Genomic DNA, 115343 nt, shown 5'->3' with positions numbered 1-115343 from the left:
GGCATAAGACCTTCTTCATGTGGCGCATGCCGAAGTCGTTCACGGGGTAGACCCGGCCCTTCACATGCTCGCTTTCCAACTTTTTCCCGGTCACGGGTGCATGAATTCGGTGATAATCAGTAGGACTAAGATAAAGGACAAGGGCATAACCGTGTTTGTACGTTTCTACGCGGGGGGAGCGCGACAGCAGCTCGTCAAGTGTGTAATCCTGTCCTTTGACGTTCAGAATCGTGCCGGTTTGGACCTCGCCCATAAAGGTAATTAAGGCGTCCACCGGACTGATCATCGTCCCTGGCTCCGCGTGCAGCGGGCGCATGCCTGGTTTTAATTTTCGGGTAAAGAACTCATTCAGTGTCCGGTATTCCCGAAGCTCCTTCTCCGCTTCATGGAGCGGAATGCCGTAGGATTTGGCGAAAAAAGGAATCATCGCCCGGCTCAAGCCCGAATGGGAGAACTTGCCCATCCATCGGGATAGCCATTTTCGGGAGGAGAGTTCCGTCATCCATTTCATCCATTTCGCGGCCAAATAGCATCCTCCTAGTCTGTCCGTTAGTGCTGCGTTGGTTTGATGAATTCGTTGCCACTTCCGCTAATCTTGACACAGAACAGGGCCGAAATCAATACAGCGGCCTGTAACCCCGGATGACAAATTTGTACAAATTGATGCTTGATGCCGAGGCTAGGTTGGTGTATGTTAATAACAATCGCATAGGGATACGGGGGCTTGAGCAAATCAGGCTGAGATAGCGGCATATGGCGCCGCGGACCGTTAATCTGATCTGGATAATGCCAGCGTAGAGAATCGATCGTCCGGGATGTCTTGCGTTTTTTACGCGCCCTCGTGACCTGACCACCGTCTGAGCTTATTCAGGCGGTTTTTTTACGTATGCGATGGGAATTTAAATTGAAGAATCAAGAGGAGAGATGGAGATGTCGGAAGTTATTCAAAAAAAAATGGGCCGCGGTTTGAAGCTAAGCGACCTGTTGGTAACGGTGCTGGTCTCGCTTGTGCTTGGCGTGGTGTACCACTTCTGGAGTTCGGTGTACAATTTGTTCTCGCCCCTGTTCTTCCAGGCGGATGAACTGGTGTACGGGATGTGGTTCCTGGCCGCAACACTGGTATTCCTGCTGATTCGTAAACCGGGGGTAGCGTTGATTGCCGAGATTGCGGCGGCCCATGTGGAGATTCTGTTCGGCAGCGAATGGGGCATTCAGCTCGTTCTATACAGCGTGCTGCAAGGCTTGGGAGCGGAACTGGTATTCGCCGCGTTCCGATACCGGAAGTTCTCCGGCTCCGTCGCAGCGCTGGCCGGAATTGGGGCCGCTGTTGGATCGGTGATTCCGGATTTCTTCTATGGCTACGTGCAGGATTATGAGCCTTGGCTCTTGACTGCCAAATATGCCATGCGCGCGGTCAGCTCTGCGCTGATCTGCGGTTACTTCGCTTACGCCGTGGTAAAAGCCGTAGAAGCGACAGGAGTCACCACCCTGCTGCGGCCGGTTGATCCGAAGGACTACGCGGCGCTGAACGACTGATGCGGAAGGACATGGCGGCCGCAGAGGTGCAGGGGCTGCGGTTGAAGTTCCCCGGTGAGGCCGATTTCGTGTTCAAGGATTTGGATTTCTCGGTTGTACGCGGAGAACATGTGCTGCTATTGGGCCCCAGCGGATGCGGGAAATCGACGCTGCTTCAGGTCTTGTCCGGCATCATCCCGGACTTGGTGGAAATCCCGATGCGGACGTCCGCGCAGCAGCTCCCGACATCGTGGCGCTTCCTGTTTCAGGACCCCGAGACCCAATTCTGTATGCCTTATGTTGACGAGGAGCTAGCCTTTGCCCTGGAAAACCTCGGCATACCGCAGCCCGAGATGTCCGCGCGGATGGAAGCCGCCTTGGCTGAGGTGGGCCTCGATTTGCCCGAGCTCCACGTGTCGATCGATTCGCTGTCTCAGGGGATGAAACAGCGATTAGCGCTCGCTTCGATCCTGTTGGGCGATCCGGAGGTGCTGCTGCTCGACGAGCCTTCCGCCCTGCTGGACCCGCTGGGGCGCGAGCAAATCTGGCAAGCGATCGCCAAGGTAGCCGAGGGGCGGACCTTAATGATCGTGGAGCATCGGATCGAAGAATTGACGGCGCTAGGACTTGTTGACCGGGTCGTGTTATTCGGACCGGACGGACGGGTACTCGGCGAAGGCGCACCGGAGGTGGTGTTTGACACGTATCGTTCCGCTCTTGTGGAGTTTGGGATTTGGTATCCTGGCGTGTGGGAGGAATACTTGGCCTCGGAAGGCGGCCGTCGCTTGCTTGAGCCGACGGAGAATGTCCGGGAGGCGAATGGGCCCGTCACGGTGGAGTTGAAGGATTTTCGCGGATTTCGGCAAGGACGTCCGGTCATTGAAGTCGGGCAAGCTGCCGTGTATCCCGGCGATTGGATCGCGGTCACGGGACCCAATGGTGCAGGGAAGAGCTCGTTGCTGCTTAGCCTGATCGGTCTGCTTCCGGCAGAGGGCACGTACGTGCTCCAGGGGAAGCGGATGGAGACGGGGAAGCTGCGCCGCCGTTCCCGTAAACGGCAGCTGGAGCGGTCTGCTCGCGAGATCGGATTCGTTTTCCAAAATCCCGAATTCCAGTTCGTCGCGGATCGGGTGGCGGATGAAGTGGCCTTTTCCCTACGGGAAGACGGACTTGGTGTTGAAGCCATCCGCGAACGGGTGGCGGAGTGCTTGAATCGATTTGGCCTAACCGGCTTGAAGGGTCGTCATCCTTATCAGTTGTCGCTGGGCCAGAAACGGCGCCTCAGCGTGGCCGCGGCGGCGGTGCGCGAGCAGCGGCTGCTGTTGCTCGATGAGCCGACCTTCGGCCAGGACGCAGCAAACACGTTCGCCATCCTGCAGTTATGCGAAGAGCTGCGCCGCCGTGGAATAGCCATCCTCATGGTCACGCACGAGGAACGGATCGCCGAACGAGTCGCAACCCAACATTGGGAGGTGCGGGAGGGGCGGATCCTATCGCAGCGGATCACCCCGCGGGCCGCGAACCGTCTGGCGAACGCGGGTACACCGACCGGACCGATTGGACCATCCGAGACTGAGGCGGTGATGGCGAAATGAGGCGGTTCCTAACGCCGAAGCGGCAGACGTGGCTGCACCGGGCGAACCCGGCTGCCAAGCTGGCTTTGATGATCTTGTTGTTTCTGCTAACGTTATTCACCCATCGGCTGGACTTCATCTTTTATCAGGCGATCTTGTTTACGGTGCTGTTATTCCTGTTTAGCGGGTATGAGCTTTGGAAAATCGCCCTGCTTATTCTCCCCTTCGCGTTGATCTTCGCTTCCTCGGCGGCAACGATGATCCTGTTCGGCAAAGGCGAACAGGTTTGGTGGGCATGGGGATTGTTCCGGATCTCCGAGGAAAGCTTCTTCCGAGGGATCCATATCGGGTTCAAAGCGGTGGCATTTGCCGCCGAAGGGCTGCTGTTTGTGTTGACTACGCCGTCGGTTTCCTTGTTTTACGCGCTGATGCAACAGGCGAAACTGCCGCCGAAATATGCGTACAGCTTTATGGCCTCGGTCCGGTTACTCCCCATGGTATGGGAGGAGCTGCTTGTCCGTCGCAATGCGTTGCTGATCCGCGGCGTTCGCAGGCCGCACGGGCTGCCCGGACTCGTCGTCCAAGCCAAGCTTTACGCCGTGCCGCTGTTATCTCAGAGCATTCGCCGGGCGCATCGTGTCGCCGTTGCGATGGAAGCCAAGGCATTCAGCGGAAATCGGCCTCGCACCTATTATTACCGCACTGCTTACTCGCGGTACGATGTGCTGGTGCTCTTGCTCTTGGCCATCGTTGCCGTTGCGGCATATACGCTTGCGGTCGTTTACCCGCCGTTTGGCATCGCGGATGTACGTTACCGTTAATCATCATGCAATGAATCGAAGGGGCTTATTCCCGAGAACCACTTATGACCGGTTCCGAGGTATAAGCCCCTTTGGTATGCTCCAACACCTACTTATTCGGATGAACGTTGCGGTGTAACGTTCCGCTGCTCGGGCTGCCCGAGCAAATAACGAGCGTAGGCCATGGGTTGGCGATAGGAATCTTTCCAAATCTCGGGCAGTCCGGCTTTGCGAAAGCCGTAACGCTGATCACGCCCGTTGCATTCGATAAAGTAAGGACGCCCGCTTTCGGTTAGACCGATGTCTAGCCCCAGGTCGGCGAGGAGCGGCAGTCGGCCGCCCAGGTGGTGCGAGATCGCCAAGGCCAGGTTCTCAACGTGAGCCAATGCCGAAGGAACGCTCCCCTCCGGGAGAGCCTTGGCTAGCAGTTCTTCGGCGGGCAGGGCCTCTCCGCCTTTGGCGATGTTGCAAACGAAGCTCCCTGCGGCGGCGACTTTGGCGAAACGTCCCGTGACACCCCAGTCGCCTCCGCTCCCTCGCTGTACGGTGATCCGCAGATCGATGGGGCGCCCTTCGTACTCCGCCAGCGGAATACGCTCCTGCACCAGATAAGGCGTGCGCCGGAGCATACGCCGAGTCCATGCCGGTAGTTCCCTTCGGTGGAGCCGTACCGTGTTCCATCTCCGCATGCTTATAGGCGAAGCGTAAGTAAGTTCCCAACCGGTCGACCGTGCGTACTGCAATCGCATGACGCCGTGACCGACGGAGCCGCGGATCGGCTTTAAGATGAGATCGGGATGCCGAGACATCATCCTCCGCAAGTTTTCGGAGGTCAGCGGCATCGCCGCCGGAAGGTACGCCCGCAGATGGGGAGCATTCCAGAGCAGGCGGTGGATGAAGTCTTTTCCGTAACGATTGTTCACGTTAAAGACCGTGATCCCCCGGTCCTTTAGGGATTGGAGTTTTTTGTGGGCCGCGAGTCTGGGATAGAGCGCTCGATTATGGATCACCGACGGCAAAGGCAGCTCTTGTTCTACATATTCGATACCGTTGTATACATACGCGACACAGCGATCCCCTGCCGAATCGATGCCCCCAAGACGCAAGAAAATGGGGATTAATCCGTATTCCCGCGCGGTTTCTTCATACCCTGCGATCCACTCTTGGCCGGTTCTGTGCGTTGGGATCCCTCGGTACATGCTGGAGTTCAGCAAGATTCCGACAGTGTCCTGACTCAAGTGGGTGTCCTCCTTCCCGTGCTTCTTCCTCCAATGTATGTTGTCCCGGGTAAAAAGAGTGGACGACTGTGCTGCGACAGCCGCCTGTTTTCGGGCGATCACCGGGAGAGGCGCGTCTGTGGCAAATTGGGCTCTTCTTCCGTAAAGGTGTCACATTTGCCGGATCGGTTTCGTATATTTAGGGTAATGAAATTAGCGTAACGGGAAGAAGGGAGACTTCACATGGATCGGGAAAAAGTCGCGGTCATCGCACCCGGCGCCCTTGCAGCAACTTCAGGAAAACACCGGCCGGTGGAGAGGGTGCTTGAGCGGATGATTCCTCATGCGGCGGAGCAGTTGCACATTCGCATCTTCGGTATCGCGGACGGACATTTGCCGTCCCAAGGCTGGATCGGCAGCGTCCCCTTTTACCGTCTGCCGGGGGGACGGAACTACCTGGAGTCGCTGCTGCGGCATCTGCGCAAGTGGCGTCCGGACACGGTGGACGTACACGGCCGGCCGATGCTAGCCTGCCAGTTGAAGGGGCGGCTTCCGCTTTCTCGCGTATTGTTGACCATGCCCTCCGCTCCGGTCTTTTCCCCCTCCTGTCACCCCAAAGCGTGCACCCCACATGTCCTGGAAAGCGTGGACGGCCTGATCGTCAACAGCGAACGAGCCAAGGTGGAGCTACTAACGCATTTCCCCTCTCTGCTCACCCCGGTTTGGGTAAATCTGCCGGGGGCCAACTTGGAGGATCACGTACCGCGCTGGACGCCGGACGGGGAACGGCAACGCCGGCATCGGCTGGCGGAGCTGGGGTGGTCGGACCGGAAGATCATCCTGTTGGCCGGTTGCTTGCCATCGATTGGCGAAGAGAACCGAATTGTCTCGGCGCTCTCCGACGTTTTGAATCGTATGCCGGAGGCCATGCTGATGTTTCTTGCTTCCGACGTCCCCAATTCGCCGCGAGCCATTCATGAGCTTACCGCATATTTCCCGGAACGGATCGTTCGTCTACCGGCCGCCCCAACCTGCACGCTAGCGGATGGATATCTCTTGGGGGATTGTCTGGTTCTGTTGCCTGGCGATGAAACGACGTCGATGTTAACCCGTCTTGAGGCGATGGCCGCAGGCGTTCCGACGCTGGATGCCAGCGACTCCCCGGTGGTCGAGTTTGCGGCTGACGGCCTCCTTGCAGGAGGGCCAGATGCGAGTTTAATGGACCGGATCGTTCTGCTGCTGCAAGATGAGGAGGTTAGCCAAGTTTTGGGCCGCGCCGGCCGAGAGATCGTTCGCCGCCATTACCGCTGGGAGCACGTTGCGGACCGTTGGGTGAACATCGTTCGCGCCGGGAATGCTGAGGCTAAGACTCCAACCGCAAGCCGTCGCAGCATAAAGAACTGAACCGGGTCGGTTCACCGACTACGTATCTTCCCCATCGTAGAAACCGGAGGGTAACATAGGATCCGTCCGCAAGGCGGTATTGTATATGAAGAACCGAATACAATCGGGCCATTTCGGTAATTTCATCCGAATGGATCTGAATTTTCATATCTATTCGCCGCTCAGGGGGCATAACGGGAGAAGGTGTAGGATTAACCGAATAGAATTCGGATTTTTGGCCGTAGGCACCGTTCTGTATGCGAAAAATCGAATACCATGGGCGAATGCCCGGTTTTTGCGATGCAGATAAGATGGTGCAAATTGGTGTTACAACTCGTACTGTACGAATAGCCAACTAACTAAAGACCCGGTAAAGCGGGTCTTTTTTGTTATTTTGCAGACGAATCGGGCGACGGGGCCCTTGCCGCATTCGTGTGGACAGCTGTACGTTTGCCGTTACCACCCCCCCGGCTTCACATACACTGTGGTATATGCTCCGGTATTATCACGTTTTGGGAGGAAATCGATGTGGTCAAAAAACGCAAGCCGCGCATCCGACTGAACCGTAAACCGATTCAGCGTAAGCCGACGTTACCGCGTTTGGTCAATCATCAGGCCCCCCTGGTATCCATCATCATCCCGGCGATGAATGAAAGGGCGACGCTGGCCGGCGTGTTGCGTGAGGCGGGCCGGGTTCATCCGTACAGTGAGACGATCGTCGTCGTCAACGGATCGACCGACGGGACCGCTGAGCTGGCGAAAGCCTGCGGTGCCCGTGTGCTCGGAACACCGGAGCCGCTGGGGCATGATGTCGGCCGGCGCGTTGGGGCGGAGGCCGCACGCGGCCAAGCGCTGCTGTTCGTTGACGCTGACATGATTATTCCCGCTCGGGAGCTACGCCCTTATGTTAAGGCGGTGTTAGCCGGCGTTGACGTTGCGCTAAATGGCTACTCAGGTCCGGCGAGTCGGAAGGAAGCCCATCCGGTCGTTCTGGCTAAACACGTCCTAAACGGTTTGTTGCAGCGGTCCGACCTGCGGGGGGCTTCCTTGACGGCGGTGCCTCATGCGATGAGCCGGAAGGCGGTGGAAACCGTCGGACCGGACGCCCTGGAGGTTCCGCCGCTGGCCTTGGCTAGAGCGGTGCGACTCGGGTTAAACGTACAAGCGGTCCATACCGTTCCTGTCGGGAAGTTGAATCCTGCCCGGGGATGGGTGCGGAACAAGGGGAGACGCGTTGATCCGCTGACGGCACTAGTGGCAGGCGATCATTTGGAGGCGATTCATTGGCTACTCCGTCAGCAGGGTCCACGCGGTGGGTACGGCGATTTAGGTCGGCAGCGCGGCAAGGTGAGGTGAAACTTTGATGGAAGCGAAGCAATCAATTAAGCAACGCCGGAAACGAAAAGGCGGATCCCTGGCCCGCCCGCAAGGAAGAGCTGGCCGGATGAAGAGCAGCTTGGCCCGCAGAGGCAGCCGTATGGCTCGGCCGTCCGCAAGGAAGGGGCTGGCCGGCGGCTTGATTCAACGCTTGAAAGCGAGGGCTCTGGCCGCAGGTGCCAGAGCAGCTGCGTCACGAGGAAAAGCAGCGGCCGATTCGCCTCACATGCAGGCTTGCTTTCAAGAATGGGCACGGGCGGAACGGTTGGACAATAGTCCCTTTGCGACTATTTTAGCAGCCTCCTTGGCGTATCGCCGCGGTTATGCCGATACGGCCAGGCTGAGTACGCCGTGGCTCCCTTTGCCGCTGAACGGGAGCGCCTCGGCTATCGTGACGGCGAGCAATGAGGAGAAGACGCTGCCTGCGGTTGTGGCAGAGCTTCGCAAGCTGCCGTTGCAGGAAATTATCGTGGTTCTAAACGGCTGCAATGACGGCAGCTTTACCGCTGTGGACCGGGATCCGCGGATCACGCGGCTTAGCTTCCCTGAACGATTGGGCCATGACGTAGGCCGAGCGATCGGGGCGGCGGCGGCCACCGGAGACATTCTCCTCTTCACGGATGGGGATCTGTGCGTCGGCGCAGAGGATTTAGCCGCCTTCCTGATCGCGATCGACCAGGGAGTGGACTTGGCGTTAAACGATTTGTCGCCGTATCTGCCGCCCTTTTCCCAACAGGATGAGGTGACGCGCTGCAAGGCCTTCCTTAACTTGGCGTTAGGGCGTCCGGATTTGAAGGCGAACTCGCTGACGGCGGTGCCGAACGCCTTGTCCCGCCGTGCGTTGCAAACGGTGGGGACCGCTGCCCTGATCGTTCCTCCGAAAGCCCAGGCGCTGGCTTTAGCCCGCGGTCTTAAAGCGGGTGCGCCCATTTCCGTGGACGTGATCCGCAAAAACCGGATTCGCACCAGTAACAGCGGAACGGGCAACGCAGTCGCGCAAATGATCATCGGCGATCATATGGAAGCGCTCGGCGAGGTTATGAAGACGGAGGGCGTCCGTCTGCGGTTCGCGACTATCGGGCGCAGTGAATTGGCGAAAATGAGGAATGCCCGATGAGCGGAACCGGTGTCACGAGCATTATCATTCCTACTTATAACGGACTGCACTTGCTCGCCCCTTGTGTGGAGGCGATCCGCCAATATACGGAGACGCCCTACGAAATTATCGTCGTGGATAACGGCTCCGAGGACGACACCGCGTCGTTTTGCCTGAAGGAGCGCTTGATCCTCGCGGCGCTCCCGCGAAATGAAGGATTTCCGGTCGCCGTAAATCGGGGGTTGTCCGTCGCTTCAGGCGATCAGTTGCTTATCCTGAACAACGATGTCGCCGTCTCCCCGCGATGGCTCTCCAATTTGTTGCTGGCGCTGCACAGCGCCCCCGATGTAGGCCTTGTTGGTCCGGTGACCAATTACGCCAGCGGACGGCAACAGGTTGCGATTGACTGGGTGGAAGGCGAGGATTTCGCCCAAGCGGCGGAGAAACATAACCGTTCTGATTCTTCCAAATGGCAGGAGGTCCAGCGGCTTGTCGGGATGTGTCTGCTGTTTAAGCGAGAGGTACTGGAGCGGGCGGGGCTCTTCGACGAAGGATATTCGCCCGGACATTATGAAGATGACGATTACTGCTACCGCGCGCGGCAGCTGGGCTACCGTCTGCTCATTTGCGGGGATACGCTGGTGTACCATGAAGGCAGCTCCAGCTTTAAAGCCCAGCATCCGGAAGGGTGGAATGAACTCCTGGAACGGAACCGTATGCGGTTTATCGAGAAATGGGGAGTGGATCCCTGGCAATTTATCTCATGAGAAAATCAAATCTTTGGCATAAAGGAGGAGCGTTCATGAAAGGCGTGATTTTGGCGGGGGGCAGCGGCACGCGTCTATACCCGCTGACCCGATTGATCAACAAGCATCTGCTTCCGGTCGGGAATTATCCGATGGTCTGTTACGGCATAGAACGGCTGCGTCAAGCTGGAATCACCGATATTCTCATCGTGATCAGCAAGCAATCGGCTGGTCTGTACGCCGATTTCCTCGGCAGTGGGGAGAACTTCGGTGTGAACCTGACGTATCGCGTCCAGGAGTCAGCCGGGGGGATCGCCGAAGCCCTGGAGTTGGCTGACGGGTTTATTCCGCCCGGCGGCAAGTTCCTTGTACTGTTAGGCGACAACCTGTTTTTGGACGATTTAACGCCCTATGTGGAGAAATTCAAGCAGCAGCCACCAGGCAGTGCCCGGGTGATGCTGAAGCCGGTGGATGACCCACGTCGTTACGGTGTGCCGGTGTTTGCCGAGGACACACCGGAACTTATCGCCTATATCGAAGAAAAACCGAAAAAACCGAAATCCAAATTTTCGGTCACCGGCATTTACATGTACGATGACTCGGTATTCGGCATTATCCGCAGCATCGATCGTTCCGCCCGCGGTGAATTGGAGATTACGGACGTGAACAATCGCTATGCGCAGAACGGCATGCTGGAATTCGATGTTCTCCAGCTATGGTGGGGCGACGCGGGTACGCTTGAATCGCTGCAGGAAGCCGGAATTCATATGAAAGGCGTACTTCCCTAAGCGATTAGGGAGGCCGGAAAGGAGGCACGGGATGGCTTCACGCGAAAACTCAGCCGGACGGAGTCGCAAGGCCCACCGCCGGCAAGGTATGGGTAAAGCGGCCGCAACGGTCCGCCGCTCCGCCGGCCGTCGGAAGGCCAGCCGCGTAGTCCGTAACGCGCCCGCCAAGGGCGCGCTTCACCGGCGGCGCGGAAGCCGCCGGCGCTTGAACGGGCGCCGTGTGGCCCGCCCGGTGGTGTGGCGGCGAGCCCTGTCGGCAGCGAGCCGAACGGGCATCGCGGGCAGTCCTGGCGGCAATCCGGTAGAGGCTGCGGCGGCCGCTGCGCCTGACCCGAGCGCTTCAGCGCCGCCGCCATTGCCCACGCCCGAGCCGACGATACTAAACCCGGTCCCGGAGGGCGGCTTCGAGGCGGCATGGTTCGCAGCCGAGGCGGAGCGAGTCCGTGCTGCAGCTTATGAGGAAGGCTACCGCGAAGGCTTCTTTGAAGGCGGGGAAGCGAAGCTGGGCCGCTTGATACCGCGCCATACGCTACTGCCTGAGGTGCGGGTCGACGACGTCATCGCCGCGGGTTTCCCTGCTGTTGCCGGACGGTTGTACCCGCTGCTCACGCCGGTTGGCGTATTCGCCGCTGCCGACGAGGCGCTGCGGGCCGGCCGTCCGCTGTCCGTCGTCCGCCTCGGGGACGGGGAGCTGATCACTTTGGCGCACGGGACGGTGATCGGGGCCGAGGAAGCACTCCGCTGGGGGGCTTTTTTGCCCTATGCAGGAGTGCAGCTGCCGGATCCGGCCGCGCGCGAGGCTTTGGCCGCCGCCGTGCGGGCCGCTGATATCATCGGGGTGCCGGAATCCCGGCATCCGTCCTATCAAGGGTTATTGTTTCCCGTGCTGCACCATTATGGGATCGATTACCGTACTTTGCAGTTGACCACATCGACCATAAATTACGAATTAAATACCGGCGGTTATTTGACGAGACTGTTGCATGGCCGGCGCGTCCTGCTGATCGGGAATCAGGCGGAGGCGCTGGCAGGGTTTCTCGGGCAACGCAGCGTGAACGTTGTGGGGTGGCTCGCTCCGGTTCAGGGCGTGGCCGATGTGCCGACGGTCGCCATGCGCGTCCGGGAATTTCCGGATTTTGACCTGGCTCTGGTTGCCGCCGGTGTGGCTGCTGTGATGATTTGCCCGCAGCTGTCCAGAGAATTGGGCAAGGTGGCGCTGGATATGGGTCATCTGGCCGACAAACTGATAAAAGGCGAGGCGGCCCTGCCGCAACTCGGGGAGGTGCACACCGGTGCAAACGGAAATTGACGGAAACACCAACGACCAGGCGAAACGTCCTTTAGGGACCTACGAACAAGGGCATGCTGCCGGCTATGCATACGGGGTCCGCGAAGGCATCCGGACGTTTGGTACGGGCCAGGAATTCACGAGTATCATTATTCCGACCTATGATCGCATAGATTTGTTGCTTCAGTGCTTGGATCACATTGATCAGCACACGTCTTCTCCGTATGAGGTTATCGTTGTCGACAATGGATCGGCCGATGGTACGGCCGAGGCCGTTCGCAGGCGGCGCGGGCGGGTAAGGCTTGCGGTGCATTCGCAGAACCTGGGGTTTGCCCGTGCGGTGAATACCGGCTTAATGATGGCTAAAGGAAATACGATCGTGCTGCTGAATAACGACGTGCTGGTCACGGAGCGCTGGTTGGATCAGTTGTTGGCATGCCTCCGGCAATTTCCGGAGGCCGCTGCGGCGGGACCCGTCACGAATTACATCAGCGGGGAGCAGTTAATCGACGTTCCTTATAAAGAGGTTACGGATATGCCGGCTTTCGCCGCTATGCACAACCACTCCGATCCGCGGAAGTGGCGCGTGACCGATCGGCTGGTGGGCTTTTGCGTTGCGTTTCCGCGTACGACATTGGATCAAATCGGTTATTTTGACGAGGGATACGAAATCGGCAATTTTGAGGACGACGATTGGGTCGCGCGTTTGCGTTTGCAGGGGAAGAAGATGGTGATCGCCGGGGACACCTTTGTCCATCATTATGGAAGCATGACGATGAAAGGACTGGGTTCCCAAGGCTTTCAGGAAGTTAACACCCGTAATCACCATTTCTTCCGTGAGAAATGGGGGGATCTTCACGCACTGTATGCGCGGATGCCGGCATGGCGCGGAGAGCGGACGCTGCAGGCGGCGGATTTCTTCCCAACCCATGTACGGGTTCGGGACGCGAACGGGGGCGTGCACTGGTTGGAGCAGGGGGTTCGCCATCGGCTGCACCAGGTTGGCGCCCTGGTCACAGAGCCGACGCGGCTGTCCGTGCTGGATTTGCTCCAGCTGCCGGCCGGGCCAGACCGATCGCAGGAACAGCTAGCTGGTTTCAGCGGGAGCGCACCGCCCGAGGCAGGCTTAACGGACGGCACCGTTGCCGTCTGCGGTGGGCGGTGGTATCAAATTGATCGAGGGCAGCGGCGGGAGATTATCTCCGAATACACATTGCACGCGTGGGGGCTTGCACCTTCAGGTATCGCACTTTCCGAAGACGTGGTGGGCGCTTATTCCGAGGGGCTGCCCATCCTGCCGCCTCCGCATCTCGTTAGTGAGGATTTATAGGCTGGCAAGGGCCGGTTCCCCAGGAACGCGCTTATTCGTACCGGCATATGTTATTGCAGGCAGGGCATCTGAGAGGACGGTGTCCGCTTCCTGAAGCGAAAGGCGGTTCTTAGGCGAGGAGGAGTCAGGGTGGAGCAAAAAATTTCGGAGATCATCGTGCACATGGCCCACTCTCATCAGCAGATGGCGCGGGTGATCGATGCCGAGCGGCAGGTTGCCGTGCGCATGGCGCAGATCGTGCATGCGATTCCCGATGCCGAGCCGGCGTTTGAAGGAACGTCCGGCATTTTGGAGAATTCGAGCCGGATTAACAAAAGCGTGATCTCCTACTTAAATGCCATTGCTGATTTGCAGGAGGCGATGGCAGAGAATTTGGGGATAGTTATGAAACAAATGAAAGGTCATGAAGAAGAGTGAGGTTAAAGAAGCGGGGTATGATGCCATGAGCAGGGAACTGGCCTATCTGAACATGCTGGATGCGGCCGCCAAGATCCAGTGGAACGTCGCGATGATTCTCGAGGCCAAGGCGGTTGAATCCGAGAAGGTGCGCAACTGGGTATTGAATCATGTGCTGGAGAGCAGTTTTGAGGATCACGAAAAGCAGCTGTCCGATCCGCTGGATGTTCACGATCAGCTCGTGGAGGTGATCGAGGGCCTGACCAAGCTCCAGAACGGGCTGTGCAGCAACTTGAAAACGATACTGCCGCCCGAGGACGAGGAAAGTGGCGGCGACAGTAGCCTAGACGGTAATTTTAGCGGAATGTTCGGTGGTGATTTTGATCTGGGGGATTCAAACAAATGACCCTCTTTCCTCTTCAGGCCGGGGAGGAGGCCAAATTACGGTTGATCGACGCAATCAGCCAGAGCCAGCTGGCGATGGCACGAATTCTCGGCAGCCTCGCCGATGTGACCGAATTGTCTCCGGACGCCGCCAGACATATTGCCGGCAATATCGATAGATTAACGAAATATCAGGAAGCGATGGCCCGCACGGTCTGCGGGTTGACTTTTCATCGCGTCAAATACGGAACTCCTTCGCCGCCGTGGATGATGGACGCTTGTTATGCAGCATACAACGTTACCCGAGGAGAACAGGAGGAAGAAGGATGGCAAAAACCAAACTCCGGCGCACCCGCCGTGTGAAACCGCGCGCGCTGAGAAAAATCAAGCCCCGTAAGAAACGGAAGCTGTCCCTGCGCCGGGGAAGCAAGCTGACCACTGCCCGTCGCAAACGGCGCAAGGTGATGCATAAGCTGCGTTCACGCCGCAGCAGAAGAAGATGGAGAGGTCGTCGCGCCGCTCTTCCGGTACCCGCAGCCGTGATCCCCGCTCCTGAGCCGGCTGCCGTACCGGAACCCGTTGCCGTCCCGCCGGCAACACCTGAGGACGCCGTGGTTTACGATCAAGCTTATAATGAGTCGTATCAGGAAGGGTTTAATAATGGCTTCGCCCAAGGTTACGAGGACGGGCACAAAATAGCCTATAAAAATCAAATCTAGCAGAAACGCTGTCGGTGATCCGGCAGCGTTTTTTTTTGCTTTTTGGCGGCGGGCGGCGGCATTCGCCAATTTATCAGGCGGGCGGGTAGTCGTCCATGATGCACGTGTCCCCTCAGCATATATTTATTAAGACCCAGGAAACGCAAGATAGAATTCCACGAAGATAGGATGAAGAACCTTGGAGAACGTCAAGGAAAATCGGTACGGCGAGGCATATCAAGTCGGATACGAAGAAGGGATCCGGTATGGCGGGTGCCAGGCCGTACTCGAACGAATTCCGCCGGTTACCCGGCCAAAGGTGGATCTGCGGGTGCTATATGTACCCCAGGGGTTCGACGCGATCGACGAAGGGGTTCAAGCGGCACTCAAGGAGCTCACGCGCGAGTGCGTCGTCGCTTCACCGGAAATGATGCTGCAGGAGACGCTGCGCGTCCATCCCGATCTGGTGCTGGTCATGAATTCGCTGCACGTCTTTCCGCCCGACCATGCCTCGCAAATGGCACAGATTCGGAGTATGGGCATTCGGACAGCGGTTTGGTTCGTCGATGACCCTTATTTTACCGACGATTCGATCGAGCTGGCTTTAAGCTACGACGTGGTGTTTACGCACGAAATCGAATGCGTGCCGCTTTATCGGTCCATCGGAGTTCGAAGCGTTTACCATCTTCCGTTGGCCGCCAATCCGCACCAATTCCGGCCCATTCCGGCCAAACCGGAATATCGCTATGACGTGTGCTTTATCGGTAATGCTTTTTGGAATCGAGTCGGCCTGTTCGACCGTTTAAGTTCGTTCCTGCAGGACAAACGGGTCCTGATCGCCGGGTTTCATTGGGACCGACTGCCCCGTTACGAACAGTTATCGCGATTTATCCGCCCGGGATGGGTTCCCGTCGAGGAGACGGTTCGTTATTACAACGCCTCCAAAATCGTGCTCAACATCCACCGGCCTACACAAGCCGGCCAAGATAACCGGAACGGACGCGATACCCCGGGGGGATCAATTAATCCACGCACCTATGAGATTGCAGGCTGCGGCGCTTTCCAGATCACGGACATCCGCAGCGATTTGGTCTCCTATTACCAACCGGGTTACGACATCGAGACATTCAGAGATGAAGTGGAGCTGGAGGCAAAGATACGTTATTACCTCGAACACGAGGAAGAACGACGGCAGATTGCCTGGCGTTCGCTGTGGACGACGACGGCCGCCCATACCTATTCGGATCGGGTCAGTCGTCTGCTGGACGCAATCGCTGGAAGCTAGTTCAAGAACCAACCCCAAAAGGAGTGACATTATGTTTATTGAGGAAGCGGATGGTCAAATGACTCAAACCGTTTTGGACCCGGCCGAGAGCGGAAGAAAGAACGGGCTCCGCGACGGCTATGCCGAAGGGTACCTTAGGGGGAGAGCCAGCTATATCGTGAGTCAACCGAAGCCGGCTTTTCCGGTTCGCAAAGTGAAAGTGTTATACGTCAGTTCGGGGAAAGGCTTTCCGTATTCTCCGCTCGACGAGGCGGTATCGTCTACGCTCCGCACCTTAACCACCGAACTGATCGCCACAGTACCGGGCGACCCGATTCCGGATTTGGCTGCGCAGCACAAACCCGATCTGCTGCTCGCTCTCGACGGGCTGGAGCTCCCCGCGGAGCAATTGAACGCCGTACGGGCGATGGGGATTCCGACCGCCGTTTGGTTTACGGATGATCCTTATTACACCGATCTGACCATTCCGTTAAGTTCTCACTACGATTATGTATTTACGCTTGAACGTAATTGCGTCGATCCCTATCGCGCCGCCGGGTGCAGCCAGGTCCATTATCTGCCGTTTGCAGCGTTTCCGGAACACTACCGGCCAACGTTGATCCCCTCCCCACACCGTCGCAATTTGAGCTTTATCGGCTCGGCTTACTGGAACCGGGTGATCTATCTTCAACCGGTGCTTCCCGCGCTGATGGAGCAAGGCTTATTGATCAACGGAATCTGGTGGGATCGTCTGCCCGAGTTCCCGGCGTATTCGGACCGGATCGAGTTGGGCAAGTGGATGGGGCCCGTAGAGACCTCCGAAGTATACAGCGGGTCGAAAATCGTCCTGAACCTTCACCGTTCTCCGTTCGAGGAGTACATCAATAACAACCAAGCTGGGATTCCGGCGGCATCGCCGAATCCGCGGACATTCGAAATCTCGGCCTGTGCCACGCTCCAATTAGTTGATGCGCGCGACGACTTAACCTCGTTTTACCGTCCGGACGAGGAAATCGTAACCTTCTCCTCGCCGGAGGAATTGGTTGATAAAGTGCGCTATTACCTGACCCACGAGGAAGAAAGAAGAGAAATCGCGTTGCGTGCATTGGATCGGACCTTGCGGGATCACACGTATGCCAATCGGTTGGATCAGTTGCTGTCTGTGATTTTCGGGTGATCCCTGCAATTGAGAGACCTGTTCCGGAACGCCTGGACATCGTGCAAAAAAAGGAGGGGCAATCGTGCCGGATAAGAAGAAGCTGCTGCTGTTTTCGCATGTATGCAATTCAAGAAACGTAACCGGTGCCGAGAAATTGTTGTTGTTCAACGCGAGGAAGCTATCGGCTTATTACGACTGTACGATTGTAGTTCCTCGGCAGGGCAGTTTGTCCGTTCTGGCCAAACGTTACGGGATCCGTTCCCTCCTGTGCGAAAACGCGCTGCTTTACAGCATGTGTGCCCCGCACGCCAACTTGGCCGATGAACTCCAGTCCATCGCCTGGAGCGAACAGGTGCAGCGCACGACAGAGCTGCTGAATAAGGAGCGGCCAGATGCCGTGCTTGTGAATACCAGCGTGAATGTTTCGTCGGCGATCGCCGCTAAACAGCTGGGAATTCCCGTCATTTGGCAGATCACGGAGGTGATTGCGTCCAACGAATTCACCGCGGAGGCGGTGAATTTGATCGACAAGTACAGCGATTTGATCATCGGGATTTCCGATTCGGTGCTGCTTCCTTTCCTCGGAACGCAGGCTGCGGACAAAACCGTACTGCTGTACCCTTCGTGGAATCCCGAGGATGTCCACCCCGACATCTGGCCGGCACAGCGCTGGCATAAGCGAGCTTGGTGGAAAGTCAAATCGACGGAAGTGCTGGTAGGCTATATTTCTTCTTACTTGATTCCGGAGAAAGGAGCCGATCACTTCATCGACGCGGCGTTAAGTCTGGCCGGCCGATTCCCGGAGGCGAAGTTCGTTATCATAGGTGCGGAGATTCATCCAGAGTATTACCGGAACTTAAAGCGAGCGGTTCAGGGCTCGCCGTATCCGAATCGGTTTAAATTCGTGAGCTTTGAAGATCATGTGGAATCCGCCTTTAGCGCGATGGATATCGTTGTCGTCCCGGGGATTCTTCCGGAAGGGTTTGGGCTAACCGCGCTGGAGGCAATGGTCTTTGGCAAACCGGTTGTCGCTTATGCTTCGGGCGGTTTGCGCGAGATTTTGGAAGCGGTGGGCAGCGGGGCTTACCTGGTGCCAACGCGGGACAGCGCTGGACTCGCGGAAAAATGTGCGGAGCTGCTGTCTTCCATGGAATTGACTCGTAGTGTGGGGGAAAGGAATCGGGGTCAAGTAGAAGCGGTGTTCGGCCCGGCAGCCTATGATTTGCGGCTTCAAGGGTTGGTTCAGCGCATACAGGGGCTTTCGGGTCTTGTGGTCCCACTGCCCGAACCGGCACCGATCATGCCCTCTCCGGATGCGGCGGACCTCCGTGTCTCGGACTCGGAGGGATTACCTATCGGGCAAACCACGCCTCCGATGTCCGTCAAGCCCACCGGGCGCCGCAGAAGGATCAAGCTGAAGCGAGCTAAGCGATCACGCAGAAGAAGATTCGGTGCCGGTAGAAGCTTGACCGCCCGGCGCGGCGGAACCGGTCGCGTTCACAAGCCGGCCCATCGCCGCCGCAAGCCCGGCCAGCGCACAGCAAGGGCTCGTACGAAACGCGTGCGCGGTCGTCATAAGTCTGCAAGGAGATGAGACCGTGAAGATCATGACCATTTTGGGAACCCGGCCGGAGATCATCCGGCTTAGCCGGATCATCCCGCTGCTGGACCGGTGGGCCGACAACCATGTGCTGGTGCACACGGGGCAGAATTTTACGGCCAGTCTCAGCGATGTTTTTTTCCAAGAGCTTGGTTTGAGACAACCGGACTATATCTTTCAAGATCATCAAACGACGCTTGGCAGCCAGCTATCGGCTATGTTTACCCAGATGGAGCGAATCTTAGATGCTGAACGACCGGATTGCGTGCTGCTGCTGGGAGATACGAACAGTGCACTATGTGCGGTTCTGGCCGAGCGGATGGGTTACCCGGCGATCCACATGGAAGCGGGTAACCGCTGCTTTGACCTGGAGGTCCCCGAGGAGAAGAATCGGAAAGTCATCGATGCGGTGTCGACCATCAACATGCCATATACCCCGCAAAGTAAAGCTCATCTGATCGCTGAGGGCGTTCCGAGCAATCGCATCGTACTGACCGGCAATCCGATTTATGAGGTGATGAAGCATTACGAGCCGCAGATCGAAGCGAGTGACATCCTGCAACGCTTGGGGCTTCAGGAAGGAGAGTATTATCTCGTCACAGCCCACCGCGCCGAGAATGTCGATCGCCCGGCTTCCCTGCACGCCATTATGGAGGGGTTGAACCGGGTGGCAGCCGCCTCGTCCAAACGGTTGGTATGCAGCATTCATCCCCGCACGAGATCACGGATCGAACGCGATTTGAAGCTGGAAATGCATCCTTTGGTGGAATTTTATGAGCCGTTTGGGTTTTTCGATTTCGTGAAGCTGGAAAAGCATGCGTTATGCGCGTTAACCGACAGCGGTACCGTACAGGAGGAATGCTGTATCATGCAGGTGCCTACGGTAACGATTCGCCGAACCACGGAGCGGCCGGAAACGGTAGATTGCGGCAGTAACGTCGTTTCCGGCGTGGACGCCCGCAGCATCGCTGAAGCGGCGGAGATGATGGCGGGGATGGAGCGTTCGTGGCCTTGTCCCGAGGGCTATCTGGAGGAGAAGGTTTCGCAAAAAGTGGTCAAATTCGTGCTTGGAGGGAAATTGAATGTTTAAAGATCAAGTAATTCTGGTCACCGGGGGGACAGGGTCCTGGGGATATGAGTTGATCCGCCAGATCCTCCCTCAGGAGCCGAAGGAGATCATCGTATATTCCAGGGGGGAGGCAGCTCAGGTCGCTATGAGCCGCGCTTTTGACGATGAGCGGCTTACGTTTCGCATTGGAGATATCCGCGATAAGGAGGCGCTGACGGCGGCTTGCCGAAACGTGGACATCATCTACCATCTGGCTGCCTTGAAGCATGTGCCCATTTGCGAAGAGCAACCGGGCGAAGCGCTGAAAACGAATGTGGTCGGCACGCAAAACGTCATCGAAGCCGCCATCGAAAACAAAGTCAAGAAAGTCCTCTACATCTCCACCGACAAAGCCTCCAATCCGTCCAACTTTTACGGTATGACCAAAGCCATCGGCGAAAAGCTGATCGTTTATGCCAATCTGCTTCAGGAGGAGACCCGGTTTGTGTGCATCCGGGGCGGCAATGTGCTGGGCACGAACGGCAGCGTGATCCATCTGTTTAAGCAGCAAATCCGCGAGAAGAAGGTTCGGATCACCGATATGGAAATGACTCGGTTTTTCCTGACGATGCCGGAGGCGATCCAGCTTCTGTTTAAGGCTTCTCAGGAAAGCGAAGGCGGTGAAATCTTCGTCATGCTGATGCCGACCTGTCGGATCGTGGAGCTGGCGGAGGTGCTGATCGAGGATTCGGGAGAAGCGGACATATCGATCGTTGAGTCGGGGATTCGGCCCGGAGAGCGGATTCATGAGCTGCTGCTCAGCGAATACGAGAGCCGGACGACCGTGGTGTACGACAAGGAGTATCTAGTGATTTTACCGGCGTTGGACATCGCGGGCTTGAAGGAACGGTACGGTCATTTGCCGCTTGTCCCTTTCGGCGAGCTGAGCTCGGAGCATGGGCTGATGAGTAAGGAAGAGATCCGCAGCATGCTGAGTAAAGGAGGATTCCTTTCATGAAAATGCTGATCCTCGGGGGCCACGGAATGGCGGGTCATGTCCTGGTACGGCATTTCCGAGAACAGGGGGGTCACCAGGTGTTCTATACCTCGCGTGATCCCGGGGACCCAGGCTCCTTGATCTTGGATGCCGGTGATATCGTTGCCGTTGATCAGGCGGTTCAGTTGGTTCGTCCAGACGTCATTATTAACGCGGTCGGGGTGCTGAACCAGTTTGCCGACCAAGACAAAATCATGGCCTACCATATTAATGGATTCCTTCCCCACCGATTGCGGCATTTGGCGGATAAAACAGGCGCGCGTCTGATTCATATCAGTACGGACTGCGTCTTTCGCGGTGACCGCGGCGGATATCGGGAGGAGGATCAACCCGATGGCGTTACGACGTATGCCGTGACCAAAGCGCTCGGGGAGGTGCAAGACGAAGGACACTTGACGATCCGCACCTCGATTATTGGACCTGAAATTCGCCGTCAGGGCATCGGATTGTTTCAGTGGTTTATGAGTCAGGAAGGCAAGGTATCCGGATATCGCCGGGTCAAATGGAACGGCGTGACCACGGTACAGTTGGCTAAGACGATCGAGTGGCTGCTGGATCGTCCGGTGTCCGGCTTGATCCATCTGGCACATCCGGAGGTTGTCAGCAAATACGAGATGCTTCATCTGTTTCAAGAGATCTGGGGAAAAACCGATCTTGAGATCGAACCGGACGACGGTCCCGCCCTCGATCGAACGCTGGTGAACACCCGTCCGGAGGCGGCGGCCCCTCTCCCTCCATTCCGGCAGATGTTGGAGGAAATGGCCGACTGGATGAGACGGCATGGGTGACGGGGCGGCGGTTCTGGTCACGGGGGCTGGCGGGTTTACCGGCCGCCACGCCAGCTGCCGTCTTGCCGCCAAGGGATACAACGTCTTCGCTTTAGTGAGAAGCGAAGCCGGACTGCCTGCAATCGAAGGTGTCGAGTACGTCATCTGCGATTTGACGGACAAAGCGGGAGTCAAACGCGTCATCGATCGGACCCGGCCGCAGTTCGTGCTGCACCTGGGCGGCAAGAACTCGGTCCCAGACTCCTGGTCCGAACCGCTTCTTTATATAGAAACTAATGTCATGACAACCCTGTACCTGCTCGATGGCCTGCTGGCTTTCGGACTGGAGGATACCCGCATTCTCGTTGTCGGATCACGCCTCAAATTCGGACTAGAGAGACCGCTTCACCCAACACACCCTTACGGATTGAGCAAATCGTTACAAGAAGCCGCAGCTCTGGCCTGGGGAAAGCTGTACCGTCTCAGCGTCATGATCGCCGAACCGGGCAACTTGATCGGAGCCGGACCGTCCACGGGCGTCTGCTCTCTGCTTGCCCGGCATATCGTCGGGTTAGAGCGAGGGGAAGCCCCTCCCCCTTTCCTCTTGTCGTCGGCGGAGGCTCGGCGTGACTTCCTTGATGTGCGCGACGCGGTGGATGCCTACGAGATCCTGCTTCGCAAAGGTGAGGTTGGCGAGGTATACCCGGTTTGCTCGGGGCAAGAGAGGAGTTTGGCTGAGCTGGCGGAGGATTTCTCGCAGCTGACGGAAGTTGCGGATTTGAAATTAATGATGGGTCGCCCGTCAGGAGGAGAACCCCTCGTTAGCACTGGGCCGCTCCTTCCCGAAGCGCTTCAGGCTTTAGGGTGGCGCTCAAGTTTGGCCTGGGAACAATCCCTGCAGGATGTACTGGACTATTTTCGCAAGGAGGGAACCGCTTCGTCATGAATCCACGTGTAAGTATCATTATTCCGTTCTATAACTGTCCGTATATTGAACAGGCCGTGCAAAGCGCGCTGAACCAAACGTACCCGCATACGGAGATTATCGTCGTTGATGACGGTTCGACTGTGCATGCCGAGCGGCTCGCTCCGTACCGGGGGCATATTTATTATCTGGGAAAAGCCAACGGGGGGACCGCCTCCGCCTTAAACCACGGAATCCGCCATGCTTCCGGAGAGTATATCGCTTGGCTCAGCTCGGACGATCTGTTCTCGCCAGAGAAAGTTGCGGTACAGTTGAATTTCATGCGGGAGCAAGGCGCTGAAATTTCCCACACCAACTTCCATTATATCGACGAATACGGCCGAATCACCCAATACAATGCCGGCATGCAGCCTCTGGGGATGCGGGAGCTGGCGAACACGTTATACAGCGGCAATCCCGTGAACGGCTGTACCGTGATGATTCGCCGCAGCCTGATCGAGCGCGTCGGTTTGTTTGATGAGGCCCTGCCGTATACTCATGATTACGATTTGTGGCACCGGGTGTTGCTGTCCCGCGCCGCTTTTCCTTATTTAAACGTACCGTTAGTGAATTACCGGCGCCATTCGGGGATGGGAACGCTGCGCCATCAAGCGGCGATCACGGCGGAAATTGCCTTCCTACAGAACCGCTACCGCGGTGCCCTGACTCATCTCATCGCTACTTCTTGACGAATGAGGTGAACCCCTGATTGGGAAGAGAGACAAAATAAGCGGTTATCTTGATCAAGTTGTCTATACCAAAACGGAGCTCCGATCATAACCTGTACTAGATTACAAGAAGGTGGTGATTAAGAGATGGGTGTCTTTCTTGATGCCAGAAGCTCCGTAAACTCCAACCAACCTGGGTTCCCTGGGACTCCGCTCACAGATACTCCCGCTTTGTTCGGGGTTATCGGCCTGCAGACGCAAAACGTACCGAATCCGATCGTCATTCTGTCCGGATCCGTTGGGATTTTGGGAGGAGTCGGCGATACGTTTACGATCGAAATCGTCCGCGGCTTGACGTTTGCTCCGGCCAATGTCATTTTTACCCTCGACGGTGTCGTCAATAGTGCTACGTCGACGGAGGTTACGTCCTTCGTAGCTGCCGATTTGCAAGCTCCTGCTGCTCCCGAAACGATCTATACGTCCTATATTTCCGGGGCTACAACAGCTATCCGTAACGGCCCAGAATCATTTACTGGCATTGCCGAACAGGGCTAGGTTATGCCCAGAAAACCTGCCTCGGGGTGTCCCGGGCAGGTTTTCTGCTAAATGAAATCGTCGACCTCTGACAGAAAAGGACTTGAAGGGATGAAGCGTCTAAAAATCTTGTTTGTAACGAAGGATTTCAGTCATTATCTGGAGCGGAATATTCATTACATGCAATTGGAACTAAGAAAACATACCGATTTGGCATTGGATTATAGAGGCGGGGAGGTACGTTCGATTCTCCGGCGGACTCCCTTTCAACCCGATTTTATTCTGTTTAACGACATGTTCCATGCATCCTACTGCCCGCCCGTAAATGGGCTTGCCCAGTTGAAGGTGCCCTGGGGCATGATCATGCATGATCTGCACGCTAGGCCTGAGCAACGTCGGGAGTTCTTACATCGGTTTCCGTCCGCGAATATCTTTGCGATGTATAGGCAAGCGTTCCGGCAGCGGTTTCCCGAGTTCAAGGGTCGTCTGTTTTGGCTCCCCCACTTTGTGGAGCCGACCGTGTTCAGGGATTACCAACGTCGAAAAAACATCAATGTTTTGCTCATGGGGGCAACCAACCCTAAGGTGTACCCGCTTCGCCATAAGATGAAGATGGCCTTGTCCGGGCATCCCGGCTTTGTATCCCACAATCACCCCGGGTACACGGATTTCGGCTCCGACGCTCAGGCGCACGTAGCGCGCGGCTTTGCGCTTGAAGTGAACCGAACCAAGATCTTCCTGACCTGTGATTCGATTTACCATTATCCGCTGCGCAAGTATTTTGAGGTCCCCGCTTGCAACACGCTGCTGCTAGCTTCCGACAACGCCGATTTGCAGGCCCTTGGCTTCAGATCTGGCGTTCATTATGCGGCTGTGACGGAAAGGGATTTCCTGGCTAAGCTTCACTTCTATCTGCATCCGAACAACGAATCGCTGCGGGCCAAGATCAGCCGGCAAGGTTATGAGTTCGTCAGGGAGAAACATACGACCTCCGTCCGTACCCTGCAGCTTCTCGAAATGATAGGTTCGATCGTCGGCTGAATTTCCGGGATCGACCTATAACCCAACAACAAGCGAAAGGGGAGATGGATATTGTCACGTATCATCGCCATCGTAGGCATGGGCTATGTCGGCCTGCCCCTGGCAGAAACGTTCCTGGACCAGGGCTTTCGCGTCATCGGCCTTGACAAGGACGAAGAGAAATTACGGCTATTGCGAGCGGGACGCAGTTACATCGCGGACGTTCCCGATGTGAAGATCAAACGATATGCCGATGCTCAGCAATTGACGGTAACTTCGGACTTCGGCGGGATCGCAAGCGCAGAAGCCATCATTATTTGCGTGCCGACCCCATTGACGGATCAGCATGTCCCGGACATGACCTATCTGATCGATGCCGCGGAAAAAATCGGGGAGCATCTGCAGCCCGGGCAGTTGGTCGCGTTGGAAAGTTCTACTTACCCCGGAACTACCCGGGAAGTGATCTTACCTCTTCTGCAAAAAAACGGTTTAAACTCGGGAACGGATTTTTTTGTCGGGTTTTCACCGGAACGGGTTAATCCCGGAAGTCGCCGCTATTCGCTGCGGGATATCCCCAAAATCGTCAGCGGCATCACCGACGCTTGCACGGATCGGATGGAGGAACTCTATCGCGCGGCTTTTCAAACCATCGTACGGGTTTCCTCGACGGAAACGGCTGAAATGGCCAAACTGCTGGAAAACACCTTCCGCTTCGTCAATATTTCATTTATTAATGAGTTCGCTTTGCTCTGTGATCAGCTGGGAATCAACGTTTGGGAAGTGGTGGAGGCGGCCTCATCCAAGCCGTTTGGATTTAAGCCGTTTTATCCCGGTCCCGGCGTCGGTGGACATTGCATCCCGGTAGATCCGATTTACCTGCAATGGAAAGCGCGGCAGATGGGGGCGACCAGCTCGTTTATCGAGATCAGCGCGCGGATTAACCGCGACATGCCGGCGTACATCGTTTCCCGGCTACAGGAGGAATTGAACAGTATTACTCTTTTCGGAAAGCGGATTTTAGTGGTTGGCATTACGTTTAAAGAAGATGTCGCCGATATCCGCGAGTCGAGCGTGATCGAATTGATCCGACTGCTGATGGCCGCAGGGGCAAAGATCGATTATCACGACCCGCTGATATCGGAGGTAGAGATCGACGGCGTTAAGCTACATTCGGTGGAGTTGGAGGAGGAGCGTTTGGCTTCCTCAGATGGCGTGGTTCTGGCGGTTCATCACCATGGTTTACCGCTGAAGGAGGTTATGGAGCACGCGCCATTCGTGTTCGATACGCGAAACGCGGCCGCCGGCATTCAAGGTAAAGCGCGGGTTGTTACGCTGGGGGGCGGAAAGTCGGGTTTCAGAGAAAAAAAAGCCGATTCTTAAACGGAAATTCACGGGCGAATATAGTCACGAAAGGAAGGTAGAAGGATGTTTAGAGACAAGACGATTTTGATTACCGGGGGAACTGGATCTTGGGGGAAAACGTTGACGAGGAGGCTGCTGCAGGAGGGGCCGCGGGAGATCCGCATTTTCTCGAGAAACGAATATGCGCAGGTTTTGATGCAGCGGGAATTTGGCGGGCATGCCTCCGTGCGGTACCTCATCGGTGATGTACGCGACTACGCTGCGGTGGATGCGGCCTGCAAAGGGGTCGACTATGTCTTCCATCTTGCGGCGCTTAAACATGTGCCGGTTTGCGAATTTCAGCCGGAGGAAGCGCTCAAGACCAATGTGCTTGGATCTGAAAACATCATTCGAGCGAGTATCGCGCACAAAGTGGCCAAAGTAATAGACGTATCCACCGACAAAGCGGTTGATCCGACGAATACGTACGGGATGACGAAAGCGATCGGAGAAAAACTGATGATCCGCGCAAACGATTTAAGCGAACATACCCGGTTTACTTGTATTCGTGGGGGAAATGTACTTGGAACGAACGGCAGCGTCGTCCCGTTGTTCATCAACCAACTGCGGGAAGGGAAAGACTTGACCCTTACAGTTCGGGAGATGACTCGGTTCTTTCTGACCTTAGCCCAAGCGATCGACCTGCTACTCAAAGCGGCCACGACGGCGATCGGGGGCGAAACCTTCGTCATGAAAATGAAGGCATGCCGCATCATCGATATTGCGGAGGTGCTGGCTGAGCATTATCGTGGGCATCACGTTCCCGTTAAGGAAATAGGGATTCGGCCCGGGGAGAAGCTGCATGAGGTGCTGGTCTCCCGCTACGAGGCTCCTTATACGTTGAAATATAGCGGTCAATATTACGTCATCCTTCCTCCCGGCTCCAAGGAGCTGGCCACCCATTATTCGGCCTTCTCACCCGCTCAGTTCTCGGAATACCATTCCAATGATTCCTTACTCAATAAAGCTGATGTTGCCGAGTTACTGAAGGAGGGAGGGTTTCTCAACTGATTACCATCAGCTTATGCATGATTGTCAAAGATGAAGAGGCTCGTCTTCCCGTCTGCTTAACCTCCGTTGCCGATTTGGTGGATGAAATCGTCATTGTGGATACGGGATCCAGCGACCGTACCCAGGAGGTAGCCGCAGATTATGGAGCGAGAATTTTTGAGTTCGTCTGGCAGGATGACTTCGCGGCTGCGCGGAATTACGCCTTCTCGCTGGCGTCCTGCGATTATATTCTTTGGTTGGACGCCGACGACGTCATCACCGAGCCAAACCGCATCAAGTTCCTTCAATTGAAGCAAGAGTTGGCCTCCGATATCGATGCGGTTCTGATGAAATACGTGCTTCGCGAGCAGGAGAAGACCGGGGAGCCCTTGGCTTCAACGCGCCGCAACCGGTTGGTCAAGCGAAGCCGAAACTACCGTTGGATCGGTATCGTGCACGAATATCTTGAGGTCACCGAAGGGAAACAGCTGTTGACGGATATCGCCGTTACCCATCGCGGTGTCGAGAGCCATTCCGGACGGAATCTACAGATCATTGAACACTATTTGGCTTCCGGCGGCATGCTGGAAGGGCGCTTGCGCTTTCATTTGGCATGTGAGTTAGCCGATGCGGGACGTTATGAGGAGGCGGTGCCGCATTTTGCGGAGTTCCTCCTCGACCCGAAGGCGAATCGGGATGACCTCGTTCTGGCCTGCGCTCGTTTAAGCGATTGTTATGGCCATTTGGGCCACGAACGGGAGAAGCTGGAGATGCTGTTGCAAACCTTCCGATTTGAAATTCCGCAACCGGAAATTTGCTGTGCCATAGGCAAATGTATGGAAGACCGTCAGGAGTGGACCCTGGCCGTGTATTGGTATGTTCAGGCGCTGCAGAACGCAAATGGTAGCAACTGGACGGCCATCGTGCATGCGGCTTCCCGGACATGGCTGCCCCATAGCCGGCTATGCCTGTGTTATGCGCGGCTTGGCCATTTGGGCAAGGCTTATGAGCATAACCGGGAGGCGCTTCGCTATTTGCCGGACGACCCCGGGCTTCTCGATAACGAGAAGAAGCTGAAGTTGGCTATAGACACGGCATCTCCCCAATAGTATATGTCATTTTGCTAAAAAAATTTGCCAAGCAAAGAACCTCCAGATCGCTGGAGGTTCTTTGGCTTTTTCTTTATTGCACCCCTAAACGCTTCAGCATTTGACGGAACGAATCGGCATATTGCTGCGGCGACAACCACTGGTGAATATGCCGTTGTCCTGAGCTGCGGATCTTCTCCCGCACTGCGGAATTGTCCATCAGCTCCAAAGCGCCGGTTACCGCTTGGCCTACTTGCGGATAAGCGAAGAACTTGCCCGTTTGATTATGCTTAATAAAAAGACGAACCCCGTCGGAATCGGTGGTAAGAACGGGGCAGCGGCAGGCCAATGCCTCGGCGACGGCATAGCCAAAGCCCTCCAAGGTGGATGTGGAGATCAAGAGCCCCCCGGAATCCCCAACCCGCGATAAATAATAAGGCATCTCCCGGTTGGGTGTATTCGGGTATAGCTTTATGATGGATTGAAGTCCAAGCCGACTGACATGTTGCCAAAAGGCGTTTTTGGTGTCCTCGGTCGGTAGTTGATAATCGAGAAACATCCATATTTCCATCTTGGGACGCTGACGATGCAGCGCGGCGGCGATTTCTAAGAATAACCCCCAATTTTTGTTGGGCTCTAGCCTTCCAACCCACGCAATGATCGGCACCGGATATTTGGACTGGGCCTTGTAATGGAAGTGCTGCGTATCCAGCGGATTCGGGAACACGAACCTGGGCAGCGACGGGTAATAGGAGGAAGCGAGCTCCATCAGATGGGGCGTCGGCGGCATCAGTGAAGCCTGGCAATGGCGAAGAATTTCTTGCGTCCCTTCTCGCAGTGTCTTCTCTGCATCATCCCGGGTTCCCAAACCCTGAATTTCATAAACAATTGGTTTCTTAAATCCAAGTCGGCGCAGCCTTCCCGGCATCCAGAAATCCGAAGTAGCCACTACCGCATCATATTGGGGTAACCGTTGAATCAGTTCGACATCCCCTGGCTCCACCATAACGGGAATGTTCGCCAACTGCGTATTCACAAGACCGGATCCGGGGCGTAAATACATAATATGTCCTTCAATGTCCCGACTCTTCAGCGCGATACAGCGCAAGCGATTTAGGGTCTCAACCCCTCCGCTCGGAACATAGAACGTAAACAGCACTTTCATGGGCTAGCACCCCTTGAAGTTATTGAGCGTCTTACGATTAGTTTACGCGCTGTCCGAATCGGACGTGTGGGTTGATTTACCTGGATACCGCCCGCCTTCTGGCAGGCGTTAGGTGGGTCGCTCGGTTATGTTTACCTGTATGACGACTACGGGATTTGGCGCATGATAAGTCCTGTTTCATACATCAATTATTACGGATGGAGGATGACTACATGCGAGGAGCGAAAGTCGTTAACTTATCGTTGTCCGCAGCATTGCTGGCCGGGGTTGCTTTGGTGGCGGGTTGTGGAGACGGTAAAGACAACAATAATGTGCGCACGCAAAGCTTGCGGGGCAATAACCGTAACTATGACGTCAATTCCCTGAACCAGGGTAACCGCCTGTTCTCCCGCAGCGCCGGCAACGGCCAGGATCAGCGCATCCGTTCCCTGCGCTATAGCCCCGCGCTGAGCAATAAAGTCGCGCAGCTTCGCGATGTTCAAACGGCACATGTCGTTGTTACCGACCGTGATGCTTATGTCGGCGTCACGCTCCACGGCAATCATACGACAGGACGCACCACCGCTTACGGCATGCAGCGTCCGAACGGAATCGGTCTCGGGACGACCAATGTGGGCGGACCTTACGGCGCGGACTACGGAACTCGCGGTGCAGCGGATAACGGATTGGCACGCGGCACTGGCCGTACAGGTACCGGGGGCAGCCTCTTTGATCTTGGACGGGGCGGTTTGTTCGGGGCGGGGTATGACAACCGCAGCGATAACAGCTCCATGCTAGGCAACGGAACGACCGGTTACCGCAGTGGGAACGGCTCCATGCTGGGTACCGGAACGACAGGAAACCGCTTCGGATCGATGTATCCTGGGGGCAGCATGGGAATGTCCAGCGTAAACCGCGGGACGGGGACATCGGCTTATGGAACCAGTACAAATAGGGGGACGATGAACAACACCCCTACCGGGTTTACGACAGGAAATGGAGCCTTGGGTGCCGGTACGGATAACGTATCCCAAGATGTAAAGAATCGGATAACGGCTGCCATTAAGCAATCGGCACCGCACATCCGCAATGTCTATGTGTCCGGAGACGCCGACTTTGTCTCCCGCATTGGAGATTACGGGACGCAATCCCGAGGCGGCGGAACGCTGAACAATTTCATTAGCGATTTCGAAACGATGATCAATCGTGTCTTTCCCGGACGCACGGGAACGATGACCGGCCCGAACGGCTATGCGCCGACAGGTCCTAACGCCGGCATGGGCAACGGGGTAAATAACATGGGCACGACCGGTACTGGTGCACGAGGCACGAATGCCGGCTTTACTGGTGGAACGACCCGCTAAGGGCAGTTCATAAGAAGGATAAAAGCGCGAGAAGCGGGATGATGTTAAGTCCCTGCTGCTCGCGCTTTATCTTTTGATGAGAACGTCTCCTTATTCGTGTTCGCGGAAAGAATGCCCTTTGACCCAAACCCGCTGCAAATCCAAATCCCGGTCAACCAGCAGCAAGTCGGCTTGCTTGCCGGTTTCCACTGAACCGGTTAGGTGGTCGATGCGAATCAGCTTCGCTGGATTGCCGCTGGCGGCTTCCGACGCACGCTCCACCGATAATCCGACCTCACGTACGAGATGGCGGAAGCCTCGGATCATCGTCAGCGTACTGCCAGCCAACGTCCCCTCGCTGTCACGCAACGTGCAGACATTATCCTTGACGACAACCGGCAAATCGCCCAGCATGTAATCCCCATTGCCAAGCCCCGCTGCCGACATCGCGTCGGTGATGAGGATCAGGTTGCTGCCGGTTTTTACGCTGGCCAGTAGCCGGATCGCCGCATGATGAACGTGGATGCCGTCGGCGATAATTTCCGCGCTGATTCCAGGCGTGCTAAGGATCGCGCCCGCAGTGCCTGGTTTACGATGATGCAGCGGGGTCATGGCGTTAAACATATGAACGGAGTGGTTTAAGCCCACTTCGTAAGCGGCCATGATTTCCTCGTAGGTGGCATCGGTATGGCCTGCCGCGGCGACGATTCCCTGCTTCCGCAAAAAGCGGATCAGCTCATGAGCCCCTTCTCGTTCGGGCGCGAACGTCACTTGCTTGATCAATCCCGGATATTGCCGGTCCCAGGCCTCAACCCATTCCCGGTTAGGCGGGACAATGTGCTCGGGATTTTGCGCTCCCGGCCATTTCGGACTAATGAACGGTCCTTCCAAGTGGACGCCAACCAACTGGGCATAAGGCATCCCTCCGGTGATATATTGATGGACTTCCGCCAGCACGTTGTCGATCATCGCTTTGGGGAGAGTCATTGTGGTAGCCAGCATCGAGGTGGTACCCTGGCTGCAATGGAGCTTAGTGATGGCATCGAGACCTTGCTTGCTGGGTTTCGAGAAATCCTCCAGCATTCCGCCATGCACATGCACATCGATAAAGCCGGGCAGCACGTAGCTGCCTCCCGCATCGATGGTCTCGGCCTCGGCAGGGTTCGGTAATCCGGCGGTCGTGCCGACGTAAGTAATTACGCCATCTTTAACCGCAACGGCGCCGTCTCGGAACGTTCCGCGCGGGGTAACGACTTCGGCATGAACGAGGTTGAAAGTTCGATCGTTTCCGCTCATTACAGATATCTCCCTGCGGCTTGGTCGACGACCACAACGACGTTGGAGTGGGTTTGCAGCAGCGACGCCGGACATTGGGTCGTGATCGGACCTTTCAACGCTTTAGCGATAACCTCCGCCTTGTCTTCGCCTTTAGCCATCAATAGGATTTGTTTGGCCTGAAGGATCGAGCCGATCCCCATCGTCAACGCATGCGTCGGCACCTCATCGATGGATGAGAAAAAGCGTGCGTTCGCGAGGCGCGTGCGTTCTTCCAGCTTCACGACATGCGGCGGCCCTGTAAGTTCTTCGCCCGGCTCATTGAAGCCGATATGCCCATTATGGCCGAGTCCTAGCAACTGCAAATCGATTTGGCCAACTTCGTCCAGCAGCTTCGTATAATCTTTGGCAGCTTGCTCAGGGTCCGCTGCAGCACCGGATGGCACATGCGTATTTTCGGACAAAATATCGATATGGTTAAACAGCTTCTCGTCCATGAAGCGACGATAGCTCTCCGGATGGCCCGCCGGCAATCCGATATATTCATCCAAATTATAGCTGCTGGCTTGTTTGAAGCTCACGCTGCCTTCCTTATAAAGCTCTATCAGCTTCTCGTACACCCCGACCGGCGTACTGCCCGTAGCAAGGCCTAGGATCGCCCGTGGGTTGGATTGCAAGAGACTGGCGATGATGCCTGCCCCGGTTTCTTTGAACTGCTGTTCGCTGTTTGTTTTGATAATATTCAACATTAGTGTTGCCCTCCTTGGATTTTACGGTAAATTTGAACATTCTGGTACGAGGTTTCCAGCTTCGGAATGAAGTCTTGAAACTCGAGGCTGACCATGCCTGTAAACAAAATATCGATGACGTGCAGCTGTGCGATCCGGGAGGCCATATCCCCCCGGCGCATGCCTTCCTCCAGCGATGACGAGAATAAAGAGATATCCGCCAGCGAAGCGAGAGAGTTATTGCTGTACTGCGTGAGTGACAGCGTGGTCGCGCCGCTATCCTTGGCGCATCGAAGCGCGTCGATGGTTTCCGGCGTTTCCCCCGAATAAGAGACCGCCAGCGCCACGTCTCCTTCGCTTAGCGAGGAAGCCGAGGTGATCTGCATATGGGAATCGGCGAAGGCCGTGCAGTTCTTGCCGATTCGAACCAGCTTCTGATAGAAGTCCTGAGCGACGATGGAGGAGGTTGCGACGCCGTACAGATCGATGCGTTTCGCGTGGCATAACGCCTCTACGGCGCGGGAAAGCTGATTCATATCCAGCAGCCGAGTGGTGTCGGTAATGGAGGCCACATGATTGGCTTCCATCGCTTCGACGATTTTTTGCAGGTCGTTGCCGGCGATGATGTCTTGGTAGTGGTTCTCCGCGGGCTTATGGGCCAGCTCGGAGGCCAGCTTCATTTTGAAATCGGGGAATCCTTTAAAGTGAAAGGTTTTGCAGAACCTGGTCACCGTTGAAGGGCTGATTCCACACGCGTTCGCCAGCTCCGTGATCCCCTGATGAACGACGGAGGCAGGCGCTTCCAAAATGTATTCGCCGAGCTTGCGCTCCTGAGCCGGCAACGTCTCCAGATGGCTGGATACGGCATGCAATATGGGTGTCATAGATTGGATCCTCCCTTATGGAAGTGCGGCAATGGAATTCGTTCAAAGCGAAAATTATTTTTATAAACTCTGTGTAAACTGTGAAAATTATTTTGATTTACGGTTTCATCATAAAGGAATTCTAGAGCTTTTTCAAGTAGGGTAACCCGTCAAATGACGACAGATTCCTTGTATTTTCGGGGGTTGCATAATAAACTAAAAAATAGGGTTATTTTCCGGAGAGAGGAATGGTTTGGTTGTCCTTTGATCTCGACAATTACATAGATCGGATCGACTCGGTGTGGTCCAATTCGTTTCGCAAAATGAAAACCGAATTAATGCATCACCATGAGCTTGGCCTGACCGGCCCTCAATTTCATATGCTGACGCTGATTGCTCGGAAGAAAACGTGTAATGTCAGCTATTTGGCGGACAAGCTTGAGGTTAAGCCCAGCGCGATCACGGTGATGATCGACCGGCTTGTCCAAAGCGGTTACGTGGAGCGGCGACACGACGAGCAGGACCGGAGGGCTGTGCTGCTGTCGGTCACTGAGCGCGGGGCTGAGGTGCTTGGGGAAGCTCGGAAGAAATCGCGGGAAGTGTTGAAAACGCATTTATCCGTGCTAAGCCAGCAGGAATTGGAAATGATGATCACGATTCTGGAGAAGCTCTCCAAGAGTTACAAGCCGTAAGGTTGGCGGGCGGGAAAGAACCACGGGGTATCCCCGTGGTTCTTTGTTTCATTCCGTTCCTTTATTGAGAAGCCGATGCCGATAGCGCACCCGAGGCTTGCCGGGTTATGATAGGAGTAGAAATGCAAGCGTTACTTCACCAACTGAAACGGGGGAAATCGATGGAGAAGTATATCTTGGCTTTGGATCAAGGCACGACAAGTTCGCGGGCAATCCTGTTCAACCGGCAGGGGGACATCGTCTACTCGGCGCAGCGGGAGTTTCCGCAGTATTTTCCCGAACCTGGCTGGGTAGAGCAAAATCCGAACGAAATCTGGGGATCTATCCTATCGGTCATCGCCTCCTGCCTATCGGAATCCGGCATCAAGCCGAGGCAAATCGCCGGTATTGGCATTACGAACCAGCGAGAGACCACGGTCGTTTGGGAGAAAGAGAGCGGCAACCCGATTTATCCGGCGATCGTCTGGCAATCCCGGCAAACGGCCTCCATCTGTGAGGAGCTGCGCGAAGCGGGACATGACGCCCTGTTCCGGGCAAAGACCGGCCTGCTGCTGGATCCGTATTTTTCTGGCACCAAGGTCAAGTGGATCCTCGACCATGTCGAAGGCTCACGGGAACGGGCGGCAAACGGAGAATTGCTGTTCGGTACCATTGATACGTGGTTGATCTGGAAGCTGTCCGGCGGACGCCTGCATGTGACGGATTACTCCAACGCATCTCGGACGCTGATGTATAACATCCACGAGCTGACCTGGGATGACGAGTTGCTGGCGCTGCTCGATATACCGAAGGCGATGCTGCCTGAAGTCAAGTCCTCCTCCGAGGTGTACGGTACGACCATTCCCTATCATTTCTTCGGGGAAGAGGTACCGATCGCAGGAGCGGCGGGGGACCAGCAAGCCGCTTTGTTCGGGCAGGCTTGCTTCCAACCGGGAATGGTCAAGACGACCTACGGAACCGGCTGTTTCATGCTCATGAATACGGGGAGTACCCCAGTCGTATCCGAGCATGGGTTGATCACCTCGTTGGCTTGGGGATTAAACGGAAAAGTGGAATATGCGCTGGAGGGCAGCATTTTTGTGTCCGGTTCGGCGATCCAGTGGCTGCGCGACGGGCTGCGTCTATTCCGGGATGCGAAGGACAGTGAGGTATATGCCTCGCGCGTCGCCTCAACGGAAGGCGTCTATGTTGTTCCTGCATTCGTTGGCCTCGGAAGCCCTTACTGGGACAGCGATGTACGCGGGGCCGTATTTGGCCTGACGCGAGGAACAAAGAAGGAGCACTTCATTCGAGCGACGCTTGAGGCGTTGGCTTACCAGACGAAAGATGTCCTTAGCGCGATGGAGCAGGACTCCGGGTATGCCGTACGGTCCATGCAGGTGGACGGAGGGGCCGTCTCGAACGGATTCCTGATGCAGTTCCAGAGCGATATTCTCGGGGTGCCCGTAGAACGTCCAGCGATTGGCGAAACGACGGCGTTGGGGGCGGCCTTTTTGGCGGGGCTGGCGGTAGGCTACTGGAGTCATCTGGATGAAATTTCGCAGTGCAAACGGCTAGATCGCCGGTTTGAACCGGCCATGTCGCAGCCTACTCGGGAAGTCCTCTATCAAGGCTGGCTGAAAGCGGTTCATGCCGCGATGGCCTTTAAATAACAGACCGCCCAATTCTAAATGGTACCGCACCATTGCCCCTGTTCTTTCATAAGATGTGTTGACTGTATCCCTGAACCTTGTTAAAACCACAAAACCCGAGCAAGGAGGGGTGACGCATTTTGAAGAGCAGCGATCGTAACAGCAAATTTCTGTTAACTCATCGTGAACGGGAGGTCTTTGAACTTCTCGTGCAGGATAAAACGACGCGCGACATTGCCGGGCAACTATTCATCAGTGAGAAAACCGTCCGTAACCACATTTCTAACGTCATGCAAAAGTTGAATGTCAAAGGTCGCGCGCAGGCGGTTGTCGAGCTGATCAAGCTTGGGGAGCTGAAAATCTGACGGTAGACTACGCGTGCGTAGAAAGCCGCAAGCCTTCTTTTTCATCCCGTAAGGGGGAGAGAGGAGGTTTTTTTGTATTTTCAGGCGAATATCTACTTGTTATCCCGTTTTGATGAAAGAATCGGAATGAAGAACAGAGTAGTGGAAGAGCTGAATACGGAATACCATCGTCTTGGCTTATTGATTTTGAGAAAAAGGCATGAACGGCTTGCGTTAATTCGAATCCTCAGATTAATTCGTATCACCCAATGATGGCGAAAAAACGAAAACCTCCGAGCTCCCTTAGTAGGGTGTCGGAGGTTTTTGCTGTCCTATGCCTTACAGCGATTTCAAGTAATGAACGATCGTGAGCAACCCTTTGTCGAAGTTCTCCAAGTTGAAATGCTCGTTAGGCGCGTGCAGGTTCTCGTCTGGCAGCCCAAAGCCCATCATTACAGCCGGAGCCGAAAGGACGCGGGACAAGGTCTCGACGATCGGAATCGAACCGCCGTCCTTGGTGAACAACGCCCGCGTGCCGTAAACGGATTGGTAGGCATCGGCCGCTTTTTGCAGCATCGGATCTTCCGGATTGCACGTAAAGGCCCGGGCTTTCTCGGTTGCTCTGACCTTCAGCGTCGCCCCCGGCTGCAGGTGTTTGTTTAGATGACGCTCAATACGGTCGATCGTGGCCTGCGGGTCCTGGTCGTCGACGAGGCGGCAGGTGATTTTGGCGTGAGCTTCCTTCGGCAAGACCGTCTTGGTCCCTTCTCCTTGAAATCCGCCGTAGACCCCGTTGAGTTCCAGCGTCGGCCGGGCACCCGTCCGTTCGACGAAAGAGTAACCGGCTTCGCCGTAAAGCTCGTTCAAGCCGAGGTCATGCTTCAGCTTCTCCTCATCAAATTGCTGTTTGACGAATTCCTCGCGCTCCAACGTGGACAATTCGTGAACGCCTTCGTAGAAACCCTCGACCGTTACCCGTCCCTGATCATCGTGTAGGGAGGCGAGCAACGCCACGAGTGCGTGCAGTGCGTTAGGCACACCGCCGCCAAACGTTCCGGAGTGGAGATCGGTGTTCGCGGTGAACACCGAGACCTCCATCGCACATAAGCCGCGGAGACCAATGCAGATGGCCGGTTTGCCCGGTGCCATCAGGGCCGTATCGGAGATTAGGATTACGTCGGCGGCCAGCTTCTCCTGATTGTTTTCCAGGAAGGAGGGCAGGTTTGGACTCGTGACTTCCTCTTCCCCTTCGATACAGAATTTGATGTTGATTGGAAGCTCGTTCTCCTGTTTTAAAATTGCTTCTATCGCCTTGATATGCATAAACACTTGGCCTTTATCGTCTGTCGCCCCGCGAGCGTAGAGCTTGCCGTTCCGGATAGACGGCTCGAAAGGTGGCGTTTCCCACAGATTCAGCGGGTCCACCGGCTGTACGTCATAGTGTCCGTACACCAAAACGGTCGGCTTGCCCGGAGCGTGCAAATGCTCTGCATAAACGACGGGGTGTCCGGCGGTTGGATGGACCTCCACCGCTTCCATGCCGGCCTGGCGCAGTGCTTCTGCGATCCATTCAGCCGCCTTCAGCACATCGCCTTTGTGTTCGGACAAAGCGGAGATGCTGGGAATCCGAAGCAAGTCGCCAAGTTCCTTCAAATGTTGTTCGCGGTTCGTAGAAAAGTATGCTTGATAATCCATCGTCGATTCGTTCCTCCCGAACTAGTTTTACCCGTATATTCTACACCTTTTTTGCCGAGAACACGAATGACGGGGTTCACGCTGATCGTCTAGGTTTCTGGAGCTACCTTAAATTCATCTTAAAAACAGCCAAGCTTTTTTTAGGAATATTTAAGGTAAGGCCGGATAATTTCTGGTAAAGTCAAGAAAGTACGCTGAATAAAAAAGAATGCTTCAGAAGAAGGGAGTCGCAAAGACATATGGACGAAAAGGACAAAAAAGAGCTGGAGGTAACCGGGGGCGAAGCCGGAGCCGCTGAGGAGGAGACGCAGACACCGGGTGGACAAGCTGAACCGGCAGACGTCGCAGCGGACGAGCCGAAGGAAGCGGAATACGATCCGGCAGACGACGCGGATTTTATCGCCGAAGCCGACGAGGATTCGACGCCGGTGATGGTCTCCCAATACGGGGAGCCTGAGGCCGCAGCGGTCCAAACATCCAAATCCGGCAGCAAGGTATGGCCGATCGTGTCGCTGATCCTAGCCGTCTTGCTGATCGTTGTGTTGATAAAACCACCGTTTGCCTCAACCAAAGCGGAGGCCGTGGCTACGGTCAACGGGGTGGAAATTACGAAGGATCGACTTTATGACGAATTGGCTGCCAGCGGCGGGGAACAGGCCCTGACGAACCTCATTAACCAGGAGCTCGTGAACCAAGAGGCTGCCAAGAAGAATATTACGGTCACGGACGCCGACATCGACGCCGAAATCGAAAGCTACAAAACCCAGTTCGGCTCGGAGGATGCCTTGAATCAAGCTTTGGTGCAGTATGGCATGAGCTTGGATGACTTGCGCAAGCAGGTTGTGATGGAACTCAAGATGACCAAGCTGCTGGAACCGCAAATCAAGGTGACCGACGATCAAATCAAGGAAACGTTCGAAACCTACAAGGAGTCCTTCAATACGCCGGAGCAGGTTCGGGCCTCTGTTATTTTGGTAGCTACCGAGCAAGAAGCGAAGGATATCGTGAAGCAGTTGAATGAAGGCGCAGACTTCGCGGAGCTGGCCAAGAGCAAATCGCTTGACACCGCAACGAAAGAGCAAGGTGGCGACACCAATTTCTTTGCTCGCGGCGAGAAGGAAGAAGCGGTGGAAACGGCAGCCTTTAAGCTGGCGAAAGGGGAAGTCAGCGAGCCTGTGAAGACGACCGAAGGTTACCAAGTCATCAAAGTGACCGACAAGAAGGAAGCTAAGACGGCGACTCTAGAAGAGAAGAAGGAAGAGATTCGTAAAGGTCTCGTCTCCCAACAAGTATCCAGTTTGTCTGGTACGTGGCTGGAGGATGTGCGAGGCAAGGCGAAAATCACCAATACATTAACGGATGCGGCCGCTGCCGAGTAAGAGGGCGTCGGAGCACGCGTGGTACCGCCGGAGCACAATGCTTCGGCGGTTTTTTGTATTGCCGACACGATCCCCTAACGGCTTTGTGTTTCCCGGAGTCTGGCGGTACAATGAGGATAAAAGCGGTTCTTGACGTATCCGATCGGGATGGATGGTTTGGAGGCAGGGGTAAATGACGGATTGGTATGAGCGAAGTTTCGGTGATGACTATCTGCTGGTGTACAAACACCGCGATGCGCAGGGGGCCAAACAGGAAGTGGAGAGGATGGTCGGCTGGCTGCGCCTGGCGCCTGGAGCGAAGGTGCTGGATTTATGCTGCGGCATGGGACGCCATTCGTTAGCGTTGGCCGAAGCCGGATACAGGGTCACCGGCGTGGATCTGTCTGAGGTGCTGTTACGTGAGGCGAAACGCTTCGACCCCCGGGGCCAGGTGACTTGGCACAAGGCCGACATGCGCCGGTTGCCGCTGGAACACGGAGAGTTTGACGCGGTGGTGAACTTGTTTACTTCGTTCGGATACTTTAGGGAGGATGTAGAGCAGATCAAGGTGTTGCGAGAAGCAGCACGCGTGCTGAGGCCGGGCGGCCGTTTTCTCCTCGATTTCCTGAATCCTGCTTATACAACGACCCATCTTGTTCCGTATTCGGAACGGGAGGATGAGGGACAGCGGATCGTGGAACTTCGTCGGATTGAAGACGGGTATGTCATCAAGGATATCGTCATTACCTCCCCCGGCGGGGAACCGAGGCATTACATAGAGCGGATTAAGCTATACGGGTTGGATGATTTTCGGCGTATGCTGAGGGAGGCTGGATTGCACTTGCAAAACGTTCATGGAAATTATGACGAAGAGATCTACGATCCGGAAACGTCACGGCGCATGATCCTAGTGGGGGTGCGCCAATGACGTTGCTGCCGGAAATTCAGCTTTGGGAGCGGGAGGTCGTCGCCCGCGTTCCCATCTCCATGGCTCCTCCCCTTCGACGGGTAAACAGTTACGTGCTGCGGGGGGAGGAGGGGATTACGATCATCGACCCGGGGCCGCGGACGGACGAAACGATAGGCGAATGGCGGGCCGCCTGGCAGGAGCTCGGAATCACGCCCCGCGACATCACCCAGATCGTTCTAACCCATCATCATCCCGACCATTACGGTTTGGCGGGATATTTGCAGGAGGTTACCGGGGCGGTTATCCATATGTCCCCGCGGGCTTATGAGGAGACGCGACTGATGTGGGGACAGGACAGCCGAATGCACGAGGCGCTACCCGAATTGTTCCGCCGGCACGGGATGCCGGAAATGTGGTGTGATCAGCTGCCAGGGCATTTGAACGGCTTTATTGCCCAAGTGACCCCGGCTCCTGAGGTGACGTTCCTCCGAGAAGGAGAACCGATCTGGATGGGTGGACGAGCCTGGCTGCCGATTGAAACGGCCGGACATGCCCCGGGGCATCTGTCGTTTTACGATGCCGGGCATAAGCTGATGTTTTGCGGGGATGCGGTGCTGCCGCAAATCTCCCCTAACGTCAGCTTCCTGCCCGGCAGCGATCCACAGCCGCTGCAGTCGTTCCTGGATTCACTCGTGAAACTGAGCGCATATGAGGTCGTGACCGCTTATCCGGGACACCGCAATCCGTTCGATTATTTCGCGGAGCGCGTTCGGCTGTTGCTTCAGCATCATGAGGAACGGCTTCTGCGCATCGAAGGCTTGCTGCGGGAGCGGCCGCAGACGGCCTTCGATGTTTGTTCTACCTTGTTTGGCACAGAGCTCGGCATTCACCAAATGCGATTCGCGATGTCGGAGACGCTGGCGCATCTGGTGGAGCTGGTTCGGCAAGGGCGAGCTGAAGAGCAATCACTTGGAGATCGTGAAAACGAGGTCATCCGGTTTGCGCTGGTATAGTGAATCCCAAAGAAGGGCGGCATCGGATGCCGCCCTTCTTTATTCCCCGCGTGCGGATCACCGCTCTGAATCCAGTGACTCCTCGCCGCGTTCTTTTTCCCGCTCCGCTTGCTTGCGGTGGGCGATACGGCTACTGGCAGAGGCTGCGATCGCACCGACGATATCGTCCAGGAACGTGTTGCACGGTCCCAAAGACTTATCGTTAAGCTGTTCCAGGATGCCCGGCTTCAGCTTGTCGACATAGCCGTAGTTGGTAAAGCCGATGCTGCCGTATACGTTAACGATAGAGAAGGCTAAAATTTCGTCAACCCCGTACAAACCTTCATCATTGGCGATCATGTCCTGAAGCTCGGGGATCAACATCCCCTGCTCCGCCAAAATATCAAGCTGGATGCCGGTTAATACCGCATTTTGCACCTCGCGTTTGGTCAGCACTTGCTCCACGTTATGTATGCACTCTTCCATCGTCAGGTTCGGGTAGTATTTTTGCTGCAAAAACAGAACGAGTTCGGCGATTTGCTCCGTGGTAACGCCGCGCTTCTGCAACCACGCTTTGGTGGCGTCGGCGACCTTCTTACTGTTCAGGCTGTAAGGCGTTTTGGCTTTCGGTTGTTCCATCCCCATACACTCTACTCCTCGTGGTTGAATTGGATGACAAGATATGAAGCAGTTTGTCCAGATCCCGGAAAAATATAGTTATTTTTCGGGACAGGTCTCGTATATATAGTAATACAAACCTTAGCCAAATGAAAAACTCAGGGAGGCACGAGCAAAATGAAATGGAACCGCCGAATACGAAATACGGCTGCCGTCGGGGTAATCTCGCTTCCGTTGTTGCTGTCGGGTTGCGGGTTGTTTGGGGGGAGCTCCGCCCAAATTGATCCTCCGCCCACGGATATGGAAACCCAGATGCTGAAGGGACTTGACGCTGTTGAACAGACAAGCTTTAGCCAAGAGGAAGCACTCTCTACGGTTTATTTGGTGAACGAGCATGGCAAGCTGGCACCGGTTGCCTTGCACCTGCCCGAGGGCGAAGCTTCGCTGAAGTTAAATCGGATGCTGGAGATGCTCGTGAAGAACGGCAAGTATGCGGGCCTGCTACCGGCGGGATTTAGCGGGATCCTTCCGGCGGGCAGCGAGGTCAAGGCGGTCACCGTCAAAAAGGACGAAAAGCTGGCCGTCGTCGAATTCAACAAGGCGTTTGCCGGCTACGAAGCAGCGGACGAGCGCAAAATCCTTGAGGCATTGACTTGGACGTTAACCGGAACGCCGGACGTGGAGAAGGTTCAGCTATGGGTTGAAGGAGAAAAGCTGAATGAGATGCCGGTGAACGGCACGCCGCTGGATCGTCCGCTCAGCCGCAATTTCGGCATCAACCTCGAATTGAAAGGGGAATCCGGCCTGTCTCAACTGAGCCCGGTGATCGTGTACTTCTCGGCGGCCACGCCGGATGGGGTCCAATATTTCGTCCCGGTGACCCGATTTGTTCCGGCTGATGGCGATTCCGTCAAATCGGCGCTGGGCGAGCTGCTTAAGGGGCCGCAACAGGGCGACGGCCTGGAGCGGGTTGTGACGGACAATACGAAGCTCGACAGCGTCGAGGTTTCGAAAGACGGCGTCGTTACCGTCGCGCTGACGGACGACATGTTCGAAGCCGGGGAGAAGCTGCCGGCGCAAATGCTGCAATCGCTGGTGCTCACGGTGACCGAAAACAAGGATGACAGCAAGGTACGCATTTGGCTAAACGGGCAAAAGGAAGTTGTTGGCCTGGACAACCAGACCTACAGCGAACCGGTGATGCGGCCGGAGACGATTAACGAAATTCCGCTGTAAACCGTGCTCATTAACGGCATGCTAAACCGCCGATAAAAGGGAACCCTGCGAGGTGCAGGGTTCTTTTTTTGGCCGAATGGAAAGGTGCTTTTATGACCACACTTTGGTAGAATAGGGAAAGCAAACAGACAGCAAGAAACCGTAGGAGGCAGTAATGATGAGAAGCAACGGACGCCAGGCGAATGATCGCCGGCCGATGAATTTAACCGTGAATATTAATAAATACGCGGAGGGTTCCGTTTACATTGAGGTAGGCGATACCAAAGTGATGTGTACCGCAACCGTCGAGGAGAAGGTCCCGATGTTTATGAAAGGCCAAGGCAAGGGTTGGGTAACGGCCGAGTATTCGATGCTGCCCCGTGCGACCCAAACGCGTAACCAACGGGAATCCGCCCGCGGCAAGCTGAGCGGCCGGACGATGGAAATCCAGCGTCTGATCGGACGCTCGCTGCGTTCGGTCGTTGATCTGCAGGCGCTGGGCGAACGCTCAGTCACGATCGACTGCGACGTGCTACAGGCGGACGGGGGAACGCGGACCACGTCGATTACCGGAGCCTTCGTGGCGATGGCGCTGGCGATGCACAAGATTGCTCAGAAGCATGCGCTGCCGAAGTTTCCGATCACCGATTTTCTGGCATCCGTCAGTGTGGGTATCGTCGGAGAAGATACTTTGCTGGACCTCAACTATGAAGAGGATTCCAAAGCCAAGGTGGATATGAACGTTGTCATGACCGGGCGAGGCCAATTCGTTGAGATACAAGGAACCGGTGAGGAGAATCCGTTCTCCCGTTCGGAATTGGATGGCTTGCTGGCGATAGCTGAGAAAGGGATCCGGGAGATGATTGAGCAGCAGCGTGAAGCGCTCGGACCCATTGCGCTGCAGATCAGCAGCAGGCAGTCCGGATCGGCGGTGTAAGCATGATCGAAGGACCGGTGGTTATCGTTGCGACCCGCAATGCCGGGAAAGTGAAGGAGTTCGCCCATGCGTTGGCTCCGTTAGGCAAAGAGGTCCAGAGCTTGGCCGATTATCCGGAGGCACCGGAAGTTGAGGAAGATGGAACAACGTTCGCGGAGAATGCCCGAAAGAAGGCCAAAATGGTCGGCGACGCGCTGGGCCGGCCTGTGCTGGCCGACGATTCGGGGCTCTGCGTCGACCAGTTGGACGGCGCGCCGGGCGTTTACTCGGCAAGATATGCCGGGGAAGGCGCCAGCGACGAGGACAACAACGAGAAGTTGCTTGCCGAGCTGGAGAAGCGGCGGCTTGGCGAAGATACGGAACAGCCGCTGTTGAGCACGGCGCGTTTTGTCTGCCACCTGGCTTTGTATGATCCGGCTAATGGGCAGTTTATCGAAGCCTCCGGCGAAGCCCAAGGCTGGATCACTTCCGCCCCAGCGGGCGGCGGCGGGTTTGGTTATGACCCGCTGTTTTATCTGCCGGCCTACGACAAGACGTTCGCCGAGCTGACGCTGGAGGAGAAGCAGGCTGTCAGCCATCGGGGCTCTGCATTGCGGGCATTGTCGGAGAAGCTGAGCGGGATAGCCTCAGGAAAGTAGATCTACGGTTCATTTTGCCCCAAAGTCCCAAAAAGGCCTAGTCGCCCGAAATTAACGCCAGGAAATACCGTTAATTTACGTCGAGGCGCTAGAATCGGTAAAATGAACATTAGGTTTTCCAGTTAGCGGCAGATAAAAAGCAAGCCAGGTCCCCTGTGGGATCCCGGCTTGCTTTTTTGTGCTTTTTCTTAACGAATTTTCACGTTGTACTTGTTTAGCCAGAAGTTCACCTGCGACAAATAAGCGAACAATTGTGGGCCGCTCATCAACTGGCCGAACCACGGCAGGTTGGAGGACGATTCCTTGGATGCGGCGATAGCGCGGATTTTGTCCGCATCGATCAGCGGCAGGATCGGCGAGGTGGGATCGTCGAGAATTTTCAGCATCTGATCGCGCACCGCGGTAAGGTAATTCGGATTATGCGTTTTGGGATAAGGGCTTTTTTTGCGATACAACACGTCTTCAGGCAGGATGCCTTCGAGCGCTTTGCGCAGAATGCCTTTTTCCCGATTCCCCGTCGTTTTGATCTCCCACGGAATGTTCCAGACGTATTGCACCAGTCGATGGTCGCAATAAGGAACGCGAACCTCCAGTCCAGCAGCCATACTCATGCGGTCTTTGCGGTCAAGCAGTGTGGGCATGAACCGCGTGATGTTCAGGTATGACATCACTCGCATCCGGGCCCGTTCCCCCGTCTCCCCTTCCAGCTTCGGCGTCTCCCCTACCGCTTCGTTGTAACGATCGGCGATGTATTGTTCCGGTTTGATCCATTCGCGGATTTCCGGTGACAACAAATCGGCGCGCAGTCCCGTCGCCACCGACCACGGGAACGTTCCTGAATTCAGCAGCTCTTCACGGTGAAACCAGGGGTATCCGCCGAAAACTTCGTCCGCGGCTTCACCGGAGATGGCGACCGTCGCCCCTTTTTTGATTTCCCGGCAAAACAACAGCAGTGAAGCGTCAACGTCGGCCATCCCGGGAAGGTCGCGGGCGACTGTCGAATCGGGCAGGGCATCGACCAGCTCGGGGGTATCGAATTGGATCGCGTGATGGGCGGTCTGTAACTCCTCTACCATACGATTAATCCATGGACCATCCGCGCCGGGTTGATAGCTGTGAGCTTGAAAATGTTTGTCGTTGTCGACGTAATCGATCGAATACGTATGCACTTGACCTTGGCCGGTTCGCTTGTAGTAATCAACGGCCAGCGCGGTCAGCGCACTGGAGTCCAGACCTCCGGACAGCAAGGTGCACACCGGCACATCAGAGATGAGCTGGCGATCCATCGTATCCTGCAGCAGTTTGCGAATGGTGGCTGCGGTCTCTTCCACATTGTCCGTATGCGGCTCGGCTTCTAGCTTCCAATAGGCGTATTTGCGCAACCCGCTGCGGCTGAAGATCATGACGTGACCCGGACGCAGCTCCTTCAAATCCTTATATACGCCATGGCCAGGCGTCCGCGCCGGACCCATGACGAAAATTTCGGCAAGACCTTCGGGCCCAACGACAGGCTCCACCTTTGGATGGCGTAAAATCGCCTTCGGCTCGGAACCGAAGATCAGCGTACCGTCAATTTCGCTGTAGAATAGCGGTTTTACCCCAAGGCGGTCCCGGGCAAAAAAAACATGCTCCCGAACGCTGTCCCAAATCGCAAACGCATAGATCCCGTTCAGCCGGTACACGCAATCCGGCCCCCACTCGATATACGATTGCAGTAACACCTCCGTATCGCAGTTGGTACGAAACTTACGTCCTCTCCGCTGCAACTCAGCCTTCAGTTCAGGAGCATTATAAATCTCCCCATTATATACAATCGTAAACACCGCATCGTCTTCATGAATGATCATCGGCTGGGCCCCATTCTCGGGGTCCATGACGCTAAGGCGCCGATGTCCGAAAGCACACGGGCCGGAAATCCAAGTTCCCTGGGCATCGGGTCCCCGTTTTTCCAGACAGGACGTCATGGATAATACCAGATCCGATTCTTTGGTCAAGTCCCGGTTCCATTCGATAAAGCCGGTTATTCCGCACATTTTTGCTATCTCCTCTCCGCATTGCTTTACAGTCCCCGCTTGCCGACCGGGTGAAAAGTATTAACAAATTATGCCGAACAAGGGCATAAAATGTCTGTCCATTATGGAAAACTATGGCTTGAGGGCGGCAAAGCACGAGGTGAATACAAGCAATAGGAAGGAGGAATTCACTTGGAAAAGAGGCCTTTTTTCGTTTCTGTTCAAGGGCGCTCGCTGCTTGAGGATCCTGGAGCCGCGGCGTACGAATGGGAGGTCCAAGCAACCCGCCAGGAGGCGGACACCCTAAGCCATATGCTCGAGCAGTTGGGGGAGAAGGAGGAAAGCGGCTTTCTGGCTTTTACGTACCCTTGGCCGGATACGCCGGAGGGCGAGGTGAACCGCAGCTACGACAGCCTCCTGAACGCGTTGTACCGTGAGATTTATCGGCTGGGTACGGCAGAGACCCGGGCGCAAATGGAGCGTTCCGGTTTTGCGGCTCAGCTGTAGTTTCTTTGGATTCCACCCGAAAGGAGCAACACCTGTGACGTATTATATCAAGGACGCTGAGTTTCGGCGGATGGACGAGCATCAAGACCGGCCCTGTGCGGTGATTCAGGTGTACCCGGGGGCGGTGGGCGACCCCGATCTATTTGTTTACGTGGCTCGTGCTAAGGCGGAAAACGAGTATGAAATCATCCGAATGATTCGCAGCGATGCCGATTTGGAGATCGACTGGTACGATAATAGCCTGCATCAGGCGTTCGCCGACGTGGCGGAAGACCAGTTCGGAGACCGGGGGTGGCCGGAACCGGAAGCTCAACGTAAGGAGTTTCTGCAGAACCTGCTCGCCAATGAGCAGATTGCCGCCCGGCTGGAGCAGTTGCCTACTTGAGACCACGCCAAGATTTTGCCAAAAAGCGCTTTGAAAAAACAAAAGGGATGCGCTATAATTATTAACGCATCCTTTTTTCATACCTGTGTCCCAGTAGCTCAGCTGGATAGAGCAACGGCCTTCTAAGCCGTCGGTCGGGGGTTCGAATCCCTCCTGGGACGTAACAAGAGAGCACCCGTAAGGGTGCTTTTTTTTGTTGCGTCCCAGGTTGGTATGAGAACCCCAACAGGGGTTCGTCGAAGCGAAACCGCCCGCGCAAGCGGGGCGGAGGAGCGGAGTTTCGTGTTCCCGATTTGGGTTGAGCTAGATGGATTTTCTACATCTATTTTCGTTGTTTTCAGGCAAAAGGAATAATTGAGTTGGAAATCCTACAGTTAAATCTACCCGAAATAGCCTCCGAACGAGAAATCAAGAAAAATAGCTGTAGATTTTCCACTTTGTGCCGTCCCCAAGAGACAAAACCGAAAAATGAAGTGTAGGTTTTCCAGTTAATGATCCTTCCGGACAGAGGTATCATTCTACTTTATTACATCCTAAATTGGGGCGAGCTCTCCTTAGGGGATTCATCGAAGCTAGGCTGCCCAAACGAGCAGGGCGGACGTGTGAAGTCTCGAGCGATGCGTGAGAGTACCTCGATACAGGAACGTCGTCCAACTAATTAAAAAATCAAAAACCCCTTTGAGATCAAAGGGGCTGGAGGTTACTAGGTTATGGAGCGGGTGAAGGGAATCGAACCCTCGCCTCAAGCTTGGGAAGCTGGCGTTCTACCATTGAACTACACCCGCAAAAGCTAAGCAAGAAATATTATAACGCGAACCAAGAAGAGAATCAAGCCCCGCCAAATATTACCGGTCGGGGCTTTTGCTTGTTACTTGACGATGATTCTTCGGGCTGCTGCCATCCCTCTTAACTCGATGTTTAGTTTCTCCTTTTCTTCGGGGTTCAATTCCAGGCGTAATCCGTAATGTTGGCTTGAGGGCTCAAGCTCCTTCTGCCAGCGAATTTCCCCTGGAAAGGTGCGCATCTCGTCACTTAACCGTACATGCAGTAGGATGCGCAAGTCGTGAGAAGACGCGTGCAGATTCAATTCGGTGCGGACCCGGCAGCCCGATTTACTGATGTCGATTAGATCGATCTGAGCGGGCTTGCAGGGCAGCGGTTGCCCATCAATGGATAGGATTTCAAGCGAGGCCTCGATCGGCGGATACAGAGAGTAACGGAAAGGTTCAGTTCTTCTAGTTGTTGTCATAAATAAGATTATAGCGAAATTTGTCGAGAGATACATGGATTTTTCAAAGGAGGAGAGGGCGAAATTTTTTTTACATTTTTACATAACCTTACAATCTACGAGAATTGATTTAACAATTGTATACGACAATCAAATCGTAGTTACATATGCCAATATAAAAGGGTGAAATGAATGAAGACGAGTAAGGTATTGGGGATGATTTTGGCCTCCGCGGTCGTAGCGACGACGGCGATGGCATCAAGCGCAGCAGCTGAAGCCGGCCACAAGACGGCCGCAGCCAAATCTAGCGTAAGCCAGCTGAAAGTAGTGAATCAGAGCGTAGTCATCGACGGAACCAAAGTGTCGTTGAAATCCGTGTCGGTGAACAAAGCGGTCTTGTACTCGCTTCGCGACTTGGCCGGTGGACTCGGGGCAACCATTAAGCAATCCGGTGCCGAATTGACCGTTACCGACAGCCTGGGGCAACACGCAGTCACTTTGAAAGCCGGCGCGAAAGCATATCGGGTCGATGGAGTTAGCGCTCAGTTTACGGTTGCTCCGCAATCCGTACAAGGCTCGCTTTACGTAGAACCTGCCACGCTGATTCAAGCACTAGGAGGCGAAGTGCTCCCGGGTACAGGCGAGGTTCGCAGCACGGGACGCTTGAGCGGCCAATTCTCCGCCCCATGGTTCAACGCAGCTGGCAGTATCATTGTTAGCCAGGACGATGCAGAAACGGCACAGTTGTTCAAATTGGGCAATAACGGACAATTTGAACTCTTTTCCGATAACGGGAATCTCACTGGGGCTGCCTTGTCGCCTGACCTTACCACAGCGGCCTTTACGGATGAAAATGGCGCTTTGTTCTTGATCAATACAGGGAACGGTACCGTGAAGAAGCTTGGCTCCGACACCACGGTGAAGACGGATTTGACCTGGTCGGCGGACGGCAAGAAAATCTATTTCATCCAAGGCGACAAACAAGAGAAGATCGCATACATAAGCCTGGATACCGCTCAAGCGACGGAAGTGCTGGCGGATAAAGTGGAGAACAAAGCCGAGGTTCAAGTGTCTCCGGACGAGAAGAAGCTGGTGTATTTCGTTAACGTGACCGGCAAAGCCGAAACGGATAAAGAAGGCACAGAGGAATCGTTGACCATCGATTACTCTAAAGCGGGGACGCAAGTATACTCTCTGGAGCTTGGCAAGAAGGACGCTAAACCAGTGCAATTGACAAAAGAACTGGACAACAAATTGTATCTTTCCCTGCTTTCCGACGGCAGCGCGGCATATATCAGTGCCGATCCCGACGGGGCGACGGACGGCAGTGTGCTGAAGCTGATTTCGGCAGACGGTACCAAAATCAGTAACTTGGTCGCCGATGCAGACGTCTTATCGAGCCGCTTAGTTAACGGTAAGTTGGTCATTCTTGCTGAAGATGCCAACGGAAGCCATCTGTTTGAAGTGGCTCCAACCGGCGCGAAAACGGAATTGTATGGCACCAAAGCGTCCGTCTCCGAATGGTCCGTAGCGAAGAATGGAACGATCGTACTCATCGAGGACGGCAAGGTAATCTTGGTTCAAAGCGGCAAATCGACAGAGCTGACAAAATAATGGGATTCGGAAGGGGTTTATTTGAATGAACTGGTTGAAAAAATTATCATTGGTCGCGGTAGCCTCGGCAGTACTGCTGTCGACGACGATTTCGGGCTCTGCTTGGGCGAAGGATGACCTTAAGGGCAAAATTACGGTTAACGGCTCGACAGCGTTGCTACCTCTGACTTTGCAAGCCGCCAAGGAGTTTCAAAAGCTGCATCCGAAAGTGAAGATCGCTGCTTCCGGTAAAGGCTCCGTAACTGGACCTCAAGCGGTTAAGAAGGGGATCGCGCAAATCGGCGCTTGCGACTGGGATGCCAGCACAGACGTTCCCGGATTTAAGGCGTTCGACGGGCAAGTAGCCAACAAAGTCGCAGTGATTCCGTTTGCTACGATCGTGAATAAGAGCGTGAGCGTGGACAGTCTGACGACCGAGCAACTGAAGGGCATTTTCGCTGGTAAAATCACCAACTGGAAAGAGGTTGGCGGCGATGACGAAGATATCGTGGTCATTACTCGCTCGTTTGGCTCGGGCACACGCGTTAACTACCAAGCCAAAGCGCTCGGTGGCGGGGATATCGTGAAAAAAGAAAAGAACTACAAGGAAGTTGGCTCCAGCGGCGACATGAAAACAGCCGTAGCCACGACGCCGAATTCGATCGGCTACATCGATTTAACGTATATCAGCGGGAAAGACATTAAAGCCGTGAAGCACAACGGAGTTGAAGCTTCGGTGGAGAATGTCATCAACGGCAAATATAAAATTTGGTCGTACGGTTATTACATGACGAAGGGTCAACCAACCGGCGCGACAAAAGCATTTATCGAATACGTACAAAGCAAGAAGTTCCAAGAAGGTTCCCTGAAAAAATTGAAATTCATTCCGATTTCGGCAATGAAATAAGCAGAAGCTTGCATTAACCCGGCCAGCCCCATCACCTACGGGGCTGGTCTTACGCATGGGAGGAACCAGGGTGAATCTACCTGCTCAACATACCGCATCGCACGCCGGAGCGGCATCCAAACCCCAGCGTGACCCGCATGGCCTGACGGCCGGGAATAAACGGGCACGGCTGATGGACCGGCTATTCAAGAATTACTTTCTGTTCAGCATTTTGGCCTTATGCCTCGTACTGGCAATGGTCGTTTTCTTTATCGGCAGGACCGCGATTCTGACCTTCGGGGAGGTTTCGTTTGCAGAATTCTTCTTCTCCTTCAATTGGACGCCGGAGGAGGATCGGTTCGGTGCTGCATTGTTTATCATTAACACGTTGTCCTTAACTGCGTTGACCATGATCATCGCGGTTCCGATTTCCGTAGGGATGGCGATCCTGATCGCAGAAATTGCCCCAAATTGGCTCAAAAAAATCATCCGTCCGCTGCTGGACCTGCTGGTCGGCATCCCCTCGATTGTTTACGGGTATCTCGGGTTGACGGTGCTGCTTCCATTCCTCCGCGATCTGAGCGGCGAGGGTTTGGGCGACGGGCTTCTGGCTGCCGCACTGGTTCTGACGATCATGATACTGCCAACGATCAGCCGTATCAGCGACGATGCGATCTCGGCCGTACCGAAGAAGTATCGCGACGCTTCCTACGCCTTGGGCTCGACTCGGTTGCAGACCATCTTTAAAGCCGTGCTGCCGGCGGCCGGACGGGGTATCGTTGCCGCTATCATTTTAGGGATGACCCGCGCCATCGGCGAGACCATGGCTGTGGTGATGGTCATCGGGAATACGCCTCAGCTGGCAAAGTCGCTGTTTGCGCCCGCCTCGGTGTTGACGAGTAATATCGTCATGCAAATCTCCAACGTAGAGTTCGAATCTACTTGGAATTACAGCTTGCATATGATGGCGTTTTTGCTGCTGCTCATTTCCTTCGCCCTGATTTTGCTCATCCGCTACGTCGGACGAAAGAGAGAGGTGTAGCCAATGAACGGGTTTCAACGATCCCGAAAATTTAGCCGTTCCTTGCTGTGGGACCGCGCTGCCACCGGTGTCTTTTATGGATTGGGAGCGCTGATCTTGCTGTTGATTGCTTGGCTGCTGTTTACGATCCTGAGCAAAGGGCTGCCGCAAATTTCCTGGGGGTTTCTGTTCAAGCTGCCGGAGGAGATCGATGCCGGCGGCGGCATCGGTCCGATGCTGTTCAACTCCTTTTACGTCCTCTTCCTCTCGCTGGTGATCTCGATTCCAATTGGCATCGGCGCGGGCATTTATATGGCGGAATACGCACCGAACAATCGGTTTACAGAAGTGCTGCGCATTTGCGTGGAATCGTTGTCCTCCGTGCCTTCGATTGTCTTCGGCATGCTGGGCTTGGCGATTTTCGCGGAATATTTCGGGATCGGCCTCACGATCCTTGGCGGGGCGGTTAGCCTGGCATTCCTCAACCTGCCCATGCTGGCTCGGGTAACGGAAGAGGCGGTTCGCGCCGTGCCAAACGATCTCAGAAATGCGGCTTACGCGCTGGGTACCACCCATTATCAAGCGATCCGTACGGTCGTGATCCCTGTGGCGATGCAGGCGATCGTCACCGGAATCTGTCTGGTGGCAGGCCGCGCATTCGGGGAGTCGGCCGTCATCATTTTGACGGCAGGACTCAGTACTTCGGGAGAAATGTGGGACTTCAATCTGTTCTCCCCCGGAGAAACCTTGGCCGTTCATCTTTGGTACGTCCAATCGGAGGCGATCGTCGAGGATGCCCGGGAGATCGCCGACAAATCGGCCGCCGTACTCGTGTTCGTCGTGCTGTTGATCAACTTGGTGTTCCGCGTACCGCTCTGGTTCAATAATCGTAAACTGAAGAGATAATGCCAGGCGTAGGAAGGAAAACTTGAAAAGCCGCGGGAGCGATTTGCTCCTGCGGCTTTATTTTGGCGGTATACCTGTTAGTTCTCAAGCACCGTGGTTTGCTGATGGACGGGTCAGCAGATCCCGGATATCCGATTCGATTTCCGCGGGCTCGGTGCGGGCGCCGTACCGCTTGACGATCGCTCCCTCCCGGTCCACAAGGAATTTCACGAAGTTCCACTCGATATCACCGGTGTCGTAAGGATCTGGCGTATGCTCCCGCAGATATCGGTACAACGGGTGAGCTTGCGCTCCGTTAACGTCGATTTTAGCGAAGAGCGGGAAGGTGACCTGATAATTCGTTTCGCAAAACGTCTTAATCTCTTCTTCACTTCCCGGCTCCTGCTCCGCAAATTGGTTGCAAGGAAAGCCAAGGACGGAGAAGCCTTGGTTCTTGTATTCGCTGTACAGGTGCTGCAGCCCAGCATAGTGTGGAGTCAACCCGCAGGCACTGGCGGTGTTCACGATCAATAGTACGCGGCCTTGGTAAGGTGCAAGCGTCGTTGTTTCGCCCGAGATGGTACGGACCTCGATATCGTAGATGCCCTTAGGCTCTGAACTCATAACATCACCTCTCGCATAATTGATAACGTTTACCTCTATTCTACTCCAAAAGTTCCCAATATTTCAAATTTGAATAGATCGCCCGAAGAATAGCTGTCATAGACATGACATTAAGAAATTTTCTATTGTCTATCCTGTGAAAATGCTGTAAAGTAACTTATCAAACAAACATTTTTCTGTTTTGTGTCAGTTAACTTAACACTTCAATTGACCATAGTTCGATTAATCGTCACTTTTAGCGAAAAAACGGCAAAAAAATGTGATTTATCATATATCGCTTCGATCACAGCGGTTGCTTAAGTTTGGACTTTAGTTGGTTGCAGTGAGGAAGTGAGAATATACATTCGTCCGCTCTATAGGGACAAAACGACAGGGTCCGACCTTCTGCAAAACAGAGTTGGAAGGTAGTTGTATAACTTGTTGCTTTAGCAAATCACAGCAAGATAGAACGTTTGCACATTTGTCTGCCATTGACGGACATTGTCGAAACCGCGATATTCCATTTTTTCAGGAAAAGAGGCTGTAACATGATTCAACCCATTTTGCAGATTGAGGATTTGCACACCCACTTTTTTACCGATCGAGGCGAAATCCCTGCGGTGGACGGCGTGAACCTGTATGTCAATCCGGGGGAGGTGCTAGGCGTCGTTGGGGAATCGGGCTGCGGCAAGAGCGTAACCTCATTGTCGATCTTAAAGCTCATCCCACAGCCTCCCGGCAAAATCACCAGCGGGTCGATCTTGTTTAAAGGGCAGGATATCGTCCCGATGAAAGAACGGGAAATGCGATCGATTCGCGGGAACTCCATCTCGATGATTTTTCAGGAACCGATGACGTCGCTGAATCCATTGTTTACGGTCGGCCAGCAGATTGGAGAGACGGTCCGGTTGCACCGAGGGTTAAGTAAAAAGGAAGCCCGCGAGCATACGATTGACATGCTGAAAAAGGTCGGCATACCAAGACCGGAAGCCATTATCGACGAATATCCCCACCAGTTATCCGGCGGGATGAGGCAGCGGGTCATGATCGCGATGGCGATCTCCTGTAATCCTGAGCTTCTGATCGCCGACGAACCGACTACGGCGCTCGATGTGACCATCCAGGCGCAAATCCTTGACCTCATTCGGCGATTGAACGAAGAGAATGGTACCGCCGTGATGATGATTACCCACGATCTTGGGGTCGTTGCTGAAATGTGCCACCGCGTTGCGGTCATGTATGCCGGAAAGGTCGTAGAGGAAGGCAGTGTACGGGATATTTTCAAAAATCCGCTGCACCCCTACACGCAAGGGCTGATCAAGTCAGTGCCGCGTATGGACGAGGAACGCAAGCGACTGTTCTCCATCCCAGGCAACGTGCCCATTTTGAACACTCAGATGAAGGGGTGCCGCTTTGCCGAACGTTGTCCGCACGCAATGCCGATTTGCCTGGAACAGCTGCCCGAACTGAGGGAATACGAAACGGCGCACAACTGCCGGTGCTGGCTCCATGAAACGCCACAGGAGGAAGTCGTATGAGTGAACCATTACTGCAAGTAGAGCATCTAAAAAAATACTATCCCCTCGGGGGCGGTTGGTTCGGCCAGACACAACAATTCGTCAAAGCAGTGGACGACATCTCGTTTACGGTGAATAAGGGCGAAACGTTTGGGCTGGTAGGGGAAAGCGGCTGCGGGAAATCGACGACAGGCCGTTCCTTGCTCCGGTTGATCGAGCCGACCAGCGGGAAAGTGATGTTTGAAGGGGAAGAAATCACGGCCCTGTCTCCGGAAGCGCTGCGTAAGAAACGCAAAGATATGCAGATCGTATTCCAGGATCCATTCTCATCGCTGGACCCGCGCCATACCGTACAACGTATCCTTGAGGAACCGTTGATCGTACACGGCGTGGGCAACGCCAAGGAACGGCGAGCGATGATCGACCGATTAATCGACGTCGTTGGCCTGACACAAAGTCATTTGCAGCGTTATCCGCATCAGTTCTCCGGCGGACAGCGGCAGCGGATTGGCATTGCAAGGGCGTTGTCCTTGCAGCCGAAGCTGATCGTCGCCGACGAGCCCGTCTCGGCGCTCGACGTGTCGATCCAGTCGCAGGTGGTGAACCTGCTTCAGGATCTGCAGGAGGAATTCGGCTTGACTTATATCTTTATCGCCCACGACCTTAGCGTCGTGAAGCATATCTGCGATCGGGTCGCGGTGATGTATCTAGGCCGGATCGTCGAGATCGCCGACAAGCACAAGTTATATTCGGTGCCTCAGCATCCGTACACGCAGGCGCTCCTGTCCGCGGTTCCGGAGCCCGATCCGGACAAGAAGGCAGAACGGATCATCCTGCAGGGCGAAGTGCCCAGCCCGGCCAATGCGCCGGTCGGCTGCGCGTTCCATACGCGGTGTCCGATGGCGATGGAGGTCTGTCGGACGCACCGCCCAGAGTTGGCCGAGACGGAAGCGGGCCATTTGACGGCGTGCCACTTGTTCACGGAAGCGAAGACGGCAGGAAGCGCGAGTTTAGCGTAAGGGTTAGGTTTCGAGCACCGAGAAGGTTGGATGAAGCTAGGGAGTGAGTAGCGGAGCGTAGCTGGAAGCTACGTGAGCAACGGAAGGACCGGCTAAATTCAAGATTCGACGCCGATGATGCTCCACCTGACTTGCATCGTGATCGAAGGATGACGTTTTGAACTACCATAATGGTTTATAGCTGGGAACTAAGCCCGGCTTCTTATAAACAAGAAATTATATATCGTGATTCAGAAGGGAGCCACAATATGAAAGCAAAGAGATGGAGTAGTGTCGTTTTAGTCATGATGCTTAGCGCAGCCGTTGCCTTGACGGGTTGCGGAGGGAACAACAATGCCGGCAGCAGCAATACTGGCGGAACCAATGCGGGTACGAATACGGAAGCGAACGCTCCGGCTAATTCCGCCCAAGACACCTTGATTGTCGGTCGCGGTGGGGATTCTGCATCCCTGGATCCGGCGATCGTCACGGACGGAGAATCGCTGAAAATCGCGCACCAAGTGTTCGACTCCCTGCTGGAGTACAAAGAAGGAACTACAGAGGTTCAGGGTTCCCTTGCCGACAGCTGGACCGTGTCCGATGACGGTTTGAAATACACCTTCAAGCTGCGTCAAGGCGTGAAATTCCATGACGGCACCGAATTTAACGCCGATGCGGTCGTATTCAACTTCAACCGTTGGACGGATCCGAGCAGCGAATTCAAATTCGAAGGCGACTCCTTCGACTATTATGATTCCATGTTTGGTCCGGACGGCAAACGCGTCATTAAAGAGGTTAAAGCCGTTGACCCAAGCACGGTAGAATTCACATTGAACCAGCCGCAAGCTCCATTCTTGCAAAACCTGGCTATGACCTCCTTCGGAATCGCCAGCCCAACGGCCATCCAGGAGAAGAAGGAGAACTTCAAGAACGAACCGGTTGGCACAGGTCCATTCGTGTTCAAAGAGTGGAAACGCAACGATTCGATCACGTTGGAGAAGAACGCAAGCTACTGGAAAGAAGGCCTTCCGAAGCTGAATAAAGTCATCGTTCGCTCGATTCCGGACAACTCTGCACGCTTCAATGCCTTGCAAAGCGGAGAGATCGATTTGATGGAAGACTTGAGCCCGGACGATCTGGCGACGCTGGAAGCCAACCCGGACCTGCAAAAGATCGAGCGTCCTTCCAACAACGTTGGTTACGTCGGCTTCAACACGAAGAAAGAACCGTTTAACAACGTGAAAGTAAGACAAGCGCTGAACTATGCTGTCGACAAGCAAGCGATCATTGACGCTTTCTTCGCCGGCCAAGCGGAACCTGCCAAGAACCCGATGCCGCCGTCCCTGTGGGGCTACAACGACAGCATCGCCGATTACGAGTTTGATCCAGAGAAAGCTAAATCATTGCTGGCGGAAGCAGGTTATCCGAACGGCTTGCCTGGTGAATACGTCTTTTATGCCATGCCAGTATCCCGTCCGTATATGCCAGACGGCAAAAAAGTTGCCGAAGTCATTCAACAAAACTTCGAAGCCGTTGGCGTGAAGGTTGTCATTGAGTCTCCGGAATGGGCCACTTATCTGGATGATGCACAAGCCGGCGAGAAAGACGATCTGTACATGCTGGGCTGGACCGGCGACAACGGTGACCCTGACAACTTCTTGTACACGTTGCTGGACAAAGACGCGATTCCGTCTAACAACTACAGCTACTATGCGAACGACGAGCTTCATGAATTATTAGTCGCGGCGCAAAAAGAAACCGAGCAATCGAAACGTGAAGAGTTGTATAAACAAGCTCAAGAAATTATCAAAGCCGACGCTCCATGGATTCCGCTCGTGCATACGACGCCGCTCTTGGCAGCGAAAGCAAATCTGAAAGGTTATGTCCCGGCGCCGACAGGTACGGAGTACTACAGCAATATCTATTTCGAATAACAGGCGGTATCTTAACGCCTCTGGCAGGTGAACCTCATCTTGAAAGCTTATGTATTGAAACGAATCCTCATCATGGTTCCTGTCCTGATCGGCATGACGATTATCGTATTTTCCATTATCCATGCGATTCCCGGTGATCCTGCGGAAACGATTCTGGGTCAGAAAGCGACCGAGCAGTCCAAAGAGGCGCTTCGCGAGCAGCTTGGCCTGAACAATCCGTGGTATCAGCAGTATTTCGCGTACATGGGGGATTTGCTGAAAGGGGATCTTGGGCAATCGATCCGCACAAGAGTGCCGATTGCCCAAGAGATCACTCCGTATCTGGCGGCAACGGCAGAATTGACCGTGGCGGCCATGGCGTTTGCGATTTTCTTCGGCGTGAACGCCGGCATTATCAGCGCCTGGAAGCAAAACTCTTGGTTCGATTACATCTGCATGCTGATCGCGCTCATCGGGGTGTCGATGCCGATCTTCTGGCTAGGGTTGATGGAACAGTGGATCTTCTCGCTCAAGCTCCATTGGCTGCCTTCGATCGGGCGCATGAATCAACGGGATCCGGTAGAAGCCGTCACCAATCTATATCTGATCGACAGCCTCATCGCGGGTCGATGGGATCAGTTATGGACGGTGTGCAAGCATTTGATTTTGCCAAGTGTGGCTCTGGGTACGATTCCGATGGCGGTCATCGCCCGAATGACGCGATCCAGCATGCTCGAAGTCATGAACTCGGATTTCGTTCGTACGGCTAAAGCCAAAGGGTTGTCGCAATTCATCGTCGTTTATAAGCATGCGTTGAAAAATGCCTTTATTCCCGTGCTGACGGTCATCGGTCTACAAACAGGTGCGTTGCTTGGCGGCGCGGTTCTGACCGAAACGATTTTCGCCTGGCCGGGCGTAGGACGGTACATTTACGAGGCAATCAGCTCGCGTGATTATCCGGTCATTCAGTCCGGCATCCTGATTATTGCCTTTCTGTTCGTCGTCATTAATCTGATTGTGGATTTGCTGTATGCAGCGGTGGATCCGCGCATCCGTTACCGGTAAAGGAGGGAAACCATGGCACAAGCAACTACGGCAACATCTAACGGAACTACCTCCATCCCGGCCGAGAAGGTTTCCGGACCTTGGCGCGATGCGTGGAGAGCGTTCCGCAAGAATAAAATCGCGATGGTGGGCCTCATCATGATCGGCTTCTTCATCTTAATCGCGCTACTGGCCCCGGTCATCGCCCCTTATGAATACGATACGCAGGCACTACGTGATCGATTGAAGGCTCCGTCCTCGGCCCATTGGTTCGGGACAGACGATCTCGGGCGGGATTTGTTTACCCGCGTGCTATACGGCGCCCGCATCTCCTTGTGGGTGGGGACGTTTTCCGTGGTGGGATCGATTATTCTGGGGACGCTGTTCGGCATTTTGGCGGGATTCTATGGCAAATGGATCGATATGGTGATCTCGCGCTTATTCGATATTTTGCTGGCGTTCCCAAGCATTTTGCTGGCGATCGCGATCGTGGCCATTCTTGGCCCGTCTCTGCAGAACGCGCTGCTCGCCATCGCTATCGTTAACATTCCGACCTATGGCCGGCTAGTTCGGGCGAAGGTATTGAGTTTGAAAAATGAAGAGTATATTACCGCCGCTCGTGCAATCGGGATGAAGAACAGCGCGATTTTGCTGCGGCACATCCTGCCCAACAGCTTGACGCCGATTATCGTACAGGGCACTTTAGGTATCGCCACAGCGATCATCGAAGCAGCCGCCCTTGGCTTCCTCGGTCTAGGAGCGCAGCCGCCTACACCGGAATGGGGCAAAATGCTGTCCGACTCGCGTCAGTTTATCGCCACCGCTCCGTGGACGGTCGTATTCCCGGGGGTTTCGATCATGCTGACTGTACTTGCGTTTAACCTGATGGGCGACGGTTTGCGCGACGCACTGGATCCTCGGATGAAGAGTTAAGTTGTTAAGAATCGACTGCCGGGAGGTTTCCCGGCAGTTTTTTTGTGTGCTGTGCCTAATATACGGAGTATGAGTTTGCGGGTATAATTTAGGCGTAAGCTAAAGAGAGTGGCAAGGATGAGGAGGCGGCGGGATGGCCAGAAAAGCTAGAAAAGTGACGATTGTCGGATCCGGTCTGGTCGGAACGGCTTGCGCTTATTCCATGATCAACCAATCGGTCTGCGACGAGATCATGATGATTGATCGGACGTATGATCGCGCGGTGGCGCATGCGCTGGATTTATCGCATTGCATGGATTTTACGCAAGCTCGCACGAAAGTTTCGGCCGGCCGGCTGGAAGATTGCCGCGATATGGATGTGGTTGTACTGACAGCGGGGGCGAATCCGAAGCCAGGGCAAACGAGACTGGACGTCTTGGAAGAGGCGGAAAAAATCACGCGGGATATCGTCAGTCGCATTGTCGGCGGAGGGTTTGACGGGGTATTTGTTGTAGCCGCAAATCCGGTCGATATCGTCACGTACATCGTGCGCGAGGTATCCGGGTTCCCGAGGAATCGAGTGATCGGCACCGGCACCTCGATCGATTCAGCCCGGCTGAAAACGCTGCTGTCGGAGGTGTTTTCGATCGACCCGCGCAGCGTTAACGGGTACGCGATGGGCGAGCACGGCGAATCGCAGTTTGTCGCCTGGTCACATGTCACGATAGGTGGGAAGCCGCTGTTGCACATTCTGGAGCAGCACAAGGAGCGGTTCCGCCACGTCGATTTGGACGAAATTGCGCAGAAGACCAAGGACGCAGGCTGGGAAATATTTACGCGCAAGGGCAATACGCAGTTCGGGATCGGCAATGCGCTGGCCTACATCGTGCGATCCATACTGAATGATGAGCATAAGATCATCGCCGTCTCCGCTGTATTGGAGGGAGAGTACGGGCAGACGGGCGTCTGCGCCGGGGTGCCCGCCATCATTGGCGATGGTGGGATCGAAGAGGTACTGGAGTTGAACTTGACTTGGGAGGAACAGCGCAAATTCGCGCATTCCTGCGGGATTATGAAGACGGCGATCGCCAGTCTCCACGCTTAATCTGCGGCTGCAGGTAATTGGCAGCCTCTGAGCATCGATCCGAACGGATCGGTGCTCTTTTTTTCTGAAGAGGTGTGTACCTTCATCATGTAAGTTCCGGGTGGGAGCGTTAGATCATCCTCAAGGAGGTTCTGCCGGAAGGCTTCTTCATTATATAGTAGAAAAAAAGCTGAAGGAGGTCCCGGAAACGACGGGGGACATCGTGATATCCATTCTGGCGGAGCTCGGGGACGATGCGGCCAGCCAGGCGATCGGCATTTTTGTGGAGGGATTTTACGACACGCTGCGTATCTTCTCGGTGAACCCGGTTAGATTGGCGAAGGAGGCCCGGTGAAGAGGGGGGGCAGTCGGTTAAACGACGAGCTCATTCCTGGCTATGGTGGATGATAATGGAATGTTTAGGACTTTACAGGAACATACATTCGGTTTATGATGAGAGAAGTTAAGCATAGGGAGGGTATTCATATGCCATTTTGCAAGGTAAGCCAAGCAGAACTTTATTATGAAGAGAAGGGTTCGGGGCGCCCGATCGTGATGATTCACGGTTTCACGCCCGATCATCGGCTGATGAGCGGCTGTATGGAGCCGGTGTTCGAGAAGCGTGAAGGTTGGCGGCGGATCTACCTTGATTTACCGGGGATGGGGCGCTCACGCAATTATGCGGATATCGAGAGTACGGACGGGATGCTGGACGCCGTGCTGGAACTGATCGACAAGCTGATCCCCGAATCGAACTTCGCGGTAGCCGGCGAGTCATACGGTGGGTATTTGACAAGAGGGATCATTGCCCGTCGGTCTCAGCGAGTCGAGGGTGCGGCGTTGATTTGCCCTATGGTTGTACCGGACAAGGAGCGCGCGTTACCACCGCATACAGTATTTTACGAGGACCCGATGCTAATTGCCGAACTACAACCCGAGGAGTACGCGGATTTTCGCTCGATGGGGGTTGTTTTAGACCGACGCGCTTGGGAAAGGTATGCCGAGGAGATCGTCCCCGGGTGCCGTCTGGCGGATGCGGCTTTTTTGGACAAGATTCGGAAGCGGTATGGGTTTTCTTTTTCCATCGATCAGGAGGCGTTTGCAGCTCCTTCGTTATTCTTGCTCGGCAAGCAGGATGCGACGGTTGGGTATGCCGATGCGCTTCAATTATTGGAGCAGTATCCACGCGGTACGTTTGCCGTCATGGATCGGGCGGGACACAACCTACAGATCGATCAGGAAAATGCGTTTAACGTGTTGGTGAACGAGTGGCTGGATCGGGTTGAAGAAGCTTGGGATAAGGAATGATGAGTTGAGATCGGGTTGTGGTAGGCAGACTAGAATACGATTTTGACTGACCCGGGTGAAATTTGGTGGAGGTGTTCCGGAACGTATGAGTTCAAGACCAAGCCTTTAACTCGCGCCGGATGATCCTGCCTGAAGAAAAGTCGCCAATATCGATGTGGACGTGTGGCGTGAATGAATCCGGCAGTCGGTCGAGCATTTGCAGAGGTTGTATCCGAACGAGAGTAGAGGGAATTAGTTAGTAAACGGCTCTTTCTTTGTGTCGGAAACGGCGCGGGGGCGGGGAGTGGGGCGCAGGGTGGCGGCGTTCGTTTGAAATGTATGCGAAAAATCGAATAGAATCCGCGGATTCCAGAGTTTTTGGCGAATTATAGCTGATTTTTCATACATATTTGACCTGGCGGAGGCTAAAAGCCCAAAATCTATATGAAATTTCGTATAGAATTCACGATATCTGCCGTTTTGATTTGAATATAATCGAAATTTCGAATAGATTTCGGCGGCAGCAACGACCAGGCTTCGACGAACCCTTAGGGGTTCTCATCCCAACCTGGGATATATCCAAAAAGAGCACCCATATGGGTGCTCTTTTTGTACCAGTCGGGGTACTCTCGCAGCGCTCGAGACTCCGCTCAACCGCCCCGCTTGGGCGGGCGGCTTCGCTTCGACGAACCCCCACCGGGGGTTCTCATCCCAACCTGTGAATGCAAAAACACTCTCCATTAGGAGAGTGTTTTTAGTTACGTCCCAGGAGGGATTCGAACCCCCGACCGACGGCTTAGAAGGCCGTTGCTCTATCCAGCTGAGCTACTGGGACATCTTCAATATGAAAAACACAAGCAAAAAATATTATATCATATGAAGTGTGCAGGATCAAGAACCATAAGATAAAATTGGCAGGAGCGCTACAGACGCATGATCTAGGCGCCCAGGGCTACCCGCTCAGACATAAGGTTTTTGTCTTCGCCGGGGACTATGCTATAATCTCAATTAATTGCTATTCGGATGAAAGGAGGTGCCCTTATCAGCAGTTTACGACCCGATGAGAAAGACAACATCGTCTTGTTTCCAAAAACACTGGATTACTATCAGATCGAGTTGACCCGCATGCTGGAGACGGAAAGATACGGGGAGGCCGTAGAACTTCTGCAGTTCCTGCTTCAGTGCCAGGGTGAGGATCCACGGCATTACGAGGAATGGCAGGCTTTGCTTGACTGGCTGATTGGCGCATTTCCCGCGCTGAAGAACGGCATGACGGATTCGCAGGGTCTCGAGGATGAAGATGAAACCGAAGAAATGTTGGCACGCCGGCTCGCAGAGGCCAAACTGGCTGAAGATGCGGGTTATGCGGACAAATTATTACATACCGTGAGGGACAAACCGCTATCGGAACAGACGTTTCTGGCTCTTGAACAACTCGCTTACCTGGATCGGCCAGAAGTTGATGATGCGCTGATCGGATGGATTACCCGGGAGGAGCTTCATCCGCTACTCCAATACCGGGTGCTGCAAACGCTGCGACGCCGTGGAACGACAGGGACGCTGGTATTTACGCGCGGAGGCGAGCGGGTGGAGGTGGAGATCGAAGCCGTCCCGCTTAAACCGGAGGATTTCCCCCCTGCCGTGCAGTCCGTATTGGACCGCGTAGGAGATCTGACGCAGGTTCATGATCCGACTCTTTTTTATTTCGCCCAAGAGTTATGGTCGCAGTTCGTCATGGCTTTATACGGAACGGTGGATTATCGTTCGCTCCTAAGCGAGGAAGATTCGGTGATCGATATTTGGGCGGCAGCATTACATCAAATGGTAGCGGATAGCTTGTCCGGCAGCCAAACTGATGAGGAAATTCGCGCCATGTACGGGATTACCGATGGGCTGCGGCTTCGGTATGAGCAGATCTGCCGGTTGCTCGGCAAATTCGTCGCTTCGGGGCGGCTTCGCGGAATGTAGCGGGTGGGACAAGAAAGAGGATCATTCTATGAAGCTTGTAAAAATCCGTTTGCCGCACCCAATACCTGGCTAAGGATCGGCTCTTGTAAAAAGATGTTTTGTTGTTTATAATATAATGGTTATTCTGATCGTGCTCATAGAGACAGCTATACTGGAACCCTAATGCAAGATGCCTCGAAATAGCTGCTTTATTCGCGATTCGGTTTCAGTATTTAAAGTATATGTGAAATTTGGAGGGGAAGGCATAAAATGAAAGCAACTTGGGAAAAAATAGAGAAGAACCTCGGCGTACTCGAGGTTGAAGTGGAGGCGGACCGTGTAGCCGTCGCACTGGATAAAGCTTTTCAAAAAGTAGCAAAGAGAGCGAACGTACCTGGCTTCCGTAAGGGTAAAGTGCCTCGGCCGATTTTTGAAGCGCGTTTTGGCGTGGAAAGCTTGTATCAAGATGCCATCGACATCTTGCTGCCTGAAGTGTACAGCGAAGCTGTAGATCAAACGGATATTTTCCCGGTGGATCGTCCTGAAGTGGACGTTGAGCAATTTGCTAAAGGACAACCTTTCAAGTTCAAAGCAAAAATCACAGTTAAACCTGAAGTGAAACTTGGCGATTACAAAGGCGTAGAAGTTCCTGCCGTTACCGTTGAAGTCAGCGAAGACGAACTCAACAGTGAACTGGAGCGTCTGCAACAACGTCATGCAGAGCTTGTTGTGGTTGACGAAGAACCAGCCCAAAACGGGGATACGGTTGTTATCGACTTTGACGGTTCCGTAGACGGTGTGCCTTTCGAAGGCGGTCAAGCAGAACGTTATTCCTTGGAACTCGGAAGCAACACGTTTATTCCTGGATTTGAGGAACAAGTGGTAGGTCTAGCTACCGGCGACTTTAAGGACGTAACAGTCACTTTCCCGGACACGTACCATGCCGAAGAACTGGCTGGCAAAGAAGCCGTGTTCAAAGTGAAAGTGCATGAAATCAAACGCAAACAACTGCCTGAACTGGACGATGAGTTCGCGAAAGACGTTAGCGAGTTCGATACGCTTGCTGAGTTCAAGGAAGACCTGAAGAAACAACTGAGCTCCCGCAAAGAGCAAGAAGCGAAGTCAACTCGTGAAGGGGCACTCGTTGATAAAATCGGCGAGAATGCGGAAGTAGAAATTCCGGAAGCCATGATCAATGGCGAAGTGGATAACATGGTTCGCGACTTCGACAACCGTCTTCGCTCGCAAGGCATGAACCTGGACATGTTCCTGGGCTTCTCCGGCCAAACGGTGGATGACCTCAGAGGACAAATGCAGGGAGATGCCGAGAAACGCGTTCGCAACAACCTGGTGCTTGAAGCGATTGCGAAGGCTGAGAAGATCGAAGTGACTCAAGACGAAATCAACAAAGAACTGAACGATATGGCGGAAGCTTACAAGCGTACGCCGGAAGAAATCCGCAACATCTTGGCGGCGAATGGTTCTTTGGGCAGCTTGAACGAGGAGATTCTGATCCGCAAGACGATCGAGTTCTTGCTGGAGAACAGCAAAGAAGTTCCAGCCGAGCAAGCGGAAGCAAAGTCTAAAGAAGCTAAACCGGCTGCAAAGAAAACGACGAAGAAATCGACGAAAGCTGAATCGAAAGCAGACGCCGACAAAACCGAAGCCGAAGAAGCCCAAGACGAAGAGTAATTCACTCTAGCCTTGAACCCGCTTCTTTGAATACATCACGATAAAAGTTAGGGCACGTATGATAAAATGCGTGCCTTAATTTTTCATCTCCGAACGATACATTTATTTCCATTACGCACGGGACAAGCCTTAGGTTATATAATGTGTAAAAACAAACATAAACTGTACGGGGCGAAAAATGACATGGGGCTTCGAACATGATAGAATGTTTTACGTAAGCGTAAGGGAAATTGATAAGGAAAAGAGGTTGGTCGCATGAGTCTGGTACCTATGGTCGTAGAACAAACGAATCGAGGAGAACGGTCGTACGACATCTATTCAAGACTCCTTAAAGATCGCATTATTTTTCTCAGCAACGCTATTGATGATGAAGTTGCCAATCTCGTGATTGCCCAACTGTTGTTTTTGGCGGCCGAAGATCCTGAGAAAGATATTCACCTGTACATCAATTCTCCGGGTGGTTCCGTTACCGCGGGGATGGGTATATATGATACGATGCAGTTTATCAAACCTGATGTGTCCACCATCTGCGTGGGTATGGCGGCCAGTATGGGATCGCTGCTGCTGACGGCGGGGGCCCCGGGTAAGCGTTTCGCGCTTCCAAACAGCGAAGTGATGATCCACCAGCCGCTTGGCGGCGTTCGCGGTCAGGCGACGGATATTAAAATTCATGCCGACTGGATCATCAAGACGAGACAAAAACTGAACCAGATCTATGTAGATCGTACGGGTCAACCCCTTGAAAAAATCGAGCGCGATACGGACCGCGACTTCTTCATGAGCGCGGATGAAGCCAAGGACTACGGGATTATCGACAAGGTTATCTCCAAGCCCACTAATCTATAAAGGGGTGTTTACATGTTTAAGTTTAACGATGAAAAAGGACAACTGAAATGCTCGTTCTGCGGCAAATCGCAAGAACAGGTACGCAAGCTTGTTGCCGGACCCGGCGTTTATATATGCGACGAATGCATTGAGCTGTGCACGGAAATCGTGGAAGAAGAGCTTGGCCACGAGGAAGAACTGGATCTCAAGGAAATTCCGAAGCCCAAGGAAATCCGCGATATTTTGGACCAGTACGTCATCGGCCAGGAGCAAGCGAAGAAATCGCTGTCCGTTGCGGTTTACAACCACTACAAGCGGGTGAACACGCAAAGCAAGATCGAGGATGTCGAGCTGCAGAAGAGTAACATTTTGCTGCTCGGTCCTACGGGTTCGGGGAAAACCCTCCTTGCCCAAACGATGGCGAAAATCCTGAATGTACCGTTCGCGATCGCCGATGCGACTTCCTTGACCGAAGCCGGCTATGTCGGCGAAGACGTCGAGAATATCCTCCTGAAGCTGATTCAAGCTGCTGATTATGATGTGGAAAAAGCGGAACGCGGCATCATTTACATCGACGAAATCGATAAAGTAGCGCGTAAATCGGAGAATCCTTCGATTACCCGCGACGTTTCCGGCGAAGGCGTGCAGCAGGCGCTGCTGAAAATTCTGGAAGGTACGGTCGCTTCCGTTCCTCCTCAAGGCGGACGTAAACATCCGCATCAGGAATTTATCCAAATCGATACGACGAATATTTTGTTCATTTGCGGCGGCGCGTTTGATGGTCTGGAGCAAATGATCAAACGCCGGATCGGCAAGAAAGTCATTGGCTTTAATGCGGTCAGCGATGGGCAAAAGGATCTTAAACCGGGCGAATATCTGTCGATGGTATTGCCGGAAGACCTGCTGAAATTCGGGTTGATCCCGGAATTCGTAGGCCGTTTGCCGGTCATCTCGACCCTCGAGCCGCTGGATGAGAAGACGCTGGTTCGCATTTTGTCCGAACCGAAGAATGCGCTGGTGAAGCAATACCAGAAGCTGCTCGAGCTGGACAACGTCAACCTGCAATTTGAACCGAAGGCGCTGGAAGCGATCGCTCAGGAAGCGATTAAGCGTAATACCGGGGCGCGTGGTCTTCGTGCAATCATTGAGGGCATTATGCTTGACGTGATGTATGAAGTACCGTCCCGCGACGATATTTCCGACTGCGTCATCACCGAGAAGGTCGTTCAGGAGAAAACCGTTCCTGAATTGGCCGCTAAGCCAAACAAAAAACAAGAAGAAAGCGCGTAAGCGGGAAACCGTTTGTTCACGCTAAAATAAAGGTCAAGGTTCTCCACCTTTGCGGTTGTCGTGCCCTCAGAAAGCGCGGCTCCTGCGGGGGTGGAGCTTTGATCGTTATGGGAGAGACCAGACATGACATTCTTGAGACAAGATACGCGGCCGGTCAAAGTCGGGAATCTGACGATCGGCGGCAGCAACGAAGTTATCATTCAAAGCATGTGTACGACGAAAACAGCGGACGTTGAAGCGACAGTCGCGGAAATCCTCCGGTTGGAGGAAGCGGGTTGCCAGCTGGTACGCGTGACGGTGAACAATGAGGAAGCGGCTGCGGCGATCAAGGAAATCAAGAAACGGATTCATATCCCTCTGGTTGCGGACATTCACTTCAACTACAAGCTGGCGCTGCTGGCAATCGAAAACGGCATCGACAAGGTCCGGATTAATCCGGGCAACATCGGCCGCCGAGAGAAGGTTGAGGCCGTTGTTAAAGCTTGTAAGGAACGCGGCATCCCGATTCGGATCGGGGTAAACGCCGGCTCGCTGGAGAACCATTTGCTTGAGAAATACGGTTATCCGACCCCGGAAGCGATGGTGGAGAGCGCTTTGTTCCATATTGGCATTCTGGAGGAGCTGGACTTCCATGATATTATCGTATCGCTGAAGGCTTCAGATGTCCCGATGGCAATCGCAGCCTACACCAAAGCGGCTGAGGTGATTCCTTACCCGCTGCATCTGGGTATTACAGAAGCCGGTACCTTGTTCTCCGGTACGGTTAAGAGCGCAGCCGGTATCGGTGCCCTCTTGTCGATGGGCCTTGGCTCGACGGTACGTATCTCGCTAAGCGCCGACCCGGTAGAGGAAGTGAAGGTAGCGCGCGAGCTATTGAAGACGTTTGGGCTGATCACCAACGCTGCGACGCTCGTCTCTTGCCCAACCTGCGGGCGCCTGGATATCGACCTGTTCTCGATCGCCAATGAGGTTGAAGCCTATATCTCGAACCTGAAGGTACCGATCAAGGTATCTGTACTCGGTTGCGCCGTCAACGGCCCCGGGGAAGCACGCGAAGCGGATATCGGTATTGCCGGCGCACGCGGGGAAGGGCTGCTGTTCCGCTACGGAGAAATGATTCGCAAGGTGCCGGAAGCCGAGTTGCTGAACGAGTTGAAGAAAGAGATCGATCATATCGTTGAGGTGTACGAGGCGACCGGTGAAATTCCGGGACGCAAGGAACACCGGGCCCACGTCCAGTCCTAATTCGAGGTTACCCCAAACCGCAATCTGCTTGATGCAGGCTGCGGTTTTTTGTAATACCACTTGAAAATCCTTGTTTTACCTTGGAGCGAAAAGGCTATACTACCAAGTATCAGTCCAAGAGGTTGTTCAAAAAGTCGTTTGACTTCTTGAACAAGCAGTATAAGTGTGGGAGGCGTAACGCGTATGGATTTTAATGTTATCCTGATGGCGGTCCAAATGTTCTTTGCCGTAGTCATCGGGCTTTATTTCTGGAATCAACTGCGTAGTCAAAAAGGGAATCGACTCGCGGTGGACCGGGAATCGCGCAAGGAAATGGAAAAATTACGCAAGCTTCGGGCCGTCTCGCTCACCAAGCCGCTTGCGGAGCGAACCCGTCCAGCCTCGATGAACGACATCGTTGGGCAGAAGGACGGTTTGCGTGCGCTTAAAGCGGCGCTTTGCAGCGCCAACCCGCAGCATGTGATCATTTACGGGCCGCCAGGCGTAGGTAAAACAGCAGCGGCACGCGTTGTGATGGAGGAGGCCAAGAAAAATCCGGTCTCTCCGTTTAAAACCGATGCCAAATTTATGGAAATCGACGCAACCATCGCACGATTTGATGAACGCGGCATCGCTGACCCGTTGATCGGTTCGGTGCATGATCCGATTTACCAAGGGGCGGGGGCCATGGGCGTTGCCGGCATTCCGCAGCCTAAACCCGGGGCGGTCACGAAAGCCCATGGCGGCATTTTGTTTATCGATGAAATCGGCGAATTGCATTCGATTCAAATGAATAAACTGTTGAAGGTCTTGGAGGACCGCAAGGTGTTTCTGGAGAGTGCGTATTATAACTCTGAAGATGCAAATACGCCGGCGTATATCCACGATATTTTCCAAAATGGGTTGCCTGCGGATTTCCGTCTGGTAGGGGCGACAACCCGTTCGCCGCAAGAGATTCCGGCTGCCCTGCGTTCGCGGTGTATGGAAATCTATTTCCGCCCGTTGCTGCCGGAGGAAATTTCCCAAATCGCCGAGGATGCCGTGAAGCGGATTGGCTTCCAGCCTTGTCCGGAAGCGGTGGAGGTCATCAAGAAATATGCGACTAACGGCCGCGAAGCCGTTAATATGGTCCAATTGGCCGCTGGCCTTGCCCTCACCGAAAAGCGCGACCATCTGATGGCGTCGGATCTGGAGTGGGTGGCAACAAGCAGCCAGCTTGCGCCGCGCCCGGACCGCAAAATTCCGGCACAACCTGCGGTTGGCGTCGTCAACGGACTGGCCGTGTACGGCGCGAACATGGGCACGTTGCTAGAGATCGAAGCGACGGCCGTTCCGGCTGAAAAGGGCAAAGGCCTTTACAATATTACCGGCGTTGTGGACGAAGAGGAAATTGGCGGAGGCAGCCGTACGTTACGCCGCAAGAGTATGGCGAAAGGGTCGGTGGAGAACGTTCTGACCGTTCTGCAGCGGATCGGCCTGAACCCATCGAACTATCACCTTCATATCAACTTTCCGGGCGGAACCCCAATCGACGGTCCGTCCGCCGGGCTCGCCATTGCCACCGCCATTGCGTCGGCGATCAAGCAAGTCCCGGTGAACCATCAGATCGCCATGACCGGCGAGCTGGGGATCCACGGCAAAGTGAAGCCGGTTGGCGGCGTTGTGGCTAAGGTGGAGGCGGCGTTTCAGGCAGGCGCGACTACAGTGTTGATTCCGAAGGACAACTGGCAAACGTTATTCGAAGGGTTGGAAGGGCTGCAGGTCATTGCCGTCGAGACATTAGGAGATGTGTTCCGCCATGTCTTTGGTCCCGAAGCGGAGAAGAACCTCGAGCTGCCGATTGGCGGAGAGTTGTTTGCCCCGGCAACCGCACCTGCGCCTTTCCTGCATGCGGAGTCTCCTTCGCAAGGCGGGGCGATGTAACCGGGGAAGATACGAATTCGATAACGTCCGGCTCGTTTGCTTTCCGGGGGGGCGGCTGCCTGAAGCGGCCGCTCCTCGTTGGTGTTTTTATGTAACATTTGCTAAAATAGCAATGATATCAACAGAGAACGTTTGGAGGTGCATAAGCGATGGGACCCCATAAATCCAAAGGCCGGCGTTTCCCGCTGCTGCCGCTGCGCGGTCTGCTCGTCTATCCAAGCATGGTGCTGCATTTGGACGTAGGACGGGAGAAATCCGTGAAAGCGCTGGAAAAGGCCATGGTCGAAGATAATCTGATTCTCCTCTGTTCTCAATCGGAAGTGAACATAGAAGAACCAACCCAAGAAGATATCTTTCGCATCGGCACCGTCGCGAAGGTGCGCCAGATGCTGAAATTACCTAACGGTACCATCCGGGTGCTGGTGGAAGGCATGGAACGCGCAGAAATTATCGAATATTTGGATAATGACGAATATTATGAGGTTATGGCCAAAGAACGTCCGGAGGAAGAAACGGTCGATCCGGAAGTTGACGCGCTCATGCGCACGGTGTTAACCCAATTCGAACATTATATCAATTTATCCAAGAAGGTTACGCCGGAGACGCTGGCTGCGGTATCGGACATTGAGGAAGCGGGGCGCCTGGCAGACGTCATTACCAGCCATTTGTCGTTGAAGATCAAAGATAAGCAGGAAATCCTTGAAACGATCGACGTCCGCAAGCGGTTGGAGAAACTCCTCGACATCTTGAATAACGAGCGCGAAGTGCTTGAGTTGGAACGTAAAATCAACCAACGCGTCAAGAAACAAATGGAGAAGACGCAGAAGGAATATTATTTGCGCGAGCAAATGAAAGCGATCCAGAAGGAGCTCGGCGAGAAAGAAGGGCGGGCTGGAGAAGCGGAAGAGCTGCGGACCCAACTCGAGGAGAAAGGGCTGCCGGAGAACGTTCGGGAGAAGGTCGAGAAAGAAATCGATCGCCTGGAGAAAATGCCGGCCAGCTCGGCGGAAGGCGGCGTTATCCGCAATTACGTGGATTGGCTGCTTAGCTTGCCGTGGAGCAACAAGACCGAGGATGACCTGGATCTCGCCAAGGCGGAACAGGTGCTGAATGAAGACCACTATGGTCTGGATAAGCCGAAAGAACGGGTCCTGGAATATTTGGCCGTACAGAAGCTGGTCAAAAAACTGAAAGGGCCGATTCTTTGCCTAGTCGGACCACCGGGGGTCGGGAAAACGTCGTTGGCTCGTTCAATCGCTCGTTCCCTGGGTCGAGAATTCGTCCGCATTTCGCTCGGCGGCGTTCGGGACGAAGCGGAAATCCGTGGACACCGCCGTACCTACGTCGGCGCCATGCCTGGCCGGATTATTCAGGGCATGAAGACGGCAGGCACGCTGAATCCGGTGTTTCTGCTGGACGAAATCGACAAGATGGCCTCCGATTTCCGCGGCGACCCCTCGTCGGCGTTGCTTGAGGTACTGGATCCGGAGCAAAATAACACCTTCTCGGATCATTTTATCGAGGTTCCGTTTGATCTTTCGAACGTCATGTTCATCACGACGGCTAACGCGGTGCATAATATTCCGCGTCCGCTGCTCGATCGGATGGAAACGCTGTTTATTCCCGGTTATACGGAACTGGAGAAGCTCCAGATCGCGAACCGATATTTGCTGCCGAAGCAAAAACGCGAGCATGGGCTGGAACCGGAGCAACTGGCGATCGGTGAAGACGTGTTGCTGAAAGTCATCCGCGAATATACCCGCGAATCCGGCGTCCGTAATTTGGAACAACAGGTGGCCGCATTATGCCGCAAAGCCGCGAAACAGATCGTATCCGAAGACAAGGAGCAAATCTCAATCACCTCGGACACGTTAAAGGATTATCTCGGCCCAGGGAAATTCCGTTACGGCATGGCTGAGCTGGAGGACCAGATTGGCACAGTCACCGGGTTGGCCTGGACGGAGGTCGGCGGAGAAACGCTGGTGATCGAGGTGACGGTCGTGCCAGGCGCCGGGAAGCTCACGCTGACCGGTAAGCTGGGCGATGTCATGAAGGAATCCGCGCAGGCGGCTTTCAGCTACACTCGTTCCAAAGCGGCGGAGCTCGGGATTCCGCTTGATTTTCACGAGAAGAACGATATTCACATCCATATCCCCGAAGGGGCCATTCCGAAAGACGGTCCGTCGGCGGGCATCACGATCGCTACGGCGTTGATCTCGGCCTTAACCAACCGCCACGTTTCCAAGGACGTCGCCATGACCGGCGAAATTACACTGCGCGGACGCGTGCTGCCGATCGGCGGATTGAAAGAGAAATCGCTTGCCGCACATCGGGCGGGCTATCGCAAAGTCCTGATGCCGAAGGACAACGAGCGCGATCTGCGCGACATTCCGGACAGCGTTAAGGAAGATCTGGAGTTCGTGCCGGTGTCCCACATGGACCAAGTGCTCGAGCATGCGCTTGTGGAACATCCCGAAGTGCATTAGCATGAAAGGCGCGGCGGAAGCTTACACCGCGTTCAAGAGAGGAATTGAATGATGAAAGTAACTAAGGCTGAATTTATCATCAGCGCCGTTGGCCCCGATCAATATCCTGAGGACGCCTTGCCGGAAATTGCTCTGGCAGGGCGTTCCAATGTGGGCAAATCGTCGCTGATCAACCGAATGATTAACCGTAAAAATCTGGCGCGCACGAGCTCGACTCCCGGCAAAACCCAGCATCTGAACTATTACCGGATCAATGATCGGGTCTATTTCGTGGACGTGCCAGGCTACGGGTACGCTAAAGTATCTAAGACGCAGCGCGAGGTCTGGGGCAAAATGATCGAGAAGTATTTGCAGGAGCGGGAGACGCTGAAGCTGGTCCTGCAAATCATCGACCTCCGGCATCCGCCAACCAAGGACGACGAGTTGATGTACGATTGGTTGAAGGCGTACGATCTACCCGTTTGCGTCGTTGCGACCAAAGCGGACAAGATTCCGAAATCGCGCTGGCAAAAGCATCTGAAGATCATCAAGGAAGGGCTGGTACTGCGGGCGGGCGATCCGCTGATTCTCTTTTCCGCGGAAGAGGGGATTGGAAAGGACGAGCTATGGGCGCAGATCGCGCGGTATGCTGAACTTTCGGAGGAATCAGAGGATAGGATTCCGGACGGCGAGGAAGCCGAAAATGGAAAAAGTTAAGAATTCGATGGATGCGGAAGGGATTTGAAGTAGTTTCAGCAGGAAAGTGAGCATGCAGCGGGATAGTTCAGGATAAAAACGGCTTAGTGCCGTTTTTTCTGAAAAATGGCAAGAATTCACGTTTTGGCAGCTGAGCGTACGGCAGGAATCGTAGTGTATAATTATGATAAAGCGATTTAAGAATTGAGGAGATTTGTATGGCTCAGCGGTTAGCCACAGAGTATGTCAATGCCAGTATGCGTTTAACGGAAGTCCAGATGTCGCAGTTCGTTCACAAAGTATACGATCCTCACGTACGTCAGCGGGTCAAGGTGCTAGACAACGGTGGGCAAGTGGTCGTGCTGGAGGATGACGGCGGAGAAGAAGTGCATCTGCCATTTGAACGTAAGGACGGTTATTATGTCTGCGAAATGTCTTTCCGCTTGGAAAAACCCCATTTAACGAACGTGATGAGACTGCTGTTCGCAGCTTTTAAAGGCTCCGGCATGGTCACTCGAATTTATAACGGATTCATGATGATGTATTATTATCAGGAAGGTCGGGTTCGCAAAATTGTCGAGTATTCCCGAGACTCCTATAAGCTGGTGTTCGAGTTCAAGGATGCGACGGCAGAGTTGCAGCAGGTGTACCGGAATAACGATGTCGAGTTGGAAATCGCCCGTATCCGGAAGGACGTGAATACGCTGCTTGATCGACGATTTATTGCCAGCGAAGCGGACGTGGATCGCATTGACGATGAATTGCGCCATTGCTCGCGCAGATTGTTCGTTCTCGAAGCTTAAAAAATTTATGCCGTTTATCCACTTGGCTGAAGTCACCTGTGGGAGGGCGGCAACATAATGTACTAGTGATAACTACCCTGATAACAGGGTAGTTTTTTATTCCAAATACCGCAGGCGGAAGCGGCTTTTCCACCAGAAAAAATAAGTTGCATTTGTCCTCAAAAGATGTTATTTTTAATCTCGTTGAAAAGAATATAGGAACCAGGATTCACTCAGGACATGGAGATGTTGCGAGAGATTTTTCCCTCGAGAAGTGAATGACGTAGGTCCTAGCGGATGAAATTTTTCAAACATTTTGTTCCTAGGAAGGGGGAGCCGGAAGATGGAATATTCAACTTTCGGAAGACACGTTGCGGTTGATGCTTGGGGAGTCGACTTTGAGGTGCTGAACAACGCAGGGTTGTTGGAAGCTCACCTGGTGGAAGCTGCAGAAGCCTGTGGAGCCACCGTGCTGTCCATTCAGTCCAGACAGTTCGAGCCGCAGGGTGCTACTGTTCTTGTGATGTTGTCGGAAAGCCATCTCTCGATTCACACGTATCCTGAGAGAGGGTTTGTTGCCATTGATTGCTACACTTGCGGGGAAATGGTTGATCCGCAGCTGGCGATTGATTACCTGGTGACCGTCTTGAATCCAGAGAAAACGTACGCGAAGAAACTAATTCGGGGTTTGGGCGAGCTGGAAGTCGCCGAACCGGACTCCAATCGGGCCGAATTCGTCTAAACATTGATAGATTTTCGGAAATATGGGTAAAATAGGATAACCATGGAGCTTCCATGGTTATTTGTTTTGACGGTATGAAATTCATAAATAATTCATAAAAAACTCATAGAAACTGCCGGGGAGTTTGGGACTACTGTGATATAATTAACATAGTTTGTTTTCGGTAAATGCTATTGACATCTTTTTCAAGGCAGGTGAACTTGCAATGCACATCGTCGTAGTTGGGTTAAACTATCGGACGGCGCCTGTGGAAGTCAGGGAACGCTTTTCTTTTGCGGACAAGGATATGCCGCAAGCGCTGCAGGAGCTCTTACGCACCAAGAGTGTATTGGAAGGCGTGATTATCGCCACCTGCAATCGTACGGAAATCTATGTTGTGGTTGATCGTCTACACATGTGCGGGGCGTTCATTCGCAGTTTTATGGAACGTTGGTTCGGGGTTCCTCGCGAAGAATTTACCCGTCATTTATATATGTATGAAGATGAACAAGCGATACGCCATCTGTTCCGTGTCGCATGTGGTTTGGATTCAATGGTGTTGGGGGAAACGCAAATCCTCGGTCAGGTGAAGAATGCGTTTCTGGTGTCGCAAAGCGAGAAAGGGACCGGAACGTGGTTTAATATGCTGTTCAAACAAGCGGTAACGCTTGGCAAACGGGCCCACTCCGAGACGGCGATCGGCGAAAGTGCGGTGTCGATCAGCTATGCAGCCGTCGAGTTGGGCAAGCGGATTTTCGGCAGCTTTGAAGGGAAACGCGTATTGATCCTAGGTGCCGGCAAAATGAGCGAGCTAACGGCCAAGCATCTGAGCGGGGCTGGCGCGGAAGAAGTGCTGGTGGCCAACCGGACGTACGCTCGTGCTCAGGAGCTTGCCGCGAAATGCGACGGCGTGGCTTGTACGATGCAGGAAGCAATGGAGCGACTGGAAGAGGTCGATATTCTGATCAGCTCGACCGGTGCGGAAGGATATGTCATCACATCGGCGCAGGTTGCCCGGAGTATGAAGGGGCGGCTAGATCGCCCGTTGTTTATGATCGATATTGCCGTGCCGCGGGATATCGAGCCGTCCATTGGCGAGTTGGAGCAGGTATTCCTGTATGATATCGACGATCTTGAAGGGATCGTGGAGAGCAATATGGAGATGCGCCGTGCGGAAGCGGTCAAGATCGAAGGGATGATCGAGGAGGAGATGGCTGCTTTTGCAACCTGGCTACAAACGCTAGGCGTGAAGCCGGTTATCCGAGCGCTGCAGGAGAAAGCTTCCGATATTCATGAAAGCACGCTGGACAGTCTCTTTAACAAGCTGCCGGAGCTGGATGAAAGGCAACGTAAAGTCATTCGCCGACTTACCAAGAGCATTCTTAACCAAATGATGCATGATCCGATCAACCGGATCAAGGAACTGGCTGGGGAAACTCAAGGCACGGAAGCCTTGGAGCTGTTTACCCAAATTTTTGCGCTCGAGGAACGTTTGGATGCACCAAATGAAGCTCCTTCCGGCAAGGAGACCTCGGCGTCATTGGAGTCCAAAGAGATTTTATCAACCCAGGAGTCCGAAGGCTTAACGGATCTCCAAGGTGTGGCCCCAAGCCGAATCCCTTTTGAGCCGGAGTCTTCGCTGCCACTTGCGAAGGTATCCGTATGATCTTAATAAGTTAAACTGCGAGAACGCCCTGAGCCCTCTGCCGTATGCACCGAATCGCAAGGCTGATTCGACGCTAAAGCGGATGGCACAGGGCTTTTTTTGAAGGGATGAACATGGAAAAATGCGGCAGGGTAGGGTATGCTATTAACGAGTTGAGGATAAGGATCAGGGGGATACGACATGCCTTATTATGTGCCCGTCCTGTTGAATTTGACCGGCCGGCGTTGCGTTGTGATCGGTGGCGGGCCGGTTGCCGAGCGGAAGGCGATGATGCTGGTTGCTGCGGGCGCGGAAACGGTCGTAGTCAGTCCTGCCGTAACGGCTGGTCTGCTGCGGCTTCTTAAAGAGCAGCGTCAGGGTGTTTGGATCGAACGCGAGTACCGACAGGGGGATCTTGCCGGCGCGTTCTTGGCTTTCGCCGCGACGGATCGAACAGAGGTGAACGCCGCTGTCGCCGCCGAAGCTGAAGCGGAGGGGATTCCGATGAACGACGCCGGTGATGGAACTCGAGGAAGTATGATAACTCCTGGCGTTCTACGGCGCGGTGGGCTGGTGGTGGCCGTTTCGACCTCGGGAGCGGGACCGGCGGCGGCGCGGGAAATGATTCGGGAGATCGACCAGCATTTTGGAGAAGATTACGAACAGTATATTGACTTTTTGAGCTCCATGCGAGCTTTTATTAAAGAGCGGGTCAGCGATCCCGGTAGGCGAAAACGTCTGTTTCGAAGATTAGCTGAGTCCGATATTTTGACCTCGATCCGAGGAGGGGGTTTCCATCGGTGGAACGAAGCGGCGATGATCGCCTGGATCGAGGAACAAACGGAGGAATAAGCATGACAAAGCGAACGATTGTGGTGGGAACGAGACAAAGCCAATTGGCACTGACGCAGACGGGACAGGTCATCGATGATTTGAAGGCGCTCTGCCAGAAGCATAACCTGCCGTATGATTTTGAAATCCGTAAGATTGTAACCAAGGGCGATCGGATCCTGGATGTGACGTTATCCAAGGTCGGTGGCAAAGGTCTGTTCGTGAAGGAAATTGAGCAGGCGATGCTGGACAAGGAAATCGACTTGGCGGTACATAGTATGAAGGATATGCCGTCCGTGCTGCCGGACGGGCTGATCAACGGTGCCGTGCCGCGGAGGGTAGATCCTCGGGATGCGCTGATATCGAGAAGCGGCCTGAGCCTTGACGAACTGCCTCATGGCGCCAAAGTTGGGACCAGCAGCTTACGCCGCGCCAGCCAATTAAAGGCTTATCGTCCGGATCTCGTATTGGAGCCAATCCGAGGGAATATCGATTCCCGTTTGCGCAAGTTGGAGGAGGAAGGCTTTGATGCGATTATTCTGGCGGCGGCCGGGTTGTTCCGGATGGGCTGGGAGCATCGGATTACGGCATATCTCCCGGCGGAAGTTTGTCTTCCGGCGGTTGGCCAAGGGGCGCTTGGGATCGAATGCCGCGAAGACGACGTCGAGGTTCGCCATCTTTTATCCCTATACAACGATCCGGACACGGCGGTGACGGTTGCCGCTGAACGTCGTTTCCTCGGCGTGCTGAATGGCGGCTGCCAGGTGCCGATTGGGGCCTTCGCGACGTTACTGACGAACGAAGGGACCTCTGATCCAAGCGGCCGCCCGCGTTTGCAGTTGACGGGGATGGTTGGCTCAGTGGATGGCGCGAAAATATTAAAGGAAAGCGCCGAAGGGACAGATCCGACTGAACTGGGCGAACAGGTTGCCGGTCGGTTGATTTCCTTGGGTGCAGCCGCATTATTACAAGAAACCGGGGAGTGATGGAGCATGGCCGGTAAAGTTTATCTGGTTGGCGCGGGACCCGGGGATGCGCGATTGATTACGCTGAAAGGGCTCGATTGCCTGGAGAAGGGCGATGTCATTGTGTATGATCGACTTGCCAATCCCAGTCTTTTAAAGAGAACGAAACCCGGAGCAGAGAAAATCTACGTTGGCAAAAGAACCGACCGCCACACGATGAAGCAGGAGCATATTAATCAGTTGCTGGTCGATTTAGCGCTTGAGGGCAAAACGGTGGTTCGCTTGAAAGGCGGGGACCCGACGATCTTCGGCCGTGTTGGTGAGGAGGCTGAATTGCTTCGCAAGCATGGTATACCTTATGAAATCGTACCGGGGATCACCGCCGCGATCTCAGTGCCCGCATATGCCGGAATTCCCGTAACTCACCGGGATATGGCTTCGTCCGTGTCGATCATTACGGGTCATGAAAGCCCGGATAAGCTGGACCAATCGATCAATTGGGAAAAAGTGACGAACGCAACCGGCACCCTGGTATTTATGATGGGCGTAGCGAATATCGGACATATCAGCAGACAGCTGATTCATTACGGACGTCCGCCCGAAACGCCGGTCGCCCTCATCCGCTGGGGGACAAGAGCGGAGCAGGAGACGCTGATCGGCACGCTGGCCGATATTGAGCGGAAGGTTCGCGAAGCCGACTTCAAGCCGCCGGCCGTTACGGTTGTCGGCGAGGTCGTGAGTCAGCGCGAACAGCTGAAGTGGGCAGAATCGCTGCCGCTGTTCGGCAAGCGAATTCTCGTCACCCGCTCGCGTTCGCAGGCGAGCGAGCTGGTGCGCGGCATCGAGGAGCTTGGCGGCGAACCGTACGAGTTCCCGGTTATCGACATCGTGATGCCGGAGGGGCGCGAGCTGGCCGACACCGACGAAGCACTAGCCCAGTTGGAACGATACGATTGGGTGTTTTTTACGAGCGTGAACGGCGTGGAGTATTTCTTCTCGCACCTGGAGAGACTGGGGAAAGATGTAAGAGGGCTGCACAAAGCGAGAATCGCGGCCGTTGGGCCGGCGACGCAAGCGGCGCTGCGCCAACGTGGCATCGCGGCGGAGGGTTTGCCGGGCAAGTTCCAAGCGGAAGGGCTGATGGATACCTACGGCAGCGAGCTGCAGCCGGGGCAGCACGTGCTGCTGCCGCGCGGGGATCTCGCTCGTGCCTGGCTGCCGGCTGCTTTGCGTGAGCGAGGATTAACTGTCACCGACGCGGTCATGTACCGAACGGTACCGGCCGGGGAAGCGGACGACGAGCTGCTGAAGATGCTCGAGAAAGGCCGCATCCACGCCGTAACTTTTACCAGTTCATCGACGGTGACGAACTTGCTGGCCGCTCTGAGCGCGATGGGCGTGGTCGATCCGGCTGCGGCGCTGCGGGGCACGGAGATCGCTTGCATCGGGCCGGTCACGGCAAATACGGCCAAGGAAGCCGGCCTAAACGTGTCCATTCTTGCAGAAGAAGCGACGATCGACAGCTTGCTTCAGTCGTTGTGCGCTTGGAAAGAACGAAGCGCTCCAGCGGAGTGATGATTTTTCAACACGGGGGTTGCCTGCCTCTGTGCTACATATTAGGAGGGGATATCAAACATGAGTTTTCCAATCGTAAGACATCGCCGGCTGCGTCAGTCGGCCGCCATTCGCGGCATGGTACGAGAAACCGTCCTGACGGTGGACGACTTTATCCAACCCATTTTCGTCACCTACGGAAGTGGCGTCAAGAGCGAGATATCGTCGATGCCCGGGGTTTATCATTTTTCGCTCGACACCCTGGAGGAAGAAGTGAAGGAGATCGTTGATCTGGGCATTCCGGCGGTGCTGCTGTTCGGTATTCCAGAAACGAAGGATAGCGTGGGCACCTCGGCTTTCGCGGAGGACGGTATCGTGCAAGAAGCGACACGGGTCATTAAATCGCGGTATCCGGATTTGCTGGTCGTTGCCGACACCTGCTTGTGCGAATTCACGGATCACGGGCATTGCGGGATGGTACATACGTTTGAACGCGACGGGCATGTATGCGGTGACGTGATGAACGACGAGTCGCTGGAGCTCTTGGTGAAAACCGCTGTCTCTCAAGCACGTGCTGGCGCTGATATCATCGCCCCGTCCAACATGATGGACGGATTCGTGCAAGCGATTCGTTCCGGGCTCGACGAAGCCGGCTTCAGCCATGTTCCGATCATGTCGTATTCTGTCAAATATGCTTCCGCTTTTTACGGACCGTTTCGTGAAGCGGCCGATTCCGCGCCGCAGTTTGGCGATCGGAAGACGTACCAGATGGACCCGGCTAACGTCCGAGAAGCTCTGCGGGAAGCGGAATCCGATGTGATGGAAGGTGCGGATATGCTGATGGTCAAGCCGGCGCTGGCCTTTATGGACATTTTGCGCTTGCTGCGCGATCAGTTTGATCTGCCTCTGGTGGCGTATAACGTGAGCGGCGAATATTCGATGGTCAAAGCAGCAGCTCAGCAAGGCTGGATCAATGAGCGAGCGATCGTTACCGAAATGCTGCTTGGCATGAAGCGGGCAGGCGCAGACATCATCATTACGTATTTTGCCAAAGATATGGCACGCTGGCTGCGCGAGAAGCAGTAAGTTTGGACATAGACGGGTTTTTTGAAGAGTTAAGGAGGGGTATCGATGAGCAAAGACACGATAGGCCGACGCGGCGACGAACGATCGCGGTTAGCTTTCGAAGAAGCGAAGAAGGTTTTGCCCGGCGGCGTCAACAGCCCGGTGCGGGCGTTTAAATCCGTTGGCTTGACGCCAATGTATATCGAACATGGGAGCGGTTCCCGGATCTATGACATCGACGGCAACAGCTTTATCGATTATGTGGGTTCCTGGGGCCCGTTGATTATGGGTCATGCTCATCCTGAGGTGGTTCGAGCGCTTCAGGAGACGGCCGCCAAAGGGACAAGCTTTGGAGCGCCGACGCTGCTGGAAACGCAAATGGCCCAACTGGTCGCGGAGCGCGTACCTTCGATTGATGTCGTCCGTATGGTCAATTCGGGGACGGAAGCGACGATGAGCGCGATTCGTCTGGCGCGAGGGTATACCGGTCGCAGTAAAATCATGAAGTTCGAAGGTTCTTATCACGGCCATGCCGACAGCCTGCTGATTAAAGCGGGATCCGGCGTTGCTACGCTGGGATTGCCGGACAGCCCGGGCGTACCGGAGGGCGTCGCCGCCAATACGATTGCGGTACCTTATAACGACTTGGCCTCTGTGGAGCTGGCGTTCGAGCGTTTCGGCGAAGAGATCGCCGGCGTGATCGTCGAGCCGGTAGCCGGGAACATGGGCGTTGTGCCGCCGTTGCCGGGCTTCCTTGAAGGCTTGCGCCGGATCACGGAGCAATACGGCAGCTTGTTGATTTTCGACGAAGTGATGACGGGCTTCCGCGTGCATCTGAACTGTGCGCAAGGACGCTTTGGGATTACGCCGGATTTGACCTGTCTCGGCAAAGTGATCGGCGGCGGATTGCCTGTAGGAGCCTATGGCGGGAAACGTGAAATCATGGAGCAAATCGCGCCAAGCGGGCCGATTTATCAAGCCGGGACGCTGAGCGGGAACCCGCTGGCGATGGTTGCCGGTTATACGACGTTGTCGCTGCTCACTCCGGACGTGTACGACCGTCTGGAACGCCTGTCGGCGAAGCTGGAAGAAGGCTTTACGCGCAATGCGAATGAACGGGGGATTCCATGCACGATTAATCGCGTCGGCTCGATGGTTTGCCCGTTCTTTACCGAAGAGAAGGTCATTAACTACGATACGGCAAAAACGAGCGATCTGGACCTGTTCCGCCGTTATTTTGCGGCACTGCTTGAGCAAGGTATCAACGTGGCACCTTCGCAGTTCGAAGGCATGTTCGTCTCAGGCGTACATACCGATGAAGACATCGAACTTACGATCGAAGCGCACCGGTTGGCGCTGCAAAAGCTGTGAGCCGTAAATTATCGTGGACGCGGCGCGGCGAGTGGTTGGAGTTGATGCCCGGTAAGCTGCCCGCACGTGAAGGGCTGGATCGACTGGATGCAGCAAAGGCCTGGCTGGAGGAGGAGCTGCAGGCTCCTCCCAAGCTTCTGCGCAAGCTTCGGGCCGAAGACGGTATCAAGCTTGCCGGAGATCGTTTGCGGTTGCTGGCGTTTCCGCCTAGGGCTTCGCAGTATGCTCCGTTTGAGGCGGAGCTTCCGCTTTTATATGAGGACGATTTTTGCCTTGTCGTGCACAAGCCGGCAGGGCTTAAGGTCCATCCGGACGGCGGCGAAACTTCCGGGGGGGCTTCCGGCCAGTCGCTGGCTTCGCCAGACACGCTTGCCAATCGCGTTGCCGGATGGTATGCCTCCCTTGGCGAGCCGATCGCCGCCGCGCATATTCACCGGCTTGATGAAGATACGTCAGGACCCGTGTTATTTGCTAAAAATGAATACGCCCATTTGAAGTTGGACGAAGCGATGAGTCGCAAGGCCATCGACCGTACCTACATTGCGTTCGTACAGGGGATCGTCAGCCCTGAGCTCAAAGTCATCGATCAGCCGATCGGCCGGGACCGTCATCATAACCAGCGGCGCCGGGTTTCTCCCGGAGGCAAAGGGGCTATAACCCACTTGGAGCGGCTGGAAGTTTATCCGAAACACGACGCAAGTCTGGTCCGGCTCACTTTGGAGACGGGTCGGACGCATCAAATTCGCGTCCATCTGAGTGCAGCGGGACATCCGCTCGTAGGTGACGCGCTGTATGGCGGTAACACGAAGTGGCTGTCTCATCAGGCGCTGCATGGGGAGCGACTGTCGTTCCCGCATCCACTCTCCGGAGAAGCCGTGGAGCTTGAGGATCCGTGGCCCCCGGCGATGAACCGTTTGCGCGATCACTTTAGCTTATGAGCGCCCTTGAACAGCAAGGCTTTGTCTAGCACGTGGGCAAAAAGCTGGCATGCACTCCTTTTTGAAGCATATAGATTAAACGAGGATGATTTGGATCATGATTCATCGATTTTAAATCACGTTTGGATATGCTGAAGGGAGGTAACGTGTTGGCTGATCAATCCTATGGTCTCAGGTTTGATATTTACGAGCGCATACATCTTTCTGAAGATGTGATCGGCATTGAAGAGTTGGAGGAGATCGAGCTCTATCCGAAAATCCAGGTGATTCCCGGGGAAGAGTATGCCGCGCTGCGCGGCCATTTGCTGTTGTCGGGGTTGTACCGGGGAGAAGGGGAGACACGGGAACTTGCGCATTATATTCCCGTAGAAATTACGATACCGCTAAGTCGGGTCAACCGGTTAGAGGATATCACGGTCGAAATTGAAAATTTCGATGTTGACCTGCTCAGTTCGCGGAGTTTGAACATTACGGGCGTATTATCGCTTCAAGGAGTTGAAACCTCCTCCTTGTTATCCGAACAAGATGCCTGGAAGGATCGGGAGTTTACCACGGCACATGTTGTACCCGCTATCCGAGGCGAGGAATTGGTATCAGATTTGGATGCGGGCACGGCAGATTTGGAGGCTCTCGAAACGGAGCCGGAATCGGAACGGGATGTACTAAGCCCAGCGCCATTGCTAGCGGATGAGGTGCGTCAAGATCCGGTGTTCTCTTGGAATTCGTTAGCAAGAGAAGATGCGGACAAAGAGCAAGAGCCGGAAACAGAACCGGAATTGGAGTTCGAGTTGGAACAACAAGACTCACAGGTTCCGCATGTGCCTCAATTTGCTTCGTGGCAGGCGTTTCCAGATGATGTGCTGAATGCACAAAAACGAAGTGCGGACGAGCCGCAGGAGGTTCTTTCCTGGACCGAGGACGTTTCGGCATTTCAGGAGTCCGACCCTTGGGCGGACAAGGAATCCGTTGCGAGCTTTGGCTCTGCTGCGGAGGCCTTTGCGGATCACGCGGAGGAATCGGACGCCAACATATGGTTTAAGGATGAGGTTCGCCCGACGGACGATTTCCAGGCGACCGAACGTGCCAGTGAATCCGTAGAAGCGGAAGCTGCGGATTCTGGGGCTGCGTACGAAACAGGCGAAGAAGTCGCTGTAACACCAAACGAGGCGGTAAGTGAGGTTGCCGATGAGTCTGAAGCGGCGGTCGAGGCGGATCATCAGCCGGAAGAGAAGAAAGAAATGAAGATCGCGCTTGGGTCTAAAAAGAGTGCTGACGAGAGCGGAAGAGAAGGTTTTGGGTTAACGAAGCTGATCTCTTCATCCTCACGGGTAGCTCGGGAAGCACTGGAGGACGCTTCGGATCTGCCGATAGCTGGCAGTGAACAGGGAGAAGGCGAAGAACTGCGGTGGAAGAACCTGTTTATCAGCAACGAAGATCAAACTCCTTTCCGCACAGTGCGGCTGGTCATCGTGCAGCGCGAGGAAACGCTGGACGATATCGCCCAGCGCTACCACTTAAGTTCGCGGGAGCTGCAGTTGTATAACCGACTCGCTGAGCACCAGGTCAATGAGGGACAAATCTTGTACATTCCATAAAGTTTAGACTGCGAAAAAAGGCGGATGATTGACTCCCGTTCCTTTCCAAGTTATGATAATATAGATTCAATCAATTAGATCTATGTCAAAGACTTGGAACGGGAAGAGTAGGCAGCATACCCTTCAGAGAGCGGAACCCACGGCTGAGAGTTTCCGCAGGACATGTAGCTCGCCGAAGTCGCCCGGGAGTTGTTCGTTTGAGCCGTTTTGCGATGGTTAGAACGGACCGGTAGCAGCCGTTATCTGCATGAGTGTCGCATGTCAAGTACCGGATTCCGGAAGGGCTGGATGACGATGTGCGAAACAAAGGTGGTACCGCGAAAGTAAAGCCTTTCGTCCTTTGAGACGAAAGGCTTTTTTTGTTTTTCTTGGACATCAAGAATAAAGGCGTAAAGCCGACGACAGACGATTATCTTGGGATCGCCAAGGCTATGCTTATTTGTAACGGAGGTTGAATAGGATGACAGAAAATCAAGATCAACTAGCCTCGTCGGCGGAAATGCCGACGACGTACGATCCGAAAGCGGCGGAACAGAAATGGTACACTTATTGGCTGGAGAGCGGGTTCTTTAAAGCAGGACAACGGCCGGATGCCAAGCCGTATACGATCGTGATCCCGCCACCAAACGTAACGGGGATGCTGCATATCGGGCATGCGCTCGATTTTACACTGCAGGACATTATGACGCGCACGAAACGGATGCAAGGTTACGATGCGTTGTGGCTGCCTGGCTCTGACCATGCGGGGATTGCGACCCAAACGAAGGTGGAGCAGAAGCTGCGCGAGCAAGGCGTAACGCGGTATGACTTGGGCCGTGAGAAGTTCCTGGAGAAGGTGTGGGAGTGGAAGGACCAATATGCTGCCACCATTCATGAGCAATGGGCTAAAATGGGCTTCTCCCTCGATTACTCGCGTGAGCGTTTTACGTTGGACGAGGGGCTTTCTCAAGCGGTTCGCGAGGTTTTCGTTAAGCTCTACGAGAAGGGCTTGATTTACCGCGGGAAATATATTATCAACTGGGATCCGGCAGCACGCACGGCCCTCTCCGATATTGAGGTTGAATACAAAGAAGTCAACGGGCATCTCTACCATCTTCAGTACCCGCTGAGCGACGGGAGCGGCCATATCACGGTGGCGACGACGCGTCCCGAAACGATGCTGGGCGATACCGCCGTCGCTGTTCATCCGGAGGATGAACGGTACCGTCATTTGGTCGGCAAAACGTTACGTCTGCCGATCGTTAACCGTGAAATACCGATTATCGCTGACGAATATGTCGAGAAGGAATTCGGCAGTGGCGCTGTGAAAATCACTCCAGCGCATGACCCGAACGACTTTGAAGTAGGTTTGCGCCATAATCTGCCGCAGATCAACGTCATGGATGAAACCGGCACGATGAACGGTGAAGCCGGTAAATATCAAGGATTGGACCGCAGCGATTGCCGTAAGCAAATCGTCAAGGATTTGCAGGAGATGGGCGTTCTAATTAAAATCGAGGATCACCTGCATCAGGTCGGCCATAGCGAGCGGACCGGTGCGGTTGTTGAACCGTATTTGTCCACCCAGTGGTTCGTCAAAATGAAGCCACTCGCTGAAGCGGCGATCGAAGCGCAACAATCCGGGAAAGGCGTTAATTTCGTGCCGGACCGTTTTGAGAAGACCTACTTGCACTGGATCGAAAACGTACGTGATTGGTGTATTTCCCGCCAGCTCTGGTGGGGTCATCGCATTCCGGCCTGGTATTGTGAGGCAACCGGAGAGATGGTTGTTGCCCGCAGCGAGGAAGAAGCGCGCGCCAAGCTGGGGCGTGATGATCTGAAACAGGATGAAGACGTGCTCGACACCTGGTTCAGCTCGGCCCTCTGGCCGTTCTCTACGCTGGGTTGGCCGGATGAGAATAACGAGGAATTCAAACGGTACTTCCCGACGGACGTGCTCGTGACGGGATACGATATCATTTATTTCTGGGTAGCCCGGATGATCTTCCAGTCCCTGGAGTTTACCGGCGAAATGCCGTTTAAAGACGTGCTGATGCACGGCCTTGTCCGCGACAGCGAAGGACGCAAAATGTCCAAATCGCTGGGTAATGGCGTTGACCCGCTCGAGGTCATCGAGAAATACGGCACAGACGCGATGCGCTATATGCTGTCTACCAGCAATACGCCGGGGCAGGATTTGCGCTTCCGCTGGGAACGGGTTGAGCAAGCTCGCAACTTTGCCAACAAAATTTGGAACGCTTCGCGTTTCGCTTTGATGAACCTGGAAGGCGTGAAGTATGCCGATATTGATATTAGCGGTGATCTGTCTACGTCCGACCGCTGGATTTTGCACCGGATGAACGAGACGGCCAAGGAAATTACCCGCTTGATCGATGCTTACGAATTTGGGGAAACCGGTCGGTTGCTGTATAACTTCATTTGGGACGATCTGTGCGATTGGTATATCGAATTCGCCAAGTTGTCGCTGTACGGGGAAGATGCTGCGGCTAAGAAGAAAACCCAATCGGTACTCGCCTTCGTGCTTGACCGTACGCTGCGCATGATCCATCCGTTTATGCCGTTTATTTCCGAGGAAATATGGCAGCATTTGCCGCATGATGGCGAAACGATCATGCTTGCGGCTTGGCCGGAGTACGACGCTTCGTTAGAAGCACCGGACGCCGTTCAGGAAATGAATCTGTTGATCGACGTGATTCGTTCGGTACGAAATATCCGTGCCGAAGTGAACGTGCCGATGAGCAAAAAAATCGAACTGGTGATCAAACCAAGCAGCACCGACGTGTTGGAAGTGCTGACCCGCAACGAGCATTACGTTCGCCGGTTCTGCAATACGTCCGAGTATGAAGCAGCGCTAAACGCGGCCGTGCCTGATAAGGCGATGACCGCCGTTGTGACCGGGGCCGAACTGTTCCTGCCGCTGTCGGGCCTGATTGACATCAGTCAGGAAATCGAACGGCTAACGAAAGAGCTCGACAATCTGAACAAGGAAGTGGAACGCGTCGAGAAGAAGCTGGCTAACGAGGGCTTCGTGGCCAAAGCGCCGGCGAAGGTGATCGAGGAAGAACGCGCCAAGATGGCCGATTATTCCGAGAAACGCGACAAAGTTCTGGCCCGGATCGCGGAGTTGAAGGGTTAAGTGAACTTGAGCTTCGTGATCCGAAGATAATTTTTTGAACTACCATTTTAATAAAGGTTCAAAAAGTTAGATTTGGAGCACCGAGAAGGTTGAATGAAGCTAGGGAGTGAGTAGCGGAGCGTTCGTATTGGGTACGTGAGCAACTCAAATGTTTTCCGGAGGAAACATGCTTCGGAAGCGTCCGCTCGACCGGGTGAATTCAAGATTCGACGACGAGTCTGCTTCGTTGATTTTGCTTCGTGATCCAAAGATGATTTTTTGAACTACCATCTAATAAAGGTTCAAAAAGTTAGATTTGGAGCACCGAGAAGGTTGGATGAAGCTAGGGAGTGAGTAGCGGAGCGTACGTATTGGGTACGTGAGCAACGGAGCGACCGGGTGAATTCAAGATTCGACGACGGGTCCGCTTCGTTGATTTTGCTTCGTGATCCAAAGATGATTTTTTGAACTACCACTAATTGATGAAGGTGACTGACATGGGGGATCGTACAGAGGAAGAAATACGACCGCTGCCGCTGAATAGCTATACCGAAGCGGTCGATTGGATCAACGGGCTATTGCCGTTTGGCATCCGGCCCGGCCTGGAACGAATCGAGCTAATGATGGAACGTTTGGGGCATCCTGAGCGGAGGCTGAAGTTCATTCATGTGGCGGGGACGAACGGAAAGGGCTCCTCCTGCGCTTTTTTAACTCGAACATTGCGGGAATGTGGATATCATGTGGGGACGTATACGTCCCCTTACATCACGAAGTTCACCAACCGCTTCCAGTATGACGAGGTGGACATTCCCGAAACGGCGCTGCTGGAACTGGCAAACCGCGTTGTTCCGTTGGTAGAAGAAATCGCTGGCACCGACCTGGGCTCTCCGACGATGTTTGAAGTGAGCACGGCGATCGCCATTTTGTATTTTGCGGAGATATGTTATCCCGATGTAGTAGTATGGGAGACGGGGCTTGGGGGAAGGATGGATGTTACGAATATCGTGACTCCGATCGTCTCTCTGATTACGAATATCGGTTATGATCACATGGACGTTCTTGGGGACACGATTGAACAAATTGCCGCTGAGAAGGCTGGCATTATCAAGGCGGGCGTGCCCGTAGTCAGCTGCGTCGAGCAACCCGAGGCGATCACCGTACTGAAAACCACGGCCGCTTCCAAGCACGCCACTCTATATCTGATGGGCGAGCAGTTCCATTATGAGCGGCTTAGTGTTGATGCCAAAGAGCAGCAATTGCATTTCAAAGGTCCCTTCCGAGATATGGATTTTACGATTCGCATGCTTGGGGGGCATCAATGCAAGAACGCCGCCGGCGTCATGATGGTATTGGAAGTGCTGCGACAATACATGGCTTTTCAGCTTGAGGATGAACAGATGCAGGACGGTTTCCGTACCACCTTCTGGGCAGGACGGCTGGAGGTAATTCGGGAAGAACCGCGTTTGGTACTGGACGGAGCGCATAATCCGGAAGGCGCTGCTTCGCTGGCGCAAAGCCTGCCGGAAGCCTTCCCTTACCGAAAACTGCATTTGATGATGGGGATGCTGGCCAATAAGCATCATCAAGGCTACTTGAAGCATATATTACCAATAGTGGATACGCTTATTCTGACCGAGCCCGATTTTCGCCGAAAAATGGACGCCGAAGCGTTATACGAACTCGTGGCCGAACTACAGGGGACGGAAGCGAAAGCGGATTTGGAAATCATCGTAGAACGTGACTGGAGAAAAGCCCTTTCGCTTTTGGAGTCACGGACGGAACGGGAAGATCTTGGGGTGGTAACCGGCACGTTGTACCTGATCTCGGACGTGCGGGCGGCCCTTTTGCATCAAACCGATTCTGAAAAAGGCTGGTGACCATTTTGTTGAATACGACCGAACAACATGTACATTTTATCGGCATTGGCGGCTATGGCATGAGTGCCATCGCTCGAGTGATGCTGGAAATGGGTTATACCGTCACGGGATCGGACGTTGCCTCCCAAGAATTGACGGAGAAGCTCGCTGCAAAGGGAGCGAAGATATACATCGGCCATACCGCCGAACACGTGCACGGGGCGGATCTGGTCGTTTACTCGACGGCGCTGCCAAAAGATAACGTGGAGCGGCTGGAGGCTCAGGAGCAAGGAATCCCGGTACTTCACCGTTCCCAGATGCTGGCCCGGTTGTTAAATGAACGGACCGGTGTCGCCGTGGCCGGTGCCCATGGGAAAACAACGACCTCGTCGATGATCGCACTCGTGATGGAGCATTGCGGGACAGACCCGACCTACATTATCGGTGGGGAAATTATGGACATGGGCACCAATGCGAAAGCCGGGCAAGGAAAATGCGTGGTTGCGGAGGCTGACGAAAGCGACGGCTCCTTCCTGCAGTACCACCCTTCGCTTGGCGTGGTGACCAACATCGAGGCGGATCACCTGGAGAACTACGGCGGGGATTTCGGCAAGCTGAAGGAAGCCTACGTGCAGTTCTTGAACCAGATCAAGCCGGATGGAAAAGCGGTGGTTTGCGGCGACGACCGAAACGTCCGGGAATTGCTGCCTCAGGTTCAGAGCAAAGTCATTACGTACGGCATCGAATCGGGCTGTGACTATACGGCTCACGAGATCGATCTGGGGGACCGCTGCGTCACCTTCAAAATGAATCAAGGCGACCGGGAGCTCGGTATGGTGGAGTTGTCCGTGCCTGGCCGACACAATGTTTACAATGCAATGGCTACCGTTATCGTCTGCTTGGAAGCGGGCATTCCTTTTAACGAAATCGCAGTGGCCTTGCGTCACTTCCATGGTGCAAAGCGCCGCTTCCAGGTACTTGGGGAACAAGATGGTATCCTGATCATCGATGACTACGCTCACCATCCGACGGAGATCCAAGCAACGATCGCAGCGGCCAAAGCGACTGGCAAACGGATCATCGCCGTGTTCCAGCCGCAGCGCTATACGCGGACCTTCTTCCTGCTGGATGCGTTCAGTCGGGCCTTTGGGGAAGCGGATGAAGTGATCATCACCGATATTTACTCACCGGCTGGGGAAAAAGCGATTGAAGGCGTTCATTCCTCCAAGCTGGTCGACTTGATCAAGGAGAACAGCAATGCCGGTGCCCGATATTTGCCGACGAAGCAGGATGTGCTTGAAGATCTGCAAAATCGGCTGAAGCCAGGCGACCTTGTGCTAACGATGGGCGCGGGCGATATTTATAAAGTGGGATACGAGCTGGCGAAAGGTTTGTCTAGCTAAAGCGTATATCAAATTTCTCGTAAAAACGGTCTTCGACGGGTCTTGTCTGCCCGGGGAGGCCGTTTTTTGGGTTGCTGAGGTGATCTTTGCTTGCTCGCCTGCAGGCTTGGCATATCGGACGGTCCACGCTCATATGGATAGGTTAGAAGAATGGACAAGGAGCGTGCAGACCGTGAACAAAGCCAAAATGACATTCCGGTTTGATGGGGAAGGCCGGGAAATCCGGCCGGAGCTGCCGCTGGAGATTGCAGAGATGCCGAAGCGGGATGCGGTGCCTCGTTATCGAGCGATCGAAACGGTGGAGGAATGGGGAGATCCTTTTACGGACCATACGGGGATGGGGTTGACCGTATTTCCGGGAGGACGGGATCGCAACCTGAGCCTAGACACGAGAGAGGTCGACCAGATCGGACGTGAAATGGAATATCCGGAGGACTATACTACTTCCACGGCCAATGATTGGGAGGAAATCTACGGAAAGGATCCCTGGCAGACCGAATGGCAGGAGGAGGCTCCTCCGCTCTATTCTCATCCCCATCGAACCTCATGGTGGAAGGTCGCGGGCTCCTTGACCGGGGCGATTGTTACGGGCGCGTTGTTCGGGTTTGTTGTATTATCCTTATTCAATCAGGATGTGAAGTTTCCACTTCCGGGCATCGGGGTGCCGCAGCAGACCGATATGGGTGAGGCGGCAAGTTTACCGGTCATGGGAGACATAGAAGGGTCGACGACGACACCGGAAGAGAACATCCCGCTCATCAGCGTTGCTTTGCCGGAACAAACCTACTATTTTCTACAATACGGTGTGTTCAGCACAGCGCAAGGTGTGCAGCTGGCGCAGGAGGAGCTGCAAGCCTCGGGTATTGCTGCTGCGAGGGATACCGTCGACGAGAAACGGGTATACGCGGGGGTTTCGACAGAGCGTGAGCAATCGAAGTTGCTCAGCGGTCAACTGAAGGCGGCTGGCGTGAACCTTATCTTACACGAGATTTCGTTCCCGGCGGCGGCCAACGTCGAATTTTCCGGAGAGCGCGAGGCTTTGTCAGGCTTTATGACGCAAAGCGCAGAGCTGGTTCGCCTGCTTAGCACTACGTCTGCTGCGCTACTGACCGAAGCGGATCCACAGCCGCAGCAACATGCGGAGCTGGAGCAGTTGGAAGCGAAGCACCAAGCCTGGACGGAAGGCGCCTCGGCCATCCGCGGCAAATGGTCGGCAGGGGGAGCGCTCCTGGCCGGTGAAATGGAGAAAGCGATCAACGGGGCCGTCGAGGCTATGGGTGAATACCAAAAAAACGGCGCAAAAACGCTGCTCTGGGAAGTACAAAATGAGATGATGCGCTTCATCATGGCTGAGCAGTCTCTAGTTGAGGCCGGAGTCACAAATCCAGGCCGCTAATACAATAAAAGACAGGGAACTGGAAATAGTTACCCCTGTCTTTTTTGTGTTTGCGCCCGGGGCTAAAATAATCTTATAATAGGTTAGTGTCAAAAAATGGCGGGGATGACAGCAATCACTGTCGAATACTCACCCATTTTTTGTTAACTTATGTTTGTAACCATTCAGGACATCAAATCGTCTTTTCAAAGGAGAGTTCCGCATTGGATACCGCGTATTTGCGCCGGATCATACTTGCCTCCACTTCACCTCGCAGGCGTGAACTAATCGCATCGCTGGCCATTCCGTTTGAGGTGCTGCCCAGCCATACGGACGAATCTTATGAGGAGACGTTGCCGCCGGAGCAAATCGTGAAGGAGCTTGCCGGCCGCAAGGCGGATGCCGTCTACCGTGGGCTTAACCCGACGGGAGACCGTAATGCAGTTATCGTCGGCAGTGATACGATCGTGGTACGGGACGGCGACGTCTTGGGCAAGCCGCGGGACGTTCAGGAGGCTGCGGAGATGCTGCGCAGCTTACAGGGACGAGACCATGTGGTGTATACCGGCGTGGCTTGCGTGGATGCCTTGACCGGCTCACGCCAGGTCGACTATCGAGCGACGACTGTAACGATGAAGGCATTGTCCGAAGCGCAAATCCAGGCCTACGCCCGTAGCGGGGAAGGATTGGATAAAGCCGGGGCGTATGCCATCCAGGGACTTGGCGCAACGATCGTGACCGGGATCAAAGGCTGTTATTTTAATGTCGTTGGTTTACCCTTATCGTTGCTCGTCGACATGCTGGAGGATTTTGATATTCGGGTATTGTAAGCAGGTAGCAAGGCTTGCCGCGATGGCAGGTCATCAGGAAGTGATAAAGCATATCCTTCCGAACTTAGGACGGGCCTACCGGTATCGCCGGAAGTCGCCCGAAACCATTCGGAAGCGGGGGATAACGATGGAACAAGCTCCCTATATGCTGCGTGATCTGCCTTCTGAGGAGCGGCCAAGGGAACGAATGATGAAATATGGAGCAGGTGCGCTCAGCCATGCTGAACTGCTAGCCATCCTGTTGCGCACGGGAACACGCCAGGAGTCGGCGGTTCATGTGGCACAGCGGCTGCTATCCGGCGTAGGCGGACTCCGCGGGCTGGTGGATGTCAGCTTGGACGAAATGACGAAGCTGAAAGGCATCGGTCCGGCCAAAGCGATCCAGCTGAAGGCGGGGATCGAAATGGGACAGCGATTAGCCAAAACGCGGCTTCCGGAACAACGCACGATTCGCAGACCGGAGGATGCAGCCGAATTGCTAATGGAGCAAATGCGCTATTTACAGAAAGAGCATTTTGTTTGTCTTTTTTTGAATACGAAAAATCATATCATAGCTCAGGAGACGCTTTCGATCGGAAGTCTGAACGCTTCGATTGTGCATCCGCGGGAGGTGTTCCGCGCCGCGATCAAATGCAGCAGTGCTTCCGTCGTATGTGCCCACAATCATCCCAGCGGCGATCCCAGCCCGAGTCCGGAGGATATCCGGATGACACGAAGGCTTTGCGAAGCGGGGGAGATCATAGGCATCGACGTGCTTGATCACATCGTCATCGGGGATGGGAAGTTCGTCAGTTTGAAGGAGCGGGGCTTGATGTAGCGTAGGCGGATCTACGTGAGAGGGCGGAAGACCCGGCTGAATTCAAGATTCGCTGCCGCAAATCACTTCTGTGATGAGCTTCGTGATCGGAAGATGACTTTTTGAACAACCGTTTCAATGAAGGTTCAACAAGTCAGGTTTCGAGCACCAAGAAGGTTGGATGAAGCTAGGGGCTGAGTAGCGGAGCGTAGGCGGATCTACGTGAGCAACGGAAGACCCGGCTGAATTCAAGATTCGCTGCCGCAAATCACTTCTGTGATGAGCTTCGTGATCGGAAGATGACTTTTTGAACAACCGTTTCAATGAAGGTTCAACAAGTCAGGTTTCGAGCACCAAGAAGGTTGGATGAAGCTAGGGGCTGAGTAGCGGAGCGTAGGCGGATCTACGTGAGCAACGGAAGACCCGGCTGAATTCAAGATTCGCTGCCGCAAATCACTTCTGTGATGAGCTTCGTGATCGGAAGATGACTTTTTGAACAACCTCTAATATAATGGGTTAGATACAGAAGGAAAGGAAGAAGCAGCATGTTAGGTGGTTTTACAAAAGACTTGGGTATTGACTTAGGGACGGCAAATACGCTGGTATATACGAGAGGCAAGGGCATTATCGTCCGGGAACCTTCCGTGGTAGCGATTCATACCGACACGAAGAACATCGTGGCCGTCGGCGAATCCGCCAAGAAGATGATCGGCAGAACCCCTGGCAACATTCGGGCGATCCGTCCGATGAAGGACGGCGTGATCGCCGATTTCGATACAACGGCAACGATGATTAAATATTTTATTAGCCAAGCGCAAAAGCAGCGTTCGCTGTTTCAACGCCACCCGAACGTAATGGTTTGCGTTCCGTCGGGGATCACAGCTGTTGAGCAGCGGGCCGTAGAAGACGCGACAAAGCAAGCCGGCGCGCGCGAGGCCTATACGATCGAGGAGCCTTTCGCTGCAGCGATTGGCGCGGATTTGCCGGTTTGGGAACCAACCGGCAGCATGGTCGTAGATATCGGCGGCGGGACGACGGAGGTCGCGGTAATCTCCCTTGGCGGGATCGTCACCAGCAAATCCGTCCGCGTCGCGGGCGACGAAATGGATGAGGCGATTATCCAGTACATCAAACGCCAATATAACCTGATGATCGGCGAGAGAACCTCCGAGCAGCTCAAAATGGATATCGGTTCCGCGCTTGCGTTGGAGAAGGTCGAAACGATGGAAATTCGCGGACGCGACCTCGTGTCGGGGTTGCCGAAGACGATCACGATCACCTCTGACGAAATCTCCGACGCGCTTAGCGATACGGTAGGCGCTATCGTTGACGCGGTAAAGGTAACTTTGGAGAAATGCCCGCCGGAATTGGCCGCCGACATTATGGACCGAGGAATCGTGTTGACCGGTGGCGGCGCGTTGCTGCGCAACCTGGATAAACTGCTGGCCAGTGAAACCGGCATGCCGGTGATCGTGGCGGAGAATCCGCTGGATTGCGTGGCGATTGGTACGGGCCGCGCCTTGGATAATATTCATTTATTCAAATCAAAAAGTAGTTCAGCCCTTCGTTCCAAACGATAATGTTCGTACGGGAGAAGGCACCCCTGATATGAATGCGGCGCCGTCCTGAATTGGACGGCCAATGCCGTTTTTCCAAGAAAAATGTATGGTTGGAGGGTGCGGAAACTGTTTAAGCTGCTTGGCAACAAAAGATTGTTTATTTTGTTGATGGGACTTATTTTGTTTATTGCGGTGATGGGATTTACGCTAGGGCCAAGAACCAACTTGTCTTGGCCGGAGAAATTCGTTAAGGACACGGTTGGCTTCGTGCAATACGTGTTTTACAAGCCCGCTAGCTATGTAGCGGGCTTGTTTGAAGATATTTCGAACCTCCGCGCGCTGCAGGAGGAGAACGAACAGCTCAAGATTGCATTGGCGCATTATACCCGCGACAAAGCGACCTATAACTGGATCGAGCAGGAGAATGAGCGGCTGAAGGATAAGCTTGATTTTACGGAAGCCCAGAAAAGAATCTACGATTACACCTGGAAGATCGCTCAAGTAGTTAGCGTTAATGACGATCCCGTCAATCGCACGATCATCGTCAACCTCGGGGCTCGGGAAGGCGTCAAGGAGGGGATGGCCGTCACTTCCGAGAAAGGCTTGGTTGGTGTAATCAGCCATGTCAGCAACTTTACGTCCACCGTCCGTCTCGCTACGGCGATGGATGCCAAGGACCCGAATTCCAACGGCATTGCCGTTACGGCGCAAGGGAAGGAGAACGACGTCTTCGGTATGATCGAAACGTTTGATCGCGAGCAGGGGATGTTCCTGATGACACGGATTGAAGATGCCACTCCGTTGAAGGAGGGGGATTTGATCGTCTCCTCTGGGATCGGAGGCGTATTCCCTCGGGGGATGGTCGTGGGAACCGTGAAGGACATCCAGGTTGGAGAATACGGCTTAACCTATACCGCCACAGTGGAACCCGCGGCAAACTTCACGGACTGGAAGGAACTATTTATCGTCTTTACACCGGAAGGTGAAGGCGAGTGAACAAGCGAAAATTGATTCTATTCCTGCTGATGTTCCTGTTGTTCATTCTGGAGGGGACGCTGGTTCCTTGGCTGGTTCCATCGGCTTGGCAGTCGCGGATAGCGCCTCATCTGGTTTACATGGTCATTCTTTATTTCTCGGTATATGAGAATCGGCATACGGGACTAATTCTAGGTCTAGTATTTGGGATGCTACATGATATCGTTTTTTATGGCGCATTGATTGGAGCCTACTCCTTCGCCATGGGGCTGTCCGGCTATCTGCTTGGGCTCTTGTCCCGCAATCAACGGGCGCCCCTGCCTCTGATGATGATCATTGTATTGCTCGGCAGCCTTCTTCTGGACTCGATCCTGTTCGGCACGTATTCGCTGTTCGAACTGATCCACCAGCCTTATACGTGGGCGCTAAAAAACAATATCATCCCGAATGTATTCGTGCAGTTCGTGTTTGCGCTGGCGATATACGTCCCGCTAAGGCGTCAACTCGAAATCATCACTCGCCGACGCTCTCCCGAGGAGAATGCTTGACTTCCCGCTTATTTTGCTTGCCGTAAGCAGGAACTTTTCCGCTTCGGCGCGAATTGATTAGGGGGGAGGGACAGGCTAATGACAGTGAAATCCAACCACGTGACGATTAAAGGCATAAAAGATGGCCTGGTTTTCCTGCTGGACGACAAATGCGACTTTTCAAGTCTTCTGGAGGAATTGAAGTATAAATTGGAATTTAGCCATCAACATATTTTGACCGGACCGATCATCCATGTCGATGTGAAGCTGGGAATGCGTCTCGTCACTGACGATCAGAAGGATATGATTCTTGATATATTGAAGCAAAAAGGCAATCTGCTTGTACGCTCCTTCGAAATGCCGGAGATCGTCCGCGCCGATGACCCGCAGGCTCTGACTACGATTGCGGGCATCGTCCGCTCGGGGCAGGTGCTGCATCATGAGGGCAATCTGCTATTTATCGGGGACGTTAATCCGGGAGGGACAATCCAATGTACCGGCGACATTCTGATTCTGGGTGCTCTGCGGGGGATGGCCCATGCGGGGATCAAGGGCAATGAGAATTCGATTATCGCGGCTTCGTACCTGTCTCCGACACAGCTTCGGATTGCGGAGACGATCAGCCGGCCTCCCGATGAATGGGAGAACCGGGAAACGAGCATGGAGTTCGCTTTTCTTCGAGAAGGGAAGATGCAGATCGACAAGATCATCAATATGACCCGGGTGAGACCGGACCTTAACGTGTTTAAAGGGGTGTGAATCATGGGACAAGCTATCGTAATTACATCCGGCAAAGGCGGGGTCGGCAAAACGACCACCTCGGCCAATATCGGAACGGCGCTTGCGCTGTTGGGGAAAAAAGTCTGCTTGGTCGATACGGACATCGGTTTGCGAAATTTGGACGTGGTCATGGGACTGGAGAATCGAATCATCTATGATTTGATCGATGTCGCGGAAGGTCGCTGCCGATTAAATCAGGCGCTGGTCAAGGATAAGCGGTTCGATGAGCTTTACATGCTTCCGGCGGCGCAAACGAAAGACAAAAATGCGATTTCGCCGGAGCAGGTCAAAGATATTATTCTGGAGCTCAAGAAGGAGTTCGAATTCGTCATTATCGACTGCCCGGCCGGGATCGAGCAAGGATTCAAGAACGCCATTGCCGGTGCGGACCAGGCCATCGTCGTTACGACGCCAGAGCATGCCGCGGTGCGAGATGCAGATCGGATTATCGGCTTATTGGAGAACTCGCATATCGCTTCGCCGAAGCTGGTGGTGAACCGGATTAAGATCAATATGATGAAATCCGGGGACATGCTGGATATCGAAGGGATTTTGCAGGTGCTAAACATCGATTTGATCGGGATCGTGCCGGATGACGAACTGGTCATCAAAGCCGCGAACAGCGGCGAGCCTACGGTGATGAATCCGGATTCTTCGGCAGCGATCGCTTACCGCAACATTGCGCGGCGGATATTAGGCGACACCGTGCCGCTCATGCTGCTGGATCAGAAGAAGGGCGTATTTACGCGCTTCAAGAAGTTTTTTGGAATGGGTGGATAATCGTTGTTTTTTAAACTTAGAAAAGTGGACTGGCTCATGGTGGGGATACTCGCCTTGTTCATGCTGTTCAGTACCCTCCTGGTACGCAGTGCCATTGCTCCCTATGAGACGGAGTTCCAGGGTTATGATGTAAAGACGATCCTATTTTATTTGCTGGGATTCGTTGTCGTGTTCGGTATGGCCTTGGTTGATTATCGTACGTTGCTTCGTTATAGCTGGTATGTTTACGCCGCAGGTTGCGTGCTCCTGGTGATGGTATACCTGTTTGCGCCGGAAATCAACGGGGCACGAAGCTGGTTTCGGATCGGGGGACTGCAATTTCAACCGGCCGAACTGGTGAAGGTCATCCTGATCTTGACGACGGGGTATTTACTTGGCATAAAAATGGGGCAGCCGCTTCAATTCCGGCGCGACATCATTCCGATCACTTTGGTGACGCTGCTGCCGTTTGTTCTGGTGCTGATTCAGCCGGACTTGGGAAATGCCATCATCTATCTGGTGGTGCTGGTAGGAATGCTCTGGATCGGCAACGCCAGGTATAGCCATGTCTTGATCGCTTTAACCGCCGCGGTTGCGGCGTTAATCCTCTTCGTTACGTTGTTTAACGCCTATAACACGCAGATTCAGGACTATTTGGAGAAGCACCAGAAGCTCCACTGGTACCAACGGATCAATACGTTCATTAACCCGGATCAAGCGTCGAGTGATGACAGGCACCAATCGAACTACGCCAAGATTGCCATCGGCTCCGGGGGACTGCTCGGCGACGGTTACATGAAAGGCGACTTGAAGAACAAAAAATTCGTTCCGTATCCGTATTCGGACTCGATCTTTGTTGTCGTTGGCGAGGAGTTTGGGTTTATCGGGGCTTCGGTGCTGCTGCTGCTCTACTTCTTATTTATCTATAGGATGATCTTAATCGCTCTGCATTGTATCGATAAACGGGGAGCTTACATCATTGTCGGAATCGTGGCGATGTTCCTGTTCCAGATCTTCGAGAACGTTGGGATGATGATCGGCCTGATGCCGATCACCGGGATTACGTTGCCGTTCATCAGCTACGGGGGAACCTCGCTCTTAATCAATATGTTATGTATCGGACTGGTGTTCAGCATTAAGCTGCATCAGGAGAAATATAAGGTGGAATAGGATAAACCGGTGCCGAGTGGCATCGGTTTTTTTTGCATCGTAGGGGGCTATGGCGGTGTATTCGTACGTTCATATTCCACTCCAGCGGTTCATAAGTATAAGTACAGGCCAAGGACAAACCGTGCATTGGACCGGAGGGATGAAAGCATGGACGTGAAATCAAATGTAAAGAAACGGAGGGCGGAGCGGATTCGCCAGCTGACGTTGGAAGACGCCGCGGGTCCAGGCCCGCTGCGTCCGGAACGAGGATGGGAATCGGCACCAGGTCAGGCCACGGTTCCGCAGAGGGAACAAACGGGGCGGAACGCGAAGGGGGAGCGCGCTGACTTCACCGTATCCTATCCCGATCCCGAGCTGTTGTGGAAGCGTGGACAAGGCCGTTGGCAAGATCCTTACGGAGGGGCTTACGGAAGCCGTACCGAGGATCCCATCGTTCCCGGGCCTAGAAAAAGATCTACCTTTTGGACCGCTTTGTTCGTCCGACTCGTGATTAGCTCACTCTTGTTTGCAGCAGTCTGGGGCATGAACCGCTATGAGCCGTCCTGGGCGACTCCGATTCGAGCATTTATTGCCAAGTCGCTTACCGTGGAGATGGATTTTCAAGCCGTAGAGGCCTGGTATACGCGTTATTTCGGCGGAGCCCCGTCGTTTATTCCGATATTCAAAACCAACGAAGATAGCGGACTTCGAGTTGGAGCGGCAGCCGGATTCTCGTCGCCGATCGCCGGCCATTTGGCCAGCCCATTTGCCCTAAGCTTAAAAGGGATCGAGATTATCCCCGACACCGGCAGTTCGCAGGTAAAAACGATCGAGACCGGACGGGTGCTTCGCGTTGCCCGGGATGCCGTTACCGGACAGACGGTGACGGTACAGCATGCTGGTGGTTACGTCTCCGTGTACGGCCATTTGGAGCAGATCTCCGTCGAAAAAGGGGACTGGCTGGAAGGGGGCGATGTTCTGGGCAGCCTTCCTCCGCGAACGCAGTCCCCATTGCCGACGCTCTACTTTGCAATCCAAAAAGATGACCGGTATATCGATCCGGCGGATGTGATTCCGTTTGATTAAATGGCGAGGCATCGCGTTTTCTTTTCATCCTTTGTTCGTCATCATCATGCTTACGTCGGTGCTGACCGGTCATTTTCTGGAGTTGCTTGCTTTATTCGCCATCGTGTTCGTTCATGAGATGGGCCATGTGTTCGCGGCCCGCATGTACGGCATCAAGGTATTGTCCGTTCAAATGCTTCCGTTTGGGGGCGTGGCGGTCCTGGAGGATGCGGGGGATATGACAGCAGGACGGGAGATTGCCATCGCCTTGGCGGGACCGCTGCAGAACGTCCTGCTGATCGGCGCCTCTCTGTTGCTGCATGCCGCCGGGATGTGGGACGGGCCTTTTTTGGACTATTTTATCCAAAGCAACCTGCTGATTGCCCTATTTAACCTGCTACCCATCCTGCCGCTGGACGGCGGGAAAGTCTCACAGGCCTTATGCAGCCTGACGATGCCTTACTACGCCACGCTGATTTGGTCTTACCGCATCAGCTTGCTGTTCAGCGCCTTGCTGCTGGTGTATTCCTTCTTGCCGTTGCTGCTGGGGCTCGGGGGGATGCAGCTGAATCTTCTGATGATCGGCTTTTTTCTGCTTTATTCCAACCTGACGGATTATCGGAACATTCCTTATCGTTTCTTGCGTTTTCTGGTGAACCGGGATCGTAGCTTCGCAAGACATCTGTTGACCGGGACTTTGGCCCAGCCGATCGTTGCCGAAAAAACGAAACCTTTGGATCATATTTTGCGTCTATTTAAAAGAGAAAAATACCATTTTATTTATGTGATGAACCACCAAGGGCATATCGTAGCGGTCGTGCCGGAACAGCGAGTCATTTCCTCTTTCTTACAGGGGGGTTCCGGGGCTTGAAGCGCGAAAGTCGTGATATAATGAAACGGGCATGTGACTGGATAAGGCGAGTTCATGATCCATGGATGACGAACGTATGAAGGGTGAAATCATGAAAAGGATGATGGTTCACTGCGGACCCGGCTCTACCGAGATCGCGCTTCTGGAAAACGGCAAACTGGTGGAGTATGCGGCAGAGCGTTCTCAGCATAGAGGACTGGTTGGCAGTTTCATTAAAGGCAAGGTGGTTAATGTCATTCCGGGCATGCAGGCCGCTTTTGTGGATATCGGTCAGAAAAAGAACGCGTTTCTCTATATCGACGACGTGCTGCATCCTCATTTGGAAAAGCAGCCAAAGCAGAAGCCGTCGATTGCGCAACTGCTGAAGCCCGGCCAAGAGCTGGTTGTTCAGGTTGTAAAGGAAGCGATTGGCAATAAAGGGGCTCGGGTAACAACGCATTATTCTTTGCCGGGACGCTGGATTGTTTATATGCCGACATCCGGTTATGTCGCCGTTTCCAAGAAGATCGGGCGCGAAGAGGAGAGATACCGCCTTAAGATGCTCGGTGAGGAATTGCGCGAGGAAGAGGAAGGGCTGATCCTGAGAACGGTTGCCGATGAAGAAGACGGTGAAGCGATCGGGGATGACCTCACACAGCTGCGCAAACAGTGGGCCGCCATTCTGGAGAAGGCGAAGCACGCTGCGGCGCCGGTCGTGTTGCACCAGGATCTAAGCATGATCCAGCGACTGATGCGCGACGTGTACAGCCCGGAAACGGACGAGCTAATCATGGATTGTCCGGAGCAGGCGGAGGAGGCGCAAGCCTTTCTACAGGCGATGCTGCCGGGGGAGACGCCGCGCGTCATCGTGCATGAAGGCGCTGTCCCTTTATTTGATTACTATGAAGTGAAGCCGCAGCTGGAGAAGGATTTTCAACGCAAGATCTGGCTGCCTGGGGGCGGCTATCTCGTGTGGGATACGACAGAGGCACTGACCGTCATCGACGTGAACACCGGCAAATTTACCGGAGGCGACAGTTTGGAGGACACGGTGTTCCGCACGAATCTGGAGGCCGCGCAGGAAATGGCTCGGCTGATTCGGCTGCGGGACACCGGCGGAATTATCATCGTCGATTTTATCGACATGGACAGCGACGAGCATCGCTCAGCCGTTTGCGAACGGTTGGAGCAAGCGATGTCCGGTGACCGAACGCAGCATCATATTTTGGGCTGGACGAAGCTTGGTTTGCTGGAAATGACGCGGAAAAGAATGAGAGAAGAGAATACGGTAATCAGTTGATTTTTTACGAGGCCCATGATAGTATATTAGGGTATGTGTCATAAGTTAGCTTGTGCACATGCTGCAACCGCTCCGATCGGGTTACAAGTCCGCTGGACCTAGCGTCTATCGGCACCTGAATCAGGCGAGTCTGAGACATGAGGAGGTGCAAGCAAATGTACGCAATTATCGAAACTGGCGGTAAACAATACCGTGTTCAAGAAGGCGATGTGCTTTACATCGAGAAATTGAACGCTGAAGACGGCGCAAGCGTAACGTTCGACCGTGTGTTGGCAGTATCCAAAGGCGAAGGATTGGTAACGGGAGCTCCATTGGTATCCGGTGCTAGTGTAACGGCGAAAGTCGAAAAACACGGCAAAGGCCAAAAAGTGATCGTTTACAAATACAAACCGAAGAAGAACTACCACAAGAAGCAAGGTCATCGTCAACCTTACACGAAAGTAACCATCGAGAAAATCCAAGCGTAAGAAGGTGCGGTAATTTGATTTTCGTCTCCATATTGCGCCGGAAGGATAACGGCATCACAGGTTTTGAGGTGGAAGGCCATGCCGGCTACGCCAAGGCTGGGGAGGACATCGTCTGTGCGGGCGTTTCAGCCGTGACCGTAGGAACGGTCAATTCGATTGAAGCGTTGACTGGCATTGTCATGGACTCCAGGATGAAGAACGGCTTTCTTAGCGCGGATCTTCCTGCTACGGCCCGGACGGAAGCCGAAGAACAAGCGCAATTGCTGCTTGCCTCGCTTGTCGTTATGCTAAAGAGTATCGAAGAATCATACGGGAAGTATATTCAGATACAGGACGTCATTATTTGAAGAAGGAGGTAGACTACAATGTTGAAATTGGATCTCCAGTTATTCGCTTCCAAAAAGGGCGTAGGCTCCACGAAGAACGGACGCGACAGCATCGCGAAACGCCTTGGCGTGAAACGTGCTGACGGTCAAGTCGTAACGGGCGGAAGCATTCTCGTTCGTCAACGCGGAACGAAAATTCACCCAGGTACGAACGTAGGCATCGGTTCGGACGATACGCTGTTTGCTAAAGTCGACGGCGTTGTGAAATTCGAACGTTGGGGTCGCGATCGCAAAAAAGTGAGCGTCTACCCTGTGGAAACCGCTCCTGTAGCGGCTACAGTCGAAGCTTAAGAGCTTATAAGCAAGAGCCCTGGCACGTTGGTGTCAGGGCTTATCTTTTTTTACATACATAACGAGAGCGAACTTGATTTAGGTATGTTATACTGGGTAGTGATGCCAGGGTGAGGACTTCATTTCACCCAATTTGTTAGAGGAACGGGGAAAATATGAAACATCGGTTCATGGTGAGGGCGATGTTCGTGCTGCTTGCGGCCGTTAGCCTGACACTTGCTTATTTCCTGAAATCGCCGATCGGACAGGTCCTCCTGTGCGGGGCTCTTTTCGTGTTGTTTTGGGTATATGTTCGGCATCTTCGGAAGGCGGCCGAAACCGAGCGGAAGCAGTTGCTGGAGTCGATCCAAAGAACCGCCTCCGCCACTTTAGGTCATCATCGCCATGATTGGATGAACGATCTGCAGATTTTGTACGGATATATCCAGCTTCGGAAAATTGATAAACTGGCCGATTGCGTGGAAAGAATAAAAGGACGAATGGCCGTGGAGAGCAAGATCGCTAGGCTTGGCATTCCGGCTTTGGTCTTCTACTTGCAATCGTTCCGCGAGGTGAACGGTTCGGTGCAACTTGAGGTTGATATTGAGGACGAGCTGCAGTTGGACAGTTTGCTTACCATCGAAGAAGCGGAAGAATTGACGGAAGCTATCGTGGAATCGGTACGGGTGTTTCAGTTTAACGGGCGGTCTTCGTGGGGCGAGACGCTACAACTGAAAATATCGATGTACCGCGAAGGCGGCGAAGTGTTGGTTCGGTTTGATCAGATCGGTTCAACAGGGAATCAGGAGGCACTTGCTCGTCACATCGATGAAGGAATTACAGGAATGCGAATACGGGCTGACCGAGGCGATGCGGAGAACGGTTCGCTGCGGCTTCGGGTGTCTTGCGGAAAAATAAACGAGGTGAACGCATGTTTGTAGATAAAGCGAAAATTTATGTCAAAGGGGGCGACGGCGGCGATGGGCTCGTAGCCTTTCGCCGAGAGAAGTACGTACCCGAGGGCGGTCCGGCCGGCGGTGACGGAGGTAAAGGCGGCGACGTGATCTTTCGCGTCGACGAAGGCCTAAGAACGTTGATGGACTTTCGATATCAGCGGCATTTTAAGGCGCAGCGTGGGGAAAAAGGGCGGAATAAGAGCCAGCACGGGGCGAATGCGGAGAATATGATCGTAAGGGTTCCTCCGGGAACGGTCGTCATCGACGATGACTCCCAGGAGGTAATTGCCGATTTGACGCGCCATGGGCAGCAAATTGTTGTCGCCCGCGGCGGGCGGGGCGGACGCGGCAACATCCGTTTCGCTACGCCAAGCAATCCGGCTCCCGAGCTCGCAGAGCATGGCGAAGAAGGCCAAGAGCGCTGGGTTGTGCTGGAGCTGAAGGTGATGGCCGATGTCGGACTAGTTGGATTCCCGAGTGTCGGGAAATCAACGTTGTTGTCGGTCGTATCGGCAGCCAAACCGAAAATCGGCGCCTACCATTTCACAACGATCACCCCGAATCTTGGTGTCGTTGAGGTGGGCGACGGGCGCAGCTTCGTGATGGCGGATTTGCCCGGGTTGATCGAAGGCGCCCATGAAGGCGTTGGCCTCGGCCATGAATTCTTGCGTCACGTGGAGCGGACAAGGCTTATCGTTCATGTCGTCGATATGGCCGGTTCGGAAGGACGCGACCCGTTTGACGATTGGCAGAAGATCAACGACGAACTGCGGCAATACAACGCGGATTTGGAGAAACGTCCGCAGATCGTGGCCGCGAATAAGATGGATATGCCCGAAGCGGCGGAGTATCTGGAGAGATTCCGCGAGGAAGTCGCAAAGGTACGCGGGGATCTGGAGATCATGCCGATTTCCTCTCTGACCCGTCAGGGCATCCAGGAACTGTTGTACCGCGTGTCGGATCTGCTGGATCAAATTCCGGAAGCACCGGCGATCGAGGAAGTCACCGAACTCGCGGAGCGTAAAATTTTCAAATTGGACAAGACGGAAGACGAAAGCTTTACGATTCGCCGCGAGAACGAGACGTTTGTGGTGGAAAGCGTGAAAATCGAGCGGATGATGAAACGGATGCAGCTGAATTCCCATGATGCAATTCTGAAGCTGGCCCGCACGCTGCGGCATATGGGCGTTGACGAAGAGCTGCGTAAGCGGGGCGCTAAGGACGGGACACTGGTTCGTATCGGCGACTTCGAATTTGAATTTGTCGAAGGCAGCAGCTACTATTATTGATGTGAAAAAGCACCTTTTGGGTGCTTTTTTTAATATAAGGCGGGATAAAAAGCATTGCCACTCTGCCTGATTTCCGTTATAATGTCCACTATACGAAAACAAAGGTCTCTAAGGAGAGGACGTTCGTGAAAGAGCACTACTATTTGGTACGCGAGGATATTTTGCCTGAAGCGGTGGTTAAAACGTTGCAGGTGAAGCAACTGCTGGCCTCCGGCGATGCGAAAACAGTGCATGAGGCCGTAGCTCAGGTCGGCTTGAGCCGCAGCGCCTTTTACAAGTACAAGGACGGCATTCATCAATTAAATCAAATTGAACGGGAAAGCATCGTGACGATTTCGTTTGACCTGGAGCACCGGTCGGGAATTTTGTCGAAAGTGCTTGCGCTGATCGCCGGGTCAGGCGGTAACGTTTTGACGATAAACCAAAGTATACCGCTTCAAGGCAAAGCGAATGTCGTGATTTCCGTGGAAACCTCGCGCTTAACCGAGGAGCTGGATGTGATGCTGAACTCGCTGCAAGGCATCCCGGGAGTTAGGAGAACGCAGATTGTTGGGCAAGGATAAGAGAAGAAGCCATGCGGGAATACCCGCGATTGGATAACGGGAGGGGACGGCTGTGAAGCCTGTGAAAGTAGGACTGCTCGGACTCGGCACGGTGGGGACTGGCGTCGTCCGGATCTTGGAAGGACATCAGGAGGATCTCAGCAGTCAGGTTGGTTCGCCGATCGTCATCGAGAAAATCGCCGTTAAGACGTTAGCAAAAACACGCAGCATCGATGTGGATCCGCGCAAGCTGACGGAGGATCCCTGGTCGGTCATCCGTGACCCGGAGATCGATGTTATCGTGGAAGTGATGGGTGGCGTCGATCAGACGAAAGCTTATATTCTGGAGGCGCTGGAACGCGGCAAGCATATCGTGACCGCCAACAAGGATTTGATGGCGCTGTACGGCTCAGAGATTCTGGCTAAGGCGATGGAGCATCAATGCGATGTGTTTTACGAGGCAAGCGTGGCTGGCGGCATTCCCATCATCCGCACGTTGATTGAAGGGTTTTCCTCCGATCGAATCATGAAGATCATGGGGATCGTGAATGGGACGACCAATTATATTTTGAGCAAAATGAGCCAGGAAGGCGCCTCCTACGAGGATGTGCTGAAGGAAGCGCAACAGCTTGGTTATGCAGAGTCGGATCCGACCTCCGACGTGGAAGGATTGGATGCGGCCCGTAAGATGACGATTCTTGGGACTCTGGGGTTCCGTACGAACGTGGAACTAAATGATGTGCATGTTCGGGGGATTTCATCGGTGTCGAGGGAAGATATTTTATATGCTAAGCGTCTCGGTTACGAGATGAAGCTGCTTGGCATCGCCGAACGGCAGGATGACGAATTCAGCATTACGGTGCAGCCGACCATGGTCAAGAAAACGCATCCGATCGCGGCTGTAAACGGCGTATACAACGCGGTGTACGTGCACGGGGAAGCTGTTGGCGAAACGATGTTCTATGGAGCAGGCGCCGGGGAGATGCCGACCGCCACCTCCGTGGTGGCGGACCTGGTTGCCGTCGTCAAGAACCTTAAGCTTGGCGTCAACGGTTTGAAGGCGATCGTTCCATATAAGCCGAAGAAGCTCAAAACGGACGAACAAATCGCCTACAAGAATTTCCTGTTGCTACACGTCGACGACAAAGCTGGCGTCTTGGCGCAAATCACTCAGGTTTTTGCCGAATACGAGGTCAGCCTGGAATCGGTCGTGCAATCGCCGAACACGAATTTGGCCGGCGCTGAGATCATGATCGTGACGCACAACGCTAGCAAGGCCAGTATGAATAAGGTTCTGGCCCATTTCGAATCGCTGGACGTCATCCATCGGATCAAAAGCGTGTACCGCGTAGAGGGATAATCACATTAATCAGATAAAGGAGTTCTTATTGGATGAGATATCTTGGATTGCTGGAAACGTACAAGGAATATTTGCCGGTGAACGACAAGACGCCGAAGCTGACACTGCAGGAAGGCAATACCCCGCTGGTTCGCGCAGAGAACCTCTCGAAGGAGCTGGGGCTTGACCTATACTTCAAATATGAAGGGTTGAACCCGACCGGCTCGTTTAAGGATCGCGGCATGGTCATGGCCGTCGCCAAAGCGGTCGAGGAAGGCAGCCAGACAATCATGTGCGCATCTACGGGGAATACTTCAGCTGCTGCTGCGGCCTACGCCGCCCGTGCAGGGATCGATTGTATCGTATTGATTCCCAATAACAACATTGCTCTCGGCAAGCTGGCTCAGGCGATGATCTACGGCGCGAAAGTGATCGCGATCGAAGGAAACTTCGACCGGGCGCTCGAGATTGTACGCGACATTACCGCCAAGCATCCGATCACGTTAGTGAACTCGGTGAACCCGTACCGCATCGAAGGCCAGAAAACGGCGGCATTCGAAGTGTGCGACCAACTAGGGAAGGCCCCTGATGTACTCGCCATTCCGGTCGGCAACGCCGGTAACATCTCGGCTTACTGGAAAGGCTTCAAGGAATATCATGAGCGTGGCAAATCGACTTCCTTGCCACGGATGGTCGGTTTCGAAGCCGAAGGTGCGATGGCGATTGTCAAAGGCGAACCGATCTTGGAGCCGGAAACCATTGCGACCGCCATCCGGATCGGTAACCCGGCAAGTTGGAAGACGGCTATTGCTGCAGCGGAAGAGTCCGGCGGGCAGATCAATTACGTAACGGATGATGAAATTCTCGATGCATATCGGATCATAGCCGCGAAGGAAGGCATTTTTGCCGAGCCCGCTTCGGCGGCTTCCATCGCCGGCGTTTATAAGCTGAAACGCGAGGGATATTTTAAAGGCGGAGAGACAGTGGTCTGCGTTCTGACAGGGCATGGCCTGAAGGATCCGAATATCGCCATCAAGAGCATCGGCGGCGAACCGCTCGTCGTTCAGGACACGGAAGAAGCGGTGCTGGATGCGATCGCCAAGCTGCAAGGAGCCCAGGCATGATTCGCCAAGAAGGCGTTCGGGTCAAGGTGCCGGCAAGCACGGCGAACTTAGGCCCTGGCTTCGATACGCTAGGTATGGCGCTGAATCTCTATTCTTGGATCGAAATGAAACCGGCCGATTCCACGGTTTTCCGCCTACATGGGGAGAACCTGGAGGGGCTGCCGACCGATAAAAGCAATCTGGTGTATCAGGTCGCGCAAACGGTGTTTGCGGAAGCTGGCGTGACTTTGCCGGAGTTGGAAATCTCGATGAAATCGGATATTCCGCTGACCCGCGGGCTTGGCAGCAGCGCTTCGGCGATCGTCGGGGCGCTGTTTGCCGCCAATCTGCTGATCGGCGAGCCTTTGAGCCAAGCGAAGCTGTTCGATATGGCGACGGCGCTGGAGAAGCATCCGGATAACGTGGGTGCTTCCCTTTTCGGCGGGATCATTACCGCCGTCTGGGACGGAACGCACGCCGATGTGCTGCGCATCGAGCCGCCAGCGGATCTCGAGGTGCTTGTGGCCATCCCTGATTTTCAGTTGTCCACCTCCAAGGCTCGCGAGGCATTGCCTAAGCAGATTAGCCTGCAGGATGCGGTATACAACGTCAGCCACTCTTCGCTGCTGACCGCGGCGCTGACCTCGGGTCGGTTGGACCTGATCCCGGTCGCAATGCGCGATCGGCTGCATCAACCCTACCGGGCATCGCTGGTGCCGGGCATGGCTCGGATCCTTGAGGAAGCGACGGCCCATGGAGCGTTAGGCGCCGCCTTGAGCGGGGCCGGTCCGACGCTGCTCTGTTTGACGGACCGCCGTAAGGGAGCGGAAGATCAGCTTGAGGGGTTCCTCCTTGAGGTGCTTGGCGAGCAGGGCATCACCGCGCAGACGATGCGATTGAAACCTTGCACATTGGGGGCCGTGGCGCTTACTATGGAGAGTGAAGGTTCATTTTTGGATTATATTCAGGCTTAGAGGGCGGGTAGACCGGCTGCATTCAATAGAATTGGAGCACCGAGACCGTTGGATGAAGTTAGGGAGTGAGTAGTAGAGATGAAACGAATAGCATTGCTGCCGGAAGGCTCGGTGTCCCATGAAGCAGCGCTGCACCTGTTCGGCGATGAGCCGGTGGAGCTGCTTCATTTCAAGCAGATATCCGACGTATTCTTAGCTACGGCCAGCGGTCACAGTGATTACAGCGTCATCCCCATGGAGAATACGATCGAAGGCTCTGTCAGCCTCCATATGGACTGGCTTGTCCATGAGGTGGATATTCCGATGCAAATCGAATGGGTATATCCTTCCGTGCAGAATTTGATCGGCAATCGGGAGGAGTTCCAATCGGGGGATCAACCTGGCGATATCGATTATTCCAAAGTGACGAAGGTGTTGTCACATCCGGTTGCGATGGCCCAGTGTCTGCAATTTATCCGCTCACGGATGCCGCGAGCGGAATTGGAGCATGCGGGCAGCACTTCGGAAGCGGTGGAACTGGTGAAGAAGAATCCGGGACAAGGTTGGATGGCGATCGGTACGGCACTCGGAGCCAAGCGGTACGGTTTGGATGTCCTGGCCCGCCAAGTGACGGATCATGACAACAACTATACCCGGTTTGTTCTAATCGGCCCTCAGCCGCTGGAACTGGCAATCCCGGCAGCCCAGAACAAAACGAGTCTGCTTGTGACGCTGCCGGAGGATTTTCCAGGTGCATTGCATCAGGTATTGTCCGCGTTCGCATGGCGTAAACTGAATTTGTCGCGAATTGAGTCGCGTCCCACCAAGAAACGGCTTGGCAATTACTATTTTATTATGGATGTGCTTGAATCTCTCGATGCCGTGCTGCTCAGCTCAGCGATTGGAGAAATCGAAGCATTGGGTTGCCAAGTACGCGTGCTGGGGAGTTATCCCAGCTTATCGTTTGGAGAACAAAAAGCGGAGGTGCCAAAATAATGGCAGAACAATGGATTTACTTAGATGGACAATACGTAACCAAAGATCAAGCAAAGGTTTCCGTATATGATCATGGTTTTTTGTACGGAGACGGCATTTTCGAAGGCATCCGCATTTATAACGGAAATATTTTTAAATGCAAAGAGCATTTGGACCGTCTTTACGATTCAGCTAAATCCATCATGCTGGAGATTCCGCTGACGTATCAGGAAATGGAGAACGCGCTAGTGGAGACGCTTCGCCGCAATGAGCTTCGCAACGGTTACATCCGTCTGGTTGTTTCCCGCGGCGCCGGTAACTTAGGTCTCGATCCGAACCGTTGCCCGAAAGCATCGGTCGTCATCATCGTGGAGCAACTCGCGATCTATTCGGAAGAAGCCTACAAAACCGGGCTGAAAACCGTTTCCGTATCGACGCGGCGCAACATCCCCGATGCCCTGAACCCGAAAATCAAATCGCTGAACTATTTGAACAATATTTTGGTGAAAATCCAATCGAACCTGTCCGGTGCGGGCGAAGCGATCATGCTGAACGCACAAGGGTACGTGACCGAGGGCTCGGGCGACAATATTTTCATCGTCAAGAACGGAATGATCACCACCCCTCCATGTTACTTGGGGGCACTGGACGGAATTACCCGCCAGGCGATCATCGAGATTTGCCGCAAGAGAGGCTACAGTATCCAAGAACAGCCGTTTACGCTTCACGATGTGTATGTCGCTGACGAAGTGTTCCTGACAGGGACGGCTGCTGAGGTCATCGCCGTACGTGAAGTCGACGGCCGCATCATCGGAGAGGGACATGCCGGTCCAATCACGCTGAAGCTGCTGGAGGAATTCCGTGCGATCGTAGATCAGGACGGAGTGAAGGTTTGGTAAGAACGCGCGAGAGCTAGCATGAATCCTATTTTCCTTGACCTAAGAGGGAGATAGGATTTTTTCTTTTCCTGGATGTCAAAAACCGGGCGCCTGCATAGGATGTAATAAATGGGCCCCGGGCGATCATCACGTACCGGAGAAGAAACCTAGGAGGTCTTTATCGCGTGAAAATCCATATTGTGAAAAAAGGCGATACTTTGTTTGAGCTCTCAAAAAAGTATAACGTGCCTCTGGAGAAACTGATCGAAGCTAACCCGCAGTTCGCCAATCCGGATCAGTTGAACGTCGGCGACAAAGTGAAGATTCCAGCCGTGGCTGTGCCGATCGGCGGTGAATCGGGCAATATCTACAAGCACGTCGTGAAGCAAGGGGACACGTTGTGGAAGTTGTCCAAAGCCTGGGGCCTGCCTTTACAGACCCTGATCGCGGCAAATCCTCAGCTTAGCGATCCGAACCAGTTAAAGGTAGGGGATGTTGTAAACATTCCGACGGGTACGGGATCGCCCGCCGGCGGAGCCGCCAACCCGCCAGGACCTAACATGGGATTGTCGCCGGCGCAAACCGGTAAGAAGAACACGGCCCCCATTGCCGGTACGGGCACGAAAGCTCCGACAGGCGTCAAGCCGGAAATGACGGCGCCGAAGCCGCCGAAGATGGAAGTCCCTAAGGTTCAACCTATTCAAACGGAAAAACCGAAACCGAAAGAAGAGCCGGCGAAGGTTGAACCAGCGAAGGTAGAACCAATCAATGTTATGCCGCCGAAACAGCAACCGGTACATGTCGAACCGCCCAAAACAGTACCCATGGAGATCAAAATTGAAGTGGAGCAAATACAATATGAATCCACGAAACTCCAGCCGATTCAATATCAGCCGCAAAAGCAGGAGCCGGTTAAAGTTGAACCCTATAACTATCAACCGATGAATGTCGCACCAGCCAATTATGGGCCGACGAACGTCAGCCCTGCGGCCAATGTCCCGATGAAAGGCGAACCTATGGGAGTCAGCCCTTATGGATATGAGCCGATGAAAGGCGAACCTATGGGAGTTAGCCCTTATGGATATGAGCCGATGAAAGGCGAACCTATGGGAGTTAGCCCTTATGGGTATGAGCCGATGAAAGGTGAACCTACGGGAGTTAGCCCTTATGGTTATGAGCCGATGAAAGGCGAACCTATGGGAGTCAGCCCTTATGGATATGAGCCGATGAAAGGCGAACCTATGGGAGTTAGCCCTTATGGATATGAGCCGATGAAAGGCGAACCTATGGGAGTCAGCCCTTATGGATATGAGCCGATGAAAGGCGAACCTATGGGAGTCAGCCCTTATGGATATGAGCCGATGAAAAGCGAACCTACGGGAGTTAGCCCTTATGGATATGAGCCGATGAAAAGCGAACCTACGGGAGTTAGCCCTTATGGATATGGGCCGAATGTGCAACCTATCCAATACGCAAACCCTGCCTATCCGAGTCACGGTATGTCGCAGTTCTTCCCAACACAACCATCTCCGACTGTACTTCCGGCCATGGGTTACGCCCCTTCACCTTGTGGATGCTCGGGAGCTACCCCGTATTCGTATACGGCTCAAGAAGCCTATCCTCCTTTTTATCAATATCCGGTGGCAGCCGAACCTGTATCCGCTCTTTACGACAACACTTCAATGCCACAGCAACCAACAGCACTCTCCCCGACGGAAGGGGAGTATCCGGGGATTTCAAACGTTAACGCTCTCGTGTCGCAAATGCCCAATTTGGGAGGGGTGAGCCCATACGCCAATCAAGCTCCCAATGCAGGATATCAGCCGCTTGGAATTTCGCCACAGGCCGTATCCCCTGAATCGTACGGTAATAGCTTCTACCCTCAGACCATGGATTGGGGTCATCAG

General features: G+C 54.2%; 107 protein-coding genes, 3 tRNA genes, 1 riboswitch and 2 other annotated features (2 of these 113 running past the window's edge). Of the genes, 97 read left to right on the top strand and 13 right to left on the bottom strand.

Features of this window, described 5'->3' with window-relative positions; all coding sequences use genetic code 11:
• Positions 1 to 526, bottom strand: the 5' portion of a protein-coding gene (gene asd, locus MKZ15_RS18260) for an archaetidylserine decarboxylase (RefSeq protein WP_155606274.1). Its footprint begins 272 nt before the window's first position; 526 of the gene's 798 nt are visible here — the first part of the coding sequence; it begins with the start codon at positions 524 to 526; its stop codon lies off the left edge, out of view.
• Between the two features lie 180 nt (positions 527 to 706).
• A riboswitch (TPP riboswitch) is annotated at positions 707 to 818 on the top strand.
• A gap of 112 nt (positions 819 to 930) precedes the next feature.
• Between asd and MKZ15_RS18255 the strand changes: the two genes are divergently transcribed.
• From MKZ15_RS18255 to MKZ15_RS18245, 3 genes are read left to right on the top strand one after another with little or no spacing between them, the layout of a single operon-like run.
• On the top strand, positions 931 to 1536 hold the full coding sequence (locus tag MKZ15_RS18255; RefSeq protein WP_155606275.1) for an ECF transporter S component: 606 nt from the start codon (positions 931 to 933) through the stop codon (positions 1534 to 1536).
• A complete protein-coding gene (locus MKZ15_RS18250) occupies positions 1536 to 3110 on the top strand; it encodes an ABC transporter ATP-binding protein (protein ID WP_339817265.1) in 1575 nt (524 codons plus the stop codon). The genes MKZ15_RS18255 and MKZ15_RS18250 overlap by 1 nt, the downstream gene beginning before the upstream one ends.
• Positions 3107 to 3910, top strand: coding sequence for an energy-coupling factor transporter transmembrane component T (locus tag MKZ15_RS18245; RefSeq protein WP_155606277.1), 804 nt, complete (start codon positions 3107 to 3109; stop codon positions 3908 to 3910). Before MKZ15_RS18250 ends, MKZ15_RS18245 begins: the two co-directional genes overlap by 4 nt.
• A 92-nt stretch (positions 3911 to 4002) precedes the next feature.
• On the opposite strand, the gene MKZ15_RS18240 is transcribed toward MKZ15_RS18245, so the two are convergent.
• Positions 4003 to 5127, bottom strand: coding sequence for a YheC/YheD family protein (locus tag MKZ15_RS18240; protein WP_339817264.1), 1125 nt, complete (start codon positions 5125 to 5127; stop codon positions 4003 to 4005).
• Positions 5128 to 5349: 222 nt separating this feature from the next.
• Here MKZ15_RS18240 and MKZ15_RS18235 point away from each other — a divergent pair, with 222 nt between their 5' ends.
• The 24 genes from MKZ15_RS18235 (at position 5350) to MKZ15_RS18120 (ending at position 28173) form a co-directional block, all read left to right on the top strand.
• The gene (locus tag MKZ15_RS18235; protein WP_339817262.1) at positions 5350 to 6510 is read left to right on the top strand and encodes a glycosyltransferase family 4 protein; all 1161 of its coding nucleotides are present in this window, start codon (positions 5350 to 5352) and stop codon (positions 6508 to 6510) included.
• A 507-nt stretch (positions 6511 to 7017) separates the two neighbouring features.
• Positions 7018 to 7845 (top strand): glycosyltransferase, encoded by an 828-nt coding sequence (locus tag MKZ15_RS18230; RefSeq protein ID WP_193419144.1) that lies wholly within the window; start codon positions 7018 to 7020, stop codon positions 7843 to 7845.
• A 7-nt stretch (positions 7846 to 7852) separates the two neighbouring features.
• On the top strand, positions 7853 to 8983 hold the full coding sequence (locus MKZ15_RS18225; RefSeq protein WP_339817260.1) for a glycosyltransferase: 1131 nt from the start codon (positions 7853 to 7855) through the stop codon (positions 8981 to 8983).
• The gene (locus MKZ15_RS18220; protein ID WP_155606282.1) at positions 8980 to 9729 is read left to right on the top strand and encodes a glycosyltransferase family 2 protein; all 750 of its coding nucleotides are present in this window, start codon (positions 8980 to 8982) and stop codon (positions 9727 to 9729) included. The genes MKZ15_RS18225 and MKZ15_RS18220 overlap by 4 nt, the downstream gene beginning before the upstream one ends.
• Positions 9730 to 9764: 35 nt before the next feature.
• A complete protein-coding gene (locus MKZ15_RS18215; protein WP_155606283.1) occupies positions 9765 to 10496 on the top strand; it encodes a sugar phosphate nucleotidyltransferase in 732 nt (243 codons plus the stop codon).
• Positions 10497 to 10527: 31 nt separating this feature from the next.
• Positions 10528 to 11805: a GT-D fold domain-containing glycosyltransferase gene (locus MKZ15_RS18210; RefSeq protein ID WP_339817257.1), complete on the top strand. Its 1278-nt coding sequence runs from the start codon at positions 10528 to 10530 to the stop codon at positions 11803 to 11805.
• Complete coding sequence (locus MKZ15_RS18205) at positions 11789 to 13114, top strand: glycosyltransferase family 2 protein (RefSeq protein ID WP_339817255.1); 1326 nt, start codon at positions 11789 to 11791, stop codon at positions 13112 to 13114. Before MKZ15_RS18210 ends, MKZ15_RS18205 begins: the two co-directional genes overlap by 17 nt.
• Before the next feature lie 129 nt (positions 13115 to 13243).
• Entirely contained in the window at positions 13244 to 13531 is a 288-nt protein-coding gene (locus MKZ15_RS18200; RefSeq protein WP_193419148.1) for a nucleoside-diphosphate sugar epimerase, read from the top strand.
• 25 nt (positions 13532 to 13556) lie between these two features.
• Positions 13557 to 13916 carry a restriction endonuclease subunit S gene (locus tag MKZ15_RS18195; RefSeq protein WP_155606285.1) on the top strand — a complete coding sequence of 120 codons (360 nt, stop codon included), beginning with the start codon at positions 13557 to 13559 and terminating at the stop codon, positions 13914 to 13916.
• Positions 13913 to 14257, top strand: coding sequence for a hypothetical protein (locus MKZ15_RS18190; protein ID WP_155606286.1), 345 nt, complete (start codon positions 13913 to 13915; stop codon positions 14255 to 14257). The genes MKZ15_RS18195 and MKZ15_RS18190 overlap by 4 nt, the downstream gene beginning before the upstream one ends.
• Positions 14221 to 14613: a hypothetical protein gene (locus tag MKZ15_RS18185; RefSeq protein ID WP_193419149.1), complete on the top strand. Its 393-nt coding sequence runs from the start codon at positions 14221 to 14223 to the stop codon at positions 14611 to 14613. The genes MKZ15_RS18190 and MKZ15_RS18185 overlap by 37 nt, the downstream gene beginning before the upstream one ends.
• Before the next feature lie 178 nt (positions 14614 to 14791).
• Positions 14792 to 15877, top strand: coding sequence for a glycosyltransferase (locus MKZ15_RS18180; protein WP_339817252.1), 1086 nt, complete (start codon positions 14792 to 14794; stop codon positions 15875 to 15877).
• Between the two features lie 31 nt (positions 15878 to 15908).
• Positions 15909 to 17033, top strand: coding sequence for a glycosyltransferase (locus tag MKZ15_RS18175; protein WP_193418160.1), 1125 nt, complete (start codon positions 15909 to 15911; stop codon positions 17031 to 17033).
• Positions 17034 to 17097: 64 nt separating this feature from the next.
• A complete protein-coding gene (locus tag MKZ15_RS18170) occupies positions 17098 to 18609 on the top strand; it encodes a glycosyltransferase family 4 protein (protein WP_339817251.1) in 1512 nt (503 codons plus the stop codon).
• Between the two features lie 4 nt (positions 18610 to 18613).
• Entirely contained in the window at positions 18614 to 19705 is a 1092-nt protein-coding gene (gene wecB / locus MKZ15_RS18165) for a UDP-N-acetylglucosamine 2-epimerase (non-hydrolyzing) (protein WP_339817249.1), read from the top strand.
• A complete protein-coding gene (locus MKZ15_RS18160) occupies positions 19698 to 20681 on the top strand; it encodes a polysaccharide biosynthesis protein (protein ID WP_155606290.1) in 984 nt (327 codons plus the stop codon). The genes wecB and MKZ15_RS18160 overlap by 8 nt, the downstream gene beginning before the upstream one ends.
• Positions 20678 to 21508 (top strand): SDR family oxidoreductase, encoded by an 831-nt coding sequence (locus MKZ15_RS18155; protein ID WP_155606291.1) that lies wholly within the window; start codon positions 20678 to 20680, stop codon positions 21506 to 21508. Before MKZ15_RS18160 ends, MKZ15_RS18155 begins: the two co-directional genes overlap by 4 nt.
• A complete protein-coding gene (locus MKZ15_RS18150; protein ID WP_339817246.1) occupies positions 21501 to 22433 on the top strand; it encodes an NAD-dependent epimerase/dehydratase family protein in 933 nt (310 codons plus the stop codon). Before MKZ15_RS18155 ends, MKZ15_RS18150 begins: the two co-directional genes overlap by 8 nt.
• A complete protein-coding gene (locus tag MKZ15_RS18145) occupies positions 22430 to 23140 on the top strand; it encodes a glycosyltransferase (protein ID WP_155606293.1) in 711 nt (236 codons plus the stop codon). Before MKZ15_RS18150 ends, MKZ15_RS18145 begins: the two co-directional genes overlap by 4 nt.
• A 126-nt stretch (positions 23141 to 23266) precedes the next feature.
• Positions 23267 to 23674: a hypothetical protein gene (locus tag MKZ15_RS18140; protein WP_193418152.1), complete on the top strand. Its 408-nt coding sequence runs from the start codon at positions 23267 to 23269 to the stop codon at positions 23672 to 23674.
• 90 nt (positions 23675 to 23764) lie between these two features.
• On the top strand, positions 23765 to 24694 hold the full coding sequence (locus MKZ15_RS18135) for a glycosyltransferase (protein WP_339817245.1): 930 nt from the start codon (positions 23765 to 23767) through the stop codon (positions 24692 to 24694).
• 51 nt (positions 24695 to 24745) lie between these two features.
• Entirely contained in the window at positions 24746 to 26053 is a 1308-nt protein-coding gene (locus MKZ15_RS18130) for a nucleotide sugar dehydrogenase (protein WP_244868503.1), read from the top strand.
• 45 nt (positions 26054 to 26098) lie between these two features.
• A complete protein-coding gene (locus MKZ15_RS18125; protein ID WP_155606296.1) occupies positions 26099 to 27085 on the top strand; it encodes a polysaccharide biosynthesis protein in 987 nt (328 codons plus the stop codon).
• Positions 27086 to 27102: 17 nt separating this feature from the next.
• On the top strand, positions 27103 to 28173 hold the full coding sequence (locus MKZ15_RS18120; RefSeq protein ID WP_339817243.1) for a glycosyltransferase: 1071 nt from the start codon (positions 27103 to 27105) through the stop codon (positions 28171 to 28173).
• A 73-nt stretch (positions 28174 to 28246) separates the two neighbouring features.
• On the opposite strand, the gene MKZ15_RS18115 is transcribed toward MKZ15_RS18120, so the two are convergent.
• Positions 28247 to 29317, bottom strand: a complete 1071-nt coding sequence (locus MKZ15_RS18115; protein ID WP_339817242.1) for a glycosyltransferase — start codon at positions 29315 to 29317, stop codon at positions 28247 to 28249.
• 212 nt (positions 29318 to 29529) lie between these two features.
• On the opposite strand from MKZ15_RS18115, the gene MKZ15_RS18110 reads away from it, so the two are divergent.
• Positions 29530 to 30660, top strand: a complete 1131-nt coding sequence (locus MKZ15_RS18110) for a YhcN/YlaJ family sporulation lipoprotein (RefSeq protein ID WP_213623344.1) — start codon at positions 29530 to 29532, stop codon at positions 30658 to 30660.
• Positions 30661 to 30750: 90 nt separating this feature from the next.
• Here MKZ15_RS18110 and nagA read toward each other — a convergent pair whose 3' ends face one another.
• The 3 genes from nagA to MKZ15_RS18095 are packed head-to-tail and all read right to left on the bottom strand — an operon-like array spanning position 30751 to position 33526.
• Positions 30751 to 31935, bottom strand: coding sequence for an N-acetylglucosamine-6-phosphate deacetylase (gene nagA / locus MKZ15_RS18105; RefSeq protein WP_339817238.1), 1185 nt, complete (start codon positions 31933 to 31935; stop codon positions 30751 to 30753).
• On the bottom strand, positions 31935 to 32663 hold the full coding sequence (gene nagB, locus MKZ15_RS18100) for a glucosamine-6-phosphate deaminase (protein ID WP_339817237.1): 729 nt from the start codon (positions 32661 to 32663) through the stop codon (positions 31935 to 31937). The genes nagA and nagB overlap by 1 nt, the downstream gene beginning before the upstream one ends.
• Positions 32663 to 33526: a MurR/RpiR family transcriptional regulator gene (locus MKZ15_RS18095; protein WP_155606302.1), complete on the bottom strand. Its 864-nt coding sequence runs from the start codon at positions 33524 to 33526 to the stop codon at positions 32663 to 32665. The genes nagB and MKZ15_RS18095 overlap by 1 nt, the downstream gene beginning before the upstream one ends.
• A 227-nt stretch (positions 33527 to 33753) precedes the next feature.
• On the opposite strand from MKZ15_RS18095, the gene MKZ15_RS18090 reads away from it, so the two are divergent.
• The 3 genes from MKZ15_RS18090 to MKZ15_RS18080 all read left to right on the top strand — a co-directional run bounded on the left by MKZ15_RS18090 (position 33754) and on the right by MKZ15_RS18080 (position 36193).
• Complete coding sequence (locus tag MKZ15_RS18090) at positions 33754 to 34197, top strand: MarR family transcriptional regulator (protein ID WP_155606303.1); 444 nt, start codon at positions 33754 to 33756, stop codon at positions 34195 to 34197.
• Positions 34198 to 34358: 161 nt separating this feature from the next.
• Positions 34359 to 35849, top strand: a complete 1491-nt coding sequence (gene glpK / locus MKZ15_RS18085) for a glycerol kinase GlpK (protein WP_213623346.1) — start codon at positions 34359 to 34361, stop codon at positions 35847 to 35849.
• A 119-nt stretch (positions 35850 to 35968) separates the two neighbouring features.
• Positions 35969 to 36193 carry a LuxR C-terminal-related transcriptional regulator gene (locus tag MKZ15_RS18080; RefSeq protein ID WP_009225122.1) on the top strand — a complete coding sequence of 75 codons (225 nt, stop codon included), beginning with the start codon at positions 35969 to 35971 and terminating at the stop codon, positions 36191 to 36193.
• Between the two features lie 318 nt (positions 36194 to 36511).
• Here the strand turns inward: MKZ15_RS18080 and MKZ15_RS18075 are convergent, their stop codons facing one another.
• Positions 36512 to 37867, bottom strand: a complete 1356-nt coding sequence (locus MKZ15_RS18075) for a dipeptidase (RefSeq protein ID WP_339817234.1) — start codon at positions 37865 to 37867, stop codon at positions 36512 to 36514.
• A gap of 239 nt (positions 37868 to 38106) precedes the next feature.
• Between MKZ15_RS18075 and MKZ15_RS18070 the strand changes: the two genes are divergently transcribed.
• From MKZ15_RS18070 to MKZ15_RS18060, 3 genes are all read left to right on the top strand, one after another.
• Complete coding sequence (locus tag MKZ15_RS18070) at positions 38107 to 39246, top strand: peptidylprolyl isomerase (RefSeq protein WP_155606306.1); 1140 nt, start codon at positions 38107 to 38109, stop codon at positions 39244 to 39246.
• A gap of 172 nt (positions 39247 to 39418) precedes the next feature.
• Positions 39419 to 40153, top strand: a complete 735-nt coding sequence (locus MKZ15_RS18065) for a methyltransferase domain-containing protein (RefSeq protein WP_339817232.1) — start codon at positions 39419 to 39421, stop codon at positions 40151 to 40153.
• A complete protein-coding gene (locus tag MKZ15_RS18060; RefSeq protein WP_339817230.1) occupies positions 40150 to 41148 on the top strand; it encodes an MBL fold metallo-hydrolase in 999 nt (332 codons plus the stop codon). The genes MKZ15_RS18065 and MKZ15_RS18060 overlap by 4 nt, the downstream gene beginning before the upstream one ends.
• Before the next feature lie 57 nt (positions 41149 to 41205).
• Here the strand turns inward: MKZ15_RS18060 and MKZ15_RS18055 are convergent, their stop codons facing one another.
• Positions 41206 to 41772, bottom strand: coding sequence for a phosphatidylglycerophosphatase A (locus MKZ15_RS18055; RefSeq protein ID WP_193418127.1), 567 nt, complete (start codon positions 41770 to 41772; stop codon positions 41206 to 41208).
• Between the two features lie 150 nt (positions 41773 to 41922).
• Between MKZ15_RS18055 and MKZ15_RS18050 the strand changes: the two genes are divergently transcribed.
• The 3 genes from MKZ15_RS18050 to MKZ15_RS18040 all read left to right on the top strand — a co-directional run bounded on the left by MKZ15_RS18050 (position 41923) and on the right by MKZ15_RS18040 (position 44535).
• On the top strand, positions 41923 to 42981 hold the full coding sequence (locus MKZ15_RS18050; protein WP_155606309.1) for a GerMN domain-containing protein: 1059 nt from the start codon (positions 41923 to 41925) through the stop codon (positions 42979 to 42981).
• A gap of 154 nt (positions 42982 to 43135) precedes the next feature.
• Positions 43136 to 43897, top strand: a complete 762-nt coding sequence (gene rph / locus MKZ15_RS18045) for a ribonuclease PH (RefSeq protein ID WP_155606310.1) — start codon at positions 43136 to 43138, stop codon at positions 43895 to 43897.
• 2 nt (positions 43898 to 43899) lie between these two features.
• Entirely contained in the window at positions 43900 to 44535 is a 636-nt protein-coding gene (locus MKZ15_RS18040; protein WP_339817229.1) for an XTP/dITP diphosphatase, read from the top strand.
• 188 nt (positions 44536 to 44723) lie between these two features.
• Here MKZ15_RS18040 and asnB read toward each other — a convergent pair whose 3' ends face one another.
• Complete coding sequence (gene asnB, locus MKZ15_RS18035) at positions 44724 to 46568, bottom strand: asparagine synthase (glutamine-hydrolyzing) (RefSeq protein WP_339817227.1); 1845 nt, start codon at positions 46566 to 46568, stop codon at positions 44724 to 44726.
• Between the two features lie 171 nt (positions 46569 to 46739).
• Between asnB and MKZ15_RS18030 the strand changes: the two genes are divergently transcribed.
• The 3 genes from MKZ15_RS18030 (at position 46740) to MKZ15_RS18020 (ending at position 47600) form a co-directional block, all read left to right on the top strand.
• On the top strand, positions 46740 to 47054 hold the full coding sequence (locus MKZ15_RS18030; protein ID WP_193418119.1) for a hypothetical protein: 315 nt from the start codon (positions 46740 to 46742) through the stop codon (positions 47052 to 47054).
• Positions 47055 to 47088: 34 nt separating this feature from the next.
• Positions 47089 to 47439: a hypothetical protein gene (locus MKZ15_RS18025; RefSeq protein WP_339817226.1), complete on the top strand. Its 351-nt coding sequence runs from the start codon at positions 47089 to 47091 to the stop codon at positions 47437 to 47439.
• 87 nt (positions 47440 to 47526) lie between these two features.
• Positions 47527 to 47600: transfer RNA gene (locus tag MKZ15_RS18020), tRNA-Arg, on the top strand.
• A 550-nt stretch (positions 47601 to 48150) separates the two neighbouring features.
• Here the strand turns inward: MKZ15_RS18020 and MKZ15_RS18015 are convergent.
• A tRNA-Gly gene (locus MKZ15_RS18015) sits at positions 48151 to 48224 on the bottom strand.
• Between the two features lie 83 nt (positions 48225 to 48307).
• A complete protein-coding gene (locus tag MKZ15_RS18010) occupies positions 48308 to 48688 on the bottom strand; it encodes a PilZ domain-containing protein (RefSeq protein ID WP_167521210.1) in 381 nt (126 codons plus the stop codon).
• A 171-nt stretch (positions 48689 to 48859) separates the two neighbouring features.
• Here MKZ15_RS18010 and MKZ15_RS18005 point away from each other — a divergent pair, with 171 nt between their 5' ends.
• From MKZ15_RS18005 to pstA, 4 genes are all read left to right on the top strand, one after another.
• A complete protein-coding gene (locus MKZ15_RS18005) occupies positions 48860 to 50281 on the top strand; it encodes a stalk domain-containing protein (RefSeq protein ID WP_339817224.1) in 1422 nt (473 codons plus the stop codon).
• A 25-nt stretch (positions 50282 to 50306) separates the two neighbouring features.
• Positions 50307 to 51167 carry a phosphate ABC transporter substrate-binding protein gene (locus tag MKZ15_RS18000; RefSeq protein WP_155606317.1) on the top strand — a complete coding sequence of 287 codons (861 nt, stop codon included), beginning with the start codon at positions 50307 to 50309 and terminating at the stop codon, positions 51165 to 51167.
• Positions 51168 to 51309: 142 nt separating this feature from the next.
• Positions 51310 to 52188 (top strand): phosphate ABC transporter permease subunit PstC, encoded by an 879-nt coding sequence (gene pstC / locus MKZ15_RS17995; protein WP_339822497.1) that lies wholly within the window; start codon positions 51310 to 51312, stop codon positions 52186 to 52188.
• A 3-nt stretch (positions 52189 to 52191) separates the two neighbouring features.
• Positions 52192 to 53073 (top strand): phosphate ABC transporter permease PstA, encoded by an 882-nt coding sequence (pstA, locus tag MKZ15_RS17990; RefSeq protein WP_155606319.1) that lies wholly within the window; start codon positions 52192 to 52194, stop codon positions 53071 to 53073.
• Between the two features lie 84 nt (positions 53074 to 53157).
• On the opposite strand, the gene MKZ15_RS17985 is transcribed toward pstA, so the two are convergent.
• Positions 53158 to 53676, bottom strand: a complete 519-nt coding sequence (locus MKZ15_RS17985; RefSeq protein ID WP_339817221.1) for a glutathione peroxidase — start codon at positions 53674 to 53676, stop codon at positions 53158 to 53160.
• 527 nt (positions 53677 to 54203) lie between these two features.
• Here MKZ15_RS17985 and MKZ15_RS17980 point away from each other — a divergent pair.
• From MKZ15_RS17980 to MKZ15_RS17945, 8 genes are all read left to right on the top strand, one after another.
• Positions 54204 to 55193, top strand: coding sequence for an ABC transporter ATP-binding protein (locus MKZ15_RS17980; protein WP_193418114.1), 990 nt, complete (start codon positions 54204 to 54206; stop codon positions 55191 to 55193).
• Entirely contained in the window at positions 55190 to 56191 is a 1002-nt protein-coding gene (locus MKZ15_RS17975; RefSeq protein WP_339817219.1) for a dipeptide ABC transporter ATP-binding protein, read from the top strand. Before MKZ15_RS17980 ends, MKZ15_RS17975 begins: the two co-directional genes overlap by 4 nt.
• Before the next feature lie 248 nt (positions 56192 to 56439).
• Positions 56440 to 58104: an ABC transporter substrate-binding protein gene (locus MKZ15_RS17970; RefSeq protein ID WP_193418110.1), complete on the top strand. Its 1665-nt coding sequence runs from the start codon at positions 56440 to 56442 to the stop codon at positions 58102 to 58104.
• Between the two features lie 39 nt (positions 58105 to 58143).
• On the top strand, positions 58144 to 59148 hold the full coding sequence (locus tag MKZ15_RS17965; RefSeq protein ID WP_193418108.1) for an ABC transporter permease: 1005 nt from the start codon (positions 58144 to 58146) through the stop codon (positions 59146 to 59148).
• A gap of 12 nt (positions 59149 to 59160) precedes the next feature.
• The gene (nikC, locus tag MKZ15_RS17960) at positions 59161 to 60060 is read left to right on the top strand and encodes a nickel transporter permease (RefSeq protein ID WP_155606325.1); all 900 of its coding nucleotides are present in this window, start codon (positions 59161 to 59163) and stop codon (positions 60058 to 60060) included.
• A 133-nt stretch (positions 60061 to 60193) separates the two neighbouring features.
• Positions 60194 to 61144, top strand: a complete 951-nt coding sequence (locus MKZ15_RS17955) for an L-lactate dehydrogenase (protein ID WP_339817215.1) — start codon at positions 60194 to 60196, stop codon at positions 61142 to 61144.
• Between the two features lie 202 nt (positions 61145 to 61346).
• Positions 61347 to 61478 (top strand): hypothetical protein, encoded by a 132-nt coding sequence (locus tag MKZ15_RS17950; RefSeq protein ID WP_272491468.1) that lies wholly within the window; start codon positions 61347 to 61349, stop codon positions 61476 to 61478.
• Positions 61479 to 61609: 131 nt separating this feature from the next.
• Positions 61610 to 62431 (top strand): alpha/beta hydrolase, encoded by an 822-nt coding sequence (locus tag MKZ15_RS17945; protein WP_213623358.1) that lies wholly within the window; start codon positions 61610 to 61612, stop codon positions 62429 to 62431.
• Between the two features lie 740 nt (positions 62432 to 63171).
• On the opposite strand, the gene MKZ15_RS17940 is transcribed toward MKZ15_RS17945, so the two are convergent.
• Positions 63172 to 63245: transfer RNA gene (locus MKZ15_RS17940), tRNA-Arg, on the bottom strand.
• A gap of 188 nt (positions 63246 to 63433) precedes the next feature.
• Here MKZ15_RS17940 and MKZ15_RS17935 point away from each other — a divergent pair.
• The 45 genes from MKZ15_RS17935 to MKZ15_RS17715 form a co-directional block, all read left to right on the top strand.
• Complete coding sequence (locus MKZ15_RS17935) at positions 63434 to 64378, top strand: hypothetical protein (protein ID WP_339817213.1); 945 nt, start codon at positions 63434 to 63436, stop codon at positions 64376 to 64378.
• A gap of 249 nt (positions 64379 to 64627) precedes the next feature.
• Positions 64628 to 66049, top strand: coding sequence for a trigger factor (gene tig / locus MKZ15_RS17930; protein WP_193418101.1), 1422 nt, complete (start codon positions 64628 to 64630; stop codon positions 66047 to 66049).
• A gap of 255 nt (positions 66050 to 66304) precedes the next feature.
• Positions 66305 to 66895 (top strand): ATP-dependent Clp endopeptidase proteolytic subunit ClpP, encoded by a 591-nt coding sequence (gene clpP / locus MKZ15_RS17925; RefSeq protein ID WP_155608615.1) that lies wholly within the window; start codon positions 66305 to 66307, stop codon positions 66893 to 66895.
• Between the two features lie 12 nt (positions 66896 to 66907).
• Positions 66908 to 68164, top strand: coding sequence for an ATP-dependent protease ATP-binding subunit ClpX (gene clpX / locus MKZ15_RS17920; RefSeq protein ID WP_155608616.1), 1257 nt, complete (start codon positions 66908 to 66910; stop codon positions 68162 to 68164).
• Positions 68165 to 68287: 123 nt separating this feature from the next.
• Entirely contained in the window at positions 68288 to 69409 is a 1122-nt protein-coding gene (ispG, locus tag MKZ15_RS17915; RefSeq protein ID WP_155608617.1) for a flavodoxin-dependent (E)-4-hydroxy-3-methylbut-2-enyl-diphosphate synthase, read from the top strand.
• 183 nt (positions 69410 to 69592) lie between these two features.
• Positions 69593 to 71311 (top strand): ATP-dependent protease LonB, encoded by a 1719-nt coding sequence (lonB, locus tag MKZ15_RS17910; protein ID WP_339817210.1) that lies wholly within the window; start codon positions 69593 to 69595, stop codon positions 71309 to 71311.
• Between the two features lie 149 nt (positions 71312 to 71460).
• Positions 71461 to 73797, top strand: a complete 2337-nt coding sequence (gene lon, locus MKZ15_RS17905; protein WP_339817209.1) for an endopeptidase La — start codon at positions 71461 to 71463, stop codon at positions 73795 to 73797.
• A gap of 51 nt (positions 73798 to 73848) precedes the next feature.
• On the top strand, positions 73849 to 74493 hold the full coding sequence (gene yihA, locus MKZ15_RS17900; protein ID WP_213623402.1) for a ribosome biogenesis GTP-binding protein YihA/YsxC: 645 nt from the start codon (positions 73849 to 73851) through the stop codon (positions 74491 to 74493).
• A gap of 197 nt (positions 74494 to 74690) precedes the next feature.
• The gene (locus MKZ15_RS17895) at positions 74691 to 75275 is read left to right on the top strand and encodes a non-ribosomal peptide synthetase module (RefSeq protein ID WP_339817207.1); all 585 of its coding nucleotides are present in this window, start codon (positions 74691 to 74693) and stop codon (positions 75273 to 75275) included.
• Positions 75276 to 75597: 322 nt separating this feature from the next.
• Positions 75598 to 75996 (top strand): adenosylmethionine decarboxylase, encoded by a 399-nt coding sequence (speD, locus tag MKZ15_RS17890; protein ID WP_339817205.1) that lies wholly within the window; start codon positions 75598 to 75600, stop codon positions 75994 to 75996.
• A gap of 205 nt (positions 75997 to 76201) precedes the next feature.
• Complete coding sequence (gene hemA / locus MKZ15_RS17885; RefSeq protein ID WP_213623362.1) at positions 76202 to 77641, top strand: glutamyl-tRNA reductase; 1440 nt, start codon at positions 76202 to 76204, stop codon at positions 77639 to 77641.
• 180 nt (positions 77642 to 77821) lie between these two features.
• Entirely contained in the window at positions 77822 to 78472 is a 651-nt protein-coding gene (locus MKZ15_RS17880; protein WP_244868509.1) for a bifunctional precorrin-2 dehydrogenase/sirohydrochlorin ferrochelatase, read from the top strand.
• A 2-nt stretch (positions 78473 to 78474) separates the two neighbouring features.
• Entirely contained in the window at positions 78475 to 79437 is a 963-nt protein-coding gene (gene hemC, locus MKZ15_RS17875; RefSeq protein WP_213623363.1) for a hydroxymethylbilane synthase, read from the top strand.
• Positions 79438 to 79443: 6 nt separating this feature from the next.
• The gene (gene cobA / locus MKZ15_RS17870) at positions 79444 to 80991 is read left to right on the top strand and encodes a uroporphyrinogen-III C-methyltransferase (RefSeq protein WP_339817203.1); all 1548 of its coding nucleotides are present in this window, start codon (positions 79444 to 79446) and stop codon (positions 80989 to 80991) included.
• Between the two features lie 60 nt (positions 80992 to 81051).
• Entirely contained in the window at positions 81052 to 82056 is a 1005-nt protein-coding gene (gene hemB / locus MKZ15_RS17865; protein WP_155608626.1) for a porphobilinogen synthase, read from the top strand.
• Positions 82057 to 82101: 45 nt separating this feature from the next.
• Complete coding sequence (hemL, locus tag MKZ15_RS17860; RefSeq protein ID WP_339817202.1) at positions 82102 to 83406, top strand: glutamate-1-semialdehyde 2,1-aminomutase; 1305 nt, start codon at positions 82102 to 82104, stop codon at positions 83404 to 83406.
• Entirely contained in the window at positions 83403 to 84344 is a 942-nt protein-coding gene (locus MKZ15_RS17855; RefSeq protein ID WP_339817200.1) for an RluA family pseudouridine synthase, read from the top strand. Before hemL ends, MKZ15_RS17855 begins: the two co-directional genes overlap by 4 nt.
• Positions 84345 to 84493: 149 nt before the next feature.
• The gene (locus tag MKZ15_RS17850) at positions 84494 to 85939 is read left to right on the top strand and encodes a LysM peptidoglycan-binding domain-containing protein (RefSeq protein WP_339817199.1); all 1446 of its coding nucleotides are present in this window, start codon (positions 84494 to 84496) and stop codon (positions 85937 to 85939) included.
• 85 nt (positions 85940 to 86024) lie between these two features.
• Positions 86025 to 86283: a binding site (T-box leader), on the top strand.
• A gap of 116 nt (positions 86284 to 86399) precedes the next feature.
• The gene (locus tag MKZ15_RS17845) at positions 86400 to 89075 is read left to right on the top strand and encodes a valine--tRNA ligase (protein ID WP_339817198.1); all 2676 of its coding nucleotides are present in this window, start codon (positions 86400 to 86402) and stop codon (positions 89073 to 89075) included.
• A gap of 476 nt (positions 89076 to 89551) precedes the next feature.
• Positions 89552 to 90931, top strand: coding sequence for a folylpolyglutamate synthase/dihydrofolate synthase family protein (locus MKZ15_RS17840; protein WP_339817197.1), 1380 nt, complete (start codon positions 89552 to 89554; stop codon positions 90929 to 90931).
• Positions 90932 to 90939: 8 nt separating this feature from the next.
• The gene (gene murC, locus MKZ15_RS17835; protein ID WP_339817196.1) at positions 90940 to 92313 is read left to right on the top strand and encodes a UDP-N-acetylmuramate--L-alanine ligase; all 1374 of its coding nucleotides are present in this window, start codon (positions 90940 to 90942) and stop codon (positions 92311 to 92313) included.
• A gap of 172 nt (positions 92314 to 92485) precedes the next feature.
• Positions 92486 to 93709, top strand: coding sequence for an SPOR domain-containing protein (locus tag MKZ15_RS17830; RefSeq protein ID WP_339817194.1), 1224 nt, complete (start codon positions 92486 to 92488; stop codon positions 93707 to 93709).
• Between the two features lie 203 nt (positions 93710 to 93912).
• Complete coding sequence (locus MKZ15_RS17825) at positions 93913 to 94518, top strand: Maf family protein (protein ID WP_339817192.1); 606 nt, start codon at positions 93913 to 93915, stop codon at positions 94516 to 94518.
• 127 nt (positions 94519 to 94645) lie between these two features.
• A complete protein-coding gene (radC, locus tag MKZ15_RS17820; RefSeq protein ID WP_339822495.1) occupies positions 94646 to 95335 on the top strand; it encodes a DNA repair protein RadC in 690 nt (229 codons plus the stop codon).
• A 524-nt stretch (positions 95336 to 95859) separates the two neighbouring features.
• On the top strand, positions 95860 to 96894 hold the full coding sequence (locus MKZ15_RS17815; protein ID WP_193418068.1) for a rod shape-determining protein: 1035 nt from the start codon (positions 95860 to 95862) through the stop codon (positions 96892 to 96894).
• 96 nt (positions 96895 to 96990) lie between these two features.
• Positions 96991 to 97869, top strand: coding sequence for a rod shape-determining protein MreC (gene mreC, locus MKZ15_RS17810; protein WP_213623373.1), 879 nt, complete (start codon positions 96991 to 96993; stop codon positions 97867 to 97869).
• Positions 97866 to 98396 (top strand): rod shape-determining protein MreD, encoded by a 531-nt coding sequence (mreD, locus tag MKZ15_RS17805; protein WP_213623374.1) that lies wholly within the window; start codon positions 97866 to 97868, stop codon positions 98394 to 98396. Before mreC ends, mreD begins: the two co-directional genes overlap by 4 nt.
• A gap of 78 nt (positions 98397 to 98474) precedes the next feature.
• Positions 98475 to 99134: a septum site-determining protein MinC gene (gene minC, locus MKZ15_RS17800; RefSeq protein WP_155608637.1), complete on the top strand. Its 660-nt coding sequence runs from the start codon at positions 98475 to 98477 to the stop codon at positions 99132 to 99134.
• A 3-nt stretch (positions 99135 to 99137) separates the two neighbouring features.
• Complete coding sequence (minD, locus tag MKZ15_RS17795) at positions 99138 to 99935, top strand: septum site-determining protein MinD (RefSeq protein WP_155608638.1); 798 nt, start codon at positions 99138 to 99140, stop codon at positions 99933 to 99935.
• 3 nt (positions 99936 to 99938) lie between these two features.
• Positions 99939 to 101084, top strand: a complete 1146-nt coding sequence (locus MKZ15_RS17790) for an FtsW/RodA/SpoVE family cell cycle protein (RefSeq protein WP_339817190.1) — start codon at positions 99939 to 99941, stop codon at positions 101082 to 101084.
• 147 nt (positions 101085 to 101231) lie between these two features.
• Positions 101232 to 102149: a M23 family metallopeptidase gene (locus MKZ15_RS17785; protein ID WP_339817189.1), complete on the top strand. Its 918-nt coding sequence runs from the start codon at positions 101232 to 101234 to the stop codon at positions 102147 to 102149.
• A complete protein-coding gene (locus MKZ15_RS17780) occupies positions 102142 to 102999 on the top strand; it encodes a M50 family metallopeptidase (protein WP_155608641.1) in 858 nt (285 codons plus the stop codon). Before MKZ15_RS17785 ends, MKZ15_RS17780 begins: the two co-directional genes overlap by 8 nt.
• Before the next feature lie 91 nt (positions 103000 to 103090).
• Entirely contained in the window at positions 103091 to 104278 is a 1188-nt protein-coding gene (locus tag MKZ15_RS17775) for an Rne/Rng family ribonuclease (protein ID WP_155608642.1), read from the top strand.
• A gap of 55 nt (positions 104279 to 104333) precedes the next feature.
• Positions 104334 to 104420: a sequence feature (ribosomal protein L21 leader region), on the top strand.
• A gap of 13 nt (positions 104421 to 104433) precedes the next feature.
• A complete protein-coding gene (gene rplU, locus MKZ15_RS17770; RefSeq protein ID WP_059040908.1) occupies positions 104434 to 104745 on the top strand; it encodes a 50S ribosomal protein L21 in 312 nt (103 codons plus the stop codon).
• Between the two features lie 14 nt (positions 104746 to 104759).
• Entirely contained in the window at positions 104760 to 105092 is a 333-nt protein-coding gene (locus MKZ15_RS17765; RefSeq protein WP_339817186.1) for a ribosomal-processing cysteine protease Prp, read from the top strand.
• An 18-nt stretch (positions 105093 to 105110) separates the two neighbouring features.
• Positions 105111 to 105422 carry a 50S ribosomal protein L27 gene (gene rpmA / locus MKZ15_RS17760; RefSeq protein ID WP_036620517.1) on the top strand — a complete coding sequence of 104 codons (312 nt, stop codon included), beginning with the start codon at positions 105111 to 105113 and terminating at the stop codon, positions 105420 to 105422.
• Between the two features lie 155 nt (positions 105423 to 105577).
• On the top strand, positions 105578 to 106342 hold the full coding sequence (locus MKZ15_RS17755; RefSeq protein ID WP_339817183.1) for a Spo0B domain-containing protein: 765 nt from the start codon (positions 105578 to 105580) through the stop codon (positions 106340 to 106342).
• Positions 106333 to 107646, top strand: coding sequence for a GTPase ObgE (gene obgE / locus MKZ15_RS17750; protein ID WP_193418046.1), 1314 nt, complete (start codon positions 106333 to 106335; stop codon positions 107644 to 107646). Before MKZ15_RS17755 ends, obgE begins: the two co-directional genes overlap by 10 nt.
• 125 nt (positions 107647 to 107771) lie before the next feature.
• Positions 107772 to 108209, top strand: a complete 438-nt coding sequence (locus MKZ15_RS17745) for an ACT domain-containing protein (RefSeq protein ID WP_193418044.1) — start codon at positions 107772 to 107774, stop codon at positions 108207 to 108209.
• 52 nt (positions 108210 to 108261) lie between these two features.
• Positions 108262 to 109548, top strand: coding sequence for a homoserine dehydrogenase (locus MKZ15_RS17740; protein ID WP_193418042.1), 1287 nt, complete (start codon positions 108262 to 108264; stop codon positions 109546 to 109548).
• 32 nt (positions 109549 to 109580) lie between these two features.
• Positions 109581 to 110651, top strand: coding sequence for a threonine synthase (gene thrC / locus MKZ15_RS17735; RefSeq protein WP_339817180.1), 1071 nt, complete (start codon positions 109581 to 109583; stop codon positions 110649 to 110651).
• Entirely contained in the window at positions 110648 to 111604 is a 957-nt protein-coding gene (gene thrB, locus MKZ15_RS17730) for a homoserine kinase (RefSeq protein ID WP_339817178.1), read from the top strand. The genes thrC and thrB overlap by 4 nt, the downstream gene beginning before the upstream one ends.
• A 78-nt stretch (positions 111605 to 111682) precedes the next feature.
• The gene (gene pheA, locus MKZ15_RS17725) at positions 111683 to 112579 is read left to right on the top strand and encodes a prephenate dehydratase (RefSeq protein WP_155608649.1); all 897 of its coding nucleotides are present in this window, start codon (positions 111683 to 111685) and stop codon (positions 112577 to 112579) included.
• On the top strand, positions 112579 to 113457 hold the full coding sequence (gene ilvE / locus MKZ15_RS17720; RefSeq protein WP_155608650.1) for a branched-chain-amino-acid transaminase: 879 nt from the start codon (positions 112579 to 112581) through the stop codon (positions 113455 to 113457). Before pheA ends, ilvE begins: the two co-directional genes overlap by 1 nt.
• Before the next feature lie 164 nt (positions 113458 to 113621).
• Positions 113622 to 115343 carry the 5' portion of a LysM peptidoglycan-binding domain-containing protein gene (locus MKZ15_RS17715; protein WP_339817177.1) on the top strand. The gene runs 429 nt beyond the window's last position, so the window shows 1722 of its 2151 coding nt (coding positions 1–1722); the start codon lies at positions 113622 to 113624; its stop codon lies beyond the right edge, outside the window.

Origin of the sequence: Paenibacillus sp. FSL R7-0216 (genome assembly GCF_037969915.1) — a bacterium.
Taxonomy (GTDB): domain Bacteria; phylum Bacillota; class Bacilli; order Paenibacillales; family Paenibacillaceae; genus Fontibacillus; species Fontibacillus rhizolycopersici.
Note: the sequence above shows the minus strand (reverse complement) of the source record. Positions and strands in the feature narration are given on the sequence as shown.

Bases quoted from the DNA above. Each gene is read 5' to 3' on its own strand.
- MKZ15_RS17785 (WP_339817189.1), top strand. From the start codon at position 101,232: ATGGACGTGAAATCAAATGTAAAGAAACGGAGGGCGGAGCGGATTCGC.
- MKZ15_RS18210 (WP_339817257.1), top strand. From the start codon at position 10,528: ATGGCTTCACGCGAAAACTCAGCCGGACGGAGTCGCAAGGCCCACCGC.
- rpmA (WP_036620517.1), top strand. From the start codon at position 105,111: ATGTTGAAATTGGATCTCCAGTTATTCGCTTCCAAAAAGGGCGTAGGC.
- MKZ15_RS17945 (WP_213623358.1), top strand. From the start codon at position 61,610: ATGCCATTTTGCAAGGTAAGCCAAGCAGAACTTTATTATGAAGAGAAG.
- lonB (WP_339817210.1), top strand. From the start codon at position 69,593: ATGGATTTTAATGTTATCCTGATGGCGGTCCAAATGTTCTTTGCCGTA.
- MKZ15_RS18175 (WP_193418160.1), top strand. From the start codon at position 15,909: ATGTTTATTGAGGAAGCGGATGGTCAAATGACTCAAACCGTTTTGGAC.
- hemA (WP_213623362.1), top strand. From the start codon at position 76,202: ATGCACATCGTCGTAGTTGGGTTAAACTATCGGACGGCGCCTGTGGAA.
- MKZ15_RS17880 (WP_244868509.1), top strand. From the start codon at position 77,822: ATGCCTTATTATGTGCCCGTCCTGTTGAATTTGACCGGCCGGCGTTGC.
- MKZ15_RS17775 (WP_155608642.1), top strand. From the start codon at position 103,091: ATGAAAAGGATGATGGTTCACTGCGGACCCGGCTCTACCGAGATCGCG.
- MKZ15_RS18145 (WP_155606293.1), top strand. From the start codon at position 22,430: ATGAATCCACGTGTAAGTATCATTATTCCGTTCTATAACTGTCCGTAT.
- MKZ15_RS18000 (WP_155606317.1), top strand. From the start codon at position 50,307: ATGAACTGGTTGAAAAAATTATCATTGGTCGCGGTAGCCTCGGCAGTA.
- MKZ15_RS18040 (WP_339817229.1), top strand. From the start codon at position 43,900: ATGATCGAAGGACCGGTGGTTATCGTTGCGACCCGCAATGCCGGGAAA.
- thrB (WP_339817178.1), top strand. From the start codon at position 110,648: ATGATTCGCCAAGAAGGCGTTCGGGTCAAGGTGCCGGCAAGCACGGCG.
- pstA (WP_155606319.1), top strand. From the start codon at position 52,192: ATGAACGGGTTTCAACGATCCCGAAAATTTAGCCGTTCCTTGCTGTGG.
- hemC (WP_213623363.1), top strand. From the start codon at position 78,475: ATGACAAAGCGAACGATTGTGGTGGGAACGAGACAAAGCCAATTGGCA.
- ispG (WP_155608617.1), top strand. From the start codon at position 68,288: ATGACATTCTTGAGACAAGATACGCGGCCGGTCAAAGTCGGGAATCTG.
- MKZ15_RS18225 (WP_339817260.1), top strand. From the start codon at position 7,853: ATGGAAGCGAAGCAATCAATTAAGCAACGCCGGAAACGAAAAGGCGGA.
- MKZ15_RS18190 (WP_155606286.1), top strand. From the start codon at position 13,913: ATGACCCTCTTTCCTCTTCAGGCCGGGGAGGAGGCCAAATTACGGTTG.
- MKZ15_RS18215 (WP_155606283.1), top strand. From the start codon at position 9,765: ATGAAAGGCGTGATTTTGGCGGGGGGCAGCGGCACGCGTCTATACCCG.
- MKZ15_RS18155 (WP_155606291.1), top strand. From the start codon at position 20,678: ATGAAAATGCTGATCCTCGGGGGCCACGGAATGGCGGGTCATGTCCTG.
- MKZ15_RS18220 (WP_155606282.1), top strand. From the start codon at position 8,980: ATGAGCGGAACCGGTGTCACGAGCATTATCATTCCTACTTATAACGGA.
- MKZ15_RS18110 (WP_213623344.1), top strand. From the start codon at position 29,530: ATGCGAGGAGCGAAAGTCGTTAACTTATCGTTGTCCGCAGCATTGCTG.
- pheA (WP_155608649.1), top strand. From the start codon at position 111,683: ATGAAACGAATAGCATTGCTGCCGGAAGGCTCGGTGTCCCATGAAGCA.
- MKZ15_RS18010 (WP_167521210.1), bottom strand. From the start codon at position 48,688: ATGACAACAACTAGAAGAACTGAACCTTTCCGTTACTCTCTGTATCCG.
- MKZ15_RS18185 (WP_193419149.1), top strand. From the start codon at position 14,221: ATGGCAAAAACCAAACTCCGGCGCACCCGCCGTGTGAAACCGCGCGCG.
- MKZ15_RS18060 (WP_339817230.1), top strand. From the start codon at position 40,150: ATGACGTTGCTGCCGGAAATTCAGCTTTGGGAGCGGGAGGTCGTCGCC.
- MKZ15_RS18160 (WP_155606290.1), top strand. From the start codon at position 19,698: ATGTTTAAAGATCAAGTAATTCTGGTCACCGGGGGGACAGGGTCCTGG.
- rph (WP_155606310.1), top strand. From the start codon at position 43,136: ATGATGAGAAGCAACGGACGCCAGGCGAATGATCGCCGGCCGATGAAT.
- MKZ15_RS18150 (WP_339817246.1), top strand. From the start codon at position 21,501: ATGGGTGACGGGGCGGCGGTTCTGGTCACGGGGGCTGGCGGGTTTACC.
- MKZ15_RS18135 (WP_339817245.1), top strand. From the start codon at position 23,765: ATGAAGCGTCTAAAAATCTTGTTTGTAACGAAGGATTTCAGTCATTAT.
- MKZ15_RS17980 (WP_193418114.1), top strand. From the start codon at position 54,204: ATGATTCAACCCATTTTGCAGATTGAGGATTTGCACACCCACTTTTTT.
- MKZ15_RS18070 (WP_155606306.1), top strand. From the start codon at position 38,107: ATGGACGAAAAGGACAAAAAAGAGCTGGAGGTAACCGGGGGCGAAGCC.
- MKZ15_RS18075 (WP_339817234.1), bottom strand. From the start codon at position 37,867: ATGGATTATCAAGCATACTTTTCTACGAACCGCGAACAACATTTGAAG.
- MKZ15_RS18005 (WP_339817224.1), top strand. From the start codon at position 48,860: ATGAAGACGAGTAAGGTATTGGGGATGATTTTGGCCTCCGCGGTCGTA.
- MKZ15_RS18120 (WP_339817243.1), top strand. From the start codon at position 27,103: ATGATTGTCAAAGATGAAGAGGCTCGTCTTCCCGTCTGCTTAACCTCC.
- thrC (WP_339817180.1), top strand. From the start codon at position 109,581: ATGAGATATCTTGGATTGCTGGAAACGTACAAGGAATATTTGCCGGTG.
- yihA (WP_213623402.1), top strand. From the start codon at position 73,849: ATGAAAGTAACTAAGGCTGAATTTATCATCAGCGCCGTTGGCCCCGAT.
- speD (WP_339817205.1), top strand. From the start codon at position 75,598: ATGGAATATTCAACTTTCGGAAGACACGTTGCGGTTGATGCTTGGGGA.
- MKZ15_RS17985 (WP_339817221.1), bottom strand. From the start codon at position 53,676: ATGAGTTCAGAGCCTAAGGGCATCTACGATATCGAGGTCCGTACCATC.
- MKZ15_RS17970 (WP_193418110.1), top strand. From the start codon at position 56,440: ATGAAAGCAAAGAGATGGAGTAGTGTCGTTTTAGTCATGATGCTTAGC.
- MKZ15_RS17840 (WP_339817197.1), top strand. From the start codon at position 89,552: ATGGGGGATCGTACAGAGGAAGAAATACGACCGCTGCCGCTGAATAGC.
- nikC (WP_155606325.1), top strand. From the start codon at position 59,161: ATGGCACAAGCAACTACGGCAACATCTAACGGAACTACCTCCATCCCG.
- MKZ15_RS18235 (WP_339817262.1), top strand. From the start codon at position 5,350: ATGGATCGGGAAAAAGTCGCGGTCATCGCACCCGGCGCCCTTGCAGCA.
- radC (WP_339822495.1), top strand. From the start codon at position 94,646: ATGGAACAAGCTCCCTATATGCTGCGTGATCTGCCTTCTGAGGAGCGG.
- MKZ15_RS18055 (WP_193418127.1), bottom strand. From the start codon at position 41,772: ATGGGGATGGAACAACCGAAAGCCAAAACGCCTTACAGCCTGAACAGT.
- MKZ15_RS18050 (WP_155606309.1), top strand. From the start codon at position 41,923: ATGAAATGGAACCGCCGAATACGAAATACGGCTGCCGTCGGGGTAATC.
- MKZ15_RS18095 (WP_155606302.1), bottom strand. From the start codon at position 33,526: ATGACACCCATATTGCATGCCGTATCCAGCCATCTGGAGACGTTGCCG.
- MKZ15_RS18090 (WP_155606303.1), top strand. From the start codon at position 33,754: ATGGTTTGGTTGTCCTTTGATCTCGACAATTACATAGATCGGATCGAC.
- MKZ15_RS18255 (WP_155606275.1), top strand. From the start codon at position 931: ATGTCGGAAGTTATTCAAAAAAAAATGGGCCGCGGTTTGAAGCTAAGC.
- MKZ15_RS18140 (WP_193418152.1), top strand. From the start codon at position 23,267: ATGGGTGTCTTTCTTGATGCCAGAAGCTCCGTAAACTCCAACCAACCT.
- MKZ15_RS17955 (WP_339817215.1), top strand. From the start codon at position 60,194: ATGGCCAGAAAAGCTAGAAAAGTGACGATTGTCGGATCCGGTCTGGTC.
- obgE (WP_193418046.1), top strand. From the start codon at position 106,333: ATGTTTGTAGATAAAGCGAAAATTTATGTCAAAGGGGGCGACGGCGGC.
- MKZ15_RS18195 (WP_155606285.1), top strand. From the start codon at position 13,557: ATGAGCAGGGAACTGGCCTATCTGAACATGCTGGATGCGGCCGCCAAG.
- asnB (WP_339817227.1), bottom strand. From the start codon at position 46,568: ATGTGCGGAATAACCGGCTTTATCGAATGGAACCGGGACTTGACCAAA.
- MKZ15_RS17935 (WP_339817213.1), top strand. From the start codon at position 63,434: ATGAAAGGAGGTGCCCTTATCAGCAGTTTACGACCCGATGAGAAAGAC.
- MKZ15_RS18250 (WP_339817265.1), top strand. From the start codon at position 1,536: ATGCGGAAGGACATGGCGGCCGCAGAGGTGCAGGGGCTGCGGTTGAAG.
- minC (WP_155608637.1), top strand. From the start codon at position 98,475: ATGACAGTGAAATCCAACCACGTGACGATTAAAGGCATAAAAGATGGC.
- hemB (WP_155608626.1), top strand. From the start codon at position 81,052: ATGAGTTTTCCAATCGTAAGACATCGCCGGCTGCGTCAGTCGGCCGCC.
- MKZ15_RS17755 (WP_339817183.1), top strand. From the start codon at position 105,578: ATGAAACATCGGTTCATGGTGAGGGCGATGTTCGTGCTGCTTGCGGCC.
- MKZ15_RS18125 (WP_155606296.1), top strand. From the start codon at position 26,099: ATGTTTAGAGACAAGACGATTTTGATTACCGGGGGAACTGGATCTTGG.
- MKZ15_RS18065 (WP_339817232.1), top strand. From the start codon at position 39,419: ATGACGGATTGGTATGAGCGAAGTTTCGGTGATGACTATCTGCTGGTG.
- cobA (WP_339817203.1), top strand. From the start codon at position 79,444: ATGGCCGGTAAAGTTTATCTGGTTGGCGCGGGACCCGGGGATGCGCGA.
- MKZ15_RS17975 (WP_339817219.1), top strand. From the start codon at position 55,190: ATGAGTGAACCATTACTGCAAGTAGAGCATCTAAAAAAATACTATCCC.
- nagA (WP_339817238.1), bottom strand. From the start codon at position 31,935: ATGAGCGGAAACGATCGAACTTTCAACCTCGTTCATGCCGAAGTCGTT.
- rplU (WP_059040908.1), top strand. From the start codon at position 104,434: ATGTACGCAATTATCGAAACTGGCGGTAAACAATACCGTGTTCAAGAA.
- hemL (WP_339817202.1), top strand. From the start codon at position 82,102: ATGAGCAAAGACACGATAGGCCGACGCGGCGACGAACGATCGCGGTTA.
- clpP (WP_155608615.1), top strand. From the start codon at position 66,305: ATGAGTCTGGTACCTATGGTCGTAGAACAAACGAATCGAGGAGAACGG.
- MKZ15_RS17815 (WP_193418068.1), top strand. From the start codon at position 95,860: ATGTTAGGTGGTTTTACAAAAGACTTGGGTATTGACTTAGGGACGGCA.
- tig (WP_193418101.1), top strand. From the start codon at position 64,628: ATGAAAGCAACTTGGGAAAAAATAGAGAAGAACCTCGGCGTACTCGAG.
- MKZ15_RS17845 (WP_339817198.1), top strand. From the start codon at position 86,400: ATGACAGAAAATCAAGATCAACTAGCCTCGTCGGCGGAAATGCCGACG.
- MKZ15_RS18245 (WP_155606277.1), top strand. From the start codon at position 3,107: ATGAGGCGGTTCCTAACGCCGAAGCGGCAGACGTGGCTGCACCGGGCG.
- MKZ15_RS18115 (WP_339817242.1), bottom strand. From the start codon at position 29,317: ATGAAAGTGCTGTTTACGTTCTATGTTCCGAGCGGAGGGGTTGAGACC.
- ilvE (WP_155608650.1), top strand. From the start codon at position 112,579: ATGGCAGAACAATGGATTTACTTAGATGGACAATACGTAACCAAAGAT.
- glpK (WP_213623346.1), top strand. From the start codon at position 34,359: ATGGAGAAGTATATCTTGGCTTTGGATCAAGGCACGACAAGTTCGCGG.
- lon (WP_339817209.1), top strand. From the start codon at position 71,461: ATGGGACCCCATAAATCCAAAGGCCGGCGTTTCCCGCTGCTGCCGCTG.
- minD (WP_155608638.1), top strand. From the start codon at position 99,138: ATGGGACAAGCTATCGTAATTACATCCGGCAAAGGCGGGGTCGGCAAA.
- MKZ15_RS17895 (WP_339817207.1), top strand. From the start codon at position 74,691: ATGGCTCAGCGGTTAGCCACAGAGTATGTCAATGCCAGTATGCGTTTA.
- clpX (WP_155608616.1), top strand. From the start codon at position 66,908: ATGTTTAAGTTTAACGATGAAAAAGGACAACTGAAATGCTCGTTCTGC.
- nagB (WP_339817237.1), bottom strand. From the start codon at position 32,663: ATGTTGAATATTATCAAAACAAACAGCGAACAGCAGTTCAAAGAAACC.